The following is a 114498-nucleotide window of genomic DNA, read 5'->3' as shown; positions in this document are numbered from 1 at the left end:
GGCCTGCGGGGCTCTCGGCGGCCACCGTAGCCGCTGAGCGCGGGCATCAGGTCACACTGTTTGACTCAGCCAGTGAAATCGGCGGCCAGTTCAATGTGGCCAAGCGCGTGCCGGGCAAAGAGGAGTTCTACGAAACCCTGCGCTACTTCTCGCACAAACTGCGCACCACCGGCGTTGAGCTGCGGCTCAATACTCGCGTGGATGTGCAGGAACTGGTGGCGGGCGAATTTGACGAAATCATCCTGGCCACCGGCATTACCCCGCGCACCCCGGCGATTCCCGGGATCGACCACCCTAAAGTACTCAGCTACCTGGACGTGATTTTGCAGCGCAAGCCGGTGGGTGCCAGCGTCGCGGTGATCGGTGCGGGCGGCATTGGCTTTGACGTGTCCGAGTTCCTGGTGCAAGAGGGCGAGGCCACCAGTCAGAACCGCGAAGCGTTTTGGCGCGAGTGGGGCATTGATAGCCGTCTTGAGGCACGCGGCGGTGTGGCCGGGATCAAGCCCGAGGTGCATGCACCGGCGCGCCAAGTGTTTCTGTTGCAGCGCAAAGCCAGCAAAGTGGGTGACGGCCTGGGCAAAACCACCGGCTGGATCCACCGGGCCGGTTTGAAGAACAAACACGTGCAAATGCTCAACAGCGTGGAGTACCTGAGCATCGACAACGACGGTCTGCACATCCGCATTGGCGAAGGCGAGCCGCAGGTGCTGCCCGTCGACAACATCGTGATATGCGCCGGGCAAGACCCTTTGCGCGAACTGCAGGATGGCCTGCTGGCTGCCGGGCAGAGCGTGCACTTGATCGGTGGCGCCGACGTGGCCGCCGAGCTGGATGCCAAGCGCGCGATCAACCAGGGCTCGCGGCTGGCGGCACAGTTGTAAGAGGCACTGCATTCTGTGGGAGCGGGCTTGCTCGCGATGCGGGCGGCGCGGTGTGATTGTCACACCCTGTCGACCTTTCAGATCAAAAGATCGCGAGGCAAGCTCGCTCCTACAAGGGCTGGGGGCGTGCGTCCAGGGTCATGTGTTCGGCTAGGAAGTCGACGAACACGCGCAGCTTCGGCAGCAAATGGCGGCTGCTGGGCCACAGCACCGAAAAACGCCCGTGTGCGCTGATGTGATCGGCCAGCACGGCGACCAATTGCTGGCTCTGCAACGCCTGGCGCACGGCAAAGTCGGGCACGTAAGCCAGGCCAAAACCGCCCGTAGCGGCGCTGATCAATGCTTCCAGATTGTTGAACACCAGCGGGGTTGAGCGCTTCCACAGGCTGTCGTCCTCGTCGCCGGTAAAGGCCCATTCCTGTAACTGGCCGTTGCTGGGGAACCGGTAGCGCAGGCACACGTGCTGCTTCAAATCGTGAGGCGTCTGCGGTACACCCAGGCGGGCAAAATAGTCCGGTGCGCCGACCAGCACAAAGTGGAAGGTGCCCAGCGGCTTGCTCTTGAGCCGCGAGTCGGCAAAGTCGCCGCTGCGGATCACCGCGTCCATGCCTTCGCCTATCACATCGACCATGCGGTCGCTGAAGTCCATGTCCAGTTCGATTTCGGGGTAGCGCCGGGTGAATTCGCCGAGTATTGGCAGCAACATGCGGTAGCCAATCGCGGGCAGGCTCACGCGCAAGCGACCGCGTGGCGCATCCCGCGATGAGTGCAGTTCGGCCTCGGCTTCTTCCAGTTCATCGAGGATCTTGCTGCAACGCTCAAAGAACAGCGTGCCGCCTTCGGTCAGGCTCAAGCGTCGGGTGCTGCGATTGAATAGGCGCACGCCAAGCCCGTCTTCAAGGCGCGCAACGCTCTTGCCAACGGCAGAAGCCGAAATCCCCAGCCGCTCGGCGGCGGCCACGTAACTGCCCAGTCTGGCGGCAATCACGAACGCATTCAGACCACTCAAGCTTTCCATGTGCTGCCTTTATTAAGGAGTTTTGGTTGGGTTAGAGCGGATTTATAGCCTGTTTTTCTCCGATTGGATCGCTTTTATCCTAGTTGAACCTTCTTTTGCTGGGCCTTCTGGCCGGAGCGTTACCCATGAGTCTTGATCGCACATCCAGCGTGTCCGCTGGCTGGACCTTGCTCGCCGTCTGCACGGCGGCGCTGATTCTGCCGCTAAGTTTTTCCGGTGGTGCGCTGGCCACACCGGCCATTGGCCTTGATCTGGGCGCCGGGCCGCTGGCGCTGACCTGGATTACCAACGCCTTTATGTTGAGTTTTGGCAGCTTGTTGATGGCGGCTGGCACCCTGGCGGACCGCTATGGGCGTAAACGCATGTTTGTCTCGGGCGTTGGCGTGTTTGTCTTGGCGTCGCTGGCTTTGGGCTTGGCGCCGAACATTGTCTGGCTGGACGGGTTGCGCGCTTTACAAGGTGTGGGCGCCGCCGCGGCCTTGGCGGGTGGGAGCGCGGCCTTGGCCAATACGTTCGAAGGGCGCAGTCAGACCAAGGCATTCAGCCTGTTAGGCACCAGCTTTGGCGTCGGCCTGGCGCTGGGGCCGATTCTGGCGGGGGTGCTGATCGAGCATATCGGCTGGCGCGCGGTGTTTGTTTCGGGCGCGTTAATCGGCGGGCTGGCGTTGCTGATGGCGATCCCGATGATGCACGAGTCCAAAGACCCGCACGCCAGCAAGCTGGACGCTAAAGGCACTGTGAGTTTCACCGCCGCATTGGTGCTGTTTACCTGGGGCATATTGCTGGTACCGAGTACGGGCTGGAACAGCGAGCCGGTGATCGGCATGTTGCTCGGGGCGCTGGTTTGCGTGCTGGCGTTTGTGCGTATAGAACGGCGGGTGACGCGGCCTATGCTCGACCTGTCACTGTTCCGTTACTCGCGTTTTGTCGGCGTGCAATTGCTGCCAGTGGCCACCTGTTTTTGTTTTGTGGTGCTGCTGGTGTTGCTGCCGGTCCGTTTGATTGGCATCGAAGGGCGCAGTGCAACCGACACCGGGTTGCTGATGATTGCCTTGTCGGCGCCGATGCTGATCGTGCCTTATCTGGCAGGCGTGCTGACCCACTGGACCTCGGCGCGGGTGTTGTCGGCGGTGGGTTTGTTGATCGCGGCGGCCGGGTTGCTGCTGCTGAGCCGGGTGGGGATCAATCAGCCGACGCTCGAGTGGGTTGTCCCGCTGCTGGTGATCGGCATCGGTACGGGTTTGCCGTGGGGTTTGATGGACGGGTTGTCGGTGAGCGTTGTGCCCAAGGAGCGTGCGGGCATGGCGACCGGTATCTTCGGCACCACCCGCGTCGCGGGTGAGGGGATCTCGCTGGCGATTGTCAGCGCGCTGCTGGCGGTATTGATTCAACGCCATTTGCCCAGCCAAAGCGCGGGGGCGGCGCAGTACCTGGCAACGGGCGACCTGAGCCAGGCCACGGGTGTGGCCCAAGGGCTGGAGCAGGCCGTGCTGGGCGCGGCCTACCTGCAAGCGTTCCAGGTACTGCTTTACGGGCTGGCCGCCCTGACCGTGGCCGTTGCCCTGCTGATCCTGTGGTTTTTGCGCCAAAACCTCGTAGTCGCTGCCGAAGGCTGCGAAGGAGTGCGAAGCACTCCGTTTCCTTGAAGTCCTCGCGGACTTCATCGCAGCCTGCGGCAGCGACTACAGAAGATCAGTGCACGATCTGCGCGGACTTCATCGCTACGACGATCAACCGTTCAATGCACGATCTGCGCAAGGAACGCTTTGGCCCTTGGGCTTTTCGGGGCGTTGAAGAAGTCTTCGGGCGGGGAGTCTTCGATGATCATGCCGCCATCGAGAAACAACACCCGCTCGGCCACTTGCCGGGCAAAGCCCATTTCATGGGTCACGCACATCATGGTCATGCCGCTGCCTGCCAGTTTGACCATCACGTCCAGCACTTCGCTGACCATTTCCGGGTCCAGGGCCGAGGTCGGTTCATCAAACAACATGATCTTGGGTTCCATGCACAGCGCTCGGGCAATCGCCACGCGCTGTTGCTGTCCACCGGAGAGCTGGCTCGGGTATTTGTCGGCCTGGCTGGCAATGCCGACTTTCTCCAGAAAGTGCTGGGCCAGTTCCACGGCTTTTTTACGCGGCAACCCGCGCACCGACATCGGCGCCAGAATGCAGTTGTCGAGCACGCTCATGTGCGGGAACAGGTTGAAGTGCTGGAACACCATGCCGATTTCGCTGCGCACTTTGGCCGCTTCACGGCTGGGCTGTGACAGGTCGGTGCTGTTGACCAGGATCTGGCCTTTTTCAGCGATTTCGAGGCGGTTGATGCAGCGGATCAAGGTCGATTTGCCCGAACCGGACGGGCCGCACAGGACGATACGCTCGCCTTCGTGCACTTTCAGGTCGATGCCTTTAAGTACATGGAACGCGCTGTAGTATTTGTTCAGGCCCGAGATATCCACCACCACCTTGCGTGTGTCAGTCGATGGCGACACGGGGTTATGAACGTAAGCAGAATGAGCTTGCATAGTGTGTCTCCAACGATCAGTTAAAGCGCTCGGCGCTGTAGGGAGTCGGGTCGGTAAAAGGTGTTTCGCCGGTCATCATTTCTGCCAGCAGGCGCCCGCTGACCGGGCCCAGGGTGAGGCCGTGGTGGGCATGCCCAAAGTTGAACCACAAGCCTTTGTGCCGACTGGCCGGGCCGATCACCGGGCACATGTCCGGCAGGCACGGGCGGCGCCCCAGCCACGGCTCGGCATCGACACGCGGGCCGAGCGGGTACAGGCGTTGGGCGCGTTCTTCACAGCGGCGCAGCTGGATTTCATTGATCGGGTCATCGCTGTCGGCAAATTCGATGCCGGTGGTCAGGCGAATACCGCCGACCATGGGCGCCAACACGTAACCGCCGATTGAATCGAGGATCGGGTGCTGCATGGTGTGGCCGTCTTTGGCGGCGTAATGCATGTGGTAACCACGCTTGATCGCCAAGGGGATGCGATAGCCCAGCGGCTCGAAAATCCCCCGGGCCTGCGGGCCCAGCGCAACCACCACTTCATTGGCCACGATCAGGCCTTTTTGGCTCTCGACCTGCCATTGTCCGGCGGTCGCTCGCAAGCTTGTGGCGTCGCCGATCACAAAGCGGCCGCCGCGCTGGACAAACAGCTCGGCGTAGCCGCGGGTCAAGCCGCCGGGGTCGCAGACGGTCTTGGGGTCGAGCCAGTGAATGCCGCCCAGCACGTCGCTGTGCAGGCCCGGTTCAAGGGCGTGCACCTGTTGCTTGTCGAGTACGCGGTAATTGAGCTTGAACCGGCCCAAAGACGCCGCATCACGCTGGGCTTTGTCGAAGTCTGCCGGTGTGCGGTACACCTCGACCCAGCCGCTGTCCTGAATCAGCCCGGTCATGCCCGCAGGTTCTGCCAGCAGGTCGTGTTCACTCACGCACTTTTCAATCAGCGGCAGCATCGCTTCAGTGGCTTTGGCCAGGCCTTTGCTGCCGGACTGCTGCCAGTACTGCATCAGCCACGGCCCGGCTTTGGGCAGGTGCTTGAGGCTGTAACGCACATCGGGCTGCTGATTGAGCCCGTAACGCAGCAAGCGGGAGAGCTCACGCGGGAACGAATACGGGATCACGCTGGCGCGCTCGATCAGCCCGGCGTTGCCATGGCTGGTGCCGCTGCCCGGTTGGTCGCGGTCAAGCAAGACAACGTTGCGTCCGCGGGCCTGGAGTTGCAACGCGGTACTGACGCCGATAATGCCGGCTCCCAGAACGAGAGTGTCGCAATGCATAAACAAATCCTTAAAACAGGGGCCGTATGTGCAGCCCGAACAATGGGCTTACTGCAGGTGGCGGCTGAGGCGGCCTTCGATAAATTTGAGGGTGCGGCGCACGATCTCGACGATCAGCAGGTACAGCACGGCGGCCCACAGGTACACCTGGAAATCGAACGTGCGGGCAAAGACCATTTTGGTCACGCCCATCAGGTCATAAATGGTTACCAGAGAGGCGATGGCGCTGGCTTTGATCATCAGGATCAGTTCGTTGCCCAGCGGGCCGATTGCTACCAGCAACGACTGCGGCAGGATGACCTTGCGAAAGGTGGTCCAGCGCGACAGGTTCAGTGCCTTGCACGCTTCACGCTGGCCCTGGGCGACTGACATGATGCTGCCGCGCAGAATCTCGGCCTGATACGCCGCCGTGTTCAAGGTAAAGGCCAGCAGGGTGCACAGCCAGGCATCGCGGAAGAACCACCACAGGCCGATGTCTTGCCAAAAGCTCTTGAACGAGCCCAGGCCGTAATACAGCAAGAACAACTGCGCCAGCAGCGGCGAACCACGGAAGAAGTACACATAGGCGCCGGTGAAGTTACGCAGCAGGCGATTGCTGGACAAACGCCCCAGCGCAATCAACAAGCCCAGCAACGCGCCGAGGGTGAATGAAATCGCCACCAGCTTGGCGGTCACCAGCAGCCCGTCAATAAAGCGCGGGGCGAAGCGTTCGAGCAATTCGGGGTCGAGAATCATGTTTTGCAGATCCGCCAGGCTCATGACTGCACGCTCCGTATGTGGCGGTTGAAGTAGCGTTCCATAAAGGCGAACAGACGCCCGGAAATCGTCGAGAAAAACAGGTAGATAAAGCACGCAACGGTGTAGAACAGCATCGGGTCTTTGGTCACGCTGACCGCCAGGTTGGTTTGGCGCATCAGGTCGACCAGGGCGATGGTTGAGACCAGCGAGGTATCCTTGAGCAGCGACAGCCAGTTGTTCGACAGGCCGGGCAGGGCGATGCGCGCCAGTTGCGGCAGCACTACTTTGCGAAAGGTGGTGAACTTCGACAGGCCCAGCGCCGAGGCGGCTTCGTATTGCCCTTTAGGGATGGTCTTGAACGCGCCCAGCCAGATCTCGCTGGAGAACGCGGCAAACACCAGGCTGAAGGCAATCATGGCGGCAACAAAGGTATTGATCGTGAACTGCACGTCATACCCCATGGCCTCAAGGATCTTTTGCGCGGCGATCTGGCAGCCGTAGTAAATGATCAGCAGCGTCAGCAGTTCCGGCAAACCCCGGAACACCGTGGAAAAGGTCGTGGCCCAGGCACGTACCCAGCGGTTTTTCGAGCGTGCGGCGACGGCCACCAGCAGCCCCAGCGGCAAACCGATGGGCAGGCAGCTCAAGGCCAGGGCAATGGTCACCAGCGAACCGGCCAGCAGCGCTGAACCCCAGCCGCCACTGGCAAATGAGAGAAGTGAAAGTTGTTCGAGCATGCTCGAGTCCCCGGTCAAAAAAAGGCGAAGGTAAGCCACTGCGCACCATGGGCGCGCAGGGCAGGGTCATCGGCAGGGAGGCCCTCAATCGAGGGCGAAAGACTTAGTAGATGTCGAAGTCGAAGTACTTGCTGGAGATCTTTTTATAGGTGCCGTCGGCGACGATTTCGTCCAGCGCTTTGTTAAAGCGTTCACGCAGGGCATCATCGTTTTGGCGCACGGCAATGGCGGCGTCATCCAGGGTGCCGTCAACGTCACCAATGATTTTGCAGCAGTCCTTGCCGGTTTTATTGACCCACTCCAACAGTGGGAATTTATCGGCAATCACCACGTCGACACGACCGTTATTCAAATCGGCGTTGGCTTCGTCCAGGGTCGGGTACAGCTTGATGTCGGCTTTTTTGTAGTGGGACTCGGCGTACAGGCTTTGCGTGGCGGCGTTTTGTGCGCCCACAGTCTTGCCGGCGAAGTCCGACTGGGCATCGGTGATGTCCGACTCTTTGCCCACGGCGATGGACAGCGGGGTGCGGTAGTAGTGGTTGGTGAACGCAATTTTCTTTTTGCGCTCTTCGTTGACGATCATCGAGGCGACAATGGCGTCGTACTTTTTGGCCATCAAACCCGCAATGATCCCGTCCCAGTCCTGGGCCACGATGGTGCACTGGGCGTCCATGCGTTTGCACAGCTCTTCGGTGATATCGACGTCGAAGCCGTGCAGTTTGTTGTCCGAATCAACGTAGTTGAACGGTGGGTAAGCACCTTCTGTGGCGATGGTCAGTTTGTCTGCCTGGGCGTTGGCCGCGACCGCGAACACCATTGCACAAGCACTGGCAAAGCGAAGGACGTTGTTCATCTAGCACCTCGTTTTATTGTTTTGATCCGGGTGAGGATGTGTAACCCACGAACTCATTGTGTAAGGCCGCGGTTGCCTCAAGACGCTTCTCAACGTCAGGCCCCAGTTGTTTGCACACTTCATTGATGAGCAGGTGCACCAGCGACAGCATGGCTGCGGTGGATTCCCAGAACAGGTTGAATTCGGTCGGTACGCGAAACACTTCATCGGCGCAGGCATCGGCCCAGTCGCAAAAGGTATCGGTCACCAGCGTGACCGGAATGCCCGCTTCACGCGCTTTACGGCACAGTTGCTGGGCGTGGCGCGAATACCGGCGGGCTTCAAACACCACCAGCGCGCAATCGTCGGGCGGGCACAGCAATACATCGGCGTAATGCCCGGCAGCGCCATCGACCAATTGCACGCCATCACGCAGGTATTGCAGCAAATGCACCATGGAGGCGGCGATCCCGCGCTCGGTCTGGAACCCTGCGACAAACACTTTGCGCCGGGTCGCCAGGCGCTGGCTGACGGTCTGCCAGGCGGGGGTCAGGCTGTATTCGTAAACCTTGACCAGGGCTGCGACTTCCAGCTCAAAGCTGCGCGGCAATGCCTGCGGGCTTTGGCTCGATTGCTGGCGGAATTCTTGCAGGCGATCTCCGACCAGCCACGGGCCATCGCCGAGGTCGTCCTTGAGATCGTTTTTCAGTTCTTTGAAATGGCTGTAACCCAGCGCACGGCAGAAACGCCCAACGCTGGACTCGCTGACACCCAGCTTGGCGGCAATGTCGGCGGCGGTCTGAAACGGCAGTTCGTAGAGGTTCGCCAGCATATAACTGGCAATCGCCCGGCCCGAAGGCGCGGCGGTAGACAGACTGCTTTCAAGGCGTTGTTTAATGGACTGACTCACGGCTGCTTCCTGTTCTTGTTTCAGCGCGGTGGAGAAAGTGAATGTTTTCTGTCATGAAGTCAAGAATTGACAGAGAACTGTCATCGCAGGATAGTGCTTTACCGTCATAACTCGACAATAACAACGAGATCGGAGCCCCCTAATGTCCCAGCCCGTCACCGCCACATCGGCCACCGAGTCGCTTTCCCTGAGCGAACTGACCGCTTTGCTGCAACAGATTTTTGAGCGTCATGGCACCTCCCGCGCTGTGGCGCAGGTATTGGCCGACAACTGTGCCCGGGCTCAGCGCGACGGTTCTTACAGCCACGGGGTGTTCCGCATTCCGGGGTATCTGGCGTCGCTGGCGAGCAACTGGGTCGATGGTCAGGCCGTCCCCAAGGTTGAAGACGTGGCCTCCGGTTTTATCCGCGTGGACGCCGCCAATGGCTTTGCGCAACCGGCCTTGGCGGCGGCCCGCGAGCTGCTGGTTGAAAAGGCCCGCAGCGCCGGGATTGCCGTGCTGGCGATTCGCAACTCCCACCACTTCGCGGCGTTGTGGCCCGATGTTGAGCCGTTTGCCGAAGAAGGCCTGGTGGCCTTGAGCGTGGTCAATAGCATGACCTGCGTAGTGCCGCACGGTGCGCAAAAACCCTTGTTTGGCACCAACCCGATCGCCTTCGCGGCACCCCGTGAAGGCGCCAGCCCTATCGTTTTCGACCTGGCCACCAGCGCCATTGCCCATGGCGACGTACAAATCGCTGCGCGCAAAGGTCACCTGTTGCCAGCGGGCATGGGCGTCGACAAACAGGGCGAGCCGACCGAAGACCCGAAAGCCATTCTCGACGGCGGCGCCTTGCTGCCGTTTGGTGGCCACAAAGGCTCGGCACTGTCGATGATGGTGGAGCTGCTGGCGGCGGCGTTGACGGGTGGCAACTTCTCGTTTGAATTCGACTGGAAAAAACACCCGGGCGCGCAAACCCCGTGGACCGGCCAGTTGCTGATCGTGATTGACCCGAGCAAATCCGGTGGTAATAGCTTCGCCCAGCGCAGCGCCGAGCTGGTACGGCAGATGCACGCCGTGGGCCTTGAGCGCATGCCGGGCGACCGACGCTTTATCGAACGCGCCAAGTCCCTGGAAGCCGGCATTCCGTTGGGCGTAGAAGAATTGGCCAAACTGCGCGCATTGGCTGAATAACCCGATGCATTAAAACCGTGGGAGCGGGCTTGCTCGCGATGGGATCGACTGGGTTTATCAGACTAACCGAGTCGCCCCAATCGCGAGCAAGCCCGCTCCCACAGGGTTTTTACAAGGTCATGAACTTTCGAATCAAATTCGGCGTGCACCCGGTCCAGCGTTTCAACGCCCGGCGGAAGTTGGCCGGGTCGTTGAAGTTCAGGTATTCGGCCACCGCCTCGTTGCTGAACCCCTTGATCTGATACAGGTACAGCGCCACGTGTTTGCGCGCCTGGTCTTGTTGGGCCTGAAAGTGTGTGCCGTGTTTGTTCAGTTTGCGCTTGAGGGTGGCCTGGCTCATCGCAAAATGCTGGGCCACTTCTTCAAGGCCAGGGGCGCGTTGCGCCTGATCGCGCAAGTGCACATACAACCGGTCAAGCAGGCTTGCGCTGAAGCCAAGCTCGTGCAATTGGCTTTGTGCTTGCTGGTGCGCGACTTGCCGGGCAATCGCCGAGGCGTTTGGCCAAGGCCGTGTCAGATACTCGCGGGGCAGGCGCATCAGGTCGAGTTGGCCCCCGAACTGGGTGTTTTCGCCCAAGTGCACCCAGTACTGCTCCACGTAGCGCGGCTCGGGGTAGCTGAAGCTGCATTCCCACGGCAAACGCTCGCCGCTGAGCCATTGGCTCATGGATTTCAAGGCAGTCATGCTGGCTTCCTGGACAAAGCGTAATTGCTCTTGGGCGCCGCAACTGTCGAGCCAATACACATACGCGTAGCGCTCATCCAGCAACAGCCGTGGCGTCAACAAGGGGCTGAGCAGCGCCCGGTGGTGAATGACGGTTTCCAGCGCCTGATGCAGGTTTTGCGCCTGTTGCAGGGCATGGCTGGCCGGGCCGTAGTGGCCCGGCAACAAGCGTTGACCGAACAGAAAACTGCTGTCATCGGCCCCCAGCAAGCGCTGGGCGTTAGCGATCAGGCCGAAGAACTGTTGCGGGCTCAGGCGCGTATTGCCGCCGACGATGTCGTCATAGAACAAGCCGGTGCCGCGCAGTAGCCGATGGCTGTCGATGTCGCGGGACAACGCCAGGTCAATCAGGGTCGCGGGTTGGTAGTGCCCGGGTATAAAGCGCGTGTCGGCTTCATACCAGCGGCTGTCGAGGCTCATGCCCGTTTGCTCCGTACCGGTTTGGCCCGCGCCAGAGCGAGGTTCAAGCGTTTGAGCAATTCATCGGGGGCTTCGTTGAAGGCCATGACCACCGCCGTGCTGGCCGACAAATAGACCCGCTCGCCATGCTGACGGGTTTTGTGCGCAAGGCTCTGCACGGCCTGTTGCAGCTCCAGAGCCAGTAACCGGGCCTGGCTTTCGCCGGTGTTTGGCAGCAGCACCACAAAGCGGTCCCCGGCCAAGCGGCAGAGCAGGTCGTGGCGGCGCAGATTGAGAAGCAACAGCTGACTCAAAGCTTGCAGCACTGCGTCGCCTTCCGCGTGGCCATAGTGCTGATTGAGCGAGGCGAAATCGTCGATATCCAGTGCCAGCAATGACAGCGGTTGTTGCTGCTCAAGGCTCTGCGCCATGCAGTCGCTGACCTGACGCTTGAGGTAATCGGCACCGCCCAGCGGGGTGAGTTTGTCGAACAGGCGATGCTCGCGGAATATGCGTTCGCGCTTTTCCATCTGCTGGTTGATGGCTTGCTGTTCGCGGTGCCAGTGGTACAGGCCGAGGGTCAGCAGAACCATCCCGACCGGCATCGGCCCGGATTCGAGCCAGTGGTTCCAGCCCAGGTGTTTGGGCAGGCGGATAAATTCGTCGAGAACGTCCATCCACCAGGAAAAGAAGATGCAGCACAGGCCAATCGACAGGTAATTGGTGACCCGTCCTGTGGGGCGGCTTTTAAGTACCAGCACCAGCCACAGCAGCACAAACAGCGCGGTGCCGCCTTCGCCGATGATGTCCAGCCACTGCCATTCGTGAAAGGCCTTGGGCGTACCGAACGCCAAGTTCAGCAGCACGCCGATATTGGCGGCCAGAACCAGCAACCCGAGTTTCCAGCGATGGTGCTTAAGGATGTTGAGCCAAGTCATGACGGGTCTACCCAAACGTAATGCAGGCCAGCAGAACAGAGCTCTGTGACAGTGATGTTACGAGGTGTGAGGGTCGAATCAGCTCAAGGGTCCTGCCAAAAATCGTTGATATGAAGTGTGTAGGAGCGAGCTTGTCTCGCGATCTTTTGATGGTTTAAAAGCTCGCGAGGCAAGCTCGCTCCTACAGGGTCTTGGGCTGAAAAAGGTCAAATCAGCTCATCCGGCGCGGATTAGCCCCCTAAAAGCCTCTATTTCCGGGGTGTGTGCCGGGCACTGTCACGGCACTGTCATTGAGCACCCCTAGCGTTCGCTCCCAAGTTGTCGGGCCATTTGCCTGGCCTTAAGCGCGAATTGGGGGAGAGCAAACATGTACAAGGGTCGCAGCAAGACGCAATGGGTCGGCTTTACGTTCAGTGCATTGGCCATGGCCATTGCCAGCGAACGCTTGAGCGCCGCCGAGGCTTCGGTCGCCGGTGCCACTGAACACGTTGAGGTGGTCGGCCAGGCCGTGAGCCTGGACAAGGCGCTCAAGCAGCAACGCAATTCGGACACCATCCAAAGCGTGGTGCACGCCGATGGCGTCGCGCAGTTGCCGAACGCCAACGTTGCCGAAGCCGTACAGCGCCTGCCGGGCATCAGCATCGAGCGCGATCAGGGCGAAGGCCGCTTTGTCAGTGTGCGTGGCCTGGGCCCGGACCTGAACAGCGTGACCATCAACGGTACGCTGGTGCCGTCCCCAGAAAGCAAACGCCGCGCCGTTGCCCTCGACGTGTTGCCCTCTGAGCTGGTGCAGTCGCTGTCGGTGATCAAAACCCTGACCCCGGACATGGACGCCAACTCGCTGGGCGGCACGGTCGACGTCGAAAGCTTGTCGGCCTTTGACCACGACGGCCTGTTCTACACCGCCACCACCCAGGCCGGTTACAACAAGAACACCCACCAGACCAGCCCCAAAGTGTCGGGCGCCATCAGTGATCGCTTCAGCCTCGGCGACGGCATCGACAACTTCGGTGTGGCGGCAGCCCTGAGCTGGAACAAACGCGATTTTGGCTCGGACAACGTCGAAACAGCCGGTGCCTGGGACTTTACAGACGGTGCCAAACTCAACAGCTTCGAGCAGCGGGTGTACGACATCAGTCGCGAGCGCTCCGGGGGCGGCCTGAACTTCGACTACAAGCCCGACGACGACACCAAACTCTACTTGCGCACGCTGTACAGCCGCTTCAAAGACAGCGAGATCCGCAACTCGGACTCGATTGAATACGCCAACCCGCAAGCCGAAGGCGAATTGGGCAAGGCCAAAGCCAAGCGCAAACTCAAGCAGCGCGACGAGACTCAGGAAATCCAGTCTTACGTGTTCGGCGGCGAGCGCAGCATGGGCCCGTGGACCCTGAGCGGGCAGGCCGGTTACAGCGAGTCCAGCGAAGACAGCCCGGCGGGCATCGCCGGGGCGACTTTCAAAAGCATTTCAAGCTTCCCCGACAGCGGCTGGTACGACTCTGAAAAGCCGCGGCCGATCATCGGTGCGGGTTTTTATGACCCGGCCAACTTCATCCTCGACAAAGTCGACGTGAAGAAAGAAATCACCAAAGACAAAGAAAAGAACATCCGCCTCGACCTGGCGCGCGATTACGACGTGGACGGATACGCCTCGCAGTTCAAGTTCGGCGGCAAGGTCAGCCGTCGCAGCAAAGACAACGACACCGAAGCCTGGACCTACAAAAACTTCTCGAAACTGGGTTTCAGCGATGACCAGTTGAACCTCGACCGCTTCAGCAAGGGCGAGCTGGATTACTCCCTCGGCCGTTATGGGCCTGGCATCAGCGCAGGGGCGATCAAAGACCTGATCGGCGGGCTGAACCGCGACAAGTTCTACAACGAGCAGGGGTCGCGGGTGAATGACTTCACCATGCACGAAGACATCAACTCGGCGTACCTGATGAACACCGTAGACATCGACGACTGGCGCTTTATCGCCGGCCTGCGCTACGAAGGCACCGAGTTCGACGCCAAGGGCACGGGCATCCGCAACGGGGTGTATGAAGCCCAGGACACCAAGCGCGACTACCATCACTGGTTGCCGGGCTTGCATGCGCGTTACCAGTTGGCGAAAAACACCCAGGTGCGTGCCGCTTGGACCAACGCGGTGGTGCGCCCGACCTTCGGCCAACTGGCGCCGGGCTTTGTGATCGAGGATGACAAGGCTGAAGTCGGCAACCCGAACCTCAAACCGCTGGAGTCGAGCAACTTCGACCTGGGCATTGAGCACTTCATGGGGCAGGCCGGTACGGTGTCGGCGTTCCTGTTTTACAAAGACATCAAAAACTTCGTCTACAACAATGACCTGGCCGGTACGGGCGCGTGGCGCGACTTCACCGAAGCGCATTCCTATGCCAACGGTGACAACGCCAAGCTGTACGGCCTGGAACTGGCCTACTCGCAGAAATTCGACTGGCTGCCTGCGCCCTGGAACGGCGTGATTGTGGGGGCGAACACCACCTTCAGCCGCTCCAATGCCAGCATTAAAGGCTACGACGCCGCGTCCGGGCAAACCCTCAAGCGCGATATTGACTTGCCGAGCCAGTCCAACACCGTCGGTAACCTGATGCTCGGCTGGGAAGACGACAAGCTCAGCGTGCGCCTGTCAGCCAACTACAAATCGGCCTACCTCTATGAGCTGGCCGGGGTCAACGACAAAGCCCACGACACCCATGTGGCTGCGCAGACCTTTGTGGACTTCAGCGCGCGTTACTCGCTGACCAAAAACCTGCAAGTGAGCTTTGACGCGCAGAACCTGACCGACCAGCCGTACTTCGTCTACAGCGGCAACAGCCGCTACAACAACCAGTACGAAGAGTACGGCCCCACCTACTCTGTAGGCCTGACCTTCACCCATTTTTAAAGCATTGGCGTTTTCTGTAGTCGCTGCCGAAGGCTGCGATAAGGGCCGCAGGACCTTCGCTTTCGAGCAAGAGCGGGGTCGCTGCGCAACCCATCGCAGCCTGCGGCAGCGGCTACAGATACGGCTTCAACGGACGGTATATCCATGTTTCTTTTGTTCAAACACCCACCGCGGCTTTTACCTTTGCTGGTGTGCCTGGCCGCAGGCGGCGTACAGGCGGCGCCAATCAGCGCACCCACCCTGCAACCCTGGGGCACGGGCAAAGCCCAGGCGCTGAGTTATTTGCCGACCGGCAATGATCGCCTGACCGTGAGCAAACGCGACGGTCTGCGGCTGCTCGATGCGCAAGGCAAAACCCTGAGCCAGATCGCCGGCTCGTTCGCCGGGCTGGACAGCCGCCCTCTGGGCGACAACGTACTGGTGGCCAGCCAGGACAAGGCCAAGCAGCAAGTCGCGCTGTTCAGCCTGGACCCGAAAACCCGCGAATGGCAGACACCGACCTACCTGCCCAAACGCGACTATGCGGTAAATGGCGTGTGCTTGTACCGCGATCAGGCGAGCAATGTGTACCTGTTTACCGTGGGTGAAGAGGGCAAGGGTGAGCAATGGCTGGTGGCGGCGGACAGCAAACAACTGGCCGCACCGCTGTTGGTGCGCAGCCTGCCAATGCCGCCGCAAGCCAAGTTCTGCCAGGTTGAGGATGCGGCGCAGCAACTGTTCGTCAACGAAGAAAACGTCGGCTGGTGGGCTTACCCGGCCCATGCCGAGTCTGACGTTGAGCGCTCGCCAGTGGCCATCGTCGAGCCCTTCGGCAACGTTAAAAAGGCCGCAGGGGCCATGGCGGTGGTGCCCGGTGGTGTGCTCGGGCTGGACCCTGAAGCTGCGCAATTGAACCTCTATCAACAGCAAGGCAAGCGCTGGTCGCCAGTGGCCAGCCTGGCGCTTGACGGTGTGACCGAGCCTGAACATCTGGCCCTGCGTGAAACCGCCAAAGGGCTGGATGTACTGGTGCAGGACGGCGCGACCAATCGCCTGTTCCAAGGCACGCTCGACTGGAAAGCCACGCCGGTGGCTCTGCCGCCTGTGCTGCCGGTGATCAAGCCGCTGGTGCAGACCGACGTGGTGATGAGCCAAGGCGATGCTGCTGACGACCCGGCGATTTGGGTCAACCCCAAAAATCCGGCGCAGAGCCGCGTGCTGGGCACCAACAAACAGCAAGGGCTTGAGGTGTACGACTTGCAAGGCAAGCGCGTGCAGCACTTGCCGGTAGGGCGCCTGAACAACGTCGATGTGCGTCCGGGGTTCACCTTGGAGTCGCGCACCGTTGACCTGGCGGTCGCCACTAATCGAGATCACAACAGCTTGAGCGTGTTCAGCATTGATCGTGAGTCTGGCGAGTTGAAAGCCGTGGGCGAGATCGCCACGCCGGTCAAAGACATCTACGGGCTGTGCCTGTTCAAGGCGCCGTCGGGCGAGATCTACAGCTTCGCCAACGATAAGGACGGGACCTTTGTGCAGCACCGTCTGTTTGCCAAGGGTGACCAGGTGCAAGGCGAGCTGGTACGCCAGTTCAAGGTGCCGACCCAGCCTGAAGGTTGCGTTGCCGACGACCAGCGCCAACGCCTGTTTTTGGGTGAAGAGGATGTGGCGGTGTGGGCCGTGGATGCGCGCCCGGATCAGCCCGCTACGTTGACCAGCGTGATCAAGGTCGGTGAGCAGGTGCATGACGACATTGAGGGGCTGGCGCTGTACCAGACCGAAAAAGACAACTACCTGGTGATCTCAAGCCAAGGCAATGACAGCTACGTAGTGGTCGATGCCGAGCCGCCGTTTGCCCTGCGCGGTGCCTTCCGGGTGGGCGTAAACGCCGAAGCCGGGATTGACGGCACCTCCGAAACCGATGGCCTCGACGTGACCTCAGCCAACCTCGGCGGGCCGTGGAGCAAAGGCATGCTGGTGGTGCAGGACGGCCGCAAGCGCATGCCCGAGCAGGCCCAGAACTTCAAGTACATCCCGTGGAGCGAAGTGGCCAAGGCCTTGCGCCTGCCATAACCCGGTCACACGGGGGGTGTATTTAAATCAACAGTCATCAGGAGTTACAACATGCAAGCAACCATGGAACACATGACCATTTGGGGTCTGATCAACGATGCCAGCCTGCTGGTGAAAGGCGTGATGTTGATACTGCTCGCGGCCTCGGTACTGAGCTGGTTCTTGATTGTGCGCCGTAGCGCCATCCTGCGCCGCAGCGAACGCGACATTGAAAGCTTTACCCAGCGCTTGCGGGCGCCGGGTGACCTGGGCGCGCTGTACCGTGAAAGCCGCGACGCCAGCAACCCGGATGCCGGTGCCGAGCAGGTGTTTGTCGCGGCCTACAGCGAATACGCGCAGCTTCGCCAGCAGCCGGGCATTGATGCTGACGGGGTGATGCAAGGCATTGAACGCTCGCTGTATGTAGCCATTACCGAGCAGGAAATCCGCCTCGAAAAAGGCCTGCAATTTCTGGCCACCGTTGGCTCGGTCAGCCCGTATATCGGCCTGTTCGGCACCGTGTGGGGGATCATGAACTCCTTTATCGGTTTATCACAGGTGCAACAGGCCACGTTGTCGACCGTGGCACCGGGCATTGCCGAAGCCTTGATCGCCACCGCGATTGGCTTGTTTGCCGCGATCCCGGCGGTCATCGCCTACAACCGTTTCTCGTCCCGAGGGCAAACCCTGCTGACCCGCTATTACAGCCTCGGCAATGAACTGCAAATGCGCTTGTACCGTGGCTTTCACGCGGGTTCACGGAACATGGCCGCTGCTGCTTAACAGGGAGTTTGAAGATGCTTGCTCGACCACAGCGCAAACACGGGCCCAAGGCCGAAATGAACGTAGTGCCCTACATCGACGTGATGCTGGTGCTGCTGGTGATTTTTATGGTGACTGCGCCGATGTTGACCCAGGGCGTCAAAATTGACCTGCCCAAAGTCGCCAGTGAAGCGTTGGCCAATGACACCCAGCAGAAAATCCTCACCTTGTCGGTCAAGGCCGATGGCGGCTACTACTGGAACCTAGGCAACGAACTTGACACCAAAAACCAGACCGACAGCGCCGTCAGCCTTGAAGAATTGCAAGCCAAAATCGGCCAGGTGGTGGCGCAAGACGGCGACACCCAGGTGTATATTCGTGCCGACAACGACGCCGGTTACGGCAGCGTGGTCAAGGCCATGGCGGCCTTGCAACAAGGCGGTGTGACCAACCTGGGGCTGGTCACAGAGGCTCCGCAATGAGTGCCGCGTTGATGAGTGCCGGGCACGTTGAGGCCCGGCCGCTGCCCTGGACCCGGCTCTGGCACAACAGCCAGGCGGTGGCGGTCACGGTTGCGTTGCACAGTGCGGTGATTGCGTTTTTAGTGCTGGGCTGGAGCATGGAGCACGAAATGGCCGCGCCCGCGCCGAGTACCTTGAAAACCCGCTTGGTGATGATGCCCGCCGAGCCGCTGGTGGCGCCGCCTGAACCGGCACCGCAGCCGGTGGTGGTACCGCCGCCGGTGGTCGAAGCCAAACCCGAAGTGGTCAAGCCGGACCCGCAGATACAGGCACGCAAACTGGAACAGGCGGCATTGGCGCGTAAACGGGTAGAGGAGCAAAAGCAGCTCAAAGAAGAGCAGCAAAAAATGACCCAACAACGCGCCGAGCAGGCCGAGATGCAACGTCAGCAAGTGGCGGCTGAAGCGGCTGCGCAGCAAGCCCGTGTGGCAGCGGATAACGCCAGGCGTGCGCAACAGGCGGCTGCGGCGGCGGATGTGCGGCAATACTTGCCGATCAGCAAACAGGCTCCGGACTACCCGCAGCGTGCGCTGGACAAAGGCATTGAGGGCGATTGCACGGTTGAGTATTCGGTGACACCGCAGGGCAAGGTCGAAAGCCCCAAAGTGGTCGGTGACTGCCACCCGGCGTTTATTCGCCCGTCATTGGTGGCGGCAGCGACGTTTCGCTATCAGCCGCGCATCGTCGATGGTCAGGCAGTGACAGTGCCGGGGGTACGCAATACGTTCCACTATAAAATCCGCTGACTCATCTAAGAGCAACACGGCTCAAGGGTGGGAGCGGGCTTGCTCGCGATGCGCTTCAGTGCGCCTCATTTGCCCGGCAAAGAAGCGTCATCGTTAACGACCATCGCGAGCAAGCCCGCTCCCACAGTTTTTGGTGTGAGCTTCAATAAATACCTGACAAGCATCAACGCGAAACCCGCGTCCTTGACCTATGCTGCATGCGTTTTCAAGCACAAGGAGATGGCCGTGAACGCGCCCGCTACGACCCCGCCGCCGGCAACGGCGAAAGTTAAGTTACCCATAGGTCTGGTCATCGCCATTGTGGCGATGGTGGGCGTTTTACTGATGCCGTTGCCCGCCGACTTGCCGGTCGCCGGGCACCGGATGTTGGCGATTCTGGTGTTTGCCGTGGTGGTGTGGATCACCGAAGCGGTGTCATACGAAGCCAGCGCCATCATGATCACGTCACTGATGGCGTTTTTGATTGGCATGGCTCCCACCCTGGCCGACCCGTCGAAAATCTACGGCACCAACGCAGGGATCACTATGGCCCTCACCGGGTTTTCCAATGCCGCGCTGGCGCTGGTGGCCGGGGCGCTGTTTATTGCGGCGGCCATGACCCACACCGGGCTGGATCGGCGCATTGCGCTGGTGACCCTGTCACGCATCGGCACCAGCACCCGGCGCATTTTGATCGGGGCGATTGCAGTGACCATTCTGCTCAGCCTGGTGGTGCCCAGCGCCACCGCGCGCAGTGCATGTGTGGTGCCGATCATGATGGGGGTGATTCTGGCGTTTGGCGTCGACAAGCGCTCCAATATCGCGGCCGGGATCATGATTGTGGTGGCGCAGGGCACCAGTATCTGGAACGTCGGCATTCAAACCGCCGCCGCGCAAAACCTGCTGACGGTCGGCTTTATGGACAAGATGCTCGGCGAGCGGGTCAATTGGCTCGACTGGCTGATCGCCGGTGCGCCGTGGGCCATCATCATGTCGGCGGTGTTGCTGTTTGTGGTGCTGAAAATGCTCCCGCCGGAAAGCGACAGCATCCCGGGCGGTAAAGAAGCCGTGGAAAAATCACTGGCCGAACTGGGCCCCATGACCGGGCCGCAGAAGCGCCTGATGGCGGTTTCCATCGCGCTGCTGCTGGGCTGGGCCACGGAAGGCAAGTTGCACAGCTTCGACACCACCTCCATTACCTACGCCGGGCTGGTGATTCTGTTGCTGCCGCGTTACGGGGTAATGACCTGGAAGGACGTGCAGTCGCGTATCCCGTGGGGCACGGTGATTGTGTTCGGCGTGGGGATCAGCCTGGGGACGGCGTTGCTGACCACTCAGGCGGGGCAATGGCTGGGCGGGCAGGTAGTGCATAACACCGGGCTGGATCAGGTAGGGCCACTGGGGATTTTTGCGATTCTGGGGGCGTTTCTGATTTTGATTCACCTGGGCTTTGCCAGCGCGACGGCACTGACATCGGCCTTGCTGCCCATTCTGATTGCGGTCTTGCAGACCTTGCCGGGTGAATTCAGCCGCTTGGGCATGACCATGTTGCTGGGCTTTGTAGTGAGCTACGGCTTTATCCTGCCCATCAACGCCCCGCAAAACATGGTGTGCCTGGGCACACAAACCTTCACCGCCAAGCAATTTGCCAAGGTCGGCTTGATAGTCACCGTGGTGGGTTACCTGCTGATGTTGCTGTTTGGCGCGACGTACTGGAGCTGGCTGGGCTGGATGTAACCGAAATGATGACGTTGTAGGAGCTGCCGAAGGCTGCGATCTTTTGATTTTCAAGGTCAACAGATCGCAGCCTGCGGCAGCTCCTACAGGGTGGAGTTAGCTACCACCTTCGCTGCGGCCGCCGCTGCTGACTTCGGCGGGTACATCCTCACCGGCCATGCGCTTGCGGAACAATGACGTGCGGGCCAGCAGCAAGGTGGTCACCGGCACGGTAATCGCCAGCAGAATCGGGATCAGCCAGGCGTGCAGGACCGGCGTGGATTTAAGTGCCGAGAAGTACACAATCGAGGCCAGTGCCACGCACCAGGCGCCAAGGGTTGAAGCCAGTGCAGGCGGGTGCATGCGCTGGAAAAAGTCTTTGAGGCGCAGCATCCCGATGGCACCAAACAGCGCAAACAGGCTACTGACCACCAGCAGTACGGCCACCGGTATCTCGATCCAGAGCGACAGCTCGCTGACGGAATTCATTCAATTACCTCCCCACGCAGCAGGAACTTGGCCAGCGCAAACGAGCCGACAAACCCGAACAGGGCGATCAGCAAGGCGGCCTCGAAGTAGGTGTCACTGGCATAACGTATGCCCAGCACCAGCATCATCAGCATGGCCACGATATACAGGTAGTCCAGCGCCAGAACCCGGTCCTGGGCCGAAGGGCCCTTAAACAGGCGGACCACGGTCAGCACCATCGCCAGGCTAAAGAAAAACAGGCTGATCAGGATGGCATTGGAGAGCAGGGCACTCATTCAAAGATCTCCATCAAGGGGCGCTCGTAAGCCGTTTTAAAGTGCTCGATAAATTGCGCTTCGTCATCCAGGTCAAAAACGTGCAACAACAGCACGCTGCGGTCCAGCGCCAGTTCGGACCAGACCGTACCCGGCACTACCGTGGTGATCATCGACAAGGCCGCGAGGCCGTTGGCGTCACGCAGGTCAAGGGGGATTTTGATGAACCGCGAGCGTGGCGGGCGCTTGCCAGCATTGAGCACACCCCAGGCCACGGCGATGTTGGACATGATCACGTCACGCCCCACCAAAAAGAACAACTTGAGGATCACACCCGGACGGTGGATGTGAATCGGCAGGGGCCGCAGGGGCGCGAACATGATCGGCGCCAAAAAGCCCAGCGCTGCACCGAGCAACAGATTGCCGGCGCTTAATGACAAGTTGAGCAGCAGCCACAGTAGCCACAACGCCAGGGACAACCACGGTGCCGGGAATAAACGCTTCATGGCTGCACCTCCTGCAACGCCGCTTTGGCAGTGGGCCCCGGTACAGGGCGAGACTCCAGCACCGCCTGCACATAACGCTCTGGGTTGCTCAAGGTCTCGGCGGCGGCCTGGGTAAAGCGCAACAGCGGCTCGGCCTTGATCGTCAGGACCACGCACAGCGCCAGCAACACTACGATAGGCACGCATTCAAGGCGACGCAAAATCGGTGATGGCCGCTCCAGCGGCGTCCAAAAGCGCTGGATGCCCATGCGCGAGAAGGCGATCAAAGAGGCCAGCCCGGACAGAATCAACAGGGCCAGCAAGCACCAGGCGGCGGTAGACACCGGGGCGTTGATCTCGTTGCCCAGCCCGGCCGGGTTGAGCAGCGCGTTGAGCAAGCTGAGCTTGCCGATAAACCCGGACAGCGGCGGCATACCGATAATCAGCAGGGCGCAGGCGATAAAGCTCAAGCCCAGAAACGCCATCGCCCACGGAATAATCTGCCCGACTACGACGTTTTGCTCGTCGTCCAGGTTGGTCCCGCGTGGGGGCGGCTCAACGATGGAAGGTAATGCTTCAGCATCTTCTTCGTACAGCGTCTCGCTGGATGAGCGCGAACGTTCAATGAGCTCGGCCAGCAAGAACAGCGCACTCAGTGCCAGGGTGGAGCTGACCAGATAAAACAGGGCCGCCGCAATCAGGTTGGGTTGGGCAAAACCCACCGCCGACAACAGAATGCCGGCCGACACCAGAATGCTCAGGCTGGCCATGCGCTCCAGGCGCTGGGCCGCGAGGATGGCAATGGCGGCGCAGACAATGGTTGCCATGCCGCCGTAGATCAGCCAGTCGCTGCCAAAGTAGGCCGACGCCCCGGCCTGGCCCGAGAACAGCAGCGTCCACAGGCGCAACACGGTGTAGATCCCGACCTTGGTCATGATTGCAAACAGCGCCGCTACCGGGGCGCTGGCCGAGGAGTAGGCGGGCACCAGCCAGAAGTTAAGCGGCCACATGCCGGCTTTTGCCAGGAAGGCGATGGCCAGAATGGCCGCACCGGCGTGCAACAGGCCACGATCGGCTTCGGGCACCAAGGGAATTTTGAACGCCAGGTCGGCCATGTTCAGCGTGCCGGTGACGCCATAGATCAACGCCGCACCAATCAGGAACAGTGACGAAGCCAGCAGGTTGATCGCGATGTAATGCAGGCCCGACGACACCCGTGCCTTGCCCGAACCGTGCAGCATCAGGCCGTAAGAGGCCGCCAGCAACACTTCGAAAAACACGAACAGGTTGAACAGGTCAGCGGTAAGGAAAGCGCCATACAACCCCATCAACTGGATCTGGAACAGCGCATGGAAGCTGGAACCGGCGCGGTCCCAGCGGGCCATGGCGAACATCAGCGCGCAACTGGCGATCACTCCGGTGAGCACCAGCATCAGTGCCGACAAGCGATCCACCACCAGCACAATGCCGAACGGCACTTGCCAGTTGCTCGGCAGGTACACGCCTATCGAGGCCGGGCTGCCGTTTTGTTGCGTCCATAGCAGCAAGGTGATCGAAATGCACAACCCGAGCAGGGTCGAACCGAGGTTGATACGGGCTTTGAGCGGGCGATGTTTTTCGCCCAGCAACAGCATGCACGCAGCAGTAAGCAGCGGTAGCAGGATGGGCGCGACTATCAAATGCGGCATCAAATTCATTCTTTAGGCTCCCGGCCATCCACATGGTCGGTACCGGTCAGGCCGCGAGAGGCCAGCAAGACCACCAGAAACAGCGCGGTCATGGCAAAACTGATGACGATGGCGGTCAACACCAGTGCCTGCGGCAAAGGGTCGGTGTAGTTGAGCAAGTCTTGCGGTACGCCTTCTTTGATCACAGGCTCCTTGCCGATAAACAGGCTGCCCATGCTGAAAATAAACAGGTTGACCCCGTACGACAGCAAGCACAGGCCCATCACCACCTGAAAGGTTCGAGGGCGCAGGATCAGCCAGGTACCAGAGGCGGCAAGCACCCCGATAGCAATAGCGATAACTTCTTCCATCAGGCAGCTCCCGTCTTGGATTGGAGGGCGGGACGATGGGCTCGTACCGATTGGTGAGCCAGCGCTGTGAGAATCAGCAGCGTGGCGCCGACCACAACGGCAAACACACCAATGTCAAAAAACAGCGCACTGGCCACGTGAATCTCACCCAGCACCGGCAAGCTGAAGTGCGCGGTGTGGGTAGTCAGGAACGGGTAGCCCCACAGCAGCGAGCCCAGCCCGGTCAACGTTGCACAGAGCAACCCGGTGCCCATCCAGCGCAGCGGCCGCAGGCTCATTTGTGCCTCGACCCACTGCGTGCCGGCCACCATGTATTGCAGGATGAACGCCACCGACATCACCAGGCCGGCGACGAAACCGCCGCCAGGCTGGTTGTGACCACGCATAAACAGGTACATCGAGACCATAAACGCAATCGGCAACAGCAAGCGCACCAGCACCGCTGGCACCATCATGAAGCCCAAGGCGGTATCGCTGGCGCTGCGCGGGTTCACCAGGTCGGTGACCACGTCTTTGGCCAGCAAGCGCTGCTGGGCAGGCAATTGCATGCTTTCTTTGGGAGGGCGGAACCGGCGCAGCAGAGCGAACACGGTCAGGGCCACGGCGGCCAGCACGGTGATTTCACCCAGGGTATCGAAACCGCGGAAGTCCACCAGCATCACGTTCACCACGTTGGTACCGCCGCCTTCGGGTAACGCACGGCTGAGGAAGAACGAAGAGATGTGGTTCGGGGTTTGCCGGGTCAACATGGCATATGACAGCACCGCCATACCGCCGCCGACGGCGATCGACAACAGCAAGTCGCGCAGACGACGGATACGGGCTTTGTTCAGGGTGCCAGGCAACGGCGAGACGTCTTCGATCCGCCGTGGCAGCCAGCGCAGGCCCAACAGAATCAGTACCGTGGTCACCACCTCAACCACCAGTTGGGTCAACGCCAGGTCCGGCGCCGAGAACCAGACGAAGGTCACGCAGGTCATCAAGCCGCACACACTGACCATGGTCAAAGCGGCCAGACGGTGGTACTTGGCTTGCCAGGCGGCACCGATGGCACAGGCAATTGCCAGCAGCCATAAGGTCACAAACACAATGGAGCCCGGAATGTTCGGCCGGTCGCCCCAGCTCAAGCCGCTGTAGAGCATCGGGATCAGCCCGGCAACCACCGCCGCCAGTACCAGCAGGAACAACTGGGTTTGCAGGCGCAAGGTGCTCACGCGCCGCTCGACGCGCCGCGCCCGGCGCATGAGCACCACCATGCTGCGTTCGAAGAAACGCTTGCCGTTGAAGTACCTGATCAGCGGCGGCAGCGGGAAGCGCTCAAGCTTGAGCTGCTTGCGCAACAACACGTACAGCACAATACCGCCGGACATGGCGATCAGGCTCATGATCATCGGGGCATTCAGGCCGTGCCAGATGGCCAGGCTGTATTCGGGCAGGTCGCCCCCCACCACCGGTTGAGCGGCCGCAGCGAGAAGAGGGCCGACCGTGTGGGCCGGGAAGATACCGACCATCAGGCAGGTAAACACCAACAATTCTACCGGCGCCCGCATCCAGCGCGGCGGCTCGTGCGGGGTGTGCGGCAGGTCGGTGGCAGGCGGGCCGAAGAACACATCCACGGTAAAGCGCAGCGCGTAAGCAACGCTAAACGTACCGCCAATGGTGGCGATGACAGGCAGGGCAATTTCGACCCAGGCCGTGGAGTTGATGAACACCGTTTCGGCGAAGAACATTTCTTTCGACAAGAAACCGTTGAGCAACGGCACACCGGCCATCGACGCACTGGCTACCATCGCCAGCGTGGCGGTGTACGGCATCAGTTTGAACAGGCCGCTGAGCTTGCGAATATCCCGCGTGCCGGTTTCGTGGTCGATGATCCCGGCCGCCATGAACAGCGAGGCCTTGAAGGTGGCATGGTTGAGGATATGGAACACCGCCGCCACGGCCGCAAGCGGGCTGTTCAGGCCCAGTAGCAGGGTAATCAGGCCCAGGTGACTGATGGTCGAATAGGCCAGCAGGCCCTTGAGATCATTTTGAAACATTGCGCAGTAGGCGCCGAGCACCAGGGTGCAGGCCCCGGCGCCGCTGACAATCCAGAACCATTCTTCGGTTCCGGACAGGGGCGACCACAGCCGCGCCAACAGGAATACCCCGGCCTTGACCATGGTTGCCGAGTGCAGATAAGCCGAAACCGGAGTCGGCGCCGCCATGGCATGGGGTAACCAGAAATGAAACGGGAATTGTGCACTTTTGCTAAGGGCGCCGATGAGAATCAGCGGCAACAGAATGGGGTACAGACTGTGAGCTTTAATCTGGTCGCCTGCGGCCAGCACGACGTCCAGATCATAGCTGCCGACAACATGGCCGAGCAGCATGACCCCCGCCAGCAGGCACAAGCCCCCCGCGCCAGTGACCATCAGCGCCATATAGGCGCCGCGTCGGGCGTCGGAGCGGTGATGCCAGTAGCCGATCAGCAGGAACGAGAAGAGGCTGGTCAGCTCCCAGAAAAATACGATCTGGATCAAGTTGCCCGAAATCACCAGGCCGAGCATCGCGCCCATAAACGCCAGGAAAAACGAGAAGAAGCGCGGCACCGGGTCTTCGGGTGACATGTAGTAACGGGCGTACAGAGACACCAGCGCGCCAATGCCCAGGACCAGAATCGAGAACAGCCAGGCAAACCCGTCCATGCGCAGGACAAAATTGAGGCCGATACTCGGCAGCCACATGAACTCTTCACGAATCACCCCACCATGGGCGATTTGCGGATAGAGCAGGGCAACTTGAACTAAGCCGATCAGAGCAATCAAACCGGCCAGCAGTGATTCACTGTTACGTGCGTTGTGCGGCAAAACAGCCGCCAGACAGCTGCCAATAAATGGCAGAAGCAGTAGAACTATCAGGGACATAGGCTTCTAATCTGCAGGAGTTTGCGAACGATCATACGTGGCGACTTGACGATCACCAACAACGTATCTGTAGATGAATCCTACAAAATGTGTGCAAAACTTTAACAACGAGCCAGGTCTCTTCCTTATTGACCCGCTTGCGTGATGCGAGCGTCGCCCCCATACGTGGGGGCGAGTCATGCCAGATGATGAGGTTTAACCGGGTGAATGGGGTGCAAAAGCATCACTCGCAGGCTTGGTTACCTTGCTTTTCATCCGACTCGCTGGGCGTTTTACCTTTTGTTTTTAACTCACTAACGATCACCGCTGCAACAATCAATAGCGCACCGAGCAATGCGATGCCGGGTAAACGCTCCCCGGCAATACGCCCGACGATCCCGGCCCATACCGGCTCACCGGCATAAATAAGCGTGGCGCGGGTCGGTGAAACACTTTTTTGTGCCCAGTTCATCGCCACTTGAATAATCGCGCTCGCAGCCCCCAGGCCCACCGCGCTGATCAGCAGCAGCCAAGAGAAGTCAGGGATTGCCTCGCCGCTCGGCACCACCATCAAGAAGGACAGAATAGACGCGGTGGCGAGCTGCACCACGGTCACCCGTCGCACATCGACTTTGCCGGCATAAGCGCTGATCAGGATTATTTCGGCGGCTATGGCGATAGCACTGATCAGGGTCACGATCTCACCCTGGCTGAAGTTCAGCGATGCACCATTGGGCCCGGACAGCAGCATCAAGCCGGTAAACGCCATCACGATACCGATACTCGGCATCAGGCCGGGTCTGCGGCCCAGTACCAGCCACTGCAGCAGCGGCACGAAAGGTACGTAAAGAGCGGTGATAAAGGCCGACTGGCTGCTGGGAATGGTTTGCAGGCCTACGGTTTGCAAGCCGTAACCGAACATGATTGCCGTACCAATGAAAAACCCGGCTTTAAGCTCAAGTCGTGTGAAACCGCGCAAGCTTCGCCAGGAAAACAGTGCCACGATCGTCGCCGCGGCAGCAAAGCGCAGGCCGACAAAAAACATCGGGCCGCTGGACGTCAATGCATGCTGTACCAACAAAAAGGTGCCGCCCCAGACCATGGTGATCAGGATCAGTACACATTCTGCTTTACTGAAACGAGCCGTTATCGACCCGAGCCTGGAAGTTTTCAACGTTGACATAACCTTGCACGCCACAAGATGAGAGACGCACAATGCGTCAAAGCTGAGCAGTATACTGCGCACCCCCATAGAGTGAGCAATATAGTGCCCAACGAAATTCCCCATTCTGATTCGTCACAGAGAGGTTTCATGCAACGTACTTCGGTATTGCAGCACGTCAGTCAGAACGTTCGGCGCTTGAGGCTGCTCGCTCACCTTAGCCAAAGTGCCCTGTCTGATTTGTCGGGTGTCAGCCGTCGGATGCTGGTTGCGATAGAGGCCGGCGAGAAAAACGTCAGCCTGAGCACCCTTGATCGCGTGGCAGAGGCGTTGAACGTGGCGTTCAGTGATTTGATTCAGGCGCCGGGTTCTGTTGACCCGAGTCGCATCAACGAACTGGCGTGGGCCGGCAACAGCACGGCGAGCAAGGCGGTGTTATTGGCCAAGGCGGTGGCCTGTAAAGAGGTTGAGCTATGGGAATGGACCCTGGTGCCGGGCGACGAATACCACTCGCAGGCTGATGCCGACGGCTGGAGCGAGCAGTTATACGTATTTGAAGGGCGCTTGACGCTGGTCATTGACGAGCAGTCGTTCACGTTCGGCGCAGGGGAGTTCTATATGTACGCCAGCAATAAACCGCACTCCTACCGCAATGACGGCGATGAAGTGGTTCGCTTTATCCGCAACGTGGTTATTTGAGAAAGGTGGCGGGACAAATGTCCCGCCGAGCCAGGCTGCCGCACACCGTTCGCTCGCGGTCCAGGCCAATCATCAGGTCAATTGGCTTGAACAGGGTATGTGCTGACTGGGGAATCAGCCCGAGCGACGTAGGCTGCACCGCAGGCCTGACGCAACACTCCGCTTAGCGGATGTTTTTGATGGTGCCTTTGTTACCGGTAACCGTCACGTTCACCTTCTTGAAGATGAAGTAGTCTTCAACCGACACGGCGTAACGAGGTGCGACGATCAAATCCGAACCCGAACTCTTGACCGCTTTGTAAGCAGCAGCTGCTTTAGTGGCAGACACTGGGTCTGGCAGGCTGAAAGCAGGAGCAGGGCCGCCATAGGTCACGCCGTCTGCGAACTCACTGTCGCCGCTGATTTTCAGCACGCCGAACAGAATGTCCGAAGACGATTGGCCGGTGATCTCGCCGCCCACTTCAATGTTAGCTTTCAGGTCAGCAGTGACAGTACCCGCGATTGGAGCATTTGGCTGGCTCACGTTGTGGCTCATGCAACCGCTGGTGGCCAGAACTGCTGCCACTAATGCGACAGGCATCCATATTTTTTTCATCGTAAAGCTCCAAGAGATTTGTCAGTCCGTTCGTTAACGGCGGCGAGACTGTACGTGAGCACCCCTAGGATTAAAGTCAGCTAAGTCCCTCTCTCGCGCAGGCATAAAACCTATTGGCGGTAGGAATTTGGATTACCTCCTACTTTTACGGGAGTTCACTGTAGGTACGGGGCAGGGCGGGGTGTAATACGCGGGAGGTACGGAAAGATCAAAAGATCGCGAGGCAAGTTTTGTGGCGAATATAAGACCCGTGGGAGCGGGCTTGCTCGCGATACAGATGACTCGGTATGGATGTTTCACCCTGTCGATGCAATCGCGAGCAAGCCCGCTCCCACGGCATGCTGAAATAGCCTGAACCCGTTTTAGCGCTGTTCGGTCAAGCACTCATTTAGCGCGGCGCGCCAGTCTGGCTGGCTGACCTGCCATTCACGGACCAGGCGGCTGCAGTCCAGACGCGAGTTTTGCGGGCGGGCCGCGGGGGTCGGGTAGGCGCTGGCCGGTATCGGCTCAAGGGTGGCGCACGTTTTGCCTTGGGCCGTCAGGTGCTCGGCAATGGCTTGGGTAAAACCAAACCAGGAGGTTTCACCGGCTGCTGTCAGGTGGTACACCCCCCATGCGCCGGCCTGGCCCGCTTGCCAGCGCTCGATCAACGCGCGCGTGCTCCTGGCAATGGTGCCGGCCCAGGTCGGTGCGCCAATCTGGTCAGCCACCACGCGCAGCTCGGTTTTTTCCGGGAGTAAACGCTGCATGGTCAGCAGGAAGTTCTTGCCGTGGGTGGAGTACACCCAACTGGTGCGCAGGATCAAATGCTGCCCGCCCACTGCAGTGATCGCTTGCTCGCCCGCCAATTTGCTTTTGCCGTAGACGCCCAGTGGGCCGGTTGGATCGTCTTCGGTATAAGGCCCGGGCTTGCTGCCATCGAACACGTAGTCGGTGGAGTAGTGGATCAGTGGGATACCCAGCGCCCTGGCTTCTTCAGCAAAAACGCCCGGCGCGGTGCCATTGATGGCCAACGCCAAGTCCGGCTCGCTTTCTGCCAGATCCACCGCCGTGTGTGCACCAGCGTTAATGATCATATCCGGGCGATGGGCGCGAACCTGTGCGCGGATCTGCTCGGGCTGGCTCAAATCCAGCTCATCACGGCCCAGCACAATCAACTCGGCTACATTGCCAAGCTGCTTTTGCAGCTCAACGGCCACCTGGCCGGTCTTGCCGCTGATAAGGATTTTTAAAGGCGTGGCGGTGCGGCTCATGCGATCAGGTCCTTGGCGTCAGTGAAACCCAGGCGCTGGCCCTGGTAGCTGCCGTCCTGAACGCGTTTGCACCACTCCAGGTTGTCCAGGTACCACTGCACGGTTTTGCGCAGGCCGGTTTCAAAGGTTTCTGCGGGCACCCAGCCCAGCTCGCGTTCGATTTTGCTGGCGTCGATGGCATAACGCTGGTCATGGCCGGGGCGGTCTTGAACAAAGGTGATCAGGTCAGCGAACTGCACGACACCGGCCGGGCGCTCAGGTGCCAACTCTTCGAGCAAGGCGCAGATGCCGCGCACCACGTCGATGTTCTTTTGCTCGTTATGGCCGCCGATGTTGTACGTCTCGCCGACCACACCATCCGTCACCACCTTGAGCAGGGCGCGGGCGTGGTCCTCTACAAACAGCCAGTCGCGCACTTGCAGGCCATTGCCGTATACAGGCAGCGGTTTACCGGCCAACGCATTGAGAATGACCAGCGGGATCAGTTTTTCCGGGAAATGGAACGGCCCATAGTTATTCGAGCAGTTAGTCACCAGCACCGGCAAACCGTAAGTGCGGTTCCAGGCGCGCACCAAGTGATCAGACGCCGCTTTGCTGGCCGAATACGGCGAGCTTGGCGCGTACGGCGTGGTTTCGGTGAACAGATCGTCTACGCCATGCAAGTCGCCATACACTTCGTCGGTCGAAATATGGTGAAAACGGAAGGCGCATTTTGCAGGTTCCGCAAGTGTCGACCAATAAGCGCGAGTGGCCTCAAGCAGGCTGTAAGTGCCGACAATGTTGGTCTGGATAAAGTCCGACGGGCCATCGATGGAGCGATCAACGTGCGACTCGGCCGCCAAGTGCATGATCGCCTGCGGCTGAAAGCGCTCAATAATTGCGCTCATCGCTGCCTGATCAACGATGTCAGCCTGAACGAACTCGTAACGGGTGTCCGTAGCGATGCTTTGCAGCGATTCCAGATTGCCAGCGTAGGTCAACTTGTCGACGTTGAGCACTTCGTGGGAGGTGTCTTTAATCAAGTGACGGATCAGAGCAGAACCAATGAAACCGGCACCGCCGGTGACTAAAATGCGCATGTGAATATCCCTTATTCCCTGACGGTCTTAAATCATGTGGCGCATAGCTTGGGTGGATGCGCGTGATGGAGCAAGAGGAAGCTCCCAATAATTTCCTGCAAACCGTAGTCGTTGACGAGCCTGCGAGGCTACGTCCGATTGCGCAGCGATCGTAAACCCTGAAAGCACTATTCAACTGAAGAATTGCGAAACCCTGACCCACACAGACTTCGCGCGAATACCGCATTCTACAGACGTAGCCTCGCAGGCTCGTCAACGACTACAGGGTGAGACCCGACACTAAAAATTATTAGAATTCAGGGGGTTGCCAGCTTCGATCTTCTAGTACATAATGCGCGCCATCAGCTCGGGGCAACTACCTGAATAGCTGAAGAATCAAAGAGTTGGAAAAGAGTTGTAGCGATAAAATCGCAAATTTCCTTGCTTTTGATACTTCTAAACAGAAGCTTCAAGCGCAATGGCCGAATAGCAAAATGGTTATGCAGCGGATTGCAAATCCGCCCACGCCGGTTCGATTCCGGCTTCGGCCTCCACATACGAAAGCCCCGTAGATTAACGTCTACGGGGCTTTTTTGTTTTCTCCCTAAAGCTCGGAGTTCCGAAACTTTAGGGGGTGGAGTTCCGAAACTTTTTCATTTCGAGGGCTTGGCGATGGCTCCCACGCGCCTGTAAACCCGGTTCGTGATCTCCTGTTTTGAGTGGCCAAGCAGCAGGCTGGCATCACTGATGTCAGTGATTTCGGATGCCGCCTTGGGGCGGATATCCTTGAATTGGAACTGGGCGATTTTTTCAGCGTCGCCCAGGGCACCTTCGCTTATTGCTTTCAGTCTGGCTTTTTCCCGGGCGTCGTCCCAGCGGTTGCGCAGCATTTCTTGCGACACTTGGCGCCCGGAAGTATTCAAAATAAAGCGCTTGGAAGTGTGCTGCTTTGTTCTGGCAACTATCGCCTCGATAAGTACACCGAGGCTGTTTTTTATGCCATCGACCTGCATCAAAATCCTAAGTCTTTTTCCGGTCTTTCCTTGTTTAACTGTCAGGTAGTCGCCCTCGATGTCTCCCTGGCTCATTGCGATTACATCGGCAGGTCGTTGCCCTGTCAGATAAGCCAGATCCATGGCGTCTTTCAGCTCTTGTGGCGCCTGGGTGTATACGGCAGCCCAAACAACATCGTTGGCATAGAAGTCGCGGACCTTCTCTTTATTCTTGCGTACGCCTGCGCAAGGGTTCTCTTTATCAGTAAAACCCCATTCTCGAGCCATATTGAATACATGTGATAAAAGGGCGATCTCTCGATTCGCCCGGGTCTTTGCTGTTCGCGCATCGCGATACTGAGCCACCATTGAGGGTGTGATTGCATCTATAGGGGCCGTGTCGAAGCCTTTGCGCAGATGTTTAAGCTCTGCTTTGTTATCTTTCTGGGTGCGCGGCGCTTTCTTTGGGACTATATCTCGCTCGTATCGGTCAAAAATGCCCTTCATTATTTTCAGATCTGCCGGCTTCGCCTTGCATTCAAGTTCGGCCCACTTGAGCCGCGCTTTATCTAGATCTACGCCCAGCGCTATCTCTTTTCCGTTTGCGTCTCTGTAGTAGTAACCAATCCAAACTGTCCCGTTCTTACGCGGGCGCTTACGCCGTACCATCCCTGGCGGCAGATCCCTGTTTTCGGTCTTGCGGGGGCGCATATCAATTCACTCTAGAGAAATCAGGTGTCCAGGCTGGAACTGGTGGTGGGGTTTGGGTTTCTAGGGAGTTAGGAATTGCCCCCAGCTTCATGCGGGTGAACATCCGCCCAACCAGCGGGCGGCCTCCACGGCTCTCAACAAAGACCCAGTTGCGATCCTTGAGCCATTGGCGTTGATAGCCCCGGTGTTTGTAGCCCGTTAGCTCGGCCAGCTCTTCCTCAGAGAGAATTTCAGTTTCCATGAGCATCTCCATGCCGCTGCATAGGCCAGGCGGCTATCAGAGTTCTGTGTTGTGTGTGCATGTGCTGTGATTCTCGAAAACTCGCCGCTAAATTTTGTGGTGAGAGGAAGCGGCGAGGTTGGGCGTTGGTTAGATAGACGCTTCGTACATCGGCACTTCGCCAATAGACCCTTGGATCTTGGCGCGTACAGTTGTGTAAGCCTCTTCAAGAACCTTGTCCGGGCGGACCAGTTCAAACCACATAGCCAGTCGGGCTTCTTGAATGCGGTAGCGGAAGCGAACGGCCACACAGAAGGCGTCACCGCCGAGGAATGGCTTCACGCCGATGTAGAACTGTTCAGGGATTCTCAGTTGGCCAGTTTCGCCAGCCTGGCCATCGATCTGCTCGTTGTAGGTGAGCTGCACTTGGCCGTTATCCAGTCGGGTGCCTTGCCGGAAGCTTATGTTCTTCTTGGCTTCGAGGGTGCGACTGATTTCGAGCATGTCCGCAGCTGATGGTGCGTCTGGTATGCCTTCGGGAGCGGTGATGTCTTTGATATTTTCTTCAAAAAACTCGGCGAACGTTGCCTGATCCATCCTTTTGCGGTCTGAGCTTTTCCAGCGGCCCCACTCGATACTGATTGGGCATTGATAGACCGCGACATGCTGACCCCAGGAGGGTTGCTCGGGTTGGTGGTAGTCGAGCACTGCGCGGAAGGTTCGGCCTTCTGGTCCATCGCAGAACACTACAGATGCTGTGCTGGCGAAACGGTTTACATAAGCAATGAAGGTGTCGGCGTCGAGGACGGTTACAGCCTGGCGAATGCGTGTAGGGGCGCGCAGCATGCCTTCAAGGTCTTGAACCTTCACGCCTTGTGGCACAAGGGCGAACGGGGCGGGAAGGGCGTGATGATCCTGTGGTTTGCCCAGGGCCTGGGCGAGTGTAACGAGGTGGCTGATAGCTTCTTGCATTGGATGTGCTCCAGTGTCTGTGGTGAGTGATCGTTACGGTGCGACGTGTCGCAGCGGGGTTTGGGCGTCGTCCTCGACAGGGCGTAAGGACAGGTCTTGTTGTCGAGGGTCGCGACGTGTGAGGTTGCCCTCCGGTGTCAGGAAGAACAGAGAAGTGCCACGGGACAGGGCTGGTTCCTTCACCTTTACGTCAGCCTTGATGTTCATCTGGCCACGCCCGTCGGGCTTGTAGTTCAGTTTGATCACCAACTCGCCGGCTTTGCCGGAAAGTCGAATGGCATCGATCAGGCTGTACTGGGCCTCACTCAGTTCATCAAGAAGTCCACCGGCCTCGATGTCCCTTAGCGTGTCGATGAAGGGGCGTGCTTTACTCATGTGCTGTGCCTCAGTAGGTGTGAGTTGTAAGTCCCTGGACGGCAGGGATCACCGGTGAATCAAGCCGCTTCCTTTGTTGCTTGAGCATCGAGGTAGGCGGCTAGGTCGTTCAGGTAAACAACTTTTGTACCCTTCGCGGAGCTGCCAAGCCGAGTTACTTTCAGTTCGATTCGCTTTGCGCTTATTAGGCGAAGAAGGTAGCGATCACTGGCGATGTGGGAAAAGTAGCGTTCGCGAATGGCGGACAGTGTTGGGCATGGTGTTGCCCATTCTTTGCGCAACTGATCGATGGTGTTGCTCACTGTGAGTCCTCCCCATACCCCTCCGATTGGGGCACCAACTTGAGGCGAATGAGCTCTGCGAGCCCCTCTTTGCTTTTGCCCTTGGCGGCTGCCAATACGTTGCCATTGGCGTCCGCAACAACGGCGCCGTATGGATATTCCGGGCAATTGATGGGTGTCACATAGGCGATCTGTTCATCAGCGATCACGGCGTCAACGCAGCGGAATACTTCGGCCAACTCGACCGACACGCAGGGCAATGCCTCCAGTAGCGCAACAGCTTCGGCTGAAGCACCAATCAGTGTGGCGCGGCTGATCACCGTCGGATGATTCAGGAACATCGGCACCAGTTTTAGGGCGCCTACAGCGGAGTTGATTGCGTTCTGCTTCATGCTGCGGCGTCCTTCTTGGTGATGGTGATGTTCAGCTTCTTGGCGATCCACTCAACGCCCGTCTCCTTCACCATCACGACGGCGTAGTGCACGGGCTTGCCAATAGTGGGGTTCCAGCGCACGCGTGCGTCCGAGAACAAGTAGCCTCGTTCACGATGTGCGCTGGCCAGGTCGCCGGATGAGTTGATCACGCCGAGTTCCCGCAGCCTGGTGCGAAAGGCGCGGGGCTTGAGTCCGAGCAAAGCGGCGGTTTGATCCAGGGTGCGGTTCATTGGTCGGCCTCAGGCTGGGATCTGTTCGAGTTGTTGCGGTCGTTCGCGAATCATGAGGTACGCCTCATCAAGCGCACGCAAGAACTCCTCAACTGTGCCGTTGTTGGCCACGAGTAGGTCATTCACGTTGTCCTCTATGCCCTTTTCGCTGGTATGCGGATTCACGGATTGCGCATCTGCCCGCCAAATGTGAATGATCGTGCCGCCGCTTCGGCGGATGAAGTCTGCTTCGTTATCAAAGCGGACATCGCTGACAACGAATCCGGTCACCGCTCCAAGGCTTTTGGTCATGTAGTCGAGATTTTGCTCCGCGAGCTTCACCCAGACATCCGGATGCACAGTTTTACGTGCCCATTCGGTGCCCATCGACTGCATGAGTTGCCGTGGCGAGTGGTCAAGCCAAGCCAGGGGCTGTTCCTTGCGGTCGCCTTCAAAGTCGGTGGGGTCGAGGTTGAAGATTGCCATGAGGCCGTCGCGGAGTGGGTCAGCGAAGGCGTAGTGCTCAAGCAGGTATGTGCCCGTCAGGTGTTCGGCGGCGGTGGTCTTGCCAGTGCGGGCGCGGCCGGTGAGGCCGATCATTATTGGCTTCATGCTGCATCGCCTCCCCACGGGCCCTGGTTGTCAGCGATGACGACTGCAGGAGGGCTGGCGATAGTAGCGCGACCCTGATTGGCAATGACTAGCAGACCAGTGCGGCGCTGAAGGCGCTCAACGGTTGCTGGGCTTAGGGCTGCTGTCGGGTGTAGGTACACCGGGCAGCGTGGAGCGGTGCGTTGTGTTGTCGTTAGCATTATCCGTACTCGTGGTGAGAGATGTACGGAGCAAAAGTTAGCAATGGCTAACCATGTTTGCAATAGCTAATGCTAATTTTATTTATTGTGATACTAAAACCCGATCATCGGTGTATTTCCTTGGGGCGCGCTGATGCTATGGGAGGTAGATGTTTTTTGTTAGCCTGCGTGCTTTTAGACCTACTGGATCAAATGGATATGATTGCGCGATCACTAGTTGTTGCACTGGCTTTGGTGCCTTTTTTCACAGTCGAGGCAGCCAAAAAGGCGACTGCTGATGATGAGGTTGAGTATTTGATTCCTGAGGATTGGGACTCAAAGAAAGATGAGCCTTCCGCACCGGCTTCTTTGGAGCTGACGCCCAAGTCGTTCCAGGCTGGAATGGTTAAGCACATCAAGGAGATCCCTCAATGTGTGGCCGCGACGCTGGGGAAGGGGAGCCCGCTGAAAGATGGACGGGTGGTGTATCAAGAGCTGAAGATGAATGGCGCGGAGGTCGATATCATTTTGGATGTTAATCCAGCAGGCAAAATTTCAAATGCCAAGTTCACCGGGCCTAATGGCGCAAAAGATAATGCGCAGCTTCAACTCATGATGTGTTCGACATATGCAGTCATGCGAACGCTCCAGCCGGATCTTGAGAAGCCAGAACAAGCTCAAAAAAACGGGTATTCGGAAAATCCTGTTGATACAGGACTCTCCGAAACCCAAATCTCAAATTGATGAGTGTGTTGATGGGGCGTGGTTAGCGCAGGCCTTGAATGGCCCGGATAACTGCCTCGATGGGCACGCCGTGATCGATAGGTAACTCGGACTCGTCCAGGGTGAAGATGTCCTTCATCACCGTGTAGCCCGCGAAAGGTGATTCCCGTTTCGGCTTTGGCCTGGTCACCTTGTGATCCAGACTGAACAAGGTCTTGGCCCGGAACATCTCGAAGGACAAGCCCCTGCTGTCTCGGTTCAGGTCACGCATGGATCGGTTGATCGACTCGGTGAAGGCGTTGGTGTTGCGCTGGGCCGGGCCGAAGTACGAGAAGATCTCTTTCTCCCAGTTGGTCATGGCAGTGACCAAGGGTTTCCAGTGGGTCTTCTGGCTGTCCGGCATCATGGCCAGCCACTCGTTGTAACGCTGTCGCGCTTCCTGCTCGGTGGTTGACTCCCAGATATCGAAGAACGCCTCCTTGAGCTTGTAGGCCACCCCCAGCTCGGGGAACTGATCCAGCCAGGTGTGGATGACCAGCTCGTTCATCGGGTTCAGGTCGCGGCGGCGCATCAGCAACAGCTTGCGGTCACCCTTGAGCTGCCTGCGCTGGTGCTGCGTCAGATCCTTCTTGATGCCCTTGCGCAGCACCTCCAGCGATTCGTTGGCCATCCGCTGGATGTGGAAGCGGTCAACGACGATAGCCGCCCTGGGGAACAGCTTGGACGCCACATCGCGGTACGGCTTCCACATGTCCTGGCAGACGATCTGGACGTTGTCCCGGCCCCGCATGTTGGCCAGGTAGTTGTAGAGCACGTCGAATTGCCGTGACTCCAGGATGTCGATGATGGTGCCGCGCTCGATGTCAGTCAGCACACACCGGAACTGGCGGTTCAGGTACAGCTCGTCGATACCGAGGATGCGCGGCAGGGTTGGCCGGTAGCTGTACTCCTTGACCTTGCAGTACGCCTTGATAACGCCGCGCACCGTGCCCTCATCGAAGCCGATCTCCTCGGCCACCTGGGCGTTGGTGCTCATGAGCGCCTTGCGGATGATGTAGTCGTAGCACCGCTTCGTCATGCGGTGATCCTCGGCCATCTCGTCAAACCTTGGCGTGAAGGTCGATTCACAGCTCTTGCACTGGAAGCGCCGCTGCACGGCCCACAGGGTCACACGCTTGCCATGCATGGGCACGTCCCGGTACTTCACCTGCTTCTTGCCGAAGCGGACGATCTGGCCGATGGTGCCGCAGGTGTGACAGGCGGGCGGGTCTGGGTACTCCACCTGGAAGTGGTAGTCGTGTTCGTCCTCCTGAAAGCTCAGGACTTGAGCTTTCAGGGGATGCAGCATGGTGGCTGGGGCATTCATGTACGGTCGGCCTTCTTGGTCTTACAGGCGAACGGAAAGGCCCGGCTGCGTGTGTTCTCAATGCTCACTTGGATGTTACCCATTACACCGTCCAGTACATCGATGTGTTCCTTCAGTGCCAGCACTTCAAGCTTGCAGGCCTCAACCTCATAGCCGGAGCGCTCCAAGATGTTGAGCAGCGCCAGAGTGGGGGACTTGCAGTCCATGCCATACAGCGCCCGGATCGGCACGCGCAGGCGGTCTGCCGGTTCAAGCGGGACATTCTGGAATCCATATGGGTTCTCGGCGATCCAGCGGGCTACGGTGAAATCAATCGCCAACCGGCCAACCACCTTGGGTTCCTCTGGCTCCAGCAGCTCGCCTTCAAGGACAACGCGAGCAACCAGGCTGACAGCCTCGGTGAAGCGCTCTGGGGCGATCTCCTTGTAGGTGCAGCCGAACTTGGATTTCAGCGACGACCAGCAGGTGATAGCGGCTTTGGCGCGCTGAGCTTCGGGCAGTTCGTCAACGCGGGCTTTCACCAGCGCCTTGATGGCTTCCTGTTGCTCAGAGGACAGGCCGTCAGTGAGCAGCTTGGTCTGGTGTTTCTGCTTGGCAGGGACGCCCTCTTTCAGAACGGTTTCCATCTGGTTGAAGGCGCTGATGTACGCCTCCTTCCACTTGGCCGCTTCCTTGCCGGTGAAGCCCATGCACAGGAAGGTGAAGCCATCGCGGGTCATGCGGAACTGTGGTCGGCGTTCACCTTTTGCATCCTGATATTCAACCTCCGCAAAATTGCGGGCGTTGAATTCGGGCGAGCTATCGAGTGTACGGACGGCGCGCAACACGGTGTCGTGGCGCTTACCAAAGTGTGCAGCGACATCAAGACTGGTAGTGGTCGGCTGACCGTCAACCAGTTCGACAAGTACCGGCGTGGTAACAGGTGCGATGGCTTTCATGAGAGTGTTCCTTTGATTTGAGGCGTGACCGCTCCCGAGGCCAATCGGGTGAGCGGAACCGTGCGGGTTGGCCTACCGGCTCAAAGGGGCCGGCCACTCTTGCGAGTGCCCACACGGCCCCGCCCATAACGCAGGTGCAGCCGTGCTCTGGACACAAAAAAACCGCTCAGATGGCGGTTGTGTCCACCTTTGATTTCCGGGAGGCCAATCCCAGGTCACAGGATTTACTGCGACGAGTGGAAGGTATCCCGTCAAAGGCGGTGTGTCAACAACGTTTTCCGTTGAAGAAATTGAAATGTAGAACCCTATGGAAAGGGCCTAATCAACAACCTTTTCCGAATACCCAAAAAAACATGGTGCATGTTTGGAAGTCAGCAGCGACTAAACCCTTCAAAATGGCCTTTTACTTCAACAATATCCAGACGCAATATGTGCCTTTTGAGATGACTGTTTTTTAAGGCTTTCCTGCAGTTGAGGTAAACAAAAACGCCGCTTTCCCATAAACAGGTAAGCGGCGTTTTTGTTAGGGGGAGGCTTTTAGGCTTTGACTTGGCTTGGCGGGACGATGCCACCGACATAATGAATTGATTCAATCTCGTCGCGGGGAATGGTCAGCCGTCCATAGGTATCGTTGACAGACATAAGGCTTACTTCGATTTCATTCGCGTAAAGCAGTTCCTTGATCATGGTTACGCCTCCGCTTCTCTTCACCACAACATACTCACCTGGTACCAGCAAGTGTTGTGGCTCGCACCATACAACCCAGCCGTTCCTAATCGCCGGCGCGAGTGTATCGCCCTTGACGCGTATCGCATAAACAGTCGGGTCGGAGGTCGGGACATCTACCCAGCCAGTGGTCGACAACAACTCGTCCCACATTCCTTCTTGATTCAATTGCGCGACTCCTTGCAGAGGAGCCCGCCGGAAAGGGTTGATAAGGCTTGGGCCTTGATTGATCTCAGGCGCCAAGCCGTCCTGGGCTAAGCGCGCGGGCATCAAAAGTGTTCCGCCAGTAAGGCCGATCTTATCTTCAAGGTTCTTAGCTGCCTTATCGCCCAATGGTCTATGACCATTCAGCAATTGGGAAAGGTAGGAGGCATCTAGATTGTGGCGATCGGCAAACTCTTTGGTTTTGAGGTCGCCGATCAAAGCCCGTAAGGCCTCGACGCGGAGCTGGCTGATATTCATGCAGGTATCTTAAAAGCGTTTAGCATTTTGTAAATTGCAATCCGCTATTGTTAATGGCGTTAGCGGCTGCTATCTTTTGCAAAACGGAGGTGCACATGAGCCTGCATGCATACATAAAAGTTCTCGATAAGGCGAAGCTGGATGAGCTGGCGACGCGGTGCAGTACGACAGCTGGGCAGTTGAAACAAATCGCGTATGGGCATCGGCGTGCCAGCGTTGTGCTCGCTGTCTCCCTTGAGCGCGAAACTCAAGGTTCCGTCACATGTGAGCAGCTTCGCCCGGATGTTGACTGGGCATATTTGCGCGGCCCTAGAGCGGCGTAAAAGGGTGCCAGGCTGGGACCTCTCACCACAAGATTCCCCCAGCCTGGCTACGACGATACACAGCACATGCACATCGGTCGTGGTCGTAGGATAGGGCGTGCCCGTTTCTATGGCTAGACCGTAAAAGGGGTATTTACGGTTATGCATCGCAAAGAACAATCACCGGCCGCCGCGCCGGTTCTTTCACTTCGCAAGTCGATCTATCGCGCAGCACATGATTACCACGGCGGTGTCACCGCTTTGGCGATCGATATGGTGATGGACTACGACAGTCTGCAAAAGAAAGTTAAGCATGACTTCGAGCAGCGTTGGCTTGATCCGGATGAGCTGGAAGAGGTGATACGCCTGACGGCCAACCCTTTGTTGCTTGATGCCTTGATGCGACCTGCTGGCATGGTCTGGTACAAGCCGGAAGCGGCGGCACCGACGAAAGAAGCTTTGCTTGCAGTCAGCAAGGTGTTGCACCGCACGGGCCTCTTTGTTTCCAGCATGCACGAAGGTGCTGCTGACAACATCTGGGAGCCGCATGAGGTTGAATGCCTTGAGAAGCATGGCGCCGACGTAATCCGCGCTGTTCTGGGCATCATGGCGGGTGCTCGTCAAGCGATGGAGGATCATCTAAATGGATGATATCGATCGCGCTAACGACCAGGCGCAATACTTGCTCGATATGGCGCTTCAGCGCGCACGTCGCGCGGCCTCTACCCGACCAAGCGCAGAGTTTTGCGAGGATTGTGGCGACCCTATCCCGTTGCTTCGGCAGCAGACGATCCAGGGTTGTGCGACCTGCGTTAGTTGCCAGGAGTTGCGGGAGCTGCGTCGATGAGTGATCACGACAATCGCTTGCCTACGGCTGATTGGGCTCAGTTTTACATCGATACATTCGGTTTGGCGCTAGTTCCGATTGAGCCCGGTGAAAAGGGGCCGAAAGGGAAAGGCTGGAACAAGCCGGGTGGCTACTTCACGGACTCGGTCAAAGCTGCTCAGTTCTGGGAAAAGAAGCCTCAACACAACCTCGGCGTCGTCTTGGGGCCTAGCCGTATCTGTTCTCTGGATGTTGATGATGTTCAGTGGACCCGGCATGTGCTGTATGACCTGCTGGAAATTGACCTTGATGCAATGGCTCTGGTGTTTCCGACCGTTGTTGGCAACCCGGCGCGCTTTCGCATTATGTTCCGTGTACCTGACGGCGTTGAGCTGAGCCGTCACTCACTTGCATGGCCCAATGAAAAAGACCCTGATGGTTCGATCCACAAGGCTCTGACCGCGAAGGCCAAGGCCGCGAAGGACGCTGGTGACGCTGTGGGTGAAGCCGAAGCGCGTGCCGAGGCCGATGAGTATCAGCGCATCACCGTTTTCGAATTGCGCGGTGGTATGGTGCAAGACGTGTTGCCACCATCGATTCACCCAGGCACTGGAAAACCTTATACCTGGCGCACGTCGCCGAGCTCTGTTGAAGGCTTGCCGGTGCTTGCGCCAGAGTTGCTGACGATCTGGAACAACTGGGACATCTTTAAGCGCGATGCTGAGGCCGCATGCCCGTGGGCGCCCAAGCCGAAGTTACCTCCTGCCAAAGTTATCAAGTGTCCACCGTCTCCAGCAGGCAAACCGTCAGTTATTGATGAGTTCAATCGCAGTCACGACGTAGCAGAGCTGTTGCGGACACACGACTACATCAAGCGTGGCAGCAAGTGGTTGTATCCGCATAGCAGTACGGGCATGCCAGGGGTGACGATTACAGACGGCAAGGTGTATTCCCACCACGGCGCTGATCCACTCGCCAACGGGCATCAGAACGATGCGTTCGAGGTGTTTTGTTTATTGCAGCATGGTGGGGATCAGTCGCGAGCGGTAAAGGACGCGGCGCGAATGTTGGGTATGCAGCATTCATCGCGGCCTGATTCGCGTGATCTTCCCCCGACCCCATCCGGTGATCCGAGCGAGCCGGACTCCGCGAATGACGCCGCCAGCGAGGCCGCTCCGGCTCCTAATGGGGGCGCGGGGGAGGTGCTGACGCTCGATCACGTCCTTCGGCGATTTGCATTGGTAGAGGGCACCACACATGTGTGGGACTTCGACCAATCGCGGGTTATGAAGAAGTCGGCATTTGAAGCGCGAGTCGGTAAGCCTTTGGCGAAACAGTGGCTGGAGGATACCGAGCATCGAAAGCTGATATCCGATGACCATGTGCGTGACATTGAGCAGTCTCGCCGCATGGCAGGTAAAAAAGGCGGAGCCTTTGGCATGCCGCCGACCGAGCGGTATGTATACATCGATGGCACGAAGGATGTGTGGGATCGCGAGAAAAAGCGGCGAATAGCTGAGGGCGCTGTGAAAATGGCTCTCGGGGATACATACCCTTTATGGTTGAACAGCAGCGAGCGTCGTGTGGTGGATGTTGACCATATCGTCTTTGATCCGACAATGACCAAAGACCCTACTGTTTACATCAACACCTTCGATGGTCTACCGCTTGAGCCGGTCAATGATGAAGCAGCCTGCGAAAACCTGCGCTGGCTGATTTCGTTCCTTTGCAACCATGATCAGGATGCCTCTCAGTGGTTGACGCGGTGGATTGCGTATCCGCTGCAACACCTCGGTGCGAAGATGGACACGGCTGTTTTGATGCACTCAATCATGGAGGGCTCTGGTAAGAGCCTGCTGTTTGCAGATGCTATGGGCATGCTTTACGGGCAGTACGCCGCCACCGTTGGACAAACCCAGCTTGAAAGTAGCTTCAACGCCTGGCAAAGCCGGAAACTCTGGTCGGTATTTGAAGAGGTCGTTAGCCGCGATCAGCGCTACAACCAGGTGGGCAAGATCAAGCATTTGATCACTGGCAAGACGGTGCGGATGGAGTCGAAGTTCATTAACGGTTGGGAAGAGGCCAACCACATGAACGCGGTTTTCCTGAGCAACGAGATCATGCCTTGGCCCATCAGCGAAAGTGACCGGCGAATGTTGGTGATGTGGCCCGAGCTTACCCTGCCGGAAGAACGCCAAAAGGCTATTGGCCAGGAGCTGAGGAACGGCGGGGTCGCTGCTTTGTATGGTTGGCTGTTGTCGATAGACCTCGGTGATTTTGATCAGCGTACTCGGCCTCCCAGCACGGATGCCCGGGAGCGGCTGGTGGCGTTAAGTCGCGCAGGTTGGCAGACATTCCTCAGCCTTTGGAAGTACGGCGATCTTGGGCGTGATCTGTGGGGCGTGTGCCTTTCGACTGATCTCTATTCGCTTTTCCTTGAATGGTGTCACCGCAACAAAGAGCACGTGATGAGCCAGACGAAGTTCTCGCTGTTCATTGGGTCGGAAGTGGACAAGACCCGGTCTATCCCCTGGACCGAAGGCAGCAACAGGCGTTTTGGTGCGTTTTTCTTTCCGAATGACCCTGGTGCTTCCCAGCCCCCATCACTGAAGGCGGCAGATCTGGGCACGACGGTAACCAACTGGCGGGCGAAAGCGAAGCTGGCCGGGTGGAACGTGGACAGCTGGGAACACATCAAGGCGGCTGCTGCATGACTACATCTAATTGTGTGTTGGGTGTGCCGGGTGTGTGTCGGGTTGGTTTTTGTTGCCTCACACAATTTAAGCCCTTTATTTATGCGGCTTTCAGCTTGTTGTGCGGGGTGTGTTGGGTTTGCCGTCGCGCACGCGCATACGTGACGTTAATTGCACTGAAAAGAAGGCTGATATTTTTTTCTTATGCGAGGAACAACAAACCCAACAAACCCAACACACTCAACTCAAAGTTAATAAAGATATTGATTTTAAAGAGATTTATTTGTGTTGGGTTTGTGTTGGGTTGGTTTTTTTTTGTGTTGGGTTCGGTTTTGGTTGGGAGCACGGGGCGATGATCGAAGAAATGGAAGCGCTGTTGAAGCACTGGGGCGAGCAATGCCGCTGTAATGGCGAAGGCGGCGGCATGGGTAGCCCTATGGCTACGATAATGGAATGGGGTGGCTGCGCGCCGCGCGGTACTCCAGGCTCACGCATCATTCTTGGAGCGGGTGCTGGTCCAGATGGCGTAACTCAAGAAATCACGGCGGCTCTGTCAGATATCGCACGGCAGGATGAGCGCGGGCAGCGTTTGGTACGACTAGCAGGTTTGCGCTATGGCGATGATCCTGCCCCAAGTTGGCTTATGCAGCTCAATCAGGCCGGAATCTGCTCGTTGGCGAAGCAAACTTATTACGATCAAGTGCATGCCTTGCACTTGCGATTGCTGCAAGCGTTGATGACGCGTGCGAAGGGCAGGGAGCAGTTGACCACTCGACGTAGGTCCAGCGATGGCATTCTTTACACCCGAGCTTCGATGGGGCGCAAATGACCGTTCGTCAGGTTGGTTTGTCGGATGTTGGTCCTATCTTGGTCGTATTTATGTCGTTTGCGGACAAACCGAAATTGCCCCCTTTTCGGTTCCGTACTCAGGGGGTAAAAAGTCACCACGATATGGAATTTGCGCCTTGGCGCTGACCTAGCACGTGCTGTGCAGCTTTACCCGGCCTTCCCCAAGCCGGTTACCTAACCCCGCCTCAGCGGGGTTTTTAATTTGTGCTGTCGGCCCTGATGCGGGTTGCCAGTCTTGCTCGAAACACCGGGCTTTTCTTTTATCGCCGAGGAGGCAATGCATGTCGACTGAACAGGAGGTGCAGCAGTCGCTGGCCGATCTTCCTACCTGGCTGCTGATTCTGGTGGCGCTTGCAGGGTTAACCGGGGAGATGTGGCGCGCTGATGCCGCAGGTATGGCGGTGCCGGTGTTGATCAAGCGGGTGCTGTTGCGCTTCGGTGCTTCGGCGGTATTTGGTCTGGCAACGGTAATGCTTGCGACTGCCTTAGGCAGCAGCTTAATGACAGCTGCAGCGATTGGCAGCGTTGTAGCGTGTCTCGGCGCCGATGTGGCTAGCGGGTTGTACGCACGTTGGTTGGCCAAAAAGGCGGGGCTCTGCGAGGTTCCGCCAAGCAGTCAGCATGAGCAGTGACCGACGCGGCAGCAGCACTGAGCGTGGTTACGGTTACAAGTGGCAGAAGTCCCGCGACGGCCATCTGCGTGAATATCCGTACTGCACGATGTGTTCAACGGATCAGCGGCCAGTGGCGGCGACCATCGTCGACCACAAGATCGCCCCCAAGCTGAAGGACGCCAAGGACAGTGGCGATCCCGTTCGGATCAAGGCGGCATGGAAGCTGTTCTGGAATCCAAAGAACTGGGCTAGCCTGTGCAAGTTCTGCCACGACTCGACAAAGCAGCGGATGGAGAAGACCGGCCGGCTTCCTGGCTGCGGGGCTGACGGTCGACCGACTGACCCCGGCCACCACTGGAATCGGTGACCATCCGCTGTCGCCGCACCCAAAAATGCACCGCCCCGAGGGTAGGGGGGGTGAAAAACTATTTTTGGGCTTCGTTCTAGACCGCTCGCCCCCCTCTCTTCGCAAAGTCGGGAAAAATGAGGGAGGGGGGGTATCAATAGACAGGGGTATTTATGGCCGGAAACGGAAACTCGGGGCGCCCTGGAAAACCAGCGGCGCTCAAACTTTTGCAAGGTAACCGCGGTCGGGAAAACGTAGGCGACTTGTTGGCTGAAGTGGCTTCGCCTGCAGTGCCTGTTGGAGCACCTCCGATGCCGGACGTGCTATCTGCAGAAGCAGTTGCTGAGTGGGAACAGTTGATGCCCGCGCTGATCGCGCTGGGTCTTGTTTCGAACTTAGATTCGATGGCCCTGGCGACGTATTGCCAGGCTGTAGCTGAGTGGCGTCGCTATCAGCGCATGCTAACTCAGCGTAATGCCGAATCAGAGGATGGGTTGGGTGGCGATATCCAAACATTCAAAACTGGCGCGCAGCAAATACATGCTCTCCGCCAACTGGCGAATGACGCCGAAAAACGCGCTAACGCGGCAGGTGCTCAGTTTGGTCTATCGCCGATGGCTCGGCGCAACCTGAAGACGTTGCCGCAAGGTCAAGGTGAGCTGTTCCCACATGAGCAACGAGACGCCGCAAACAAATACTTCAGTTGATGACCGGGTTGCCAGCTTTGCCCACGCGGTACTGGCTGGGGAAATTGTCGCCGGTCCCAACGTTCGTAACGCCTGCAAGCGACATCTGCAGGATGTTGAGCACGGCCCGGCCCGTGGTCTGATCTGGGTTCAAGAACTGGCAGATCGGGCTATAGGATTTTTCGAAGACGTGCTGTGCCTCAACGGCGGCGACTATGAAGGTAAGCCGTTCCTATTGGCGCCGTGGCAGTCGTTTGTGGTGGGCAGCCTGTTTGGCTGGATGACCGAGGACGGTTTTCGCCGCTTTCGCCTTGCGTACATTGAGACGGGCAAGGGCTCTGGTAAAAGCCCGCTGGTGGGCGGCATAGGTCTGTACGGGCTGGTTTCCGATGGCGAGCAACGCGCCGAGGTGTACGCCGCTGCGACCAAACGCGATCAGGCCATGATCCTGTTCCGTGATGCGGTGTCAATGGTGAACATGTCGCCGTTGCTGTCCAAGCGTTTGCTTCAGTCGGGCCGCGACGAGAAGGTCTGGAACCTGTTCTACCCCAACACCAATTCGTTCTTTCGTCCGATCAGTGCCGACGAAGGCCAGTCCGGCCCGCGTCCGCATATCGGCCTGTTGGATGAGCTGCACGAACACAAAACCGCCACCACCGTAAACATGATGCGCGCCGGTACCAAGAACCGCCGCAAAGCTATGGTGGTAATGATCACTAACAGCGGCTCTGACAAAAAGACGGTCTGCGGTCAGTACCACGACCTGGGCGTGCGGATCTGCGCGGGCATTGAAGATGACGACAGTTTCTTCGCGTTCATCTGCTCGCTGGATGAGGGCGACGACCCGTTCAAGGACGAAGCTTGCTGGCCCAAGGTCAACCCTTCACTGGATTACATCGTCGAAGGGCAAAGCGATGGCATTCCTGGTCGCAAGTACCTGCGCGAGCAGGTCCAGGCAGCCCGAGGGTTGCCCGCGCAGGAATCGGTAGTGCGCCGTCTCAACTTCTGTGAGTGGACGCAAGCCGATGCGCCGTGGATTTCTTGGGGCGTCTGGAAGCAGGCCGAAGAACGTGTGCCCATGCGGCTACTGCGTAACCGGCGATGTGTAGGCGGGCTCGACCTTGCCAGCACCACGGACTTGACCGCATTCGTACTGATCTTCTGGCCCGCCCCACACGATCCGCACTGGCGGCTGCTGCCGTACTTCTGGATTCCGGATGATGACCTGCAGGGGCGCGAAGACCGCGACAAAGTGCCTTACGCCATGTGGATCAAGCAGGGGCACCTTGAAACCACACCGGGCCGGGCGATCAGCAAGCTGCATGTGCTGCGGCGGCTGGTCACTATCTGCGCGTACTTCGATGTGGAGCGCATCGCCTATGACCGGTGGCGCATTGAAGACCTGCTGCAGCTGATGTCTGAGTACGACATTGCACTGCCGGAAATGGTGGGTTTCGGCCAAGGCTACAAGGACATGGGGCCGGCGGTGGATGAGTTTGAGCGCCGCTTGCTGGGCTTGGCGCCGGAGCAGGAGCAGGACGCTATCGATCTTGACCCCTCTGAATGGGAGATCGTCGACAGTGAAGCCGTCGAAACCCTGCGTCACGACGGCAACCCGGTCATGACCTGGTGCGCCGGTAACGCGGTGATCGTTTCGGACCCGGCCAACAACCGCAAGGCCGATAAGGCCAAGGCGACGGGTCGGATTGACGGCATCGTCGCATCCATTATGGCCGTTGGGATCAGCAGCAAAGCGGCTGGCCCGACGGGTAAATCTATCTACGACGAAGGGGCGGGTATATGAAATTGGTCATCGTTTCATGGCTGGCCGGTCTGTTGGGCTTCGGTCTGCTGGTGGGCGGCGTCGCCATGATCAGTTCGCCAGTGGCCTGCATCGTCGCAGGCGTTGGCTTAATGGCCTGGGCGTTCCTAGCTGATCGCGCAGCGGCTGTCTTGAAAACCAAACCCAAACCCCAAGGAGGCTGAGCATGTTCTTTTCAAGCGTGCTCGGCGAGGGGCGTGGAAATCTGACAGAGGCCAACAGCGGTTTTTGGCGTGGCCTGTTGGGTGGTGGCCGCAACAGCTCGGGCGTGAAGGTCACGCCTGAGTCGGCGCTAGGGCTGCCGATTCTGCAGAACTGCGTCACGCTGCTGGCCGAAACCCTGGGCCAGCTACCGTGCGAGATGTACCGCCGGTTGGACAAGGGCCAGCGTGAAGCCGCGATCAATCACCCGGCGTATGACGTGCTGCGGTACCAGCCGAACGGGTTTCAGACGCCGTATGAATACCTGGAGTGCACCCAAGGCGCCGCTGGCTTGCGTGGCAACGCTTACAGCTTTATTGATCGTCGGGACGATGGAAACGTCGTGGCCCTCTGGCCGTTGAATAACGACAAGGTGCAGGTGCTGAGAGGCGGGGACATGCTGCCCTATTACCGGATCAGCGGCGGTGAAGCGGTGCCGATGCGCATGATTCACCATGTGCGCTGGTTCAGCACCAACCATTACGTGGGATTGTCGCCCATCGAGGTGCATGCAGAATCGCTGGGCCTGGCTCAGGCGGTACGGCAATACACCGGCAAAAGCTTCGCCAACGGCGTGACTGTTTCAGGCGTGATCGAGCGCCCACGTGAAGCACCGGCGATCAAGGATCAGGGCAGCATCGACAAGATTGTCGATCAGTGGGGGCAAAAGTTTGGCGGCATGGACAACGCCAAAAAGGTTGCGCTGCTGCAAGAGGGCATGACCTTCAAGCCCGTCTCCATGAACAACGTCGATGCCGAGGTGCTGGGCATCCTCAAAACCACCGGTACCGACATTGCCCGGATCTACAAGATCCCGCTGCCGATGGTCAACGACCTGGAAAAGTCGAACTACAACACCCTTGAGCAGTTGATGATTCAGTTCGTGGTGTTCGCCCTGTTGCCGTGGGTCAAGCGTCATGAGCAGTCGATGATGCGCGACTTCCTGTTGCCCGCTGACCGGCGTGAATACTTCATTGAGTTCAACTTGTCCGGCCTTTTGCGCGGTGACCAAAAGAGCCGTTATGAGGCCTACGCCATTGGGCGCCAGTGGGGCTGGCTCAGCGTCAACGACATCCGTCGGTTGGAGAACATGCCCCCAGTACCGGGCGGCGATATTTACCTGCAACCGCTGAACATGGTGGACGCAGGCAAGGGCGCCGCTGACTTGACCAACCCCAACGTGCGAGCGCAGCTCGAACTGCAGCACGCTGAAATAGAGAGGATTCTCGCGCAATGAAAAACTACCTGCGAGCCTCCAGCCTGCTGTTCAATCAGCCGCTGTTGGTGACGCCTGACATGTTGGACCTCGGCGTACGCTGGGCTAATCAGGCAATGAGCTTGAACATCGTAAACATCGGCAGCCAGGGTGCTGCGAAGTTGTGGTCAGACGATGGCATGGATCGGATCGCCCAGCGTGAGGAAGAGCGTCGGACGGCCATCGCGCGCACGGGCATCGAGGTTATTCCAGTCAGCGGCGTGTTGGTCAGCCGTGGCAGCCACGTCAGCATGTGCGAAACCATGACCAGTTACGAAACGCTGCGGGCTCAGATTAGCAACGCTGTCGCCGATCCGATGGTTGAGCGCATCGTGTTGGACATCGACAGCCCAGGCGGCTCAGCAATCGGCGCGTTTGAACTGGCGGCAGACATTCGCGCCATGGCCCAGCAGAAGCCCATCACCGGCATCGTCAACTTCATGGCCTACAGCGGCGGCTACCTGATCGGCGCCGCGTGCAGCGAGCTGGTGGTGAGCCAGACCAGTGGGGTCGGATCAATCGGCGTCATCGCCAGTCACATGGACCGCTCCAAGATGGAGGAGGGCATGGGCGTCAAGGTGACCACGGTATTTGCCGGTGCCCACAAAAACGACCTCAGCCCTCACGAGCCGTTGAGCGACCAGTCGCTCAAGTACCTGAACGACGTGGTGCAGGAAAGCTACCAATTGTTCGTCAATGCCGTTGCCGACTATCGCGGGCTCTCGGTGCAGCAGGTCATCGCCACCGAAGCTGGCTTGTATCGAGGTCAGGCCGGTATCGCTGCTGGCCTGGCAGATCGAATGCAAAGCCCGCAACAAGCGGTTAATGACCTATCAAACTCGGTGGCATTGAGCCGGGCCAACCGGCAGCAAGGTCGCCTTTCAGTCCGTGCCGCAGCACTGAATTTTCAAAGCCAGATCTGACCGCGTTCGCGGCAGTCTTCGATGCCCGCCTTGTGCGGGTTTTTTTATGCCCAGGAGGCAGCATGTCCCTTGTACTTCAACTGCGTAGCGAACGCGCCAAGATCAATACCACACTTCAAGCGCTGGCCAAACTTGAGGCCGATGGCGAGGCGCTGTCCGCCGAGCAACTGTCTCAGTTCACCACCTTGGAAGCTGAGTTCAACGCACTGACTGACAAGATCAGTCGCGCGGAACAGGCCGAGCGAATGGCGGCAGCCAGTGCGGTGCCGGTCAACGAGTTGGCACAAGGCCGCACCGGCCCTCCACCCGGTCATATTTCCGGAACAGGCCCGGCTGAGGCACCGGGTGTGCGCATGGCTCAGATGGTGCGCTTGCTGGCTGCTGCAGGAGGCAATCAGCAACAAGCCGCCCAGATGGCGCAGCAAGGCGGCTTTTCCACCGATGTTGCCATGGCGTTGAGCACCGTGACACCGGGTGCGGGCGGCGTGCTGGTCCCTCAAAACTTTGCAACCGAGATCATCGAGGCCCTACGCCCGATGTCGGTTGTTCGCAAGATGGGTACCCGTAGCTTGCCCCTGAACAACGGCAACCTGACCATGCCGCGTATCACCGGCAACACGGTGGTGACTTATATCGGTACCGAAACCGATATCCCGATCACCGGCATGACGTTCGCCGACACAAAGTTGTCCGCGAAAAAAGCGGCCGCGATTGTGCCGATCTCTAATGACCTGATCGCCACGGCGGGCATTAGCCCGCGCATCGATGACATCGTTGTTAGCGATTTGGCGGTGTCGATGGGGCTGTCTGAGGATCTGCACTTTATCCGCGCCGACGGTTCGGGCTCGCTGCCCAAGGGCATGCGTTACTGGGCTCAGGCGTTCAACGTGCTGCCGGCGCCTAGCACGGCTGGCATTACCCTGGAAAAGATCGACCTGTTTTGCGGCGGCATGATGCTGCGCATCGAAACTGCCAACGTGATGATGAAGGACTGCGGCTGGTTGATGCACCCGCGCGTGTTCCGCTGGTTGCAGTCGCTGCGTGATGGCAACGGCAACAAGGCCTATCCGGAAATCGAACAGGGCATGTTCAAGGGCTACCCGGTGGGCCTGAGCAATCAGATCCCGGTGAACCTGGGCGCCGATGGCAATGAAACCGAATTCTACTTCGTCAACTTCGCCGACATGATGATCGGCGAAGACATGGACCTGACGATCTCTTTCAGCAGTGAGGCAGCTTACAAAGACGCTGAAGGCAACATGGTCAGTGCCTTCCAGCGCGACCAGACGCTGGTCAAGGTCATCGCCAAACACGACTTTGGCCCGCGCCACGTTGAAAGCATTGTTGTCGCTGTCGCCGTCAAGTGGGGCGCTGGCATGTAATCCCTTTGCCCCGCTTTGGCGGGGCTTTGCATATCTGAGGTTGACGTGATGAGCGACAAAGTGGTGGTGCGTTTTTTGAAGGCCTGGCGCGGTTACTCGGCTGATGAGCTGGCTGGGTTCGATCCTGATGTTGTTGAGGGTCTGAAAGCCAAGGGCTTCGCTGAAGTCTATGAGGGGGCGGGTGGAGCGACATCCAGACAGCGGGCAAGTAAACCAGCGGCCTCGAAACCCCGCGCCGCTAAGCCCAGTGGTAAGTCTGATGAAGGCGGTGATGGCGGCTCTGACGATGGCGGTGCTGGTGGTGCTGAAAACGGCGAAGACACTGATGGCGCCGACGGTGGCGAGGGAGCTGCTGACGAAAGCACCGAAAACACCGATGACGAAGCGAAGCCTTAAATCGTGGCCCGTCGAATCGAGTACCTCGGCGATCCGGTATTAACCCTGGCACAGGTGGCTTTCCAATGCAGGGTTGAGCCCGAAGACATGGAGCCCGTGTTAATCGAGCAGATCGTAATCCCAGGCGTCACCGGGCAATGCGAGTCGAAGACGGGCGCAGCAGTCCGGGCTGCGATGTACGAAGAGGACTGGCCCGCGACCTTCGCGTCTGGTCACGCCCTGGACGTGGGGCAGGCCACTGAAATCGTTTCGATCATGTCCCAACTGCCCGATGGCACATGGGCGGCGCAGCCTGCACCGTTCGAGGTGCAGCAGGGCCAGCGTGAAAGCTTCCTGTTCTTTCCGGCTGGCCGTCCCGTAGGTCCGTTGCGGATTCGCTATAAGGCCGGCCTTAACCTTGACCTGTATCCGGGTGTGCGCAACTGGTTGTTGATGGCGGCGGCGACGATCTACCGGCACCCGGAAATGTTCCTGGTGGGGCAGACGCTGGCCGAGTTGCCATCGGCATTCCTGGACCACCTGGTGGCTGATGTCACCGTACCGCCGAGGTTTTAACCATGGCCATGCGTGAACCGAGTGCGGGGGAGTTAAACCGGCGTATCACTCTGCGGCTTAGAACCGACATTCCAGCGCTGGATCAGGGGCTGGATTCGCTGTTTACCGACCAGAAAAGACGCTGGGCAAAGATTGAGCCGGTCGGGACTGCTGTGTACGCGAACGGTGTGCAGACCGATATGAAGGTCACCCACCGGGTGACGTTCTACTACCTGAAAGGCATGAGCGAGTCACACGAAGTGGTGCATGGCGCCACGATTTATCGCGTGCGCCGGGTCGCGGACATGAACGGCACTCGTCGCTTTACTTTGCTTGAGGTTGAAGAACTCGGCCCCGAGCAACCCAGCGGAGGTATCTATGGCTAACTCAGCATCCATTGAAGGCTACTTGCACTTTGAAGGCTACGACAGCCTGCCGCGTGACTTCTTCGACAAGAAGAAAATCCGTGCAGGCATGCGCAAAGCCGGGCGCCTGGTCATGCAACGGGCGCAGATGAACCTTGCGCTTGCACGGGGCGCGGAGGGTTATCCAGTCAACCGTACCGGGGCAACGTTGGAGTCTGTCTCTTTCAAGGTGTCGCGATCAGGATTCCTGGTCAAAGTGGCGCCGCGCAAGACCAGTGCCATGTCAGAGTTTTACCCTGCTTACCTGCACTATGGGGTAAAAGTTGGGCGGCGCCTTGGCAAGCTGGCTCCAGGCAAGGGTAAAGGCAAGTCTAACCGGCGCGGTGCCGGAGTGCGGGCTGCCGCCCTTGCTGCTCGAGCTGCAGGCGAGTGGCGCATTAAACCCCGCGATAACTACATGGCCGATGCCTTGCAGGACTCCAACTCAGAAATTCAGGCCATTCTCTCTGCGGCGTTCGCTGCGGCTTTGAGCTGATACCTCCAGCAATTGCTGGCACTTCTATCCCTGGAACAAACCATGAAAATCAGTCATGTCGTTGCGCACCTGCGCACGTATTGCCCTGCCTTTTCCGGTCGTGTGTCGGCTGGTATCGATTGGGATGCCGTGGCTGCCAGTGCCAAGTTAAACCATCCCTCTGCATACGTCATCGCGGCAGGCGATGACGCTGCCCCAAACGAGCTGCAGAACGTGGCGCGCCAAAACATTACCGACTTGTTCGATGTGGTCCTGGTGCTCGACAGCACAGACGAGCGCGGCCAGGAGGCGGCTGATTTGCTGCACGACTTGCGTGCGGGGCTTTGGAAAGCATTGGTGGGATGGCAGCCCGGTACTGAGTACGAGCCTATCGAGTACGGCGGCGGCAGCCTGGTGTTTATCAATCGGGCGCGTGTTGTTTACCGCTTCAGTTTTGAGGCTGCATTCCAGTTAGGACGCAACAGCAAAAACGAACCGCCGGAGACGTGGCAGGAGCGCGTTTTAGACGGTTTACCGGCGCTGGAGGGGCTAGACGTTAATTATGACTTTATCGGCCCCCTGAACGATAAAAACCTTTCCGAGAGCGGCCCTGACGGTCGTATCGAATTTCAAACGCGCGAGGATCTACCCCAGTGACGCGACTCCATGTGAAGCCGGCCGAAGGTCGGGCCGCCCCTGACCCGGGCAACAACTACGCGTTGTTGCCCGCTGAGGGCGGGTTTGTGCCGGACAATGCCTATTGGCAGCGTCGGCTAAAGGATCAAGACGTGATCAAGATCGAAGCCCCGGAAGAACCGGCGCCGGTCGTGGCCACAACCAAGGCCACGCGAGGGGCAAAAGCCAATGAACTTTAACAATATCCCCAGTGATATTCGGGTGCCGCTGTTCTATGCGGAGGTCGACAACTCGCAAGCCAACAGCGCCACGTCGACCATGCCGCGCTTGATCGTGGCTCAGGTTAACGATGATTCGACCGCCGCCGAAGTGGGTAAGCTGACCCTTGTGTCGAGCCTGGGTCTTGCTGTCGGCATTGGTGGTCCCGGTTCAATGCTTGCGCAGATGTACGAGACATGGCGGCACATTGATCCGGCGGGTGAGGTTTGGTGCTTGCCGGTCAAGGGCGCGGGCACACTGGCTGAGGGTACGGTCACTGTCACCGGCGCCGCGACGGAATCCGGCCTTCTGAACCTGTATGTAGGCGGTGTCCGCGTGCGTGCGGTAGTGGCCAGCGGCGCGACTCTGGCAGAGGTGGCCCAGTCACTGGCTGCGGCGGTTAACGCGGCAAGCCTTCCGGTATTGGCTACCGCTGCGGCGGGCGTTGTAACGCTGAAATGCAAATGGTCAGGCGAAAGCGGCAATGACATTGCGCTGCAACTGAACCGCCTCGGGCGCAACAACGGCGAGTCGACCCCGGCGGGCTTGACCGTGGAACTGGCGGCGATGACCAAGGGCGCTGGTTCGCCAGAAGTGGCCGACCTGCTGGCCAGCTTGGGTGATGAACCCTTTGAGTTCATTTGCTCGCCGTGGACTGACGCCACGTCGCTCAATGCCTGGCAGGAGTTTATGGGCGACTCTGCGGGCCGTTGGAGCTGGACCAAACAACTTTATGGCCATCTGTACGCCGCGAAGCGCGGCACGGTCGGGCAGTTGGTGGCGTTCGGCGTTACGCGTAACGACCAGCACGCCACGATTTATGGCTTTGAGCCGGACAGCCCCGATCCATTCTGGCGGGCAGCGGCGGCCTATGCCGCGCGTACAGCGGTATACATTTCTGCCGATCCAGCACGCCCGACCCAAACCGGCGAGCTGACAGGCATTACCCCGGCCCCCGCAGGCGAGCGCTTCACGCTGACTGAGCGTCAATCGCTGCTGACCCATGGCATTGCCACGGCGTCGTTTAGCGGCGGTGCCCAGCGCATCGAACGCGGCATTACGAGCTATCAGCGTAACGCGTTCGATCAGCCCGATGATTCATACCTGGACAGCGAGTCACTGCACCAGTCGGCCTACGTGATCAGCTATCTAAAGTCGGTCATTACCAGCAAGTACGGCCGTCACAAGCTGGCCAACGATGGCACGCGCTTTGGTGCGGGTCAGGCCATCGTGACACCTACAGTGATCCGCGCCGAGCTGCTGGCCAGTTATTACGCGCTGGAGCGCTTGGGCATTGTTGAAAACGCAGACGCCTTCGCCCAGTACCTGGTGGTTGAGCGCTCGGCGACCAATCCTAATCGGTTGGACGTGCTGTTCCCGCCTGACATGGTGAATCAGTTGCGAGTGTTCGCGCTGCAGTATCAATTCAGATTGCAGTACGCCGTCTGATTTAACGAACGTCCAAAGCCCGCCCGGTGCGGGCTTTTTTGTGGGAGATCGCAATGGGCAAGAAAGTAGCCGGCACTGTCTACGCCAAAATTGACGGCGGGCAAGCGACCGTCACCGGGGGCGTTGAATGCCCACTGAGTGACGTTAAGCGCGAAAGCGTGGCGCCGGGTTTTTATAAAGAAGAAGACCTGGTGCCGTATGTGAAGTTGACGTGTGTGAATGACCCGGATTTGCCCAAAAAACAAATCATGGCCGCGACCAACTCGACGGTCACCGTTGAGTACGGCAATGGTGATGTTTATGTGCTTTCGGGCGCGTACGTAGTGGGTGAGCCGGCCGCAAAGGGTGATGACGGCACGATTGATTTTGAATGGAACGGCACCAAAGGAGTTTGGCAATGAGCGAACACAAACTGAGCGCACCTATCCAGGCGCACGGCGAAGAAGTCCACAGCATCACATTGCGTCGTCCTACGGTGGCCGAGGTGCGAGCAATAAAAGCACTTCCATTCACTTTTGGTAAAGACGAAGAAGTCGCGCTGAATATGGATGTAGCGGCCAAGTACATCGCGGTTTGTGGCGCTATTCCAGCCCCCTCTGTTAACCAACTGGACTTGTCCGACCTCAATGCGTTGGCTTGGGAAATCACTGGTTTTTTCTTGTCGCCGGCTTCGGCGGCGAAGACGCCGGAAACGGCACCGGAGATAGCGCCCAACTAAGCCAGCTCTATGGGTTGGTTTATGACCTCGCATGGTTCTGGAAAGTCGACCCTGAACAGATGATGAATCGCCCTTTGGATGTGCTGCAAGAGACTTTGCAGCATGCCCAACGCATTAACGCCGCCGGCGCGACGGGGTAGGTATGGCAGATAAGTTTCAGCTTAAGGCACTCATTACGGGCGTCGACAAGCTATCGCCCACGCTGACAGGCATCCGCAAGCGTGTTGCCGGTTTTCGTAAGCAAATGGAGCGTTCAGGCCTTGGCAATATCGGCTTTGCCGACATTGTGAAGGGTGGTGCCTTTGCAGCTCCGTTCATTACGGGAGTGCAAGAAGCCATTAAATTTGAATCTGCAATGGCTGATGTGAGGAAGGTCGTTAACTTCGATACGCCAGAACAGTTCAAGCAGATGGGCGATGACGTGCGCAAGATGTCCGAGGCGCTACCTATGAGCGCCGAGGGGATCGCAAAGATTGTCGCGGCGGGCGGTCAAGCTTCCATCCCGCGTGCTGAACTGAAGGCGTTTGCAGAAGACGCGGTAAAAATGGGCATTGCTTTCGACCAGACTGCCGAGCAGTCCGGCGAAATGATGGCCAAGTGGCGAACCTCGTTCAAGTTGACGCAGCCCGAAGTGGTCGCATTGGCGGACAAGATCAACTACTTGAGCAACACCGGCCCGGCCAGCGCTCAGCAAATTTCGGACATTGTGACGCGCATTGGTCCCTTGGGCGAGATCGCGGGCCTGGCCTCTGGTCAGATCGCGGCGATGGGGGCGACCTTGGCGGGCGTGGGCGTACCAAGCGAAGTGGCGGCAACCGGCATGAAGAACTTCATGCTGGCCTTAACGAAAGGATCTGCGGCTACGAAAGCGCAAAAGGATGCCTTTAAGTCGCTCCGACTTGATACCAAAAAGCTGGCCGAGGGCATGCAGAAGGATGCCCAAGGCACGATGCTGGATGTACTTAAGTCTATATCTGATGTGGATAAAACAAAGCAGGCAGGGATTCTGACGCAGATTTTCGGCACAGAGTCGGTGACAGCAATTTCACCGATGCTAACCAACCTTGATCTGTTGAGACGCAACTTCAAGAATGCCGGTGATGAAGCTCAATACACGGGCTCAATGCAGGCCGAATACACATCACGTGCAGCGACTACGGCTAACGCCATCCAGTTGCTGAGTAACCGGCTTGTCAGTGCCGGTATCTCATTAGGCAACATTTTCTTGCCGCCTCTGAACGAGGCCATTGCAACCCTTGGCCCGATGATCAGCATGGTGGGTGATCTGGCCGTTGCTAACCCTTGGTTGGTTAAAGGGCTGTTGGGTGCAGCCATTGGGTTTAGCGTGCTACGCCTGGCTGTCATGGCGGCTACGGTGGCCACCAAAATATTCAGTTCGGTCGTGGGCATGAGCCCGGTGGGTTTGATCGTGCGCGGCATTGCGCTGGCAGCGGGCTTGCTGATTGCCAACTGGTCGACCGTTGCGCCGTACTTTGAAGCGGTTTGGGAGCGCATTGGCGGGCCACTGACGGCCCTGTGGGAGAGCTTCAAAACCTTTGTTTCCTTCACGCCGCTGGGCCAGATTATCGCCAACTGGGATCCGATCGTTACATGGTTCAAAAACATGTACGAGCGGATAAAGCCGTACCTTGAACCCCTTATGCAGATGGGTGAGTGGGTCGGTGGAAAGCTGGGGATTGTGACCACTGGCGGGGGTAGCGGTAGCGGCTCAAGTCCGCTGGTCAACTACAACGGCGCCGCAATGGGGCCGAGTCCCTTGGTGTCTTCGGGCGGGCAATCACCCGGCCAATCGTTGCTGATGCAGGCTCAAGCCCAATCAAGAACGCAGCTTGAGGGCGGTTTAGTGGTGCGCTTTGAAAACGCGCCGGCGGGTATGCGTGCTGATCCTGGTACCAGCAATCAACCTGGGCTTTCTGTCACGCCGAGAGTGGGCTATCGCTCGCTTGGGGGAACTAGTCAATGAGTGAGTGGCGCGACAGGATGCAAGGCGCCTCCTTTCGGGGGGTGCCGTTCTGGCTGGATGGCGACAGAGTGAACGTGGGCCGCCGCACGCAAGTGCATGAATACCCCCAGCGGGATCAGCCCTACGTGGAGGATCTTGGGCGGCGCACGCGGGAGTATAAATTCACCGGCTTTGTAGCGGGGGATGATTGCCTTGCGCAGCGTGACAAACTGCTGACAGCGCTGGACACGCCCGGCCCGGGGGAGTTGGTGCACCCTTGGTTCGGGCGGATGACGGTTACGGCCGGCGATTGTGAGGTGTCCCACGCGCGCAATGAAATGGGCGTGGTGCGCTTTAGCATGGCGTTCATCGACGGCATGCTGGCCTTCCCGGTTCAGTCGGCCAATACCCGGCGCTTGCTGGCAGAACAGGCGCCGGGCTTGCTGGACTCGATCAAAAGCCGGTACGCCGAGGCAATGAGCAAGGTCGATTTAGTTCGGCAGCGCGTCAGCGCTGTGCGGGCTGCGGTGGCCAGCGTTCATGCCTTTGCGATTGGCTTTCTCAAGCCTTTTACAACCTTGGCGGCTGATCTGGATGCGTTTGTGTATTCCATTATCAACGCCCCGGGCGCGTTTGCGGCCAGCCTGCTAAGTGATATTTCAAGCCTTAAGCGCACGTTCAGCGGCTACGGTGCGAGCGGGTCGTTTAAGGGTGTTAAGGCCAAAGCTTCTGCCTTGTCGTCGCTGCGCGATTCGGCGCCCGTTACGGATAACGAAGAAGTGGCCATGATCCAAGCGGCGGTGATTGGGCTTATTCAGGATGCCGCGCTCTTGGATTTGTTGCTGGACATGGCCCAAGTCCCTATAGCGGTAAGTGAGGGTGTCAGTGAGCCGGCCGACCTGGACGTGCAACTGGCCCAGCAAGGCGCTACGGTCGAGGCGGGTAGCTCGGTCGAAACGACTGTTCCGGTCGCGGATGACGTTCTGGACGCGCGTGACGCGATCAGTGACGCGTTGTGGTCTGTTGCCGGTGACAGCCAGCCAGAACATTTTGGTGCGCTGAGCGGCGTTCGGCTGGCCCTAGACCGGCACCTGACCGAAGTGGCCCGAAGCGGCATAGGTCTGCGCACCTATGCGCCGATTGAGACTGTCTCGTCGTTGGTGTTGGCTCATGCGCTGTACGGCGACGCGCTGCGCAGCGGCGAAATCGTTACGCGTAACCGCGTGCGTCACCCGGGCTTTGTGCCGGCAACAGAACTTCAAGTAGCGAAGACCTAACCATGAATGATGTGAACAAAGTCACTCTTAGTGTGGGTGGGCACGACTACGCCGGTTGGTTGTCGGTCAGCATTGGTGCGGGCATTGAGCGACAGGCGCGGGACTTTACCCTGGGGATCACCTGGCGGTGGCCGGGTGGTGGTGACGTGCCGATCAGAATCCGGCAGGGCGAAGCGCTGGAACTGCGCATTGGCCAAGACCTGGTGTTAACGGGTTACGTGTTTTCGACGCCGATCCGTTACGACGCTGAGTCGATAACGCTGAGCGTTGCCGGTCGCTCTTGCACGGCGGATCTGGTGGACTGCGGCGCGGTCAACAAGCCGGGCCAGTGGCGTGGCCAAAGCGTGCAAAAGATCGTTGAGGCCATTGCCGGTGAGTACGGAATCAAGGTGGTTAACGATGCCAAGACTAGCGAGGGCATTGAAGATCACACGATTGAGCCGGGGGAGACGGCTTTCGAGAGCATCGACCGGCTGTTAACGCAGTCGCTTTTGTTCAGCACTGACGATGCCGAAGGGCGTTTAGTGATTGCCAGCCCGGGCAGCGCAGGGCGTGCGGTCGACACGCTGGAACTGGGTAAAAACGTGCTGTCAGGCGAAACCAGTTTGGACTTTTCCAACGTCTTTTCTGAATACGTCAGCAAGGGACAGCGTAGCGGCACGGACACCAGCTTTGGGGCTGAGGCCAGTGAGATCGAAGCGCGGATAGTTGACGAGCGTATCAAGCGGCGCCGGGTGAAGGTGATCAACCAGTCAGGCCAATCGAGCGAAGCGATTGCGCGCAAGCGGGTCGAATGGGAGCGGGCTAACGCTATCGGCAAGGCCTTGACGGTCAGTTACACCATTCAGGGGTGGCGACAAAGCAATGGAGCGCTGTGGCGGCACAACATGCTTGTGCGGCTGGTGGATCCGCTCATTGGTTTTGATCGTGACATGTTGATCAGTGAGATCAGCTACGAGCTGGGCAAGGAAGGCACCACGGCAAAAATCACGGTAGCCCCGCCTGAGACCTTCCTGCCTGAGCCTAATGATGCTTATGAAAAGCGCAAGCTCAAGAAGGGCAAGTCTACGGACAACTTCGAATACCTACTGCCAGCGGACTACAAGCCATGAGAAACGGCCTAGCAAACGTTTTAGCGCGCGGCGTGGTGGCCTTGGCCAACTCGGCCAGCAAGCTACAAAGCCTTCAACTGCGATTGTTGGCCGGTGAGGTCAAGGACGGTGTTGAACACCTGGAGCCCTACGGCTTCACGTCTTGCCCGCAAAGCGGCGCCGAGGCGCTGGCAGGCTTTATCGGCGGCGACCGTAGCCACGGGGTGGTGATCATGGTGTCAGACCGACGCTTTCGTGTTCAGGGGCTCAAGCCGGGTGAGGTGGCCATCTACACAGACGAAGGCGATCGCATTCACTTCAAGCGTGATCGTGTGATCGACATTGAAACCGTGACACTGAACGTCAAGGCGTCTGAGTCTGTGAACTTTGACACGCCGGTGATCACCACGACCGGGCGTATTGAGTCGGCCGGGGATCAGATCGCCGGCGGGGTCAGCCAGATGAAACACCTGCATGACGGTGTTGAAGTGGGCGACAAACAGAGCGGCCCGCCGGTCGGGGGTGGTGCATGACGCGTGAGGAAACCTTGCGCCGGGCCGTGACGATCAGCCTCTTTACGTGGCGCCGCGCGGGGCCTGATGACGTGGTGGATGACAGCGACCGAAAGGGCTGGTGGGGCGACAGCGTGCCGTCTGTTGCCGGCGACAAAATCGGGTCGCGCCTGTGGCTGTTGTCGCGCCGCACGTTGGTGGCGGACACGCTCAAGGACGCCGAAGCCTACGCCAGTGAGGCGTTGGCCTGGCTGGTTGATGACGGGGTGCTGACGCGCGTTACGGTAACGGCAGAACGCCAAGGCAACGACCGCATGAATTTGCGGGTGACGCTGATCGAGCTGCACGGCGAAACGCTGGAACTGAATTTCAATGACACGTGGGGGCTGATCAATGGCGTATGAGATACCGACACTTCCTGCGCTGATCAAGCGCACGGAGGCCGACTTTGAGCGCAGCGCCCCGGACGCGCTGCGCCGCGCTGATGCCAAGGTAGCGGCCCGCGCGCTCAGTGGCGCCGCGTTTGAGCTGTATGGCTTTCAAAGCTGGGTCGCTCGCCAGTCCAACCCGGCTACGTGTGACGAAGCCATGTTGCTCAACTGGGCGGATTGGCGTTTGGAGGACGGCCCGACACCGGCTGTTTCAGCGGGTGGGCTTGCTGAGGTTGAGGGGGCTAACGGTGCCCTGGTGGACGCTGGCCAGCTCTACCAGTCCAAAGATGGCCGCCGCTACGTGGTCGCTGAATCAGCCACGCTGGTGGGCGGTCGGGCACGCTTGAAGGTGGTCGCCGAAGACGTTGGCACCATTGGCAACATCGAGGGCGGCAGCCTCACGGCAGTGACGCCCGTTCTTGGTGTCAGTTCAACCGCCGTGATCGGCCCTGACGGCATCGTGGGCGGTGCCGATCAGGAAAGCATTGAGGCACTACGGGCGCGGGTTCAAGCGGCCTTCAAGAACCCCAGCAAGGTCGGCAGCGGTGCGGACTTTGTGGAATGGGCCTTGGAGGTGCCGGGGGTGACACGGGCGTGGGCCTTGCCGCGCTGGATGGGGCCGGGCACGTTTGGCCTGGTATTCGTGCGCGACAGTGACCCGGATCTGATCCCCACGGCGGCGCAAGTGGCCGAAGTCCAAGCCTACTTGGATCAGAAACGCCCGGTGACGTCTGAGGTTTACGCGCTGGCCCCTGAGCCCTTGCCGATTAATTTCAGGCTGAGCGTGACACCAGACAGTACGGCGCTGCGTGTGGCCGTTGAGCAGTCGTTGCGGGTGCTGATTGACGACGAAGGCGGCCCCGGTAAAACGCTGCTGAAAACGCACGTGGGCGCCGCGATCAGCAACACGCCGGGGGAAACCAATCATGTGTTGTTTGAACCGGCGACTGATGTGGTGATCAAGCCTAATCAGGTGGCGGTGTCTGGAGTGTTCACATGGACGTGATTGAGGCGAGCTACTTCCAGCAGTTGCAACAACTGTTGCCGCCGGGGCCGGCGTTCGATCTGGAGCTACAGCCCGACTTGGCACAGATGCTGGCAGCCCTTGCCCCGGAGCTGGCCCGGATTGATCAAAACAACGAGGCGCTGTTGCTGGAGTTAAACCCGGCGACTGCCACCGTCCTGTTGCCCGTGTGGGAGGGCTACTTGGGTTTGCCTGACGTGTGCGTGGTGCCGGGGTCGCAGACCCTTGAGCAACGCCGCGCGGCGGTCATAGCCAAGCTGACGGCCACCGGCGCGCCTCAGTTGAGTTTTTATCAGCGCCTGGGTGTTCAAAGTGGCGTGCCGATCCAGATTGAAGAGTTCCGGCCGTGCCGGGTTGGCCCGGCCAGTGCGGGCGACTTTCTGTACGGCGATGGTTGGCCCTGGAGCTGGATCGCTTCGGCGCCGGTTGAGGCCTTCGGCACGGATGCAGCGGCAACGCTGGATTGCCGGCTACAGCAGGAAGCGCCGGAATACACAGACGTAGTGCTGAGCTTCGGCAAGGACGTTGTAGAGAACCTCACGTCGACAGTTGATCAGTTGTTTAACGCCATTCATTACGTGGCGCCGGCCGCCGTCGCCGGTGCTGAGGGTTCATAAGATGGAAAGAATTTCAGCGTGGACGCCGTTAGTCGCGCCCTTGGGGCAGTTCCGTTACGGCACCGTTGCCGGTGGTGTGGCCCCTACGCCGCTCAAGGCGGAATGGCTGAACATGATTCAGAACGAGTTGGCCAGCTTCATCTTGGCTTACTTGCCCAAGCTCGACGCTGAGGACAACACGCAGCTACTCAAGGCTATTCAGGCCTTTGGTGAGCGCTTCCCGCAGAAGGCCACAACCTTGGCCGGGTACGGCATTCTCGACGCGTACACGAAGACTGAGGCCGATTGGCTGCTATCGAAGAAGGCGAACAACGCCATTACGTTGGCCGGGTATGGCATCGGCGATGCCTACACCAAAGCGGTTGTTGACGCGCTGCTGGCTGCAAAGCAGGCCCTGATCGACAACTTGGCCTCGACCAAGCAAGACAAGAACACCGCGCTGATGGCGGCCACGGGGTGGTGTCTGGATTCGGCCACCGGGTTCCTGGAGCAGTGGGGTAGCGGTGAGTGTGGCCCTGACTCGACAACGCAGCCGATCAACTTCCCAAGGCCTTTTGCTGAGGTCTACAACTGCTTTGGCAACAAGGTCACGCCGAACGCTGATGACAGTGACGGTAACGCCGCAGGCGCCCGGGCGGTCAGTGCCACGCAGTACCAGCTCTTCAACGATACACAGGGGTTTCGCGCCACGATCCACTGGCGCGCGATTGGTAAAGCCCCTGGTTTTTAACCGCTAACCCCCCATTATTTTGACGGCCTGCGCTTGCGGGTTTTTTTGCGCCTGGAGAAATTGAATGACTAATGTATCAGCGCTGGAAGCCTACACCGGCCAGATCGCGGAAGCGGCGGCTATGTCCGGTGCTGCGTCTGCAAAGCAGCACCACTACATCCATGGCGATGCAGACTCTGATGTGATCACTGAGTCTGGCCCAGTTCCAACGATTGCGAAGCAAGCGCGGTTGTCTGCTGAAGAAACGGCGGCACTTGAGGGGAAGTTAGCAGACCCTTTTAAGGGGGCTGGGATAGTTGGCTGGCAACGCAACCGGACGTTGAAAGCAGCTTCTACAGTCGCAGAAGTGCTATCGCTACGGGCAGTAAACATTTGGGAGGAAAGATTTGTTGCGCTCATCACGGATAGACCGAATATTGATAATCCCGAAACTTGGGATTGGGCACCTGCGGTACAAGCTGCAAGCGATTATGTAAGATTTACTTTTAATAATTATGGCCCCGGTTCTCAATGCGTGATCGACTTTCCGGGTGGTCGTTACAAAATTAAAAGCAAGGTTGTTATTTCTGCGTTTGCAAAAATTCGGTCAGATGGCCTTGTTGTTTTTGAAACTGAGGTTGCCGGTGATAGTGCATTTCACTTCACGCCAAGTAAAGGTGACTACTTAGAAAGCTCAGTAGTAATTAAAAAGCAACAGTGGTTTCGCGGGCCATTTATCAATGGTGTCTCAGGTGGGATTGTTTTTCGTAATAATCTTGCGCCCGGCGGGTGCACAGGTATAGAGCTTGGGCCTAGGTCGGGTGAGCTGGGTGTGTTTCTTCCTTTTTCCCGCTATTCCTCTATAGATTTTTCTGTAGAAGGCTACGGCGCTGCGATGAAGTTTAATAGGTTTCATAACTATATAGCTTCATTTAGTCGCGCTCACTTGGAAAACAATACTGAGCTTGTTGTTTTTGGTGAGGAGTCAGGGGCTAACGTAGTGGACTCGGGTGAAAATATACACTTTAGTGATTGCGTTTTTGCTCAGTGTCAAACCGCTTTCAGATGGTACTGTGACGGTTTCGACCTTAATCTAACTAATTGCTCTATTGATTATATCGGTACTGTATTTAGGTTTAATCGGTTGTATAGAAAAATCACCGTGTCTGGCGGTCACATGGAAGGTATTGGCGGTGCTCGGGCGCATGATGGTATTGGCGGAATTCTGCTTGAGGAATCTACCCATCCTGATGATCGAGGCATAAAGTGCCACGTGTGCATATCTGGGATACCTGCCTATATCGAGGCGGGCAATATGTTCAGAGGCTCAAATAGGATTAATCTGTTTCTTGATTTTGAGTACAGAAAGTTGGGTAAAGCCAACACTCCAGATAAAATATTTCTGTGCTCGCCCGGCATATCGCTGCGACGCCAAGCTATCGTAAATCAGCATCGTGCAACGCTACCAAGCTGGTCGACTAACCAGTATAAGGCCCCGACATTTGCCAGTGAAGTAGATGGCACGAATGTTAGGACATCACCGCCTTCTGGTTTTCGGGTTGTTGATGGTAGTGCCGCTGCTGTTATTTCGCCCGAAAGTAGCGTGCTGGGTGGGAAGTCTATAAAGATCACGGGCGGAGCAAGTAATAACTACTTTGCTTTAGATAGCACTGGAAAAATCCCGGTTCGTCCAGGAGATATGGTGTTGGCTAACTTGTTTGCAAAGTGCGATGCCTCTGTTTCTTCTGCGGACATTAGTTTGATTTCTCAGATTAGATTTTATTCTGAAGATGATGTTCAGCTAAGCGCTACAAGTGAGGATCTAAATAGCCTCGGCACGTCAGACATAATTCCGGGGCAGTGGTGCTGTCATGCCTATTCTAGGCAAGAAATTGCACCGGCCGGTGCTGCTTATTACAGAACGCGTAGCGGCATATCAGGGCGAGCGCTAAATAATGTCTCTACGTACTTGACGGGGCTTTACACAACTATTCTTAAGTAAGGGGAATGTATGCGGTACTACTTTATTAAGCACACTGAAAAAATCGCCAATGGCTTTGGCGGCACAGCACAAGGCCCGCTTATTAAAATTCTGCCCAAGTACAAGGGGGATGCCGGCCTGATCGAGCACGAGAAAACCCATGTGCGGCAGTGGTATGCAGCGTTGGCCATCTGGCTGTTGCTGTGCGCGCTGCTTTCGCTGGTCGTGTCGCCGGTGCTGTGGCCACTGTGTGGGCTGGCCCCGCTTGTGCACCCGGTGCTGTACAAGCTCGTCCGGCCTTACCGCCAGTGGTGCGAGGTTCAGGCGTACCGTAAGCAGCTCGCAACGGGCGGCTACAGCACCGGCGAGTTTGCGGTAATCGCCCTGGTAGAAAAGTACGACCTTGGGTTGTCCTCCGATCAGGCCAAAGCGCTGTTATTCGACTGACCGATCCTCTCTCAACCCAACCCGCCATCGAGCGGGCTTTTTTTACCTGGAGTTTGACTATGCCAAGAATTACAGAACAGCAGGGCATTGGCCGTAACCTGCTCGCATTCCTCGACATGCTCGCTTGGTCCGAGCTGGGCAGCGACTGCCTGAAACGCTCCGACGATGGTTACAACGTCATCGTGACCGGGATCGATGGCAAGCTTGAGCTATTCAATGACTACTCAACCCATCCCTTCTCGATCGGTCGGAAGTCCAAGCAGATCAACAGCCGCGGTCTGACTTCCAATGCCTCTGGCCGCTACCAGCAAATGCTCAGGGACTGGCCGCATTACTGCGATCTTTTGAAGCTCCCTGACTTCGGTCCTGTCAGCCAGGACAAGCTCGCCGTTCAGCACATCAGAGAGTGCAGGGCGCTTCCCGATGTAATCGCCGGCCGCATCGAGCCCGCAATCGACAAGTGCCGGAATATCTGGGCCAGCCTACCGGGCGCCGGCTACGGCCAGCGCGAGCATCGACTGCTGGATCTTATTGCGCAATATGAACGGGCATTGAAGGTGGTGGCATGAGCTCGGCCCGCTGGGTGGGCCTTGCGCTGCTGCTGGCCATTGCTTGTTTTGCCACATGGAAAGTAGACGCTTGGCGCTACGGCAAGCAACTGGCTGATCTGAACGCAGAGCATCAAACCGCACTTACTCGTGTGGCTAACCTCAACTCCGCGTTAATCCTGGAAGAGCAGGACAAGCGCTTTGCTCTTGAACAATGGCTGGTAGCCAGCGACCAAGCCCACTATCGAGACCTGACCGATGAGAAAACCAATCAAGCACGCCTGCGTGATCGCCTTGCTACTGCTGACCTGCGGCTGTCAGTCCTACTCGACGCCACCGACACCGCTGGTTGTGACGCGATGCAAGCCACCACCCGCACCGGCAGCGTGGTTCATGACCCCCGTAGAGCCCAACTTGACCCAGCGCATGCTCAACGAATTATCGGAATCACCGGCGACGGCGATCAAGGACTGATCGCACTGCAGGCCTGTCAGGCCTACGCTAAAGAAGTCTCAGTCACAAAATAAAAGGAGCGGCCGAAGCTGGATGCGTCAACATTCAATCCATCGCAGGTGGCGCGGTACGTCGTTGAGAGTCCAACTTAACCCTGTTTCTTTCCAAAAGGCGGTGGACAAGCTGTATGGTAGTCAGTAGCGTCCACGCCCATTACTTGTGAATGCAGGGAAAGAGGCTATATGAGTCGCGATTATGAAGGTCGTGAGATAAGGCAATCAGTAAGAATTGAAGGCGTTTTGAATGGTCGTTCGATAGCTTCTATGCAAACCCCTTTTATGCTGACAGAGGCCGATTTTATGCGGCTGAGAGGTGGTCCGCCAATTACTGCAAGTATCTCAGCGGGTATTGTTTCGGCGGTTGTTGGATTTGGAATCGGCTTGATTCCAAAATTAACTCCTATGTTAAAGGGAGGGGAAGTTCAGGTTTCGGACCCTGAAGGCTATACGGTTCTTGGCGGTTTGATAATTGCGACTTTGATCTATTTGGTCGGGCTTGCTTTTCCGAGTGATAAAGGGAGAGTTATGAAAAATATTGCAGATCATTTTGTTGAGGAAAAGCCTTCAATCAGAATTTTAGGTGAGCATTGATGTTTACATTATCAGAACTTCCGAGCGCTTATCGGCCTTACAAAAGAATTCAGATTTGCTCAAATATAATTGAGGGTGGGGGTGTGTTGGCTGTAATTGGTGATGTTCCGCCTATATTAATTGGTTGCGGTGAGTCCCCTATGATTTGGGTTCAGGCACCTACGGACCCTGAAGGGAAGAATTATGTGGAGTTGATGAAGGCGTCTGTTCCTTTTCACAAGGCTATTAGTGTTGTGAGTGATGTAGGTGCCTTAACTGTCTTCGCTTCTGGTGTTAAGATTTTATATATTGTTTATTCCGATTCAGATAATGCTTCTGTCGAGTATTTAGATTTGGCTCCGATTGGTTTGAATATTCATGGTGATCTTGAGGGGTTGTATGTTGGTGGAGTGACTTTTTCAACGAATACCTTCAGTGGCGTAGAAGCGTTGGTTTCACTTGGGTGATTCAATCATACATTTATAGGGGGGGGGGGGACTGAAAACAGTTCCTAAACAAGATATTGCCCCCTGATTCTACGTGGCTTACAGAGCAAAGATTGATCTAGAGTTTAGGAAAGGAATATTCCTACAAGCTATAGCCTGCTTGATTTTCCCTACCGGGTTGCAAATCCGCCCACGCCGGTTCGATTCCGGCTTCGGCCTCCACATACGAAAGCCCCGTAGATTAACGTCTACGGGGCTTTTTTGTTGTGTGCTAATCATCGGGCTCGAACAGCAAGGCCGTCTCAAAATCTTGCCCGCCGTAATAAATGCCAATGATAAAAACCAGCTTGCCATCAACGGCAAAAGCAATCACGGCCCGCTTGCGATAGTTCGCTATACGCAGACCCGGGCGTATATCGTCCGTTGATTTCCTCGCAGGGGAAACGTTCGTAAATCTTCGCAGTAGGCCACGATAGCGTCGGTGTAGCGTTTGGCAACTACTGGAGACGCCGCCGTGGCTATAAATCGGTAGAGCGCCGTCAATTGCTCCAAAGCTTCAGGTGAATACTCAATGGAATACGCCATCAAGATTCGGTCGTTGCGTTCTGATGCTCTGCTGCTAACCGGGCACGCACTTCATCGATGCTTACTGCTCGAGAAGGGTCTGCTTTCAGGGCATCGTAAGCGGGAGCTACCTGGCTGACCAGCCAGCTTTCCAGCGCGCGGTCACGGGCCATCAACGCTCGTAGGCCATCACGAATGACTTCGCTTTCAGTGGCGTACTCACCAGCAGCCACTTTAGCTTTCACCGCTTCTGCCATCTGAATGGGCAGAGTGATACTGAATTGCTGAGTGCTGCGCATGATAAGCCTCCCGGGCTGAGTAGGTTTTAATCCTACTCCATCCTCAAAGCCAAACCTAGCGACTCCTTGGCAGTGTATGACGTGTGGTCATGTTCTATACATACTGCCCGCAATGCAGCCGTTTTGCCCTTTACGGCCTGCCTTGTGCGGGGCTTTTGTCGTCTGGAGCACTTATGACACCCACCTTTCGCATCGTCGCAGACGGCGCCGACATCACGTCGTTGATCAATGACCGCCTGCTATTGCTACGTACTACGGAAAACCCGGCATGGAGTCCGACGACTTCGAACTGTGTATTAATGACCGCGACAGCGCCTCTCAAATACAAAATAACTGATTGTTATTAACCCACTGTAGGAGCGAGCTTGCTCGCGATCTTTTGATCTTGATCCAAAAGGCCCCGTTAAACCACGCAGTCGATCGTAGTCGATCGTAGTCGATCGCAGCCTTCGTTCCTCGTCAGCGACTACAGTTTCCTGAAAATAACGATCCCCGAAGGAGAGGGGCCGATTAGGGGATGCCATGCCAAATCGCGGGGTCTACTTGGTCACTTACAAGTGTGAGAGGCTTATCGGCAGTGATTAACGTGCTGCGTGTTATGTATTTAACGTATATATCTCAATAAAAAGATCTTGCCCTTTTACGCGCTGGATTAAGCAGCACGCTAAGACATCCAAAAGGGCAAGATCATCAGGTTAATGCTTTTTGGTGAAATCAATAACCATGCGGCCGGTAAATTTCCCCTGCTCCATTTCTTCAAAAATCGTATTGATATCTTCGAGTGGACGCATCTGCACTTTTGGTACGACTTTACCTTCGGCGCCGAAACGGAAGGCTTCTTTCAGATCTTCACGAGTCCCCACCAGTGAGCCAACGACCTCAATACCGTCCAGGACCAGGCGCGGAATGCTCAGGTCCATTGTTTCAACTGGCAGGCCCACCGCCACAACACGCCCTGCGGCGCGGACACTGGCGACGGCAGAGTTAAAGGCTGATTTGGCGACGGCTGTCACGACCGCCGCATGGGCGCCGCCCAACTCTTTCTGAATGATCTCATCGACATTGTCTGTCTTCGGATTAAGGGTTAAATCTGCCCCCATCTCTTTCGCCAATGCCAGTTGCTTGTCATTGACATCAATGGCGATCACTTTGGCATTGAAGACATTCTTGGCATATTGCAGGGCCAGGTTTCCCAACCCGCCCAGTCCGTAAATCGCCAGCCATTGGCCAGGTTTTATACCTGAAACTTTAATGGCCTTATAAGTAGTCACGCCAGCGCAGGTAATACTGCTGGCTTCAGCCGAATCAAGACCGTCCGGAACTTTGACCGCGTAATCAGCACTGACAATGCATTCTTCAGCCATACCGCCGTCGACGGTATAACCCGCATTCTTGGCAGTGCGGCAGAAAGTTTCTTTGCCGCTGTTACAGTATTCGCAGTTGCCACAGCCGCGGAAAAACCACGCGACACTGGCGCGGTCGCCAACTTTAAGTGATGTAACACCATCCGCTACTTCAGTTACAACACCGATGCCTTCATGCCCAAGTGTTATGCCGGATACATCACCGAAATCTGCATTTTTTACATGCAGGTCGGTGTGGCATACACCGCAGCATTCCATTTTTAATAAGGCTTCTCCATATTCTAAAGGGCGTAATTTTTTGTCTTCAATGACGACGGTCTTATTCTTTGCGACAACAGCTGCTTTCATAGTCAACCCCCACGTATGGAATATCTGAAGGCTCATGTTGACTGCCTAACTAAAAATGAGCGGCTGTAGTCTAGCTGCGATTTTGCAAGTCGTTGGCTTTTAGGATCCGCTGCGATGGGGCCGCAGTTGAGGGCTGATTTGCACCGGATTAAACGTTGACCAAGCAAAAACGGGCTGTTCAGACCTTGGGCTAAGCTGTCATGGCCAAGTCGCAAACAGTACGCAGCCCAAGATCAGAATTGGATTTTCTAATGGAGATAGATACTATCCTAACGATTAGCCTGCTACCTATTGCATAGCCATGAAGCCACCTTCCATCCCGTTATCAGATTTTTGGCAGGCCATCCTCGCACCTTCGCGCAGCGACTTACTGTTCGCCCTGCGCAATATCATCGCCGGCGGGGTGGCGCTGTACCTGGCGTTGATCTTCGATCTGGAACAACCGCAATGGGCGCTGACGACGGTGTTCATCGTGGGTCAGTTCACCAGCGGGATGGTGTTGGGCAAGGGCGCATACCGCTTGGTCGGCACGCTGGTAGGGGGCGTGGCTTCGGTTGCGCTGATTGCCGCGTTTGGCCAGTCGCCCTTGCTGTTTCTGTTGGCCATGGCAACGTGGTTGGCGCTGTGCACCACTGGCGCCTCACTGTTACGCAGCCATGCCGCCTATGGCTTTGTATTGGCAGGCTACACCACCGCGATCATTGCACTGCCAGCGGTCTCGGACCCGCTGGCGGTGTTCGACCATGCGACTGCGCGGTGCATAGAGATCAGCTTGGGGATTATTTGCGCGTCCGTGGCGAGTACCGTTTTGTGGCCCCGTCACGCCGAGCAGGCGCTGTCGGCTCAAGGGCGAGCGGCCTGGCTGGCCGGGCTTGAAGCCGCGGCGGCAGAACTGCTGGGCACGGATCAACGTAAAGGCATGCTGGTTGCCTTGGGGCGACTGGTAGCGGTCGATAATCAGCATGCCAGCGCCCGCTTTGAAGGCCCGGCAGGGCGGCGCCGCTCTCAAGCATTGCGTGTGCTCAGTCGAGACCTGCTCAGTGTGTTGCGTGCAGCCAGGGCGGTGGCACGCCAACGGTTGATGCTCGATGAGGCTCCGCGTGTCATGCCGTTGATCGAGCAAGTGGCGGCGGCATTGCAGCAAGCGCACCTACAGGACCTGCCCGCGCAGGCCCAACACATCAGGCTGGCGCTCGAGGATCAGACCTTGGGCCAGGAGGCGCAGTATTGCCTGATGGCACTGGCTCAGTTGTTGCGCTTGATTGAGCAGAGCGCGCTGACACTTCAGGCCCTGGAGCAGGGGAGAGTGCCGCTAGGTGCGCCGGGCGCCATGTCGTGGCACAAAGACATTGAACAGGGCGTGCTCGCCGGGTTGCGTTGCGCCGTGGCTTTTTTGGCTGTGGCGGCGTTCTGGATGTACACGGCCTGGCCGTCGGGCCTGGGCGCGATATCAATCTGCGGCGTGGTATTGAGCCTGTTTGCCGCCAGAGAAAACCCTTCTGAATCCAGCCTTAACTTCTTAAAAGGCATTGCCCTGTCAATTCCGGTGGCCGGGGTGGTGCATTTTGGCCTGCTGCCCGCATTTGACAGCTTCGCCATGCTTGGCCTGTGCCTGGGTATACCGTTGTTTCTGGCCTCGTTATGCATGAGCCGGCCAGCATTGGCGGCCACCGCTTCGGCGTTCTGCATCTTCTTTGTCAACAACATCGGGCCCAGCAACCTGATGACCTACGACTTCGCCGCCTTCCTCAATAGCGCCGTAGCCACCCTGATGGGCAGCGGCGTCGCCGTGCTGGTGTTCCGCCTTATCCAGCTCAACCCCGGCGAGCGCCATTATCGGCGCATGTACAAAGCCCTGCTGTTTGACCTGGCTCAACTGACCGTACGCCCGCTTGAGCAAGCCGAAAGCTGGTTTGGCGGGCGCATGGCAGACCGCTTGATCCGGCTGTCACGCTACACCGCAGCGTTTGCTACCGGCACCAGCCACTGGTCGCGTGGCCTGCAAGGTTTGGACCTTGGCGATGAGTTGCTCGAACTGCGCGCCTGCCTCGCAAACAGCCAGGGAGCCCTGGCGCTTGCGCGTGATCGCTATTTGCGTTGCCTGGCGGGTGCTTTTAAACAAGGCGGGCCAAGCGAGCAAAGCCTCACGCTTATGGATGCACCCAGCCAGGCTTTGCTCGAGGCACTGGAGCAACCCTCGAGGTTGGCGGAACAAGAGATGGCCAAAGCGGCGATCTTGCAACTGCAGTACACATGGCGCAAAGCCTGCCAGCCAAGTACCGAATAAGTCTGCGCGACCAACGTATAAAAAACATTCATTCAATAGGTAGTGGCGCAATAGTATCATTGGCCGGGATTGCGCTGGCCTGATAACGCCAGGGCGTTGCAAGCACCTGCAGTCGTTGCCGGAGCATGAGGCGGCGATGGGAAGTCGAGTGACCACTAGAGCGGCGGTACTGCATTGCAGCCAGGCATCTTGTTGGCAGCCACAAGATGCCGTGTTACGCCGCAGCCCATCGCGCTGAAAATAACAAAAGTTTGCTGCTTTCAAACGACAAGCTGCCACACATCAAGCGGCTGAGAAGACACGCGTCATGATTGACTCTAAACAGTTGGCTTTAATTCTCGAAGCGCTGCCAGACCCGGCGTTTATCTTTACCCGCAGCGGCAAATACGTTGCAGTGTTTGGTGGGCGCGATACGCGCTACTACCACGACGGCACCGGCTTGATCGGGTTGTACATCCAGGACCTGATCAAACCCGAAAAAGCCAACTGGTTTCTGGAGCAGATAGCCAAGGCACTGGACACGCAAAAGCTCATGGTTGTGGAATACGAGCTAAGCAACCGGGATGTAAAAGGCCTGCTCGATGAAGGCCCCGCAGACCCCATATGGTTTGAAGGCCGCATCCAGGCCCTGAGCTTTCAAGTGGACGAAGACGACGTCGTGCTCTGGGTCGCCAGCAACATCTCAGAGCGCCACCACCTTGAAGTCAAACTCAGGGAACTGAGCGACACCGACCAACTGACCGGCCTCTACAACCGAAGAAGGCTTGAGCATGACCTCACGCTGCACCACCAGGCATTAACCCGATATGCCGTACCAACGTCAGTCTGCATGTTCGACCTCGACAACCTCAAAATAATCAACGACACCCAAGGCCACCACGTAGGCGACCAGATGATCCAGGCTGCCGCCAACATCTGCCGCACGGCATTGCGCAAAAATGACACCGCCTGCCGCTTTGGCGGGGACGAGTTTGTGATTGCCCTGCCCAATACCGCGCGTGAGCAGGCCATGCAGTTTGCCGAACGCTTGCATGGCTACTTCAAACAAGAGCTGGATCATTTTTCAGTGGGCAATATTGTCGTCACCGCGAGCATTGGCATAACCAGCATGGTGCCGGAAGACACCACCCATGAAGACACACTCAAACGCGCAGATCGGGCGTTGTATGAGGCCAAGAAGACGGGCAAAAACAGGATTGTGTGGGGGTGAGGCAATCGCGCTTTGGGGGTTCAACCTGCGTTGTGGCGCAAGAAGCCCGTAGTTTTTTTGCATTGGCTTGACCTGCACGCTTATCAAGCCGTTTAGACCCAGCATTCAAGCTTTACGATCGCCCATGCAGCCCTGATCACAGATGCAGCCATTCACTGAAAGCCCCGTAGACCAACGTCTACGGGGCTTTTTACTGCGCTAAAAGCAAGTGAAGTAGGCTCGACCCAGAGAGTAGTCGTACAGGCTGTCTTGAGAAATTTCCTTCGCTTAAGGGGGGATTTGTCTTACCCACTCATCGGAAAAACCCTAATCGTGGGAGGCGCGTTTACGGACTTGCGTATACACCTTATCTAAGGCGCGTAACTTCAATGCCATTCTTGCGGCCCCTCTGTCTGATGAGAATGCGGGCAGCAGCCTACGGATGATTGAGGGACTGCGAGAGCAACGCAAAAATCACCGGACACCCATAGGCATTGGTCTGCCAGCGCATTAAGTGAGTGTTCGGGGTATATACACAGCGATTGATGCAGGGCGGGTGCAGGATGCACCGAGCTTAACCTTGGGTCTGGAAAACAGTGGCAGGGCTATACGTTTGGAGTGATCTGGCGATCATGAAAAATTATTCATCTGCATAATGGCCACCCCCTGGCCATTACCTATCTTTTAATTGCCCTCGCTATAATGGCGGCCGTCCTGGTTTTTTATGAGGTTTGGTCGTCATGGTAAGTCGTCGGCAACTGCTAAAACTCAGCGCACTCGGAACCGCAACCTTCGCGGCACCGCTGGCGTACTCTGCGAGCAATACAACCATGACGCATAAAAATGGTAGTCCGTTGGGTTCACCGTCTTTAAAAGATGTAGATGATAATGCGCGCAGCCTCGATCTATTAGTGTGCGGTGACAGCCCAACTTACATGGATCGCAGGGGAGTACAGCGCAGATCCTGGGCGGGTATGGAGGGGGAGTTTAGTGCTGAGCAAATTGCTCGGAAGAAGCAGTTTGATGTATTCCTGAATTCAAGTGGTTTTGAGGCACCTATGCCTTATGAAGCAGGGATTGAGTTAATACGTATAACTCAGACTGTTACCTATGACAAAAATGACTATCGAGCCAAGAGCGAAGCCTTGCCCTTCACGACAAGTGATTGGGCAACTGATGTGTCGAAGTTAGTGTTGATTGGTGATGATTCGCTTCGTCAGGAAATGTCCAGTTCGATCGATCCGAATAAAGGCGCGGGAATGGTGGGCTGGAAACGTCACCAGAATCTCAAAGCCGCCACTACAGTCGGAGAAATATTATCCTTAAAAGCTATCAATATATGGGAAGATAAGTATGTTGGCCTTATAACTGATAGACCTAATGCCGATGATCCTGAGACTTGGGACTGGGCACCTGCAGTTCAAGCTGCAAGTGATTATATTAGATTGATTTTCAATACTTATGGTCCGGGATCGCAATGTGTGATTGATTTTCCGGGCGGGCGTTACAAAATTAAAAGCAAGATCACACTCTCGGCATTCGCGAAATTGCGGTCAGATGGGCTTGTTATATTTGAAACAGAAGTTTATGAAGATGCTGCATTTCACTTCACTCCAAGCGAGGGTGACTGTCCGATTAATTCAGCCGTAGTTAACAAACAGCAGTGGTTTCGCGGCCCATTTATTAATGGTGTGTCGGGCGGTTTTGTATTTCGAAATAACCTTCCGGCAGAAAAATGTATAGGGATAGAATTGGGGCCTAAATCAGCGGATTTAGGAGTAGGGCTCCCATTTTCCCGCTACTCAGCTATAGATTTCTCTGTTGAGGGGTATGGTGTTGCACTGAAGTTCAATAGGTTTCACAACTATATTGCATCTTTTAATCGTGCCCACTTAGAGCAAAATACAGAACTTGTTGTATTTGGTGATGAGTCTGGCGCCAATGTAGTCGATTCTGGGGAAAATATACATTTTAGCGACTGTGTATTTGCCCAGTCTACAACTGCCTTCAGATGGTATTGCGATGGTTTTGATTTACATCTGACCAACTGTTCTATGGATTATATAGGTACTATATTTAGGTTTAGTAGGCTCTATAAAAAAATAACAGTTACTGGTGGGCATATGGAGGGTATTGGCGGGTTGCGGGCGCATGATGGAATAGGAGGCATACTACTGGATGAATCGTCACATCCTGATGATCGCGGAATAAATTGCCAAGTTTATATATCTGGAGTTTGTGCTTACATAGAGCCTGGGAATATGTTTAGAGGTTCAAGTAGGATAAATCTTTTTTTAGATATTGAGTATCGCAAGTGGGGTAGTGCCAATACCCCTAGTAAGGTTTTTTTATGCACCCCAGAAATTTCTCTAAGACGGCAAGCTATTGTAAATCAGCATTGCGCAACCCTTCCTAGTTGGTCTGCTAATCAGTTTAGAGCTCCTACTTTTGCGGGAGAAATTGATGGGGTCAATGTAAGAACGACTCCTCCGTCGGGTTTTATCGTCGTAGATGGTAGTGCGCAAGCAGTAATATCGCCAGAGGATTGTGGCTTGGGCGGTAAGTCAATAAAAATATTAGGGGGAGGCAGTGGCAACTATTTTGCCCTAGATAGTGTGGAAAAAATTCTTGTGCGCCCAGGGGAGATGGTATTGGCTACATTGTTTGCAAAATATGACTCATCCATCTCGGCTGATAGTATTAACATGATCTCGCAAATAATTTTCTATTCAAGTGATGATGTTAAATTGAGTGCAACAGGAGAAGACCTAAACCATCTTGGGCCTTCTGGGATGAAGCCAGGTCTTTGGTGTTGTCACGAGTATTCAATGCAAGCGATTGCTCCGTCGGGTGCTGCTTATTATAAAACTCGAAGCGGAATATCTGGCCTGGTTGGGAGTGATATGGAGACGTTCATATCTGCTATATATACGACAATTTTGAAATAGCTATTTATCTAACGGTTTTTAGTTTCGAAAAAAAACCGCAGATGTGTGACTCTGCGGTTTTTTTCTAGGTGTGATTTAGTAAATATCTTTTGAAATCAGGGTGAGTGGGGTCTTGATCATGATTTTGATATCAAGCCACAGCGACCAGTTATTGATATATTGAAGATCTAATTCAACCCGTTTTTGCATTTTATCAATAGTATCGGTTTCGCCACGACAACCACTGATTTGGGCTAAACCAGTGATTCCTGGTTTGATTCGATGTCGAGCCATATAAGCGTGAATTTTATCGGTATAGTAATCGTTATGAGCTACTGCATGCGGTCGTGGGCCCACTAGTGCCATGTCGCCGTGTAAAACATTAAACAATTGTGGTAACTCATCCAATGAGGTTCTGCGAATAAAGCGTCCAACAGCTGTTACACGAGAGTCATTGCGACTGGCCTGCTGCACATGTTTATCATCATGTAGTTTCATGGAGCGAAATTTCCAAACCTTAATAACCTTGCCGTTCCAGCCATGACGCTGCTGCTTAAATAAAATTGGACCAGATGAAGAAAGCTTAACTGCAAAAGCAATAAGAAGCATAACTGGGCTCAAGAAAACAATGGCAATCAGAGCTAAAGAGCGCTCCATGAGTGCCTTACTAAAGGCGGCAGTAGGATAGCTAGTTAATGGGCTTTCATTCAAATGAATAGCCGGACGGCCACCGACTTCACTTACGGAATGATTTAACAGAAGCATGCTATCCAGGTCAGGAATCCAAACCACATCGACATTCAAATCCAGTAAATCTATGTAAAGTAGTTCGATGCGCTGTGCTTCTTGCAGAGACAGCGCAAGGTATAAGCGACGAATGTTGTGCTCGTTAATAATGGCTCTTAGTTGTGTTAATTCGCCTACAATCAAAGGTGAGTTTTCACCGTCTTCAAAGGGCGAAGCACTAACAACCCCAACTAATGGAAAGTGATTTTGCTGAATGAAACTGTCGGCAAGCTTAAGTGCGACTCCGTCAGAGCCAATAATAAGGCTGTTGTAATGATGGCTGTTGCGCTCGTGATAATGACGCGATAAGTAATGAAGTAACAAATAGGGTGGGATCTGAATAGCGTAGCCGATCAGCGCCCAAGAGATAAGAACCTCACGTGAAAACAACTCACTAGATTTAGTGATGAATCCTACAGTGCTTAAACAGGTTAGTGTGAATGTCCACCCTAAAAATAGGCGCAACAAACCATTTAAGTAGCTATGTCTTTTGTGATAAGCATTGGTAGCTGAGTAGGTTGGTACTGAAATTAGCAATGTTAAAATACCGGCAATACGGTAGTGAAAATCAATGCTCCCATTCTTGGTATAAACCAGTATCAATAATGTAGAAATGATTAGGCTCATAGAAATGAGCCACTGCCCCCAAAATGTCAGTCCTCTGGCGACGGATTTTCTATCTATGCGTGTATGTATCAAAGTATCAGCCTTGTATAGTGCCTGATTATAAAGAAGTGGCTGATATTAGTAAAAATGTAACTGAGCACACTTCATGTCTATGACTGCTTAGCAGCTTTATAGTGGAGGGGTAAAATTATTGCTGATAGTAATGGTTATAAAGGCTATAGGTTCGACAATTTATAACAAATATTTTTGAGAGTAAAGTTTCGAGCCAACACACCGTGATCATGATTTTTACGTTAGCCCCTATTCATGCTTTTTGTTATTTTCACTAATATCACCGACAGGTCTTATGTCTTGGACAAGGCAATAGCCACGATTACGTACCGAGCGAAACAAACGTTCCTCAAAGACGTTCCTAAATTTGTGCTGTAATCGACTCAAGGACATCTCTAAGCCGCTATAAGAGTGTGGGTTTTTTTCTATACCTAAAATCAACTCTATTTTGCTGCAAACACGATTTGTACTTAAAACTAACGTTTTGATCAGAAGCGATTCAATTGCGGTGAGCTTAATTCGATAGGTTGTGTTGTGTATTTCTCTAGCATTAAAGTTAAAAAACCATATCTGTGGCGGTGATGAGTAGATGGAATGAGAGTTCGTTGAAGTCGGCACGTAGTTAGTCAGCACTCTATCTATGGGCGATGGGGTTATTAAGCTTAAAATGGAGGTGGAGTCTTGTAAGTTAATTGTTCTTTTAATGTTAGCAGAAGTTTGCTTTTTCGGTTTTGTGCTTATATTCTGCTCAAATTCTACGTGCATATGCTTGTGCTGTGGCGCTGATAACGCAACATCTTTAGGTGCGGCATGATTAATAACTACTAATGTTGTTTTCATGCTTGAAATCTTCCATAGATTCTTACGCAGGGTCAATACAGGTGATTGGTATCACTCAACTATTAGTAAAGATCAATTTTTCAATGATCTTGGTTGCTATAGATTTTTTTAATTTTGGTATATCAGCTATCCGGCTATAGTTCCTCTGCGGAGGCGATAACCATAGGAGCGTACACTAAAAATAATTTCAAGATTGTACGTTTTTTTAATTTTGGTTCTCAAGCGACTTATAGTTTTTTCCAGTGCTCGCGGATCATAAAAAATAATATTCGGGTCGAGTGTTTTAGCAATACTGTCTTGGCTTAAAACATGCTCCGGTGCATTAATTAGTGCGTCAATAATTGTCATTTCTGTGAATGAAATTTCAAGCTTTCTAGCAGGGCAACATAATAATAAGCGTGTGCGGTCAAGATACAGTTGAACAGGAGACTTCCAGTGTGAGTCGTAGAGTGTTCGTGAGAGTAGATTTTTCTTTTCCGACGGGTCGCTTGGCAGTTTTATGCAGTAGTCTGCACCAGCAATATAGTGATTGATGCTCGCATATGGTTTTGTATGTGTTACGAATATGAATATACAAGCAGTCTGATTTTTTTTACGGATATTTCTTATTAGCTCTAAGTTTTCGCTGATGATGTCTGGAGTATGAATTTCGAAAAAAAAGGCTTCGACTTCAGTCAGATTATAATCTTGATTGATTTCTAAATCAGAAGCAGTGAGATGTAATGCGTCTGATGAGATTAAATTATTAATGTCGTCAATCAGCACTTTTGAGAATGCAAAATTGAAAACTGAAGGGCTGTTTGCGCCGGTTTTGTATCCTGCGAAAAGCATATCACCTAACCCAAATGCGTAGAGGCAGTTCGATTTTGCCATACCAGCGCATATCAAAATCGACAATTTATAATATTTTCGACGGTATTACGTATTGAATATTGTTCGTTCAATTGTATGGGGTTTGAAAAATCACCGCAATTCAACTCTGTATGAAGAAAACGATTTGCACCAGTTATGGTGTTTTAGTATTTGTCATATTTTTCTTAAATAAATAACCAAGAATAAATATTAGTCTATACATTGGGTACGCAGTAAAGAAAACGACGATTGTCACCTGAAGTATGTACTTGGCAAGGACTGCTACCGACTCTGATAAATTTTTCCGCCTTGGTAGATGTGCTCTCGATAAACTTTTGCAGGCGGTAACTCATAGTCTCGAATAAGGCAAAAAATCTTTGTGTACTCTGCAAGCCTTATTGTGCTAAGGCTTGCAGAAATCTATACATGAAGCAGATAGTCGATAGCCGTAACAACTAATCTAGTTCGTAATAAGAGTTACATTGGTGAGTGCTTATATACTCAACTCACTCCGTAATCTTGCCAAAGTTTTCATAGAAGGCATCTCGGTTACGACCATCTGTCATGGTGTGCAGTGAGTACTGGCGATGTAACATAGCTCCGCCATCTCGCGTTAAAGGTGCCCATGCAATATTTGCGCGGCTCATTGTCGATACGCTCATCATTTCGTCAAAAGGAATTGATATATAAATCCCTTTATCATAGCTACCTTCTCCAAACTCTTCCGATGATGCTGTTGTGCGTGTTACCCAACCGCCGAACTTCACGCCATTAGAAAATTCTCTAGAAATATCAATTGTAGTACCCCAGTCGCGAGCTAAATAGCGACCCACACTAACTGCTGCATCTAGATCAAAAGGTAATTTTGTATAGCCTGTAACATGGCCGGTTACAGTTTGGTAGTTTCGCAATCCGAAGTCTTGCTCATAGTCACGTTGGCGCACATAGTTCAAATCTGCTCCTATTGACCAGCGTTCACCCATAGGGCGGTACAACAGCTCGCCACCAACCCCTGCGTACATTGGTTCCAGATAACCGCCATATATCATGCCATATAGATCTTGATCCAACTGTTTAGCACGGTTGAGTTGAAGAGCAGGCATAGTTATGTCGGAAGTAGTGACATATTTGCGAACGTCAGTGCGTACTCGTGGTAGGCCACTAGGTGCATCGTATTTGAATTTGTCGTAATTATTTAACAAGTTCGCACTGATCCCACCACTTGCCCATGTTCCAGGAGTAAATCGATATTGTCCTTCTGCATAGGCACTGACTTGGTATAACAGGAAACCATCAGGACCGCCGATATTTTGTTGGTAGCCAAGCCCAAATCCATAAGTTAAAGGGTCAGGTTTCTGTTGGAATAGAGTTTTTTCTATCCGCGGTGAAGCTCGATTTACTTCTGTAGTGCGATGAAGATTTATTACGTCCTGTTCATTGTTTACGACGTCGCGGAAAGTTGAGCGTGGGACGCTTGTTTCTTCAATAGGCATATCATACCGTTTGTTGACAATATTAAACCATTTAATATTGTCATTTGCGTTGTTATCCAAAATTCTACTGGCCCGACCTACACCTTTGGCCGAATAAAAGTACTTGGACTGCTCGCCATAAACTGTTAGTTCCGAATCACGTTGAGAAATCCGCTCAACTTTATAACCAGCATTTTTATCCAACTGTTTGGATACTTCAAGCCAATCTACTTGGTTCAGAGGAGTAACTGGAGTTAGAGTTGGTAGCGGTTGAGCAGGGGGGTCGAAGGTTTTCGTAGGTGCTTTACGACTTACAAAATTGGTATGCAATGTAATACCGAAAAGTGCAGTATTTCCGCGTTCCCAACCCACACTCAAATCAATAGAATCATTAAGTTTAAAAACTGCCCCGATATTTATCGGCAGGTCTTGGACTTGATTATTATATTGCGGCTCATGCTGGTAATCATTACCTTCGTACTCAAGCTTTAAGCTCAAAGGCTGCCACGGTGTTTGATATGAAATACCACCAAATAAAGAAGGCGGACCTTTGAAGTACATGCTGGTGTTAACATCACCTGGTGTCGTCGTGTCCCTGCGATCGCTAAACCCATTGCCTAAAAAATTTAGAGGGTTACTTAAATCACCGCGATTACCAAGATAGCCCCATGCTATGCCTAGGCTAAAGTCCAAATTTTTATAGCGCTTATTTGCTACAAAATACTCACTAGAAAAAAGCCCCGTACCGCCTATGTCCAGAAAACCAAAAGCTATTTCTGGTAACCAATAACTTTCTTGCCATAACCGTACTTTGACATCAACAGCTTTATCTTTATAGCTCTGACTACCACTTAATTCTGCAGATCCGTATTTACGGTTAGAAATAGCCGTATAACGAAAAGTACCTTCTAGCCAATCAATCGGTTGTAATGAAAGGCTATAACGAGAGTATGGATCTGTGCGATTGGCATTCAGGCTTATTTCGCCAGCGGGGGCCATGCGTGCAGTCGGTGTTTGAAGCAATCCAACGCCACCATAGTCACTTTGGGTATAACGTGGCTCTGCATGTGCCAAGCTATATGGCAAAAAGGCGACAATAATAAAACGTAACTTCAAGGTGCAACCTCAGCCAACAGTTGAGTGGCGAGGAACTGCGCCAACTGCTCATTTAAATCAGGCGTGGGCAAATCCGGGTTGTCATTGCGTATAGGTACCAGGATCGTGCTGCCAGCAACTGCATAAACACCGTCTTTGCGGTTCCATGCAGCAATGGGTACCTGCTTATAGGTTCCATCGGGGTGTATCAACCATAGAAAGTCTGCATCTGCCTCTTTCAACGGTAGGCATTTGTCCAGATAGTCGCGCGCCTCTTGCATAGCCTGATAGGGCAGTTTGCAAGGTTCAGCCACCGCCCCGACAACAGTTACGCGGTTGATGTGAGGCGGATAGATCACCTGATCACCATCGCTGACCAAGTAGTTATGGCTAAAGTTTACTTCCAATGCCACTGGATCCAAGTTGGCAACTTTACGTCCGGTCACAGGCAACCCGATCACATATTGATGCAAGCTTTCTGCGAGAGAGGCCAAGGCGAGGTTGTTATTGAGCAAGGAGCCACGCTGAAGCATTTTCAAGTCAAACAGCACGCCGACCTTCAGACGTGTTTGCTGTTCGAGCAGGGGTTGATGTAGCCACCCAGCTGCTAGCCAATAATCATTGTGGTTGGGTTGGGCTTGGCTGATGACATCCAGCAGGCGCATGCCCGGTGTGTAGGCAACACTTACCGGGTTACGTACCTCTCCGCTAACAGTGACGGCTGCCTGGCTATACTGAATAAAGCCAAAGATAGTTGCGCCTAACAATAAACCAGCTGTCAGTTTTTTAAACTCACTCACCTTGCAGGCTCCCAGTCAGGGCGCAGGTGCACGATCTGAAATAAAATCTCTGGTGTTGCATATTGTTCGCTCTGCAAAATCACGCCGTCATCCGGCCTCACCCAGTAACGATTGGTTCCACTGAACCCCAATGCCGGAATGTCGATCTCTTCATCAATGCGTTGCAGCGTATAAGGTCGATCAAGGATCTTGACCGTTTCCAGGCCTTTACGGCGAAAACGGCTATGCACCGTTACACCCACACGCTGACCGTCATAGATATCAATCTGCCGAGTACTGGTGGCGCCGTCAGTGATGTTCTGCAAGCCTTGCTTGAACGGGGAGGGGCCGTCAAAGCGGGTGCCTTCCAGATCTGGCGGCAGGCCGACAGTGCGTTCCACAAGGCCGTTGCGAGTCATCAAGACTTGCTTGCCGGAGGCAACCCAGTACTGCAGGTCGCCCTCTTGACGCAGCCTGGCCATGATCCCTTCACTGGAGCGGGTAGTGACCTTGATTTGCGCATAAGGGACTGCTGCAACGTCTGCCTCTGTTATTTGCAGAGGTTGCACGCCTTGAACAGCAGCCTTGAAGGTATCGACAGAGCCTTTCATAAGCGGGCTGCAGCCACACAGCAACAAGCCCGTTAATAGCCAGGAGCGGTTACGAAGAATTTTCAAAACGGCTCAAACCTTATCGGCTGTTGGCTTCACTGAGGTTGTTAGTAGCGGATGCGCCTGTGCCTAGGATAGTTGCTGAAGGTAGCAATTGGCTAATCAAGCGGTTCCAACGTGTAACCTGTGCGGGACCAACGTAAACAATATCCTGCGGTTTCAATTCGAAGTGCGTGGCGATGGCAAACGCTACAGGGGACTGGGCATCTAGCTGATAAACCTTAACCGGTTGCGTCTCTAAATTATCGGCTCCACGAATTACATACAGTGCATTTCCGTTAGAGGTGTTCTGGTTGAGCCCTCCAACTGAGCCGACTACGTCAGAAAGATTCATTCGGCTAGTCTTGAATTTTATAGCTTGCGGTGCAAGAACCTCGCCCATCACATAAATTTTCTTACGGTCGTTGTATGGTAAATACAACTGATCGCCGTCCTTAAGAAAAACATTTTGCAATTTAGAGTTGCTATTGTTGAGTGAATCCAAATTAAGAAGGTACTCGCGGCCATCACGAGTAAGAATTAGCCCGGAAAGATCTGCGTTGCTTGGTTCAACTCCTGCTGCCCCTAACGCCTCGATTATATTAAGCGGCGAGGTTGTTATAGGTACAGGTCCAGCTTTAGATACAGCCCCTGCAAGGGTTGCTTTTTGACTTGCAAAACGCAATACGTTCAAGTCTACCTGAGGACTATCCACATACTGCGCCAAGCGCTGTGCAATGATCGCACGTAACTCTTCAATTGTTTTACCCGCAGCATCTACTTTTCCAATATAAGGATAGTAGATACTGCCATCCGGTCGTACCAAACGGCCATTCGCATCAATTTGCTGTTGCGGGCCTGATGGCGCGGTCAGTTCTGGGTGATCCCAAACGGTGATGTACAACACATCATTCGCGCCAATTTTGTAGGCCTGTGGCTCAAATGCCAGCAATTCTGCTGGCACCGAGCTTGAAACGTAGGTCGCTGCGTCTTGAGCAATCAGTTTGGGGGTGATGGGAATCAACTCAACCCGACTGCTTTCTGGTGAGCCTTCAGTGCCAATCTCACTGGTGTCCAGGTATTGACCGGGCGAAAACATACAACCTTGCAGGGCAAGCCCTGCAAGTACCGCGAGCGACAAACTACGAATCATCATTGGGGACACTTGTAAAAAGAAACGCATCAAAAACAAAGACCTGGAATAAACCAGGTGGTTTAGTTCGATAAACCTGGCGGGTACTTAACGAGTAGTACCGGTGGTGCCAGTTGTTCCTGTAGTGCCTGTGGTGCCAGTAGTACCGCCGTTGCTGCCGCCACCGCCGCCACCGCCAGAAGAGATAGCTGCTGCGCCTGCTGCAACCGCAACACCTACACCTACGGCTGTTGCGGTGCTTACGCCACCCAGAACGCCAGTGGTGGTGGCCAGTGATGTGCCAGATGCAGAGCCAGCAGCCCCAGCTTCTGCAGGCGCAGCGTCACTTGGTGCGGAGGCTGAGGTAGGAGCTTCTGCGGCCAATGCTGAGGAGCTCAATGCTAGTACTAATGCGGAGATAAGAAATTTGTTCATTGGAAAATCCTTTTGATAAATCGTCTGTATTGGGGGTGTATCTGAGAGTATATCCAAGAGGTAAGCTCGGATCCTAGGTCCTAGGGTGTGATTCATGTCGTGCACGTGCCGTTACGACTAACATTACCCTCAAATGGGTCTTTACAGGCATTTTCTTGGCAAGAATACCTGTGCCAAGCTGCTTTCGTTTCTGACTTTTTATAACGTTTTACATTGCAATTTTTACGCTTCGCGGCTATTAGCAATTCACGGAAATTGATTCCTGTCAAACGTCCTTATGTCACACCGCTTTCAGATCAGCTTAGCTTTGAAAATCAGTATCTTCCAGCATTTATAGCGGGAAGTCCATTTTCGCGTTGGGTGCCAATATGCATAAAGTTAGCTTTTATAACCTGTTGGATTGCGTTTCTGCCAGCGCCAAGTATCTGCCATCATATCTGATAAGTCACGCTTAGCCGTCCATCCTAACTCTTCGGCTGCTTTCTTTGGTGCAGCCCAGCATTCTGCGATATCACCAGTGCGTCTATCGACTACCTGGTATGGAATCGAGCGTCCGCAGGCTACTTCAAATGCTTGTATCATTTCCAGTACGCTGTAGCCGACACCCGTTCCAAGATTCCAAATGTTTACGCCAGTTTTTTCGTCAATCGCATTGAGTGCGCTTAAATGCCCCTCTGCAAGGTCTTGAACGTGAATGTAGTCACGAACTCCTGTGCCATCAGGAGTCGGGTAATCTCTACCATAAACAGATAGTTTGCTAAGTTGTTCAATGGCGACTTGACTTATATATGGAACAAGATTGCTAGGTATACCATTAGGGTCTTCGCCCATGGTGCCGCTTTCATGTGCGCCAACAGGATTAAAGTATCGTAGTAGAGCTATGCTCCAACGAGAATCCGATTTTGCCAGATCTTGAAGAATTTCTTCTGCTATTAATTTTGAACGTCCATACGGATTAGTGGGGGTGCCGGTTGGAAAGTCTTCTCTAACCGGCATTTCTATGGGATCTCCGTAAACCGTCGCGGAAGAACTAAATACTAGTTTAAATACGTTTGCTCTAACCATTGCTTTGCAGAGAGTTAAGCTGCCTACAACGTTGTTGGAGTAGTAAGTTAATGGGTTGTTTACGCTTTCACCTACAGCTTTCAATCCCGCGAAATGTAAAACGGAGTCTATTTCGTTAGTTGCGAAAATTTTATCCAGAGTTTGTTCGTCGCGCACATCGCCTTCGATGAAATCTGGTTTTTTTCCGCATATATTCTCAATCCTATTTAGAGACTCTATTGAGCTATTGCAGAGATTATCCAGTACAACTACATCGAAACCTGCCTCAAGCAATGCTAAAGTTGTATGCGATCCGATATAACCAGAGCCGCCGGTAACTAGTATTTTTTTTTGCATAAACAATGACCAGTTTGAAAGTTAGAGTTTTGAACGACATGGTTATTGAAGACAAGCGCTTCAGTGAAAAATATGTTATCCGAAAATGCTTATATCTTGAATTTCAATTGTGCAGGGCTCTGGCGTACGCTGTTAAAGTTTCACTGTTCATCCGATCCTCCGCAAATCGCTGTAAAGCTATCTTGCGAGCGGAGAGCCCCATTTTTTTGCGTAGTTGAGGGTCGCTTATAAGTTGTTTTAGTCTGTTCTGCATTTGATCTGTATTATCACAAATGAAGCCAGTCACTCCATCAGTCACAATGTCTTTGCATCCTTCAACATTCAATACAACTGCAGGTAGACCGGCAGCTTGTGCCTCTATAAGAGCCAAAGGCATGCCTTCCCACAGAGAAGTCATAACAAATATGTCTGATCGATTAAGATGGTCCACTACAACTTCTCGAGCTATCCAGCCTGTAAAGGCTAGATTCTCGGGCAATTCTCCGTCGACTAGCAGATCATTCTTTAATTCACCATCCCCAATCCATAAGAAAGAGGCAGGTTCTTTATTGAGAGCAATCGCAATTTTACGGAATGCCGATGGGTTTTTCTGATTGCACAACCGACCAGATGAAATAATTTGGCAACCTGAGGAGCTACCAATTGCTTCTGAGACCAAATTTAGCGGAATGCTATTCTCGATTAAAATAGCCTTTTCTTGCCCTACTGCTTTGGCATGATCTAGTTCGCTCTGCGAGCAGGCAATAGTAGTGCCGCCAAAATATGAGCTAATCTTTTCTATAGTTTTAAATGCAGCGCGTTTTTTTGAATTTATATCTTTTCTTAAAAAAGAAAAACCATGAGGTGTATAAAAACATGCGCTCGATCGACCTAAGAGTTTGCATGCTATGCGGCCTAAGACGCCGGCTTTTGAGGAGTGTAGATGTATAATGTCGGGGTTTATTTTATTTATTGTTTTAAACAACATTAATAAGCTGACCAGATCTTGCAGAGGTGAAATATTTGTCTGCATCTTAAGCTCGATGCAGGTAATAGGTTTTGGGAATATTTTCAAAAGTTCTGCAAGATTTGGAGTGTCAATTCGAATCGAGTGAACAACAGTTACATCATGTTGAGCATCAGATTGTAGCGATGAAAGTTGTTGTATGACATTAAGAACTCCGCCGCCTAAGGCTTCTGTTACATGCATTATGCGCATCTAAAATTTCCGGTAATGTTAGAGATTTTCATGATGTGAAGTTGCTTTAAATAACGCTTAGTAGTCAAAGCAGTTTGCGTGCATTGTCATGGCTAAGTTTGAAGTGGGCGACCTGATCGCTGTGTTTATTTTTTAAGTATTTGTTTAAGGTGAACAGTAAAACTTCTCGGTGTATACAGTAGTACTGCTGAGCGAAATAGTCCGTAAACAGAGTATTGGTTGAAGGTGAAGTTTTTTATTATTACGGACAGTCTGCTTTTGATTTGTGTTTTTCTTTTTTTAGTAGAAATGCCGTTCGGATCGATTGTGCAAGCGACCAGGCTTTCTTCAATATTTGATGCGGGATGTTTCTTTATAATGCTAAAAAAATAAGCATAGTCTTCAGCAGCGGGGTAATTTGTTGGGTATAAGCCTACTGACTCAACTACGTCATTTCTAAATATTACTGTTGGGTGTGTGAAGGTTGCGTTTAAAAACATTAAATTTTTAATTGAATCATAATTGGATGGATGCTTAACAGTGTATAGGTGATTTCTATCCATATCGGTAAAATCAACCCAGCTTCCAATTAAGTAGCAAGACTTATTGTCTTCAAGGTATTTTACTTGTTTCTCGAATCTGTTGTTTTGGCATATGTCGCCGCAGTCGAGTCTTGCAATAAATTCATAGTCTTTAGCGTAAGTGGATAGTCCATGGTTTAGTGCGTGCTCAATTCCTTTATTTTTTTCGAGTTCAAGAAGTTTTATTGTGAGCGGGCCTTCATACTTTAAAAGTACTGTTGAGGCTTTCGTCACTAAACTTCCGTCATCTACCACAATGACATCTGGCTTTATATATTCGTAGTCAATAGACTCAATCGACTCTAACAAAGATTCGCCGGCGTTATAATATGGAATCAATACACAGCATTTTTTCATGGTTGAATACCTAAAGTGATCATCGCGCTCTCACGTGTATAGACTAATATCGACATGATAGAGAATGTTAATATGTAAGCAATATTTTTATACACTGTAGAGATTTTCATTTCTTTAAAAATTATAGCAATTGAAATTGGGATAATAAATATGCACCCAACCATGTAGCGCTCTGACACATCTGCTGTAAAAATGCTAAACAAGACGAAAGTCATGAAGGTTAAAAGATATTTTTTAACGCATTCGTAATTATTCTTCCCCCTTGTAGTTATGACAACTGTGTAGTAGATAAAAATACTCAGCCAGAAATTAAGTGTCTCCCACACTTGTCCAAAATGGGATATTCGCCCTTCCTGAAAGTAGAGGTCGAATTTAGATGTCACTGGGGCAAAATTAAGAGCTTGGACTAAGTTGCCCGCAAATTGATATGAAAATGTAGAGAGCGCTAGAGCACCAATAGGGAGCCATATGTAATATTTTGTTTTGTTTGGGATTCTTATGAATGCAGGTGTTGTTAAGAGTATTATCGCTGACCAATGGTAGAAAATTGCAAGTAAAGTAAATATTGCAAATTTCAGGTTTTTTCTTTCGTAGGCATATGTGAATGCTATAGCACTAAGTGGGAGAGCATACGACTGTCGTAGCGCATTGCCGGAGTATACTGCGAAATAGGTCAAAAATACTAATGTGAATATTAGTGGTGATATTTGTACATGTTTACATATTTTTTTATATGCAATATAAGTTAGGTATACGACTATTAAGTAGTTTGCTATTAACCACCCGCGAGGCGAGAGAAAGGTTTTTAATAACGCTTGGGTTGGCCAGAAAAGTATCTCGGTATTTCCGTAATAAAGCTGACCATCGGCTCTTGCTGTGGCGATCGAATTAAGATGGCTAAATGTGTTTAAGTAAGAACTGGTATCTCCCCCAGAAGTGAAAGGCCGGTAGGCTACAAAATATAGTCCGATGATAAAAGCAGGTACAGTTATAAATAATAGCTTGTGTGCATTTAAATCTCTCTGCGGGACAAGAATATCCTTGTTGTTGTGAGTAAGCGTAGCTAGAAGCGAACTCAGCAAAAAAAAAGTTGTAAGCAGGTATATAATTGCCATTTTTTTGGTTCTTAACCTAGAGTGTGTTTCGTTGTTTGGAGCACGACTTTTTTTACTCTATTCATTACTTGCGTTGGGAAGTTCAGAATTATCGTTAGTGTAGATAAGCTAGCAATGAGCAATCCTAAACTTAAAAATGTATATATGCTGCCTTTAGGTAAGTATCCGTTACTAGCCTTGATCCAAATAAATGAAAGTATAGCTACTGTGATTATAGGGGTGATGATATCCCGGAATAACCATTTTGTTGTAATGGTGTTTGCAAATTTTTTGTGTACAAGTTGGCTTAGGATTATAAGGGATGCCGCTCTGAATACTACCCAGGCATATCCTGCTCCAAGTGGGCCGTAATTAGTCGCCGTGTAATACATGGTGGGTATGAAAAGTATTGTTGTCACTGTATTGAAGACAATGTTAATTCTAAGGTTTCCGTACGCGTATTGTATATACGAGGGGAATGATGTTAGAGCAATCAGCCCATTTCCAATTATAAATAACGGCAGTATACTTTTCGTCCATAATGCAGCCTCCTGATTTCCAGTCCATGCCTGTACTAATTCAAAAGGGTACATGGCTACGACAATCACAACTGGCGCAAGGATACATGATACAAGACGGGAAGAGGATCTATATAAATTTAACATATCTTCGTGTTTACCCTGCGACAGATTAGAAATAAGACGGGGTAGAATCGCAGTGCTAATTGGAGCCGAAATTACTACAATTGCTGAGCAGATACTGGCTATGAGCGTGAAATAACCATAATCCTTTAAAGTTAATGTGCTGCTTAAAATTAATTTATCGATTTGTGTAGCCAGTACCCAAAGAAACCCCGTGTAAGCAACACTCATTGCGAATGGTGATACTCTTTTGATCTCAGTAGTAGAGAAGATAGGTGTCTTATTTAGATGTTTCGGTAAGAGCTGATATAGCTTAAACCTGAATATAAATAGTTCGAGTATTGATATTAAAAGCTGAGCTACAAAATAGCCTACTATATTTATCTCTCCGAGCATTACGAGAGCTAAGGTTAGCGGAAATCTAAGTGTTACTATTCCTATAGTTATTATGTTCTGAGCTACTTGGTGCTCGTATGCGTTTATCCCACTTTTGTATAAAGATACGGGCCACCTTATTGCGACTATAAAACCCATTAACGTTATGCAGAATGAAGCAGTTTCTATGGGGATTTCATGTAATTTAAGCCAGCTTGAAGATATCCATTCGCTTGCACAAATTATTGCTGTGCCGGCTGTTATAGCTATACCAATGAATATAATTTCTAAGCTTCTGATTAGTGTGCGTATTTTATTTAAAGGATTTTTATTGTCGTTAGATGCTATTTCTTTTGATAATGTTGGAGATAATCCGAGATCTAGGATTTGCATCCAGGCTTGAATCAGTGTAAATACACCGATAAGTCCATACTCTTCCGGGCCCAAATATTTTAGATAAAGCGGAAGTATTGCTATCCCAATAAAGCCAACATAAAACTGACCTGCATAATTGAAGATTATATTTCTCTTTAAAGAGGACATTTTAGTTGGCTTATTAGTCGGTGGGTAGATTATATGGTGTGTTAAATTATTTCGTTTTTGATATGAAGTCTTTACATAAGGTTTTAAGATTGTTGGCAATTTCTACATGGTGATTAGGGTTGTTTATTTGGAAATTTTTTCCTATCTTTCCATTTAGGTCAAAGTTCGCTTTGATTTCTCCGCTTTGGCTTATTTTTATAGTGTTAAACAAGCCTGTAATTCCGTCAAAGCGGCATGTGTCATCTTTTCGATCAAAGGCGTCAAGAAAAATTACAGGTGTGCCCATTGCTAAGCATGGAAGGGCGCAATGAATTCTCGATGTTATTACAAGCTTTGCTCTTGCATATTTACGCAGTAGCGATTCTGCAATCTCGAATTTCTCTGCTTCACTATATTTTCTAGCTGGAAGAACTTGGTATGTGTAATTTGCCGTATTGATCAGATCTTTCTCAAGAACTAGATCTAGTAGCTTGTCTTTTTGATTAAGTTTGCTCAACTCGCCTTTTAGAACTACTTTCGCGAATTTCTTTAAATCGCTGGTTACTGGTTCGATAGTTGGGTAGTCGAAAAATGGGTCGACTATATAGATGTCTTCAGTTCGCTCTGTGTCTGACACCTTGTAGTTATCGAGTGTTAGCGTTAAACAACCAGAGTAAAAAGCTTCAACGCCTTTTTGCTTAAGTAACTCCGCAGTACGGTTGTCTCTGCACCCAATTGGTGAGTGAGCTTTGAAGTACTCAACTCCCTTGGTGCTGAGCATTTTTTTCTCAGCACTACTATTGATGTGAAATGAAACAAACAGAGGATTTATTTTTTTACTTGGAATCCAATTTTCTGCATTGTAACAAAACCACCCATTCAAAATCATTGCGATTTCTTCGGCGTTGTAGTCACCCATTTGCTCGCGGTTGACAAGCTGGTCCACCTGTGGAAGGTATTGTTTTGCTGCCAAACTTTGTATGTAGTCACCCACATTAAAGTCTATTGGTGACTCTTTGTACTTGAGTAAGCCGTAATTCATTTTGTCTCCTGGTCTTTATTTAGTGTGTTTTTACACAAAGTATTTATTTTGGCCTGATGCGATCAGGCTTTATCAATCGGGTAGATGGTAAATTTAAATGTCTAATTTTTTGATATTGGCTCTGAGTTTTTCTGCTAGAACTTTTAGGCAGAGATAATAAAACGAGTGTCTTGCAGTATTTTTAATTGATTAAATGCTTTTTTTAATTGGTTGCGCAGTTTTTCACTGGGGTTTTAAAGTCGTTTACTTGGCATTATTTGTTTTCTTACATTGATTGGGCATGCTACCGCCCCAAGATTAATTGCTTATCCCTGAGAGCGATGTGGCCTTAAAGTGCAAGATATGTGTTGTGGGTGTTCGTGAAAACGGGACCCTGAGTGTTTCAGAGTCCTTTGGGGATTCAAAATATACTTTTGTTAAGCTTTGTCAGATTTGTACTCGTAGTTGTAATAACCATATGCACCATAACCGTACTTAGCCGATGCGCGCTTTTCAACACCGTTAAAAATTGCACCTTTAAGGTCTATACCATTTTGGGCGAAGCGACGCATAGTCAGTTCCACTTCACGAGCAGGATTAAGTTCAAATCGGGTAACGATAAGGTTCGTTCCTGACTGACGACCAACAATTGCTGCATCTGTGACGGCGAGGAAAGGAGGCGTATCTAGAATTACCATATCGTAGTCAGCGCTGACTTGATTAAGGAACTCAGTAAAGTTTTTATGCATCAGCAGTTCAGAAGGGTTTGGCGGAATTTGGCCGCGACCTATCACGTAGAGGTTTTCTATCTCTGTGCTATGAGTTGCGGTTCTTAGATCGCAGCGTTTAGCTAGTACATCTGATAGTCCATTTTCCACTGGGATATCAAACATTTTGTGGATATAGCCTTTACGCATGTCCACATCGACTAGCAGTACACGCTGACCTGATTGCGCAATAACAGCAGCCAAGTTTGAGGAGACGAAAGATTTACCAACTTTAGGGCTCGGGCCCGAGATCATTAGACGGTTGTTGTCTGCTTCAAGCATGGCGAAGTGCAAGCTGGTTCGCAGGCTGCGCAGTCCTTCAACTGCAAGATCAGTTGGATGGCTGCTCGCCAGCAAAGGTGTCACGCGAGTACCTCGGCCTCCAGTACTTTTATCATCTTCAACTTTTTGCAGCGAGCTGAAGGGAATTGAGGCGTATACCGGAAGGCCTAGTTTCTCGATGTCGTCTGGGTTTTGAACACCACGGTTCAGCGCTCTACGAAAGAGGACATAACCTATTGCTAAAAGAGCACCTAAAAAGGTTGCAATAAGCACGATCAAAGCTTTTTTAGGTTTGACTGGAGTTAGAAGATCTACGTCGGCGGTATCGATCAGGCGCACGTTACCAACTGCACCAGCGCGCATTACATCCAGTTCCTGAGATTTATTCAGCAACTGAGTGTAAATTTCGGTACTGACTTTTAAGTCTCGGGTCAGACTAAGTACTTCTTGCTGTGTCGTAGGTAAGCCTTCAACTTGCTTCGCCAATCGACTTTGTTTGCTAGTTAGCTCCGCAAGCTGCCCCATTAGCGCCCTATAAGCAGGATGCTGTGGAGTAAACTTTCGATCCATTTCTGCCTTTTGCAATTTCAAGGTTGAGATACTTGTATCCAGAGCTACGATCTGATCGAGAATTGCTTTTGCTTCAAGGCTGATATCAATAGATTTGCTGCGTATCTGGAAAGCATTAAGCGCATTTTCAGCTTTTTCTAGATCCTTACGAACTTGCGGTAATTGATCTCTAAGAAAGCCAAGACTTTGTGCTGCCTCTGCTGAGGTGCGTTCAACGTTTTGCTGTACATACAGGCGGGCTATTTCATTAAGCGTCTGAATTGCGACTGTTGGATCTTTATCTTCAAAGGCAAGGGCTATCATGCCCGACTCTTTGCCACGCTCTGTCACGTCCAGTGCTTTTTGGTAATCCATAATAGTGTTAAGGCGTGGATTACGAACGACAGTAAACTTAGTCCCTGGATTTGCGCGTAGGTTTTCAACTTGCAGTTTTACACCATGCTCGTTGATATCTTGGCCAACATTACCTGTGAGCAATAAATTGTTGTCATCATCAAGAAGGCTAAAAGCTCCCGACTCACCCTTGATAAGCGTCAGGTCTTTGCCCAAGAGTTCCCGTGGCACTTCCAACTGTGCAAGCTTGAGCTGTTCACCGCCCCAAGCATAGCTGTTCATGCCCAGCAGCGGGCTTGCTACTTCACCCTCAACTTCTGGTTTAAAGCGACGTGCAACAAACTCACCAATCAGCGGGAAGCGGTTGGGTTCAACAGTGATATCCAGCTTCAGGTTATCTACTGCAGTCCCGATATTTTTACGGGACTTGATCAGCTCAATTTCAGTAGCCGATGGCGACTCTTTACCCAACAAGGTGCTGACATCAGAAAACCCCAACGGGTCATTCTTCTTCGGCTCAACCTGAATCAACGCATTCGCCTGGTACACCGGTGTCGCCAGGAGCGCATACGCCACGCCCGCGGCCATAAATACGCCGGTCACGCCTGCGATCAGCCATTTGTGGTCGATCAGCGTGCCCAGCAACCCCATAAGGTCGATTTCGTCGTTATCGTCTTCGCGGTCATGGGACTTTGTCACGGGAGCTTGCTGCATAATTCGATTCTTTTTCTTCACAGTATTCGAGAATTTGCTCAGCGCTTGAGGCGCTTTGCCCATGCGTTTACAGCTTCTTCAATCAGCGCGTACGCATGGTCGAAGGCGGCTTTCCCCTGGCGATAGGGGTCGTCGATTTCACGGTTGTTTTGCCATTTACCCAACAACAAGACTTTGCCGCGTGCTTCCGGTGCGATTTTCAGTACACCGTCTATATGTTTCTTCTCCATGACAAGGATGAGATCCGAGTCATTTATCAGAGAAGAGTTCAATTGGGTACCGCTGTGGTCGCTCAGGACATGACCTTTGCTCTCAAGGACAGCACGAGCGTTTTTTTCGATGGCGTGGTTTTCCAGGGCGCCCAAGCCCGCAGAGCTCACGGCGATGCCGGAGGGGGCGAGGGCAACCCGCAGCATATGTTCTGCGGTAGGACTGCGGCAGATGTTGCCGACGCAGACAATCAAGATTCGTTTAAACAAGGCAGCTTCCTTTGTGCCAAATATGCTCAGCCGGCGAGAGCATTCAACTAATCGTCACGACCACCATGCCCGCGTTTGGGCAATGGTTGTACCTGTCTATAAAAGCCTATGTGCAGCAATTGCTATGTGGACATGGCCTTCACAAGGCAACAGTTCCCTCTGTTTTAATTACAGATAAGGCCGGTGTGAAGTTGGAGGTGCCGAAAATTTTAACGGCGAAGGGTCTCTCAGATCAACCTTTATGTACAAGATGTAACACGAGGGGCTATATATAGCCTTTTTCAACGATTTTAGTTTGACAAAAAATAACATTTTAGGGCCTTTTTTCTCGGTCAAATCAACCCCTTAGGCGCTGTTGCGTTGCGCTGGCAAGCAGGCCTAAGGGGCAGTTTTCAGGGTGCAGATGAGTATTTATGCGGCTTCTAGGGCTCGTTGTGCGGGTTGGGGTTTGCGCTCACCCACTTGGGTGTGCTTTCGCGGATGCCCATCCTTTCAGATGGCAACCTGTGCCCGGTTCTGGTGCAAGGTGGTGCCCGCTCATCGCCCTGGCTGCACGGGCGCCGGTGGCAGGGTGCATAGGCAATTTTGCGGTAGAACTGTTTACTTATATCTGGCGCTAACTGCCGCTTGGCTCTTCAGAAGTTGCATGACTATTCACCTAAACTTAGTGGTAGTGGCACGGTGATATTGATGTTGATATCAAAACATCAAATTAAGCGATAAGCGGTAAATAGCAGTGTATTACGCGCTTTTGTCACTGAGTTTGACAGTACTTATGCGCCCTAAATGTGTAGGGCGAATCTGAAATTCGCTTCAAGTTAGTGCAATTGCTCCAGATATCGCACAGCGATAAAGCAGAGCATTTAGGTCGGGCATGCGTTTTTGGCAATTTCGGATGCGGCTGGCTCCACCTGTCGAAATTTCTGACATAAAAATTGACCGGGCTCTTACGCCACAGTCTACTGTATGCATGTACAGTTTATGGAAAGGCGCGTGTCATGGGTTTCTCTCTCTTGGGTCCTCTTGCTGAAGGCAGCGTTCGCTTGCCGCTGTGTACGTTCAAGATCCCGGCGGGGTTTCCGTCGCCTGCGACGGACCATATGGAGCAGCCCATCTCGCTGGATGAGGTGCTAAGCCTGCGTGCCCCGCATGTGTATCTGGTGACGATTGATGGCGACAGCATGCAGGGGGTGGGGATTTTTTCGGGTGACCTTGCGGTGGTTGATCGTTCTATTGAGGCGGCAGACGGGGATGTGGTGGTGGCTCTGCTTAATAACGAGCCGATCTGTAAGCGGCTGTGTATTCGTGGCAAGCGCGTGGTGCTTTGCTCCGAGAACCCCAAGTACCCCGACCACCATGTGCTGGAGGGCGATGACTTGTCTATTTGGGGCGTGATTACGTATAGCGTGCAGCCATGGCCACTAAGTTGCCAGCGGTGTTTGCGCTGATTGACTGCAATAGTTTTTATGCCAGTTGCGAGCGGGTGTTTCGTCCGGACCTGGCCAAGGTGCCGATTGTGGTGCTGAGCAACAACGATGGCTGCGTGATTGCGCGCAGTTATGACGCCAAGCCGCACATAAAAATGGGTGAGCCGTATTTTCAGATCAAGGATCGGCTGGAAGCATTGGGGATTGTTGCGTTCTCGTCCAACTATGCGCTGTACGGCGATATGAGTGAGCGGGTGATGAGCCTGATCGAGGCTCAGCTGCCCGCCGTCGAGGTGTACAGCATTGATGAGTGTTTTGCTGACTTGACCGGTATTACCGACCCCAGCGAGGTGGGGCGCCAGTTGCGCAGCAAAATTGTGCAGTGCACAGGGATCCCGGTAGGGGTGGGGATTGCCCCGACCAAAACCCTGGCCAAGTTGGCCAACTACACGGCCAAACGGTTGCAGGCGCGTACAGGCGGGGTGGTTAATTTGTGTGGCGAGCGTGAGCGCAGTTGGGTGCTGCGTAATACGCCGGTGGCTGAAGTGTGGGGCGTGGGCCGGCGCATGACGCTGCATTTGCAAGGCATGGGCATTATGACGGCCATGGATCTGGCCAGTGCTGACCCATGGATGCTGCGCAAAAAGTTTAGCGTGGTGATGGAGAAAACCGCTCGCGAGCTGGCGGGTACGTCGTGCCTGGAGCTGGATGAGCCAGATCCGCCCAAACAAGAGATCTGTTGTAGTCGCATGTTCGGCAAACGCCTGACCGCCATGGCACCTATTAAAGAAGCGGTCGCGACTTATATGATGCGCGCGTCCGAGAAGCTTCGGGCCCAGCGTTCTTATTGCCGCAAGGTGCGGGTGAGTATTCGTACGGGGATGTTCAACCCCGATGAGGCCAAGTACGCCAATGGTGTGGTGGTGACGTTGCCGTACCCGACCGACGACGTGCGCTTGCTCACCAAGGCTGCGGTTGATGCGGTGGAGTTGGTGTTTCGGCCGGGTTTTAAATACAGCAAGGCAGAGGTGCTGTTGCTGGATCTGCGCCAGCCGGGCGAGTTTACCGATGATCTGTTTGCGATTAACCAGCCTGCGGAGGCGTCGCGGGTGATGGCGGTGCTGGACGAGATTAACGGGCGCTGGGGGCGTGGCACGTTGCGCACGGCCAGTGTGCCGAGCCATCCGGAGTGGGCTATGCGCCGTGATTTGATGAGCCAGGGCTATACCACGCGGCTGGACCAGCTGTGGCGGGTAGGGTGAGGTGTATGCATGAATACACGGTTGGGCTGACGCGCCTGTCGCCAAGCAGGCGCGTGCTGCTTTAGTGCGTGGTTAAACCATCCAGCGACTTATCGACGTACGCCCTGGCCAGCTCCACCAGGTGCACGGTCGATAACACCAAACTGCGCGCGTGCCCGCTCATGCCATTTCCTGCCTCACTCGCGGAGGCACCCGCGCAGCGCAACAAGTCTGACGCTTGGGCCAAAGCCGCTTCTAAATTGACGCTGTCCGGGATGACATACGTGGCCAGATCCACGTGTCGTGGAGGTTTGGGTTCGAGCAGGTAAAAATCCAGCGCGCGCTCGGCGGCCGCACGGTCTAACAGCACATCGTTGCACTGGGCAGCATCGAGCAAGGGAAGGGTGGGTGGATCGGGGACAATCTTTTTCATGGGTACAACTCCTAATCACTTAAAGGAGCTGTCACCTGTCGCGACTAAACGAGTGGGTGGCAGCCGTACGCAGGTTAGTCGACCGGTGATCAGGAAACCCGGCGCGCCCGAAGGCGCCCTGCGCACGGCCACCATAAAACGCGGCCGAAAAAAACGCCTCGCACAGGTGGCGCCTTGCGCCTGATCACTTGCCGGGCGACTAAACCCAACCGCTGATGGACAGCGATGGGCCGAGACTATGCCTCGAACTGGACAGGCGCAAGCGAACGGGATTTTCTCGGAAGTTTCGCTCAATTGAAAGCGAAGTGTCGTACGAAATGGCTGATTTTTAAGCGCTGCCGATGTCTTGTTCCGCAGTTTTTGGCTGCTTGCCATCGCTTAAATCGGCAGCGATTTCGTTTGAATGTGCCTTTATTTGAAACAGACCATGGCCCGGTGGTGGCTGGCATAGATTTTGTAAAGCGCCCGCGTGGAGAAACCCTGAGAACGGTGCTTTACTCCAACTCACTTAAAGCGAGAGCTCCGGCGGTAAGGGGTTCAACACGGTGAATACACTGACCGAAGGCCGATCAAGGCTGGAAACCCGGGCCGACTGAATTGAGGACTCTTCATGCCTACAACGCCGGCCACACTGTTAATTGTTGATGATGACGAAGGCATCCGTAAGTTGCTGGAGATCATGCTGGAGGATCAAGGCTATCAAACGCTGAGCGCCCCTTCGGGTGAAATGGCCTTGGCCATGGTGGCCAGGCAACCGCCTGACTTGATCTTGCTCGATGCCATGATGCCGGGCATGGACGGCTACCAAGTGGCCCGCCATATCAAGGCGAACGTGGCGACCGCGAATATCCCGATCATCATGTTGTCGGGCCTCAGCGAGCAAAGCGCACGGCTTTCAGGGCTGGAGGCGGGCGCCGAAGAGGTGCTCAGCAAGCCGGTAGTCAATGATGAACTGTGGCTCAAAGTGCGCAACCTGCTAAGGCTCAAGGCCTTTGGCGATCATCAGGTGGTGCACAGCTTGATGCTCGAGCAGCAATTGCAGAAGCGCACCATCGACGTTGAGCGGTTTCGTTCCGCCATGGGCAGCGACGAGCGCCTGTTGAAAATGGCCAACTACGACCCGCTGACCGGCTTGCCCAACCGCAACCTGTTCTACACCACCTTGCAAATGGGCCTGACCCAGGCCGAGCTTAGAGGCTGGCAACTGGCGGTGTGCAAGGTCGATCTGAATGACTTTAAAAGCTTCAACGACGTGTGGGGGCATTTGATTGGTGATCAGGTGCTGGCCGAGTTTTGTCGTCGGTTGTCCAACTGCCTTAACGTTACCGACACCTTGGGCCGTATGGACGGTCACGAATTGGCCTTGATCTTGATGATCCGCAAAGGCCAGACGGGGCCCAAACAGATCGTGGACCGTATTCGAGAAGTGCTGCGCGAGCCGTTCAGGGTTCAAGAGCAAGACGTGACCATGACCGCAAGCATGGGGCTTGCCCTGTACCCCGATGATGGCGCCGACGCCGAGGGGCTGATCAAACAGGCCAGCACCGCGATGAATCGCGCCAAACAGGCGGGCAGGGACACCTACCGGTTTTACACCGCGCAAATGAATGTCGAAGTGCAGGCACGCCAAGAGCTCGAAACGGCGTTGCGTGATGCGGTACGCAAGCAGGCGTTTGAGCTGTATTACCAGCCGAAGATAAGCCTGCGCGACGGCACCATGTGCGGGGTTGAAGCGCTGTTGCGCTGGCATCGCCCGGGGCTGGCGAGTGTGTCGCCGTCGGTATTTGTGCCGATTCTGGAAGAAATGGGGCTTATCTCCATGGTGGGACAGTGGGTGATTGCCAGGGTTTGTAAGCAAATTGCCTATTGGCAGCGTTCCGGATTGGGCGTGTCGCAGGTGGCGGTCAACGTCTCGGCGCAGCAGATAGCCGAGGGGGATTTTGTGCAAGACATCCAGCGCTCGCTGGACGAACATCAAATCGAGGCTAAATGGCTGGAGCTGGAGTTGACCGAAAGCTCCTTGATGTTCAACACCCCGGAGACCATCGCCAGTTTGTTGGCGTTGCGAGACATCGGGTTGAAGATCTCCATAGACGACTTTGGCACGGGGTATTCGAGCCTTGCTTACCTGAGTCGATTCCCGATTGATAAATTGAAAATCGACATCGCTTTTATCCGCGAAGTCCCGCACAACGCCCAGGACGCGGCCATTACCCGCACCATCATCGAACTGGCCCACAGCCTCAACTTGCAGGTGATTGCAGAAGGTGTTGAAAACTGTGAGCAACTGGCGTTTTTAACAGAGAACGGCTGTGATCAAGTCCAGGGCTACCTGTTGAGCCGGCCATTGCCGACAAAAGAGCTGGAGACGTTATTGCGCGAACAAAGATGTTTTACGTGAGACGCACAGTTGTACCGCGCCCGCTTGTAGTCGCTGACGAGGCACGAGGCTGCGAAAGATCAAAAGACCGCGATCAAGCGCATACACCTGTAGCAGTTGGCGAGCCTTGCGAGGCTACGCAATAGCCAAAATCAAAAGATCGCAGCCTGCGGCGGCTCCTACGCTTTTACCGCGCACCCCTGTAGTCGCTGACGAGGTACGAAGGCTGCGAAAGATCAAAAGATCGCGAGACAAGCTCGCTCCTACAGGTGTATTGCGCGCCCCCCCCGTAGCAGTTGACGAGCTTTGCGAGGCTACGTCCGGGCGCGCAGCGGCCGTAGATCGCAGCCTTCGGCGGCTCCTACGCTTTTACCGCGCCCGCCTGTAGTCGCTGACGAGGCACGAAGGCTGCGAAAGATCAAAAGATCGCGAGGCAAGCTCGCTCCTACAGGTGTATTGCGCACACCTGTAGTCGCTGACGAGGCACGAGGCTGCGAAAGATCAAAAGCTACCCGCGTTTAAACACTAATGCCGTCAGACGTGTTTGTACGTACGTCTGGCCTGGCGCTGTCGGTGCGCTGGTCATTACCGCTAACGCCAATGTTTGATCCTGCATCTGTAAGGTTCCACATAACGACTGTACGTGGGATGAGTGTGCAGTGCTCAGTGCCAGTGATTGCAGCACTAGCCCGCTGGCCATGGCTTTGATGTCGGTAAACCCCACCACCTGTGTCTGGCCCTCGGCATTGATCAAAAAGCCCTGCACACGGCCCGCTCGACCTTCTTTGGTGGCTTCAACCCACAGGTTTAAACCCGTGCCGTCCGGCGCGATCCATATGCCTGTCAGCGGGTTGTCGACGCGCGACGCTATGGCAGTAGCCCCTGTCGGCACCGCGCGTTGCATACGGCCGGGCCTGCGATACACCAGTTTGTCGACGTAGGTTCCCTGCGTGGCAAGCCCCGTAAAGTCACTGCTGGCGACCAGTAAATGCGAGAGGGTCAACACCTCTTCCTGCCCCTGCAAACTGATTTGTCCGCAGAGTGAGGATGACCAGTTCCAACTGGGGTCTGCCGTGCCTTTGCCGACGCAATGCCAGTCGATGGCCAGCGCCACGGGTTGACCCAGTGTCGCCGTGGCGGCTGTGTCCAGTTGGTAACCGCTGACTTCGTACTGCCCCGTGGAACCCGTTGAAGACTGGTAAACCCCCGACACTTTATTACCCTCAACGACCAGGCTCATCAGCGAGCCGTATTCATTGGTCCAAAGGCCTGCACCCGGGCTCATTGCAACGCCTTCCCTTGCGTCTCCGGAATAAACACCACCATCAGCACGGTGACTAACATGAAGCCGTTGATGAGGGTGGTGGTCAGGTTGAAGGATGACCCATAGGCCACCAGCACGCCGATGATGGACGGTGCCAGGATGTTGGCCACGCGTTGGGCAAAGACTGCCCAGCCATAGCCGATGGTGCGCAGTGGGGTGGGGTAGAGTTCGGCGATCCAGGTGCCCCACACGCCCCAGGCGCCGAGGCTGAAGAAGGCCAGGGCAAAGTTGCTGAGGTAGAGCATTTCCAGGCTCTGGACGTTGGCAAAGGCGTACCCGGCCACGACGGAGGCGCTGATGAAGGCGATGATGACTTTTTTACGCCCCAAACGGTGGGTCAGCCAGGAGGCGGCCATGTAGCCCGGGATCATGCACAGGGCTGACAGGGCAATAAAGCCGTAGCTTTGTGGCAAGTTGAGGCCGCGCTGCTGGAGCAAGGTCGGGAGCCAGGTTTGCAGGCCCCAATAGCCCCACGAGAAGGTGAAGTTGACGGCAATTTGCAACACGCTGACTTTGCACAGCGCGGCGTTGAACAGTTCACGCTGATGGCCCCGGCTGGTCTGGTCGATGTGCAGTCGGCAATGCTCCGGGACTTGCACCGCGCCTCGGCTGAGCCGGGCAATCACGGCGCGGGCCTGGGTTTGTTTACCGGCACCTGCCAGCCAATAAGGCGATTCCGGCACCCAATACGCAACCACCAACGCCCATAAACTGCCCATTGAGCTCAGCACGATAATCGCCCGCCAGCCCCATGGCAGCAGCCACACGGTCGCGCCCAGCGCCAACAACATGCCGACCGGCCAGCCTGCCGCGAGGTACACCGACAACGCGCCGCGATAGCGCAAGGGCAGTAGTTCCTGAAAATGGGCAAAGGTGACGACCATCATGCCCACCGCCGCCACACCCGACAGCAGTCTGAGGCTGTACAGGGTGACGTAATCGGGGGCAAAGGCGCTGGCCAGCGAGATCACGCCATAGGTCGCCAGGCTCAATATGATGGCGCGTTTGCGGCCGATGCGTTCAGCCACTTTGCCCCAGGCCAGCGACCCCAGCAGCATGCCGATAAACATGGCGCCAATCAGGTTGCCGACGGCGATGGTGTCGAGGCCGAAGTCGTTGGCGATCAGTGGCGAGGTGTAGACGATGATCATCATTTCCCACGCTTCAATCGCAAAGACAAAAAACAGCGCCAGGCAGCTTTTTAAATGTTCGCGGGTCAAGGGCACGGTGCGAAATACATCACCGACCTGCCGGGTTGTTGTGGTGTCAGGCGTCATGCTCATAAGGGCTGCATCCAGGATTAGGCGTTGATGCGGTTGCCAATTGGCACCGGTTCTTGAAACAGCCCGAAGGCCTTGATCTCTGCTTCGGATGGCGGCTCACAACTGCCTACCCGGCTGGGGCTCCAGCCAAAGCGGCGTTTCATGCCCGCTGCGGCTTCGGCCACTTTGAACGCGGCGACCACCGGGTCAATGACCGGTACGCCGATTTGCGCCTGTACCTCTTCGAAGAAGCCGAACTCGATGGTGCAACCGAGGATGATGGCTTCTGCGCCGTCTTGTTCGACGGCCAGCCGGGCCTGTTCAATGATGGTTCGGCGGGTGAGGGCGTGATCGCGCTGGAACTCGTCCACGCCCATGCCCAGCGAGCGCATGGAGGCCAGCCGGTCTTGCGCGCCGTAAGCCCGGATGCGCCCGTGCATCTGCTCTATCCATTTGTTGCGCCCCACAATGATCGAGAACCGGTTGGCCAGATTGGCAGCCACTTGCACGCTGGCCTGGCAAGGGCCGATGACCACGGTCTGGCCAGAGATTTCTCGGGCATCTTCAAGGGCCGAGTCGTAGAAGCAGCCCAGTACCAGCGCGTCGATGTTGTGCTGGGCGCTGTCGCGGGCTATGTGCACGATGGGCGCGTAGGTCAGCGCTTCATACGCGCGGTATTCGAGATGCGTGGAGCTGGCCGCCATGGCCAGCGACAGCACTTCAACGCGGGTCGAAGGCAGTTTGATGGCGTGCAGCAGTTCACTGATCGGCGCATTGAAGGTGGGGCGGCCAATCGGGTTCAGCCAGCGCACGGTGACCGGCACGTCGTGTGCCGGGGTGGGAAATGTCGGGGTGTCCATGGGGGTGGCCTCGCAAGGTTAAAAGAACTTCACCAGCGCCATGGTCAGGGCGTTGGAATGCTTTAGGTTGGCGCTGTGGTAGTAGTCAACATTGAGGTTGGCGGAGATGAAGAGGCCGTCCTCGGCAAACCCGGTGTAGGTCATGGACGGGCCGATCTTGCCGGCCCGCGACACGTTGAAGTCCGAGGCGGTGGTGTTGTTGATGTGGTAGACGTGGTGCACGCCCAGCCACAGGTCTTCGGTTACCAGATACCCGGCGGCAATGTCGCCCAGCCACAGGCTGACCCCGCCGCGCAGTTGGGCGGGGTCGCCCGCGCCCAAGTCGGTCGCGTGGCGGTTGCGGGCGGCATAATGGATGCCTGCGGGGGTGAAGGTGACGGCGAAACGGCCCACACGCAGGTAGTTGGCGACGCTGAAACTCACGGCGTAACGATTGGCAAAGGCGCCGTGGCCGGTCAGATCGTCATTGCCGTTGGGGAATTCGACCATCAGCGTAGGGTTGGTCCAGAACGTGGTGTAGTCATCTGAGCCCATGTCGCTAGTGGGCTCGACCACGTTGTAGTAGTACGAAAACCCGACATTGGGCGAGGCAATGCCCCACGCGCTGCTGTCACGGGCGCCGTTGCTGCTGGCGTAGCCGGGGATGGCGCCTACCCAAAATTGCAGTTGATCACGGGTGGTGCCGGTGAAACCGGTCTCGGAGAAGTACGCCAGCACCGTATTGGCGGCCACGCTGAGGTCGCCGTCGGTGGTGCGGTTGAGCATCGGAAATGACTCCACCGCCCAGCTGCCCGGGATTCCGGGTTGGGCGAATCCGATAAATTGCTCGCCCAGAGCCAGCGGGCTGGAACTCAGGGTGCAAGCGAGTGCAAGACCGACGCTGAGGCGCCGTGCAAAGTGTGTGTGCATGGTTGAGCTCTCTTTATTGTTGTTTTTGTTTGAAGCCGTGTTTCAGCCCAGGTCAGCCTTGAACGCCATACACCGCGTGGGCGGTGGCGGCGTCGACATAGCCGTTTTTCAGGTCATCGCGCACCGCGTCCTTGCAGCGTTTGCCGGGTGGGCCAAAGCCGCCGCCCGCGCCGGTGCGTACGCGCACCAGGTCACCCGCATTCAGGGGGATGCTGCTGGCCATGGCGTAGCGTTCGTGCGCGCCGCTGTGCTGGCGGATCACTTCTACGTAGTTGAGCGAGCCGGGCTCCCCCTGTTGCAGGCCCCACGGCGGCACGACCGAGCGGGTGTAGCCGCAGGTCATGAAGCTGGCGTCGGAGCGCACCCGATAGTCGATGCAGATACCCCGGCCACCCCGAAACTGGCCGTGGCCGCCGGGTTCGTCGTTCAGTGCCATGCGCTCGACATACAGGCCGTAGCGGACTTCGCAGATCTCGACCGGGCAGTTGTAGGTTTCGCCATGCAGGCCTGAGTACATGGCGTTATTGCCGTCGCGGCCCGGTTCGGCGCCCCAGCCGCCGATTTCGGGTTCGACCAGGGTGAACAGGCGCCCGGTGTCCGGGTGCACGCCGCCAATGATGGTGGCGCACACCGAGGCGAAATTGCCGGCCGGCAGGCGCTCGGGGAACGCCGTGGCCAAACAGCGCAGGAGCAGGTCGTAGACCCGGATCATGTTTTCGAAATAAAAGCCCTCGGCGGCGGGTGCCTGCGCATCAAACAAGGAACCGGGGCGCGTCAGTACCTTGAGCGGGCGAAAGGTGCCGCCGTTGGTTACGCCCTGCGGGGCCGTAAGCGCCTTGAATGCCATTTGCGCTGCCACCACGGCGCCGTCGCGGCTGAGGTTGACGGGGCCTGCGCACTGGTCGGGGTTGTCGCGCAGATCAATCAGCAGTTCTGTTTGGCTGATGGTAATACCGACCTTGAATACGCTGGCGTCGTCTTGCGGTTCGCTCAGGTTGAGGGTAGTACCGGGCAAGGTTGCCAGGGCCTTGAGCGAGATTTTTTCGCCCAGGTCCATAAAGTCGCGCATGGCCTGCAAAAACAGATCGGTACCGTATTTGCTGTTCAGTTGCTGCAAGCGCAGAGCGCCACCGCGCACGGCGGCGATACCGGCCCACAAATCCCCCTCCATAAAGTCCGGCATGCGCGAATTGGCGCGCAATATTTGCAGCACCGAACGAATCGGCTGCCCGCGGCTGATCAACTTGACCGACGCCAGGCGCAAACCCTCCTGAAAAATATCAACGGCTTCAGTCGATAACGAGCCGGGCACCATGCCGCCCACGTCATTCCAGTGGGCGATGTTGGCTGTCCAGGCCACCAGTTGCCCGTCAGCAAACACCGGCATGGCCAGCACCACGTCATTGAGGTGTGTAACTGCGCCGCCGTCGTGTGGGTCGTTGCTGATAAACACGTCGCCGTCTTCGATTTCATCGGCGTGGTGGTGCTTGAGAATTTGCTTCACGGCCTTGTCGAGCACTCCGACAAAGGCCGGGATTCCGGCGCCCGAGCTGGCGATATCGCCCTGTGCGTCGGTAATGCCGGTGCCCATGTCGAGCACTTCATAGATAATCGGGCTCATCGCGGCTTTGCGCATGGCGGCAAACATTTCATCAGCGATGGCCTGCAAAGCGTTCTGGATGATGTCGCGGGTAAAAATATCGAGGCTGTGCATGTTTACGCTCCGTTGCCATCGAGGGTGATATGCAAGTTGCCGAGTTGATCGACCCGCACGTGATTGCCGGGGTGGATCACCACCGTGGTGCCTGAGTCTTCAACGATGGCCGGGCCGCCGAAGGTCATGTTCGGCTCAAGCAAGGCATAGTCGTAGAGCGCGGCCAGATGCACGCCCTGAAGGGCAAAGTCGACGTTGCGCTGGCCTTTGCGGGCGGCTTGCAGGGGGCGGCCGGTGACGGGCAGGGCCTGGGGGATCAATTTGCCGATCTCGGCCACGGCTATCAGGTGAAAACCGACAATTTCAACCGGTGCCTGCAGGCGGTAGGTGTAGTGCTGCTCGTATAACGCGTGAAAACGCTGCTCGATCGCGGGCCAGTGTTCGGCGATGGCTTCATGGCTGTTCAGCGCAACCTCGACCGAGTGCTCCTGGTTTTGATAACGCAGCTTGGCGAACACCTGCAGTTGCACCTGAGCTGGCGCCATGTTCTCGGCCACGAATTGCTCGCGGGCCGCGTGCATCAGCGTTTCAAGTGCGCATTGGGTGTCAGCCAGGGCGGCGGGTTGGGTGGTGTCCACGAAGCGGTTGATAAACAGGTCGCGGCGCAGATCGGACAAGGTCATGCCCCACGCCGAAAACACCGCCGCGCTGCGCGGGACGATGACCTTTTTAACCCCCAGCTCTTGCGCGAGGGCTACGGCGTGCAGGGCACCGCCACCACCAAATGCCATCAAGGTGAGTTCGCGCGGGTCATGGCCACGACTTAGCGAGACCAGCTTTAGCGCGTTGACCATGTTGTCATTGGCCAGCCGCACGATGCCGCGTGCGATCTCGATGGGCGGCAGCTGTAAACGCTCGCTGAGCAGGTCCAGCCCGCGGGCGACTGCGCCTTGGTCGGCGGTCAGTTCGCCGCCGCAAAAGTAGTCCGGGTTGATCCGGCCCAAGGCCAGGTTGGCGTCGGTGGTGGTGATGTGTTCACCGCCATTGCCGTAGGCGGCCGGGCCGGGCAAAGCCCCTGCGGACTGTGGCCCGACGTGCAGTTTGTCAAAATCATCGACCCAGGCAATCGAGCCGCCACCGTTGCCGATCTCTACCAGATCCACCACCGGCACCATGATCGGATAGCCCGCGTGGGTGCTGTCACGTTCTATCCAGTAGTCGGTCTTGATGCTGACCTGACCGTTCTGGATCAAGGCGCACTTGGCGGTGGTGCCGCCAATGTCCAGCCCAAGCAGATTGGGTTCATCGATCAAACGCCCGAGTTCGGCTGCCGCCCAAAAACCGCTGGCAGGCCCGGATTCAACCATGGTGATGGGGGTTTGCCGGGCGTGCGCCAGGCTGTCGACACCGCAGTTGGACTGCATGATGTACAGCGGCGCCTGATACCCCGCGTTGCGTAAACCGGCCTGTAATTCATCGAGATAGCGCGCCGCAATGGGCTGTACGTATGCCGACAGTACGGTAGTGCTGGAGCGCTCGTATTCGCGCCACTCGCGGGTGATCTGGTGTGAAGCGACCACCGATACGTCGGGCCAGAGCCTGCGGACTTCGGCCAGCAGTGCTTGTTCATGAACGGGGTTGGCGTAGGCGTGAAGCAGGCAGATGGCTACTGCTTCGACGCCTTCACAGCGCAAGGTATTGAGCAGGTCGGGCAGTGTCGACAGGTCCAGTGGCTCGCGCTCGCGGCCATCGGTGTGCAAGCGGCCATTAACTTCCAGGCGCAGGTAGCGCGGCACGAAAGGGGCGGGTTTGACCCATTTGAGGTTGAAGTAATCCGGACGATTGGCCCGGGCAATCTCCAGAATGTCGCGAAAACCGCTGGTGGTGATCAGCGCCGTTTTGACACCCCGGCGCTCGGTCAAGGCATTGATCACCACCGTGGTGCCGTGAGCGAGAAAATCAACCTTTTCCAGCGCCACGTCGGCCTTTTGAATGACGTTGAGCACGCCTTCGGCGAAGTTTGGTGCGGTGGTGTCAACCTTGGCCGTGCGAATCTGTTGTTGGCCAGTGGCGGTGTCGGTTTCGAAATACACCAGATCCGTGAACGTGCCGCCGACATCCGTGGCAACCCGTACGATTTTGCCGTCCATACCCACAGGGCATCTCCTGTTGTGATTGTTTTTGCTGGAGGCAGCGCAAGGCCTGCCCGGCGTTGTACCGGGGTCGATGCTAGGGGCGCGTGTGGGCGGGGGGCTACGGAGCCGAAGGGTAGGGCAGCCGCATGTTCTGCCATGAGCTACCCCAACGGGTAGGTTTGGTGTTTGTATTCCGGTTACAACGGTGGGGCAATCAGGCCTTGGCGCAGGGCCATGTTGATGGCGCTGGTGCGGTTGTCCACCGACAGCTTGGTGTAGATGTTTTTCAGATGGAATTTCACGGTGTTTTCAGACACGTCCAGCGCCTGGGCAATGGCTTTGTTGTGCTGGCCGCAGGCGAGCAGCGTCAGGACTTGGGATTCTTTAGGACTGAACGGGATCTTTACCCGCAACGGCTGCGCCCGCCAACTGCGCAGCCGGCTAATCACCGGTTGCAGGGCCGGCAGCGCTTCTGTGTAGTGTTCCAGCACGGGCAGCAGGCACGGCCCGACTTCCAGCAGCAAGCCGGGGACTGCGTTTTCACACAGCGGCAGCAGGGTGGCCAGTACGTCGTCTGCCTGTTGGGGGATTTGCGCTTTGTGCAAGGCCACCAAAGCCAGCAATTTCAAGCGCCAACTCGGCAGCAACAACCCTTTGTCATGCAAGTGCGCCGCGTCACGTTGCAGGCGACTGAGCGCAACCTGAGAGGCGCCGGTGGCGATGTGCAAGCGGCTCAGCGCCAGGCTGGCCGCTTCGAGGTTGCGCCAGTCTTGCTGAGGGCTTTGGGTGTGCAGGTCTGCTTGTTGCGCCTCTTTACGGGCCTGCGTCAGCATCCCGCCCTGTACCAGCGCGTCGACCCGCCAGGCGTTGATCAATTGCTGCAATCGCGGCCAATTGCGGATGCTAGCCAGTTGCGAAACGCGATCCAGCTCATGCAACGCAGGGTGCAAGCCCTTGGCCTGCAAGGTCGTGCGCCAAGTGACTTCGGCGGTACCTGCCACGACTTCCAGCCAACCGTCGGCATATTCCAGCGCTGCCCAGCCATCGTTGAGCCACGGCGTCGTTTGCTCCCAGTGGCCTTGCCAATAATCCTGACGGGCCTTTAAACAGCCGATGAGCGCTTTCAACGAGCTGTCACCCCCAAAGTGGCTTTGGACAAAGGCCAGCGTGCTGTTGATCAAGGTGCTGGATGCCTGCATTTGCCCGCTCAGGGCCAGCAGTTGCGCCTCGTGCAGGCAGCAGTAACTTTCGCCGCGCGGGCTGGCTACCAACTGCATTTGTACCTGCGCTGTGCGGATGCTGCGCAGGGCCTGTGGCATGTCGCCACGGATCAGCAAATGCAGGGTGTTTACGCATTCAAGCGTGGCTTGGGCGAGCAGTTCTTCGGGGTGTTCGCCTAGACATTGGGGCGGCTCGTCATGTTCGAAGCGGTCCAGATACGCATTGGACAAGGTACGTATCACATAAAAGTCGCGCAGCAGGCGCGGCTCACCTTGCAGCGACTTTTGCGCGAGTTCCAGCCGTTGCGTACACAGGGCATGCTCACCCAGCTTGGCGTGCAGGTAGGCTTGCAGCAGCAACAGGTCGGGCGCATTGCGCCGGGTGTGTTCATCAAACTGTTGCACCAGGCTTTGTGCATAGCGAATGCCTTGGCGCAGTACCAACGCCCAGCCACCCGCCTGCACCACCAAAGTAATTGCCAGCACGGTGTCCTTGGCCTTGAGGGCGTGGGCCACGGCTTGTACCCAATCGCTGGCTTGCGCCAGCCAGTGGGCGGCTGCGCGGTGGATGCGCCGGGCTTGCGTGAGGCACACCCGCGGGCTCAAAAAATCACGCAGCAGGCCGTGATAACGAAACCATTGGCGCTCGGCGTCCAGTGGCATCAGCAGCGCATCAAGGTGGCTGAGCTGGCTAAGTAATTGCGCGCTGTCCGTGCGTTCACGCACCGCATCGGCCAGCTCGGCATTGAAGCGTTCGAGCAATGACGTTTCGAGCAAAAAAAGCTGGCATTGCGGCGAGAGGCTGCCCAGCACTTGCTCGGCCAGGTAGTCAGCCACATCCGTGACACAACCGCAAAACGCCCCCAAACCGTACACATTGCCTTCATGGCTTTCTCGCCAGAGGCGCGCCAACTGCACGGCGACGGCCCAGCCTTCGGTGGTGCGATGGATGTGCTGAACATCGCTGGTCTGGGCATGTGCTCCGAGAATACTGCGGGTCTCGTCTTCTGACAGGCTCAGTTGGTGGGCAGACACTTCCTGCACCCAGCCGTTGGTTTTCCAGCGGGCCAGGGGCCAGGCCGGACGGGTGCGGCTGGCGACCACCAGATTCAGCCAAGGTGTTGCCTGTTCAAGCAGCGTGCAGACGATGTGATCGACTTCTTTGCAGGTCACGTAGTGATAGTCGTCCAGCAGCAGCGTGATCGGGTGGTCAGCGTGAGACAGCGCGTGCAGCAACGCAGACAGGGTTCGCAGCGGCTGGGCGTCCAGCGATTGAGTGGCGGCCAGGTGTGAGAGAGGCCCCAGCTCCAACCCGGCGCGTTCGAGGGCCAGAATAAGGTAGGCCAAAAAGCGATTGGGCTCGGCGTCGGCTTCATCCAGCGAAAGCCAGGCGAGGTGGGCAGGGGCAGGGCGAGCCAGCAGTTCCTGGCGCCATTGCATCAGCAAAATGGTTTTGCCGTAGCCGGCGGGCGCGACGACCAGCAGCAAAGGGGGTGAAGGTTGTTGGCGCAATGACGCGAGCAGGGTTTCGCGCACCTTAGACGTCAGCAGGGTATGCGGCGGGGTCAATTTACCGATCCAGCACCAGGTGCTGGATGAAGTGGGCTGAATGCTCATGGTGAGAAGGCCGATCTCAAGGGCTGAGCATCCAGAGCTTGTCCCCCTCGGCCAACACCGCCAAGTCGGCCATTGCCGAGTTCCGCGTAAGAAGTTGCCCTACAGCCCGTAGTCGCTGACGAGGCACGAAGGCTGCGAAAGATCAAAAGATCGCGAGCAAGCTCGCTCCTACAGATGTTTTGCGTGCAACCTGTAGCAGTTGACGAGCTTTGCGAGG

At 55.4% G+C, this 114498-nt stretch carries 108 protein-coding genes, 1 tRNA gene and 2 pseudogenes (1 of these 111 only partly in view); 55 read left to right on the top strand and 56 right to left on the bottom strand.

Annotated features, from left to right (window positions below):
• Positions 1–881, top strand: partial view of an NADPH-dependent 2,4-dienoyl-CoA reductase gene (locus tag GHO25_RS07715; RefSeq protein WP_153390442.1) — the final stretch only. Its footprint begins 1156 nt before the window's first position; the window shows 881 of its 2037 coding nt (coding positions 1157–2037); the start codon falls outside the window, past its left edge; the stop codon is at positions 879–881.
• Between the two features lie 109 nt (positions 882–990).
• Here GHO25_RS07715 and GHO25_RS07710 read toward each other — a convergent pair whose 3' ends face one another.
• On the bottom strand, positions 991–1899 hold the full coding sequence (locus tag GHO25_RS07710) for a LysR family transcriptional regulator (protein ID WP_153390440.1): 909 nt from the start codon (positions 1897–1899) through the stop codon (positions 991–993).
• 125 nt (positions 1900–2024) lie between these two features.
• Between GHO25_RS07710 and GHO25_RS07705 the strand changes: the two genes are divergently transcribed.
• Positions 2025–3545, top strand: coding sequence for an MFS transporter (locus GHO25_RS07705; RefSeq protein WP_153390438.1), 1521 nt, complete (start codon positions 2025–2027; stop codon positions 3543–3545).
• A 92-nt stretch (positions 3546–3637) separates the two neighbouring features.
• Here GHO25_RS07705 and GHO25_RS07700 read toward each other — a convergent pair whose 3' ends face one another.
• The 6 genes from GHO25_RS07700 to GHO25_RS07675 all read right to left on the bottom strand — a co-directional run bounded on the left by GHO25_RS07700 (position 3638) and on the right by GHO25_RS07675 (position 8901).
• Positions 3638–4363 (bottom strand): amino acid ABC transporter ATP-binding protein, encoded by a 726-nt coding sequence (locus tag GHO25_RS07700; RefSeq protein ID WP_178110026.1) that lies wholly within the window; start codon positions 4361–4363, stop codon positions 3638–3640.
• Positions 4364–4442: 79 nt separating this feature from the next.
• Positions 4443–5684 carry an FAD-binding oxidoreductase gene (locus tag GHO25_RS07695; RefSeq protein WP_153390434.1) on the bottom strand — a complete coding sequence of 414 codons (1242 nt, stop codon included), beginning with the start codon at positions 5682–5684 and terminating at the stop codon, positions 4443–4445.
• A 48-nt stretch (positions 5685–5732) separates the two neighbouring features.
• On the bottom strand, positions 5733–6443 hold the full coding sequence (locus GHO25_RS07690; protein WP_048369033.1) for an ABC transporter permease: 711 nt from the start codon (positions 6441–6443) through the stop codon (positions 5733–5735).
• Positions 6440–7159 (bottom strand): ABC transporter permease, encoded by a 720-nt coding sequence (locus GHO25_RS07685; RefSeq protein WP_048369034.1) that lies wholly within the window; start codon positions 7157–7159, stop codon positions 6440–6442. The genes GHO25_RS07690 and GHO25_RS07685 overlap by 4 nt, the downstream gene beginning before the upstream one ends.
• Before the next feature lie 103 nt (positions 7160–7262).
• Positions 7263–8012 carry a transporter substrate-binding domain-containing protein gene (locus GHO25_RS07680; protein WP_048369035.1) on the bottom strand — a complete coding sequence of 250 codons (750 nt, stop codon included), beginning with the start codon at positions 8010–8012 and terminating at the stop codon, positions 7263–7265.
• A gap of 13 nt (positions 8013–8025) precedes the next feature.
• Entirely contained in the window at positions 8026–8901 is an 876-nt protein-coding gene (locus tag GHO25_RS07675) for a MurR/RpiR family transcriptional regulator (RefSeq protein ID WP_178110024.1), read from the bottom strand.
• A gap of 142 nt (positions 8902–9043) precedes the next feature.
• Here GHO25_RS07675 and GHO25_RS07670 point away from each other — a divergent pair, with 142 nt between their 5' ends.
• Positions 9044–10075: an Ldh family oxidoreductase gene (locus GHO25_RS07670; RefSeq protein WP_048369037.1), complete on the top strand. Its 1032-nt coding sequence runs from the start codon at positions 9044–9046 to the stop codon at positions 10073–10075.
• A 109-nt stretch (positions 10076–10184) separates the two neighbouring features.
• Here the strand turns inward: GHO25_RS07670 and GHO25_RS07665 are convergent, their stop codons facing one another.
• A complete protein-coding gene (locus GHO25_RS07665; protein ID WP_048369038.1) occupies positions 10185–11219 on the bottom strand; it encodes an AraC family transcriptional regulator in 1035 nt (344 codons plus the stop codon).
• Positions 11216–12136, bottom strand: coding sequence for a GGDEF domain-containing protein (locus GHO25_RS07660; protein WP_048369039.1), 921 nt, complete (start codon positions 12134–12136; stop codon positions 11216–11218). The genes GHO25_RS07665 and GHO25_RS07660 overlap by 4 nt, the downstream gene beginning before the upstream one ends.
• Positions 12137–12503: 367 nt before the next feature.
• Between GHO25_RS07660 and GHO25_RS07655 the strand changes: the two genes are divergently transcribed.
• The 6 genes from GHO25_RS07655 (at position 12504) to GHO25_RS07630 (ending at position 20814) form a co-directional block, all read left to right on the top strand.
• The gene (locus GHO25_RS07655; protein ID WP_153390430.1) at positions 12504–15038 is read left to right on the top strand and encodes a TonB-dependent receptor; all 2535 of its coding nucleotides are present in this window, start codon (positions 12504–12506) and stop codon (positions 15036–15038) included.
• 144 nt (positions 15039–15182) lie between these two features.
• Entirely contained in the window at positions 15183–17090 is a 1908-nt protein-coding gene (locus GHO25_RS07650; RefSeq protein ID WP_153390428.1) for a phytase, read from the top strand.
• Between the two features lie 51 nt (positions 17091–17141).
• The gene (tolQ, locus tag GHO25_RS07645) at positions 17142–17852 is read left to right on the top strand and encodes a protein TolQ (RefSeq protein WP_153390426.1); all 711 of its coding nucleotides are present in this window, start codon (positions 17142–17144) and stop codon (positions 17850–17852) included.
• A gap of 14 nt (positions 17853–17866) precedes the next feature.
• Entirely contained in the window at positions 17867–18313 is a 447-nt protein-coding gene (tolR, locus tag GHO25_RS07640; RefSeq protein WP_123748728.1) for a protein TolR, read from the top strand.
• The gene (locus GHO25_RS07635; RefSeq protein ID WP_153390424.1) at positions 18310–19098 is read left to right on the top strand and encodes an energy transducer TonB; all 789 of its coding nucleotides are present in this window, start codon (positions 18310–18312) and stop codon (positions 19096–19098) included. Before tolR ends, GHO25_RS07635 begins: the two co-directional genes overlap by 4 nt.
• A 225-nt stretch (positions 19099–19323) precedes the next feature.
• Positions 19324–20814, top strand: a complete 1491-nt coding sequence (locus tag GHO25_RS07630) for a DASS family sodium-coupled anion symporter (RefSeq protein WP_048388713.1) — start codon at positions 19324–19326, stop codon at positions 20812–20814.
• 96 nt (positions 20815–20910) lie between these two features.
• On the opposite strand, the gene GHO25_RS07625 is transcribed toward GHO25_RS07630, so the two are convergent.
• From GHO25_RS07625 to GHO25_RS07595, 7 genes are all read right to left on the bottom strand, one after another.
• Positions 20911–21282 (bottom strand): Na+/H+ antiporter subunit G, encoded by a 372-nt coding sequence (locus GHO25_RS07625; RefSeq protein ID WP_048369045.1) that lies wholly within the window; start codon positions 21280–21282, stop codon positions 20911–20913.
• On the bottom strand, positions 21279–21557 hold the full coding sequence (locus tag GHO25_RS07620; protein WP_048369046.1) for a K+/H+ antiporter subunit F: 279 nt from the start codon (positions 21555–21557) through the stop codon (positions 21279–21281). The genes GHO25_RS07625 and GHO25_RS07620 overlap by 4 nt, the downstream gene beginning before the upstream one ends.
• Positions 21554–22042, bottom strand: coding sequence for a Na+/H+ antiporter subunit E (locus tag GHO25_RS07615; protein WP_048388624.1), 489 nt, complete (start codon positions 22040–22042; stop codon positions 21554–21556). The genes GHO25_RS07620 and GHO25_RS07615 overlap by 4 nt, the downstream gene beginning before the upstream one ends.
• On the bottom strand, positions 22039–23718 hold the full coding sequence (locus tag GHO25_RS07610) for a monovalent cation/H+ antiporter subunit D (protein ID WP_153390422.1): 1680 nt from the start codon (positions 23716–23718) through the stop codon (positions 22039–22041). The genes GHO25_RS07615 and GHO25_RS07610 overlap by 4 nt, the downstream gene beginning before the upstream one ends.
• A complete protein-coding gene (locus GHO25_RS07605) occupies positions 23715–24059 on the bottom strand; it encodes a Na+/H+ antiporter subunit C (protein WP_048369049.1) in 345 nt (114 codons plus the stop codon). Before GHO25_RS07605 ends, GHO25_RS07610 begins: the two co-directional genes overlap by 4 nt.
• A complete protein-coding gene (locus tag GHO25_RS07600; protein WP_153390420.1) occupies positions 24059–26965 on the bottom strand; it encodes a monovalent cation/H+ antiporter subunit A in 2907 nt (968 codons plus the stop codon). The genes GHO25_RS07605 and GHO25_RS07600 overlap by 1 nt, the downstream gene beginning before the upstream one ends.
• 223 nt (positions 26966–27188) lie before the next feature.
• A complete protein-coding gene (locus GHO25_RS07595; protein ID WP_372240928.1) occupies positions 27189–28127 on the bottom strand; it encodes a DMT family transporter in 939 nt (312 codons plus the stop codon).
• Positions 28128–28256: 129 nt separating this feature from the next.
• Here GHO25_RS07595 and GHO25_RS07590 point away from each other — a divergent pair, with 129 nt between their 5' ends.
• The gene (locus GHO25_RS07590; protein WP_048369052.1) at positions 28257–28805 is read left to right on the top strand and encodes a helix-turn-helix domain-containing protein; all 549 of its coding nucleotides are present in this window, start codon (positions 28257–28259) and stop codon (positions 28803–28805) included.
• A gap of 163 nt (positions 28806–28968) precedes the next feature.
• On the opposite strand, the gene GHO25_RS07585 is transcribed toward GHO25_RS07590, so the two are convergent.
• The 3 genes from GHO25_RS07585 to rfbB form a co-directional block, all read right to left on the bottom strand.
• Positions 28969–29400, bottom strand: coding sequence for a hypothetical protein (locus GHO25_RS07585; RefSeq protein ID WP_123748734.1), 432 nt, complete (start codon positions 29398–29400; stop codon positions 28969–28971).
• Positions 29401–29762: 362 nt separating this feature from the next.
• Positions 29763–30653 (bottom strand): dTDP-4-dehydrorhamnose reductase, encoded by an 891-nt coding sequence (gene rfbD, locus GHO25_RS07580; RefSeq protein ID WP_153390416.1) that lies wholly within the window; start codon positions 30651–30653, stop codon positions 29763–29765.
• Positions 30650–31732 carry a dTDP-glucose 4,6-dehydratase gene (gene rfbB, locus GHO25_RS07575; protein WP_153390414.1) on the bottom strand — a complete coding sequence of 361 codons (1083 nt, stop codon included), beginning with the start codon at positions 31730–31732 and terminating at the stop codon, positions 30650–30652. The genes rfbD and rfbB overlap by 4 nt, the downstream gene beginning before the upstream one ends.
• 459 nt (positions 31733–32191) lie before the next feature.
• Here rfbB and GHO25_RS07570 point away from each other — a divergent pair.
• A tRNA-Cys gene (locus GHO25_RS07570) sits at positions 32192–32265 on the top strand.
• A 99-nt stretch (positions 32266–32364) separates the two neighbouring features.
• On the opposite strand, the gene GHO25_RS07565 is transcribed toward GHO25_RS07570, so the two are convergent.
• From GHO25_RS07565 to GHO25_RS07530, 8 genes are all read right to left on the bottom strand, one after another.
• Positions 32365–33414 (bottom strand): tyrosine-type recombinase/integrase, encoded by a 1050-nt coding sequence (locus GHO25_RS07565; protein WP_153390412.1) that lies wholly within the window; start codon positions 33412–33414, stop codon positions 32365–32367.
• 1 nt (position 33415) lies between these two features.
• Positions 33416–33655, bottom strand: coding sequence for a DUF4224 domain-containing protein (locus tag GHO25_RS07560; RefSeq protein ID WP_153390410.1), 240 nt, complete (start codon positions 33653–33655; stop codon positions 33416–33418).
• A 129-nt stretch (positions 33656–33784) separates the two neighbouring features.
• Positions 33785–34606 carry a DUF2303 family protein gene (locus GHO25_RS07555; protein WP_153390408.1) on the bottom strand — a complete coding sequence of 274 codons (822 nt, stop codon included), beginning with the start codon at positions 34604–34606 and terminating at the stop codon, positions 33785–33787.
• Positions 34607–34639: 33 nt separating this feature from the next.
• Entirely contained in the window at positions 34640–34981 is a 342-nt protein-coding gene (locus tag GHO25_RS07550) for a hypothetical protein (RefSeq protein WP_153390406.1), read from the bottom strand.
• Positions 34982–35040: 59 nt separating this feature from the next.
• Positions 35041–35283 (bottom strand): pyocin activator PrtN family protein, encoded by a 243-nt coding sequence (locus GHO25_RS07545; RefSeq protein ID WP_178110023.1) that lies wholly within the window; start codon positions 35281–35283, stop codon positions 35041–35043.
• Complete coding sequence (locus GHO25_RS07540; RefSeq protein ID WP_153390404.1) at positions 35280–35654, bottom strand: hypothetical protein; 375 nt, start codon at positions 35652–35654, stop codon at positions 35280–35282. The genes GHO25_RS07545 and GHO25_RS07540 overlap by 4 nt, the downstream gene beginning before the upstream one ends.
• Positions 35651–35926, bottom strand: a complete 276-nt coding sequence (locus tag GHO25_RS07535; protein WP_153390403.1) for a hypothetical protein — start codon at positions 35924–35926, stop codon at positions 35651–35653. The genes GHO25_RS07540 and GHO25_RS07535 overlap by 4 nt, the downstream gene beginning before the upstream one ends.
• A 9-nt stretch (positions 35927–35935) precedes the next feature.
• A complete protein-coding gene (locus GHO25_RS07530) occupies positions 35936–36505 on the bottom strand; it encodes a deoxynucleotide monophosphate kinase (protein ID WP_256677175.1) in 570 nt (189 codons plus the stop codon).
• Positions 36506–36909: 404 nt separating this feature from the next.
• Between GHO25_RS07530 and GHO25_RS07525 the strand changes: the two genes are divergently transcribed.
• Positions 36910–37440, top strand: a complete 531-nt coding sequence (locus tag GHO25_RS07525) for a hypothetical protein (RefSeq protein WP_153390399.1) — start codon at positions 36910–36912, stop codon at positions 37438–37440.
• Positions 37441–37462: 22 nt separating this feature from the next.
• On the opposite strand, the gene GHO25_RS07520 is transcribed toward GHO25_RS07525, so the two are convergent.
• The 3 genes from GHO25_RS07520 to GHO25_RS07510 all read right to left on the bottom strand — a co-directional run bounded on the left by GHO25_RS07520 (position 37463) and on the right by GHO25_RS07510 (position 40911).
• Positions 37463–38785, bottom strand: a complete 1323-nt coding sequence (locus GHO25_RS07520; RefSeq protein ID WP_153390397.1) for an ISL3 family transposase — start codon at positions 38783–38785, stop codon at positions 37463–37465.
• Positions 38782–39723, bottom strand: a complete 942-nt coding sequence (locus tag GHO25_RS07515; RefSeq protein ID WP_153390395.1) for a Rha family transcriptional regulator — start codon at positions 39721–39723, stop codon at positions 38782–38784. Before GHO25_RS07515 ends, GHO25_RS07520 begins: the two co-directional genes overlap by 4 nt.
• Before the next feature lie 537 nt (positions 39724–40260).
• Positions 40261–40911 (bottom strand): S24 family peptidase, encoded by a 651-nt coding sequence (locus GHO25_RS07510; protein ID WP_153390393.1) that lies wholly within the window; start codon positions 40909–40911, stop codon positions 40261–40263.
• A 95-nt stretch (positions 40912–41006) separates the two neighbouring features.
• On the opposite strand from GHO25_RS07510, the gene GHO25_RS07505 reads away from it, so the two are divergent.
• From GHO25_RS07505 to GHO25_RS07330, 36 genes are all read left to right on the top strand, one after another.
• The gene (locus GHO25_RS07505; RefSeq protein ID WP_153390392.1) at positions 41007–41234 is read left to right on the top strand and encodes a YdaS family helix-turn-helix protein; all 228 of its coding nucleotides are present in this window, start codon (positions 41007–41009) and stop codon (positions 41232–41234) included.
• 141 nt (positions 41235–41375) lie between these two features.
• Positions 41376–41864: a phage regulatory CII family protein gene (locus tag GHO25_RS07500; protein ID WP_153390390.1), complete on the top strand. Its 489-nt coding sequence runs from the start codon at positions 41376–41378 to the stop codon at positions 41862–41864.
• Positions 41857–42060 carry a TraR/DksA C4-type zinc finger protein gene (locus tag GHO25_RS07495; RefSeq protein WP_153390388.1) on the top strand — a complete coding sequence of 68 codons (204 nt, stop codon included), beginning with the start codon at positions 41857–41859 and terminating at the stop codon, positions 42058–42060. The genes GHO25_RS07500 and GHO25_RS07495 overlap by 8 nt, the downstream gene beginning before the upstream one ends.
• The gene (locus GHO25_RS07490) at positions 42057–44753 is read left to right on the top strand and encodes a bifunctional DNA primase/polymerase (RefSeq protein ID WP_153390386.1); all 2697 of its coding nucleotides are present in this window, start codon (positions 42057–42059) and stop codon (positions 44751–44753) included. The genes GHO25_RS07495 and GHO25_RS07490 overlap by 4 nt, the downstream gene beginning before the upstream one ends.
• A 118-nt stretch (positions 44754–44871) precedes the next feature.
• Positions 44872–45561 carry a hypothetical protein gene (locus tag GHO25_RS07485; RefSeq protein ID WP_256677174.1) on the top strand — a complete coding sequence of 230 codons (690 nt, stop codon included), beginning with the start codon at positions 44872–44874 and terminating at the stop codon, positions 45559–45561.
• Between the two features lie 301 nt (positions 45562–45862).
• Entirely contained in the window at positions 45863–46213 is a 351-nt protein-coding gene (locus GHO25_RS07480; protein WP_153390384.1) for a phage holin family protein, read from the top strand.
• Entirely contained in the window at positions 46203–46562 is a 360-nt protein-coding gene (locus GHO25_RS07475; RefSeq protein WP_153390382.1) for an HNH endonuclease, read from the top strand. Before GHO25_RS07480 ends, GHO25_RS07475 begins: the two co-directional genes overlap by 11 nt.
• Before the next feature lie 290 nt (positions 46563–46852).
• Positions 46853–47248, top strand: a complete 396-nt coding sequence (locus GHO25_RS07470) for a phage terminase small subunit P27 family (RefSeq protein ID WP_178110022.1) — start codon at positions 46853–46855, stop codon at positions 47246–47248.
• The gene (locus GHO25_RS07465) at positions 47211–49031 is read left to right on the top strand and encodes a terminase large subunit (RefSeq protein WP_153390379.1); all 1821 of its coding nucleotides are present in this window, start codon (positions 47211–47213) and stop codon (positions 49029–49031) included. The genes GHO25_RS07470 and GHO25_RS07465 overlap by 38 nt, the downstream gene beginning before the upstream one ends.
• The gene (locus GHO25_RS07460; protein ID WP_048391591.1) at positions 49028–49213 is read left to right on the top strand and encodes a hypothetical protein; all 186 of its coding nucleotides are present in this window, start codon (positions 49028–49030) and stop codon (positions 49211–49213) included. The genes GHO25_RS07465 and GHO25_RS07460 overlap by 4 nt, the downstream gene beginning before the upstream one ends.
• Positions 49214–49215: 2 nt before the next feature.
• Positions 49216–50487, top strand: a complete 1272-nt coding sequence (locus tag GHO25_RS07455) for a phage portal protein (RefSeq protein WP_153390377.1) — start codon at positions 49216–49218, stop codon at positions 50485–50487.
• On the top strand, positions 50484–51428 hold the full coding sequence (locus tag GHO25_RS07450) for a S49 family peptidase (RefSeq protein WP_153390375.1): 945 nt from the start codon (positions 50484–50486) through the stop codon (positions 51426–51428). The genes GHO25_RS07455 and GHO25_RS07450 overlap by 4 nt, the downstream gene beginning before the upstream one ends.
• A 62-nt stretch (positions 51429–51490) precedes the next feature.
• A complete protein-coding gene (locus GHO25_RS07445) occupies positions 51491–52810 on the top strand; it encodes a phage major capsid protein (protein WP_153390373.1) in 1320 nt (439 codons plus the stop codon).
• 48 nt (positions 52811–52858) lie between these two features.
• The gene (locus GHO25_RS07440) at positions 52859–53206 is read left to right on the top strand and encodes a hypothetical protein (protein WP_153390371.1); all 348 of its coding nucleotides are present in this window, start codon (positions 52859–52861) and stop codon (positions 53204–53206) included.
• Between the two features lie 3 nt (positions 53207–53209).
• Positions 53210–53761 (top strand): hypothetical protein, encoded by a 552-nt coding sequence (locus GHO25_RS07435; RefSeq protein WP_178110021.1) that lies wholly within the window; start codon positions 53210–53212, stop codon positions 53759–53761.
• Positions 53762–53769: 8 nt separating this feature from the next.
• Positions 53770–54126, top strand: a complete 357-nt coding sequence (locus tag GHO25_RS07430) for a phage head closure protein (RefSeq protein ID WP_256670997.1) — start codon at positions 53770–53772, stop codon at positions 54124–54126.
• Entirely contained in the window at positions 54119–54640 is a 522-nt protein-coding gene (locus GHO25_RS07425; RefSeq protein ID WP_153390367.1) for a hypothetical protein, read from the top strand. Before GHO25_RS07430 ends, GHO25_RS07425 begins: the two co-directional genes overlap by 8 nt.
• 42 nt (positions 54641–54682) lie before the next feature.
• Positions 54683–55276 carry a hypothetical protein gene (locus tag GHO25_RS07420; protein WP_153390365.1) on the top strand — a complete coding sequence of 198 codons (594 nt, stop codon included), beginning with the start codon at positions 54683–54685 and terminating at the stop codon, positions 55274–55276.
• Positions 55273–55494, top strand: a complete 222-nt coding sequence (locus GHO25_RS07415) for a DUF2635 domain-containing protein (RefSeq protein WP_178110020.1) — start codon at positions 55273–55275, stop codon at positions 55492–55494. Before GHO25_RS07420 ends, GHO25_RS07415 begins: the two co-directional genes overlap by 4 nt.
• A complete protein-coding gene (locus tag GHO25_RS07410) occupies positions 55484–56962 on the top strand; it encodes a phage tail sheath subtilisin-like domain-containing protein (protein ID WP_153390363.1) in 1479 nt (492 codons plus the stop codon). The genes GHO25_RS07415 and GHO25_RS07410 overlap by 11 nt, the downstream gene beginning before the upstream one ends.
• Positions 56963–57015: 53 nt before the next feature.
• Entirely contained in the window at positions 57016–57363 is a 348-nt protein-coding gene (locus GHO25_RS07405) for a phage tail tube protein (protein WP_048389548.1), read from the top strand.
• On the top strand, positions 57360–57680 hold the full coding sequence (locus GHO25_RS07400; RefSeq protein ID WP_048389547.1) for a phage tail assembly protein: 321 nt from the start codon (positions 57360–57362) through the stop codon (positions 57678–57680). Before GHO25_RS07405 ends, GHO25_RS07400 begins: the two co-directional genes overlap by 4 nt.
• Before the next feature lie 142 nt (positions 57681–57822).
• Positions 57823–59664, top strand: coding sequence for a phage tail tape measure protein (locus GHO25_RS07395; protein ID WP_153390361.1), 1842 nt, complete (start codon positions 57823–57825; stop codon positions 59662–59664).
• Positions 59661–60920, top strand: a complete 1260-nt coding sequence (locus GHO25_RS07390; RefSeq protein WP_153390359.1) for a DNA circularization protein — start codon at positions 59661–59663, stop codon at positions 60918–60920. Before GHO25_RS07395 ends, GHO25_RS07390 begins: the two co-directional genes overlap by 4 nt.
• 2 nt (positions 60921–60922) lie before the next feature.
• Complete coding sequence (locus GHO25_RS07385; RefSeq protein ID WP_153390357.1) at positions 60923–62032, top strand: phage baseplate assembly protein; 1110 nt, start codon at positions 60923–60925, stop codon at positions 62030–62032.
• Positions 62029–62544 carry a phage baseplate assembly protein V gene (locus GHO25_RS07380; RefSeq protein ID WP_153390355.1) on the top strand — a complete coding sequence of 172 codons (516 nt, stop codon included), beginning with the start codon at positions 62029–62031 and terminating at the stop codon, positions 62542–62544. Before GHO25_RS07385 ends, GHO25_RS07380 begins: the two co-directional genes overlap by 4 nt.
• Positions 62541–62927, top strand: a complete 387-nt coding sequence (locus tag GHO25_RS07375; RefSeq protein WP_153390353.1) for a phage GP46 family protein — start codon at positions 62541–62543, stop codon at positions 62925–62927. The genes GHO25_RS07380 and GHO25_RS07375 overlap by 4 nt, the downstream gene beginning before the upstream one ends.
• Positions 62917–63960 carry a baseplate J/gp47 family protein gene (locus GHO25_RS07370; protein WP_153390351.1) on the top strand — a complete coding sequence of 348 codons (1044 nt, stop codon included), beginning with the start codon at positions 62917–62919 and terminating at the stop codon, positions 63958–63960. Before GHO25_RS07375 ends, GHO25_RS07370 begins: the two co-directional genes overlap by 11 nt.
• Positions 63951–64595 carry a putative phage tail protein gene (locus GHO25_RS07365; RefSeq protein WP_153390349.1) on the top strand — a complete coding sequence of 215 codons (645 nt, stop codon included), beginning with the start codon at positions 63951–63953 and terminating at the stop codon, positions 64593–64595. Before GHO25_RS07370 ends, GHO25_RS07365 begins: the two co-directional genes overlap by 10 nt.
• Position 64596: 1 nt before the next feature.
• Positions 64597–65325 carry a phage tail protein gene (locus GHO25_RS07360; protein WP_153390347.1) on the top strand — a complete coding sequence of 243 codons (729 nt, stop codon included), beginning with the start codon at positions 64597–64599 and terminating at the stop codon, positions 65323–65325.
• A 64-nt stretch (positions 65326–65389) separates the two neighbouring features.
• Positions 65390–67306, top strand: coding sequence for a hypothetical protein (locus GHO25_RS07355; protein WP_153390346.1), 1917 nt, complete (start codon positions 65390–65392; stop codon positions 67304–67306).
• A gap of 9 nt (positions 67307–67315) precedes the next feature.
• Positions 67316–67732: a hypothetical protein gene (locus GHO25_RS07350; RefSeq protein WP_153390344.1), complete on the top strand. Its 417-nt coding sequence runs from the start codon at positions 67316–67318 to the stop codon at positions 67730–67732.
• Positions 67733–67791: 59 nt separating this feature from the next.
• Positions 67792–68301, top strand: coding sequence for a glycoside hydrolase family 104 protein (locus GHO25_RS07345; protein WP_153390342.1), 510 nt, complete (start codon positions 67792–67794; stop codon positions 68299–68301).
• Positions 68298–68807 carry a lysis system i-spanin subunit Rz gene (locus tag GHO25_RS07340; protein ID WP_153390340.1) on the top strand — a complete coding sequence of 170 codons (510 nt, stop codon included), beginning with the start codon at positions 68298–68300 and terminating at the stop codon, positions 68805–68807. Before GHO25_RS07345 ends, GHO25_RS07340 begins: the two co-directional genes overlap by 4 nt.
• A 168-nt stretch (positions 68808–68975) precedes the next feature.
• Positions 68976–69383 (top strand): hypothetical protein, encoded by a 408-nt coding sequence (locus tag GHO25_RS07335; RefSeq protein WP_153390338.1) that lies wholly within the window; start codon positions 68976–68978, stop codon positions 69381–69383.
• Entirely contained in the window at positions 69383–69829 is a 447-nt protein-coding gene (locus tag GHO25_RS07330) for a hypothetical protein (protein WP_153390337.1), read from the top strand. Before GHO25_RS07335 ends, GHO25_RS07330 begins: the two co-directional genes overlap by 1 nt.
• Before the next feature lie 250 nt (positions 69830–70079).
• Here the strand turns inward: GHO25_RS07330 and GHO25_RS26730 are convergent.
• Positions 70080–70393 (bottom strand): annotated as a pseudogene (locus GHO25_RS26730) (type II toxin-antitoxin system RelE/ParE family toxin).
• On the bottom strand, positions 70393–70671 hold the full coding sequence (locus tag GHO25_RS07320) for a type II toxin-antitoxin system ParD family antitoxin (protein WP_048369057.1): 279 nt from the start codon (positions 70669–70671) through the stop codon (positions 70393–70395). Before GHO25_RS07320 ends, GHO25_RS26730 begins: the two are co-directional and overlap by 1 nt.
• A 173-nt stretch (positions 70672–70844) precedes the next feature.
• Here GHO25_RS07320 and GHO25_RS26490 point away from each other — a divergent pair.
• Positions 70845–70987 (top strand): annotated as a pseudogene (locus GHO25_RS26490) (late control protein); the annotation flags it as partial.
• A gap of 379 nt (positions 70988–71366) precedes the next feature.
• Here the strand turns inward: GHO25_RS26490 and adhP are convergent.
• Positions 71367–72383, bottom strand: coding sequence for an alcohol dehydrogenase AdhP (gene adhP, locus GHO25_RS07315; RefSeq protein ID WP_048391436.1), 1017 nt, complete (start codon positions 72381–72383; stop codon positions 71367–71369).
• A gap of 301 nt (positions 72384–72684) precedes the next feature.
• Here adhP and GHO25_RS07310 point away from each other — a divergent pair, with 301 nt between their 5' ends.
• The 3 genes from GHO25_RS07310 to GHO25_RS07300 all read left to right on the top strand — a co-directional run bounded on the left by GHO25_RS07310 (position 72685) and on the right by GHO25_RS07300 (position 78807).
• Positions 72685–74670 (top strand): FUSC family protein, encoded by a 1986-nt coding sequence (locus tag GHO25_RS07310; RefSeq protein WP_153390335.1) that lies wholly within the window; start codon positions 72685–72687, stop codon positions 74668–74670.
• A gap of 307 nt (positions 74671–74977) precedes the next feature.
• The gene (locus tag GHO25_RS07305) at positions 74978–75880 is read left to right on the top strand and encodes a GGDEF domain-containing protein (RefSeq protein ID WP_153390333.1); all 903 of its coding nucleotides are present in this window, start codon (positions 74978–74980) and stop codon (positions 75878–75880) included.
• 809 nt (positions 75881–76689) lie between these two features.
• Positions 76690–78807 (top strand): hypothetical protein, encoded by a 2118-nt coding sequence (locus tag GHO25_RS07300; protein ID WP_153390331.1) that lies wholly within the window; start codon positions 76690–76692, stop codon positions 78805–78807.
• A 75-nt stretch (positions 78808–78882) separates the two neighbouring features.
• Here the strand turns inward: GHO25_RS07300 and GHO25_RS07295 are convergent, their stop codons facing one another.
• The 15 genes from GHO25_RS07295 to GHO25_RS07225 all read right to left on the bottom strand — a co-directional run bounded on the left by GHO25_RS07295 (position 78883) and on the right by GHO25_RS07225 (position 97819).
• A complete protein-coding gene (locus tag GHO25_RS07295; RefSeq protein ID WP_153390329.1) occupies positions 78883–80199 on the bottom strand; it encodes an undecaprenyl-phosphate glucose phosphotransferase in 1317 nt (438 codons plus the stop codon).
• 300 nt (positions 80200–80499) lie between these two features.
• Positions 80500–81090 carry a hypothetical protein gene (locus GHO25_RS26485; RefSeq protein WP_153390328.1) on the bottom strand — a complete coding sequence of 197 codons (591 nt, stop codon included), beginning with the start codon at positions 81088–81090 and terminating at the stop codon, positions 80500–80502.
• Between the two features lie 126 nt (positions 81091–81216).
• Complete coding sequence (locus tag GHO25_RS07285; RefSeq protein WP_256677172.1) at positions 81217–81963, bottom strand: winged helix-turn-helix domain-containing protein; 747 nt, start codon at positions 81961–81963, stop codon at positions 81217–81219.
• Between the two features lie 485 nt (positions 81964–82448).
• Entirely contained in the window at positions 82449–84530 is a 2082-nt protein-coding gene (locus GHO25_RS07280) for a YjbH domain-containing protein (RefSeq protein WP_153390326.1), read from the bottom strand.
• Entirely contained in the window at positions 84527–85309 is a 783-nt protein-coding gene (locus tag GHO25_RS07275) for a capsule biosynthesis GfcC family protein (protein ID WP_372240927.1), read from the bottom strand. The genes GHO25_RS07280 and GHO25_RS07275 overlap by 4 nt, the downstream gene beginning before the upstream one ends.
• A complete protein-coding gene (locus tag GHO25_RS07270; RefSeq protein WP_153390325.1) occupies positions 85306–85965 on the bottom strand; it encodes a YjbF family lipoprotein in 660 nt (219 codons plus the stop codon). Before GHO25_RS07270 ends, GHO25_RS07275 begins: the two co-directional genes overlap by 4 nt.
• Positions 85966–85978: 13 nt before the next feature.
• Positions 85979–87091: a polysaccharide biosynthesis/export family protein gene (locus GHO25_RS07265; protein ID WP_153390450.1), complete on the bottom strand. Its 1113-nt coding sequence runs from the start codon at positions 87089–87091 to the stop codon at positions 85979–85981.
• A 792-nt stretch (positions 87092–87883) separates the two neighbouring features.
• Positions 87884–88906, bottom strand: a complete 1023-nt coding sequence (galE, locus tag GHO25_RS07260) for a UDP-glucose 4-epimerase GalE (RefSeq protein ID WP_153390324.1) — start codon at positions 88904–88906, stop codon at positions 87884–87886.
• Positions 88907–89009: 103 nt separating this feature from the next.
• On the bottom strand, positions 89010–90104 hold the full coding sequence (locus GHO25_RS07255; protein ID WP_153390323.1) for a glycosyltransferase family 4 protein: 1095 nt from the start codon (positions 90102–90104) through the stop codon (positions 89010–89012).
• 125 nt (positions 90105–90229) lie between these two features.
• Positions 90230–91021: a glycosyltransferase gene (locus GHO25_RS07250; RefSeq protein WP_153390322.1), complete on the bottom strand. Its 792-nt coding sequence runs from the start codon at positions 91019–91021 to the stop codon at positions 90230–90232.
• A complete protein-coding gene (locus tag GHO25_RS26860; protein ID WP_153390321.1) occupies positions 91018–92136 on the bottom strand; it encodes an EpsG family protein in 1119 nt (372 codons plus the stop codon). The genes GHO25_RS07250 and GHO25_RS26860 overlap by 4 nt, the downstream gene beginning before the upstream one ends.
• Positions 92137–92147: 11 nt before the next feature.
• Entirely contained in the window at positions 92148–93674 is a 1527-nt protein-coding gene (locus GHO25_RS07240) for a lipopolysaccharide biosynthesis protein (RefSeq protein WP_153390320.1), read from the bottom strand.
• 46 nt (positions 93675–93720) lie between these two features.
• Positions 93721–94695, bottom strand: coding sequence for a polysaccharide pyruvyl transferase family protein (locus tag GHO25_RS07235; protein WP_153390318.1), 975 nt, complete (start codon positions 94693–94695; stop codon positions 93721–93723).
• Between the two features lie 416 nt (positions 94696–95111).
• Positions 95112–97340 carry a polysaccharide biosynthesis tyrosine autokinase gene (locus tag GHO25_RS07230; protein ID WP_153390448.1) on the bottom strand — a complete coding sequence of 743 codons (2229 nt, stop codon included), beginning with the start codon at positions 97338–97340 and terminating at the stop codon, positions 95112–95114.
• 38 nt (positions 97341–97378) lie between these two features.
• On the bottom strand, positions 97379–97819 hold the full coding sequence (locus GHO25_RS07225) for a low molecular weight protein-tyrosine-phosphatase (RefSeq protein WP_153390316.1): 441 nt from the start codon (positions 97817–97819) through the stop codon (positions 97379–97381).
• Positions 97820–98817: 998 nt separating this feature from the next.
• Here GHO25_RS07225 and GHO25_RS07220 point away from each other — a divergent pair.
• Complete coding sequence (locus GHO25_RS07220; RefSeq protein ID WP_153390314.1) at positions 98818–99267, top strand: LexA family transcriptional regulator; 450 nt, start codon at positions 98818–98820, stop codon at positions 99265–99267.
• The gene (umuC, locus tag GHO25_RS07215) at positions 99234–100508 is read left to right on the top strand and encodes a translesion error-prone DNA polymerase V subunit UmuC (RefSeq protein ID WP_153390312.1); all 1275 of its coding nucleotides are present in this window, start codon (positions 99234–99236) and stop codon (positions 100506–100508) included. Before GHO25_RS07220 ends, umuC begins: the two co-directional genes overlap by 34 nt.
• 61 nt (positions 100509–100569) lie before the next feature.
• Here umuC and GHO25_RS07210 read toward each other — a convergent pair whose 3' ends face one another.
• Entirely contained in the window at positions 100570–100920 is a 351-nt protein-coding gene (locus tag GHO25_RS07210; protein ID WP_048369073.1) for a DUF6124 family protein, read from the bottom strand.
• A 610-nt stretch (positions 100921–101530) separates the two neighbouring features.
• On the opposite strand from GHO25_RS07210, the gene GHO25_RS07205 reads away from it, so the two are divergent.
• Positions 101531–103321, top strand: a complete 1791-nt coding sequence (locus tag GHO25_RS07205; RefSeq protein WP_153390311.1) for a bifunctional diguanylate cyclase/phosphodiesterase — start codon at positions 101531–101533, stop codon at positions 103319–103321.
• A gap of 487 nt (positions 103322–103808) precedes the next feature.
• Here the strand turns inward: GHO25_RS07205 and GHO25_RS07200 are convergent, their stop codons facing one another.
• From GHO25_RS07200 to GHO25_RS07170, 7 genes are all read right to left on the bottom strand, one after another.
• Positions 103809–104585 carry an avidin/streptavidin family protein gene (locus tag GHO25_RS07200; protein ID WP_153390309.1) on the bottom strand — a complete coding sequence of 259 codons (777 nt, stop codon included), beginning with the start codon at positions 104583–104585 and terminating at the stop codon, positions 103809–103811.
• Complete coding sequence (locus GHO25_RS07195) at positions 104582–105907, bottom strand: MFS transporter (protein WP_256677170.1); 1326 nt, start codon at positions 105905–105907, stop codon at positions 104582–104584. The genes GHO25_RS07200 and GHO25_RS07195 overlap by 4 nt, the downstream gene beginning before the upstream one ends.
• Positions 105908–105924: 17 nt before the next feature.
• The gene (locus tag GHO25_RS07190; protein WP_153390307.1) at positions 105925–106746 is read right to left on the bottom strand and encodes an aspartate/glutamate racemase family protein; all 822 of its coding nucleotides are present in this window, start codon (positions 106744–106746) and stop codon (positions 105925–105927) included.
• An 18-nt stretch (positions 106747–106764) separates the two neighbouring features.
• Positions 106765–107655 carry a hypothetical protein gene (locus GHO25_RS07185; protein WP_153390305.1) on the bottom strand — a complete coding sequence of 297 codons (891 nt, stop codon included), beginning with the start codon at positions 107653–107655 and terminating at the stop codon, positions 106765–106767.
• A 52-nt stretch (positions 107656–107707) separates the two neighbouring features.
• Entirely contained in the window at positions 107708–109369 is a 1662-nt protein-coding gene (locus GHO25_RS07180) for a hydantoinase B/oxoprolinase family protein (RefSeq protein ID WP_153390303.1), read from the bottom strand.
• 2 nt (positions 109370–109371) lie between these two features.
• Positions 109372–111459, bottom strand: a complete 2088-nt coding sequence (locus GHO25_RS07175) for a hydantoinase/oxoprolinase family protein (RefSeq protein WP_153390301.1) — start codon at positions 111457–111459, stop codon at positions 109372–109374.
• Positions 111460–111641: 182 nt separating this feature from the next.
• Positions 111642–114281 carry a LuxR C-terminal-related transcriptional regulator gene (locus GHO25_RS07170; protein ID WP_153390300.1) on the bottom strand — a complete coding sequence of 880 codons (2640 nt, stop codon included), beginning with the start codon at positions 114279–114281 and terminating at the stop codon, positions 111642–111644.
• Between the last annotated feature and the right edge of the window lie 217 nt (positions 114282–114498).

This window comes from Pseudomonas sp. FSL R10-1350 (assembly GCF_009600525.1).
Taxonomy (GTDB): domain Bacteria; phylum Pseudomonadota; class Gammaproteobacteria; order Pseudomonadales; family Pseudomonadaceae; genus Aquipseudomonas; species Aquipseudomonas helleri.
The sequence above is the reverse complement of the archived record's forward strand: the minus strand, read 5'-3'. Positions and strand labels throughout refer to the sequence as shown.

Coding starts and splice junctions, on each gene's coding strand:
- GHO25_RS07305 (WP_153390333.1), top strand. CDS start 74,978: ATGATTGACTCTAAACAGTTGGCTTTAATTCTCGAAGCGCTGCCAGAC.
- GHO25_RS07555 (WP_153390408.1), bottom strand. CDS start 34,606: ATGCAAGAAGCTATCAGCCACCTCGTTACACTCGCCCAGGCCCTGGGC.
- GHO25_RS07520 (WP_153390397.1), bottom strand. CDS start 38,785: ATGAATGCCCCAGCCACCATGCTGCATCCCCTGAAAGCTCAAGTCCTG.
- GHO25_RS07475 (WP_153390382.1), top strand. CDS start 46,203: ATGAGCAGTGACCGACGCGGCAGCAGCACTGAGCGTGGTTACGGTTAC.
- GHO25_RS07450 (WP_153390375.1), top strand. CDS start 50,484: ATGAAAAACTACCTGCGAGCCTCCAGCCTGCTGTTCAATCAGCCGCTG.
- GHO25_RS07530 (WP_256677175.1), bottom strand. CDS start 36,505: ATGATCGGCCTCACCGGCCGCGCCCGCACTGGCAAGACCACCGCCGCC.
- GHO25_RS07480 (WP_153390384.1), top strand. CDS start 45,863: ATGTCGACTGAACAGGAGGTGCAGCAGTCGCTGGCCGATCTTCCTACC.
- GHO25_RS07650 (WP_153390428.1), top strand. CDS start 15,183: ATGTTTCTTTTGTTCAAACACCCACCGCGGCTTTTACCTTTGCTGGTG.
- tolR (WP_123748728.1), top strand. CDS start 17,867: ATGCTTGCTCGACCACAGCGCAAACACGGGCCCAAGGCCGAAATGAAC.
- GHO25_RS07425 (WP_153390367.1), top strand. CDS start 54,119: ATGGCTAACTCAGCATCCATTGAAGGCTACTTGCACTTTGAAGGCTAC.
- GHO25_RS07680 (WP_048369035.1), bottom strand. CDS start 8,012: ATGAACAACGTCCTTCGCTTTGCCAGTGCTTGTGCAATGGTGTTCGCG.
- GHO25_RS07615 (WP_048388624.1), bottom strand. CDS start 22,042: ATGAAGCGTTTATTCCCGGCACCGTGGTTGTCCCTGGCGTTGTGGCTA.
- GHO25_RS07420 (WP_153390365.1), top strand. CDS start 54,683: ATGAAAATCAGTCATGTCGTTGCGCACCTGCGCACGTATTGCCCTGCC.
- GHO25_RS07665 (WP_048369038.1), bottom strand. CDS start 11,219: ATGAGCCTCGACAGCCGCTGGTATGAAGCCGACACGCGCTTTATACCC.
- GHO25_RS07455 (WP_153390377.1), top strand. CDS start 49,216: ATGTTCTTTTCAAGCGTGCTCGGCGAGGGGCGTGGAAATCTGACAGAG.
- GHO25_RS26485 (WP_153390328.1), bottom strand. CDS start 81,090: ATGAAAACAACATTAGTAGTTATTAATCATGCCGCACCTAAAGATGTT.
- GHO25_RS07385 (WP_153390357.1), top strand. CDS start 60,923: ATGAATGATGTGAACAAAGTCACTCTTAGTGTGGGTGGGCACGACTAC.
- GHO25_RS07350 (WP_153390344.1), top strand. CDS start 67,316: ATGCGGTACTACTTTATTAAGCACACTGAAAAAATCGCCAATGGCTTT.
- GHO25_RS07355 (WP_153390346.1), top strand. CDS start 65,390: ATGACTAATGTATCAGCGCTGGAAGCCTACACCGGCCAGATCGCGGAA.
- GHO25_RS07380 (WP_153390355.1), top strand. CDS start 62,029: ATGAGAAACGGCCTAGCAAACGTTTTAGCGCGCGGCGTGGTGGCCTTG.
- GHO25_RS07400 (WP_048389547.1), top strand. CDS start 57,360: ATGAGCGAACACAAACTGAGCGCACCTATCCAGGCGCACGGCGAAGAA.
- GHO25_RS07560 (WP_153390410.1), bottom strand. CDS start 33,655: ATGGAAACTGAAATTCTCTCTGAGGAAGAGCTGGCCGAGCTAACGGGC.
- GHO25_RS07195 (WP_256677170.1), bottom strand. CDS start 105,907: ATGAGCATGACGCCTGACACCACAACAACCCGGCAGGTCGGTGATGTA.
- GHO25_RS07295 (WP_153390329.1), bottom strand. CDS start 80,199: ATGAGCCTAATCATTTCTACATTATTGATACTGGTTTATACCAAGAAT.
- GHO25_RS07470 (WP_178110022.1), top strand. CDS start 46,853: ATGCCGGACGTGCTATCTGCAGAAGCAGTTGCTGAGTGGGAACAGTTG.
- GHO25_RS07190 (WP_153390307.1), bottom strand. CDS start 106,746: ATGGACACCCCGACATTTCCCACCCCGGCACACGACGTGCCGGTCACC.
- GHO25_RS07445 (WP_153390373.1), top strand. CDS start 51,491: ATGTCCCTTGTACTTCAACTGCGTAGCGAACGCGCCAAGATCAATACC.
- umuC (WP_153390312.1), top strand. CDS start 99,234: ATGGCCACTAAGTTGCCAGCGGTGTTTGCGCTGATTGACTGCAATAGT.
- GHO25_RS07340 (WP_153390340.1), top strand. CDS start 68,298: ATGAGCTCGGCCCGCTGGGTGGGCCTTGCGCTGCTGCTGGCCATTGCT.
- GHO25_RS07200 (WP_153390309.1), bottom strand. CDS start 104,585: ATGAGCCCGGGTGCAGGCCTTTGGACCAATGAATACGGCTCGCTGATG.
- GHO25_RS07610 (WP_153390422.1), bottom strand. CDS start 23,718: ATGAATTTGATGCCGCATTTGATAGTCGCGCCCATCCTGCTACCGCTG.
- GHO25_RS07550 (WP_153390406.1), bottom strand. CDS start 34,981: ATGAGTAAAGCACGCCCCTTCATCGACACGCTAAGGGACATCGAGGCC.
- GHO25_RS07430 (WP_256670997.1), top strand. CDS start 53,770: ATGCGTGAACCGAGTGCGGGGGAGTTAAACCGGCGTATCACTCTGCGG.
- GHO25_RS07220 (WP_153390314.1), top strand. CDS start 98,818: ATGGGTTTCTCTCTCTTGGGTCCTCTTGCTGAAGGCAGCGTTCGCTTG.
- GHO25_RS07500 (WP_153390390.1), top strand. CDS start 41,376: ATGCATCGCAAAGAACAATCACCGGCCGCCGCGCCGGTTCTTTCACTT.
- rfbB (WP_153390414.1), bottom strand. CDS start 31,732: ATGCGCATTTTAGTCACCGGCGGTGCCGGTTTCATTGGTTCTGCTCTG.
- GHO25_RS07175 (WP_153390301.1), bottom strand. CDS start 111,459: ATGGACGGCAAAATCGTACGGGTTGCCACGGATGTCGGCGGCACGTTC.
- GHO25_RS07660 (WP_048369039.1), bottom strand. CDS start 12,136: ATGACTTGGCTCAACATCCTTAAGCACCATCGCTGGAAACTCGGGTTG.
- GHO25_RS07535 (WP_153390403.1), bottom strand. CDS start 35,926: ATGAACCGCACCCTGGATCAAACCGCCGCTTTGCTCGGACTCAAGCCC.
- galE (WP_153390324.1), bottom strand. CDS start 88,906: ATGCAAAAAAAAATACTAGTTACCGGCGGCTCTGGTTATATCGGATCG.
- GHO25_RS07360 (WP_153390347.1), top strand. CDS start 64,597: ATGGAAAGAATTTCAGCGTGGACGCCGTTAGTCGCGCCCTTGGGGCAG.
- GHO25_RS07690 (WP_048369033.1), bottom strand. CDS start 6,443: ATGAGCCTGGCGGATCTGCAAAACATGATTCTCGACCCCGAATTGCTC.
- GHO25_RS07230 (WP_153390448.1), bottom strand. CDS start 97,340: ATGCAGCAAGCTCCCGTGACAAAGTCCCATGACCGCGAAGACGATAAC.
- GHO25_RS07255 (WP_153390323.1), bottom strand. CDS start 90,104: ATGCGCATAATGCATGTAACAGAAGCCTTAGGCGGCGGAGTTCTTAAT.
- GHO25_RS07410 (WP_153390363.1), top strand. CDS start 55,484: ATGAACTTTAACAATATCCCCAGTGATATTCGGGTGCCGCTGTTCTAT.
- GHO25_RS07235 (WP_153390318.1), bottom strand. CDS start 94,695: ATGAATTACGGCTTACTCAAGTACAAAGAGTCACCAATAGACTTTAAT.
- GHO25_RS07695 (WP_153390434.1), bottom strand. CDS start 5,684: ATGCATTGCGACACTCTCGTTCTGGGAGCCGGCATTATCGGCGTCAGT.
- GHO25_RS07635 (WP_153390424.1), top strand. CDS start 18,310: ATGAGTGCCGCGTTGATGAGTGCCGGGCACGTTGAGGCCCGGCCGCTG.
- GHO25_RS07595 (WP_372240928.1), bottom strand. CDS start 28,127: ATGTCAACGTTGAAAACTTCCAGGCTCGGGTCGATAACGGCTCGTTTC.
- GHO25_RS07180 (WP_153390303.1), bottom strand. CDS start 109,369: ATGCACAGCCTCGATATTTTTACCCGCGACATCATCCAGAACGCTTTG.
- GHO25_RS07205 (WP_153390311.1), top strand. CDS start 101,531: ATGCCTACAACGCCGGCCACACTGTTAATTGTTGATGATGACGAAGGC.
- GHO25_RS07540 (WP_153390404.1), bottom strand. CDS start 35,654: ATGAAGCAGAACGCAATCAACTCCGCTGTAGGCGCCCTAAAACTGGTG.
- adhP (WP_048391436.1), bottom strand. CDS start 72,383: ATGAAAGCAGCTGTTGTCGCAAAGAATAAGACCGTCGTCATTGAAGAC.
- GHO25_RS07335 (WP_153390338.1), top strand. CDS start 68,976: ATGAGTCGCGATTATGAAGGTCGTGAGATAAGGCAATCAGTAAGAATT.
- GHO25_RS07170 (WP_153390300.1), bottom strand. CDS start 114,281: ATGAGCATTCAGCCCACTTCATCCAGCACCTGGTGCTGGATCGGTAAA.
- GHO25_RS07600 (WP_153390420.1), bottom strand. CDS start 26,965: ATGTCCCTGATAGTTCTACTGCTTCTGCCATTTATTGGCAGCTGTCTG.
- GHO25_RS07515 (WP_153390395.1), bottom strand. CDS start 39,723: ATGAAAGCCATCGCACCTGTTACCACGCCGGTACTTGTCGAACTGGTT.
- GHO25_RS07370 (WP_153390351.1), top strand. CDS start 62,917: ATGGCGTATGAGATACCGACACTTCCTGCGCTGATCAAGCGCACGGAG.
- GHO25_RS07320 (WP_048369057.1), bottom strand. CDS start 70,671: ATGCGCAGCACTCAGCAATTCAGTATCACTCTGCCCATTCAGATGGCA.
- GHO25_RS07510 (WP_153390393.1), bottom strand. CDS start 40,911: ATGAATATCAGCCAGCTCCGCGTCGAGGCCTTACGGGCTTTGATCGGC.
- GHO25_RS07620 (WP_048369046.1), bottom strand. CDS start 21,557: ATGAGTGCCCTGCTCTCCAATGCCATCCTGATCAGCCTGTTTTTCTTT.
- GHO25_RS07405 (WP_048389548.1), top strand. CDS start 57,016: ATGGGCAAGAAAGTAGCCGGCACTGTCTACGCCAAAATTGACGGCGGG.
- GHO25_RS07310 (WP_153390335.1), top strand. CDS start 72,685: ATGAAGCCACCTTCCATCCCGTTATCAGATTTTTGGCAGGCCATCCTC.
- GHO25_RS07390 (WP_153390359.1), top strand. CDS start 59,661: ATGAGTGAGTGGCGCGACAGGATGCAAGGCGCCTCCTTTCGGGGGGTG.
- GHO25_RS07505 (WP_153390392.1), top strand. CDS start 41,007: ATGAGCCTGCATGCATACATAAAAGTTCTCGATAAGGCGAAGCTGGAT.
- tolQ (WP_153390426.1), top strand. CDS start 17,142: ATGCAAGCAACCATGGAACACATGACCATTTGGGGTCTGATCAACGAT.
- GHO25_RS07250 (WP_153390322.1), bottom strand. CDS start 91,021: ATGAAAAAATGCTGTGTATTGATTCCATATTATAACGCCGGCGAATCT.
- GHO25_RS07210 (WP_048369073.1), bottom strand. CDS start 100,920: ATGAAAAAGATTGTCCCCGATCCACCCACCCTTCCCTTGCTCGATGCT.
- GHO25_RS07285 (WP_256677172.1), bottom strand. CDS start 81,963: ATGGCAAAATCGAACTGCCTCTACGCATTTGGGTTAGGTGATATGCTT.
- GHO25_RS07670 (WP_048369037.1), top strand. CDS start 9,044: ATGTCCCAGCCCGTCACCGCCACATCGGCCACCGAGTCGCTTTCCCTG.
- GHO25_RS07185 (WP_153390305.1), bottom strand. CDS start 107,655: ATGCACACACACTTTGCACGGCGCCTCAGCGTCGGTCTTGCACTCGCT.
- GHO25_RS07655 (WP_153390430.1), top strand. CDS start 12,504: ATGTACAAGGGTCGCAGCAAGACGCAATGGGTCGGCTTTACGTTCAGT.
- GHO25_RS07465 (WP_153390379.1), top strand. CDS start 47,211: ATGAGCAACGAGACGCCGCAAACAAATACTTCAGTTGATGACCGGGTT.
- GHO25_RS07685 (WP_048369034.1), bottom strand. CDS start 7,159: ATGCTCGAACAACTTTCACTTCTCTCATTTGCCAGTGGCGGCTGGGGT.
- GHO25_RS07710 (WP_153390440.1), bottom strand. CDS start 1,899: ATGGAAAGCTTGAGTGGTCTGAATGCGTTCGTGATTGCCGCCAGACTG.
- GHO25_RS07240 (WP_153390320.1), bottom strand. CDS start 93,674: ATGTCCTCTTTAAAGAGAAATATAATCTTCAATTATGCAGGTCAGTTT.
- GHO25_RS07375 (WP_153390353.1), top strand. CDS start 62,541: ATGACGCGTGAGGAAACCTTGCGCCGGGCCGTGACGATCAGCCTCTTT.
- GHO25_RS07365 (WP_153390349.1), top strand. CDS start 63,951: ATGGACGTGATTGAGGCGAGCTACTTCCAGCAGTTGCAACAACTGTTG.
- GHO25_RS07585 (WP_123748734.1), bottom strand. CDS start 29,400: ATGAAAAAAATATGGATGCCTGTCGCATTAGTGGCAGCAGTTCTGGCC.
- GHO25_RS07440 (WP_153390371.1), top strand. CDS start 52,859: ATGAGCGACAAAGTGGTGGTGCGTTTTTTGAAGGCCTGGCGCGGTTAC.
- GHO25_RS07625 (WP_048369045.1), bottom strand. CDS start 21,282: ATGAATTCCGTCAGCGAGCTGTCGCTCTGGATCGAGATACCGGTGGCC.
- GHO25_RS26860 (WP_153390321.1), bottom strand. CDS start 92,136: ATGGCAATTATATACCTGCTTACAACTTTTTTTTTGCTGAGTTCGCTT.
- GHO25_RS07265 (WP_153390450.1), bottom strand. CDS start 87,091: ATGATTCGTAGTTTGTCGCTCGCGGTACTTGCAGGGCTTGCCCTGCAA.
- GHO25_RS07590 (WP_048369052.1), top strand. CDS start 28,257: ATGCAACGTACTTCGGTATTGCAGCACGTCAGTCAGAACGTTCGGCGC.
- GHO25_RS07605 (WP_048369049.1), bottom strand. CDS start 24,059: ATGGAAGAAGTTATCGCTATTGCTATCGGGGTGCTTGCCGCCTCTGGT.
- GHO25_RS07300 (WP_153390331.1), top strand. CDS start 76,690: ATGACGCATAAAAATGGTAGTCCGTTGGGTTCACCGTCTTTAAAAGAT.
- GHO25_RS07460 (WP_048391591.1), top strand. CDS start 49,028: ATGAAATTGGTCATCGTTTCATGGCTGGCCGGTCTGTTGGGCTTCGGT.
- rfbD (WP_153390416.1), bottom strand. CDS start 30,653: ATGAGCCGCACCGCCACGCCTTTAAAAATCCTTATCAGCGGCAAGACC.
- GHO25_RS07330 (WP_153390337.1), top strand. CDS start 69,383: ATGTTTACATTATCAGAACTTCCGAGCGCTTATCGGCCTTACAAAAGA.
- GHO25_RS07345 (WP_153390342.1), top strand. CDS start 67,792: ATGCCAAGAATTACAGAACAGCAGGGCATTGGCCGTAACCTGCTCGCA.
- GHO25_RS07490 (WP_153390386.1), top strand. CDS start 42,057: ATGAGTGATCACGACAATCGCTTGCCTACGGCTGATTGGGCTCAGTTT.
- GHO25_RS07495 (WP_153390388.1), top strand. CDS start 41,857: ATGGATGATATCGATCGCGCTAACGACCAGGCGCAATACTTGCTCGAT.
- GHO25_RS07525 (WP_153390399.1), top strand. CDS start 36,910: ATGGATATGATTGCGCGATCACTAGTTGTTGCACTGGCTTTGGTGCCT.
- GHO25_RS07705 (WP_153390438.1), top strand. CDS start 2,025: ATGAGTCTTGATCGCACATCCAGCGTGTCCGCTGGCTGGACCTTGCTC.
- GHO25_RS07395 (WP_153390361.1), top strand. CDS start 57,823: ATGGCAGATAAGTTTCAGCTTAAGGCACTCATTACGGGCGTCGACAAG.
- GHO25_RS07565 (WP_153390412.1), bottom strand. CDS start 33,414: ATGCGCCCCCGCAAGACCGAAAACAGGGATCTGCCGCCAGGGATGGTA.